98 protein-coding genes, 2 tRNA genes, 1 other RNA gene and 1 pseudogene are annotated in these 111327 nt (G+C 70.6%); 54 read left to right on the top strand and 48 right to left on the bottom strand.

The features are described 5' to 3' along the window. The 4 genes and pseudogenes from FFS15_RS10920 to ddaH all read left to right on the top strand — a co-directional run. Nucleotides 1–186: pseudogene (locus FFS15_RS10920) on the top strand (ferredoxin); the annotation flags it as partial. A 2-nt stretch (nucleotides 187–188) separates the two neighbouring features. Next, complete coding sequence (gene dapC / locus FFS15_RS10925; RefSeq protein ID WP_137845064.1) at nucleotides 189–1322, top strand: succinyldiaminopimelate transaminase; 1134 nt, start codon at nucleotides 189–191, stop codon at nucleotides 1320–1322. A gap of 185 nt (nucleotides 1323–1507) precedes the next feature. Further along, complete coding sequence (locus FFS15_RS10930; RefSeq protein ID WP_137845065.1) at nucleotides 1508–2806, top strand: citrate synthase; 1299 nt, start codon at nucleotides 1508–1510, stop codon at nucleotides 2804–2806. Nucleotides 2807–2855: 49 nt separating this feature from the next. Beyond that, nucleotides 2856–3626 carry a dimethylargininase gene (ddaH, locus tag FFS15_RS10935; protein ID WP_137845066.1) on the top strand — a complete coding sequence of 257 codons (771 nt, stop codon included), beginning with the start codon at nucleotides 2856–2858 and terminating at the stop codon, nucleotides 3624–3626. Between the two features lie 6 nt (nucleotides 3627–3632). Here the strand turns inward: ddaH and ppk2 are convergent, their stop codons facing one another. The 3 genes from ppk2 to dapD form a co-directional block, all read right to left on the bottom strand. Continuing rightward, a complete protein-coding gene (gene ppk2 / locus FFS15_RS10940) occupies nucleotides 3633–4514 on the bottom strand; it encodes a polyphosphate kinase 2 (RefSeq protein WP_137845152.1) in 882 nt (293 codons plus the stop codon). Nucleotides 4515–4522: 8 nt separating this feature from the next. Then, complete coding sequence (locus FFS15_RS10945) at nucleotides 4523–5215, bottom strand: hypothetical protein (protein ID WP_137845067.1); 693 nt, start codon at nucleotides 5213–5215, stop codon at nucleotides 4523–4525. Between the two features lie 124 nt (nucleotides 5216–5339). Continuing rightward, complete coding sequence (gene dapD / locus FFS15_RS10950; protein WP_137845153.1) at nucleotides 5340–6296, bottom strand: 2,3,4,5-tetrahydropyridine-2,6-dicarboxylate N-succinyltransferase; 957 nt, start codon at nucleotides 6294–6296, stop codon at nucleotides 5340–5342. Nucleotides 6297–6376: 80 nt separating this feature from the next. On the opposite strand from dapD, the gene dapE reads away from it, so the two are divergent. From dapE to FFS15_RS10965, 3 genes are all read left to right on the top strand, one after another. Further along, nucleotides 6377–7453, top strand: a complete 1077-nt coding sequence (gene dapE, locus FFS15_RS10955; RefSeq protein ID WP_137845068.1) for a succinyl-diaminopimelate desuccinylase — start codon at nucleotides 6377–6379, stop codon at nucleotides 7451–7453. Continuing rightward, a complete protein-coding gene (locus FFS15_RS10960; RefSeq protein ID WP_137845069.1) occupies nucleotides 7435–8658 on the top strand; it encodes a glycosyltransferase family 39 protein in 1224 nt (407 codons plus the stop codon). The genes dapE and FFS15_RS10960 overlap by 19 nt, the downstream gene beginning before the upstream one ends. Nucleotides 8659–8766: 108 nt before the next feature. After that, nucleotides 8767–8940 (top strand): DUF3117 domain-containing protein, encoded by a 174-nt coding sequence (locus FFS15_RS10965; RefSeq protein WP_137845070.1) that lies wholly within the window; start codon nucleotides 8767–8769, stop codon nucleotides 8938–8940. 65 nt (nucleotides 8941–9005) lie between these two features. Here FFS15_RS10965 and FFS15_RS10970 read toward each other — a convergent pair whose 3' ends face one another. Further along, nucleotides 9006–9641 (bottom strand): class I SAM-dependent methyltransferase, encoded by a 636-nt coding sequence (locus tag FFS15_RS10970; protein ID WP_137845071.1) that lies wholly within the window; start codon nucleotides 9639–9641, stop codon nucleotides 9006–9008. 72 nt (nucleotides 9642–9713) lie between these two features. Between FFS15_RS10970 and FFS15_RS10975 the strand changes: the two genes are divergently transcribed. Beyond that, nucleotides 9714–10121, top strand: coding sequence for a Sec-independent protein translocase TatB (locus tag FFS15_RS10975; RefSeq protein ID WP_137845072.1), 408 nt, complete (start codon nucleotides 9714–9716; stop codon nucleotides 10119–10121). Between the two features lie 47 nt (nucleotides 10122–10168). Here the strand turns inward: FFS15_RS10975 and FFS15_RS10980 are convergent, their stop codons facing one another. Genes FFS15_RS10980 through FFS15_RS10990 form a run of 3 tightly spaced genes read right to left on the bottom strand, consistent with a single transcriptional unit; the run spans nucleotide 10169 to nucleotide 13139 of the window. After that, entirely contained in the window at nucleotides 10169–11323 is a 1155-nt protein-coding gene (locus FFS15_RS10980; RefSeq protein ID WP_137845073.1) for an Mrp/NBP35 family ATP-binding protein, read from the bottom strand. Beyond that, nucleotides 11320–11847 (bottom strand): DUF1003 domain-containing protein, encoded by a 528-nt coding sequence (locus FFS15_RS10985; RefSeq protein WP_137845074.1) that lies wholly within the window; start codon nucleotides 11845–11847, stop codon nucleotides 11320–11322. Before FFS15_RS10985 ends, FFS15_RS10980 begins: the two co-directional genes overlap by 4 nt. Further along, complete coding sequence (locus FFS15_RS10990; protein ID WP_137845075.1) at nucleotides 11847–13139, bottom strand: CBS domain-containing protein; 1293 nt, start codon at nucleotides 13137–13139, stop codon at nucleotides 11847–11849. The genes FFS15_RS10985 and FFS15_RS10990 overlap by 1 nt, the downstream gene beginning before the upstream one ends. 40 nt (nucleotides 13140–13179) lie before the next feature. On the opposite strand from FFS15_RS10990, the gene FFS15_RS10995 reads away from it, so the two are divergent. Both FFS15_RS10995 and FFS15_RS11000 read left to right on the top strand, forming a co-directional pair. Then, nucleotides 13180–13803, top strand: coding sequence for a general stress protein (locus FFS15_RS10995; protein WP_249353973.1), 624 nt, complete (start codon nucleotides 13180–13182; stop codon nucleotides 13801–13803). A gap of 11 nt (nucleotides 13804–13814) precedes the next feature. After that, complete coding sequence (locus FFS15_RS11000; RefSeq protein ID WP_137845076.1) at nucleotides 13815–14516, top strand: alpha/beta family hydrolase; 702 nt, start codon at nucleotides 13815–13817, stop codon at nucleotides 14514–14516. Between the two features lie 25 nt (nucleotides 14517–14541). Here FFS15_RS11000 and FFS15_RS11005 read toward each other — a convergent pair whose 3' ends face one another. Genes FFS15_RS11005 through FFS15_RS11015 form a run of 3 tightly spaced genes read right to left on the bottom strand, consistent with a single transcriptional unit; the run spans nucleotide 14542 to nucleotide 18882 of the window. Then, complete coding sequence (locus tag FFS15_RS11005) at nucleotides 14542–16341, bottom strand: gamma-glutamyltransferase (RefSeq protein ID WP_137845077.1); 1800 nt, start codon at nucleotides 16339–16341, stop codon at nucleotides 14542–14544. Between the two features lie 30 nt (nucleotides 16342–16371). Next, nucleotides 16372–17802, bottom strand: a complete 1431-nt coding sequence (locus FFS15_RS11010; protein ID WP_137845078.1) for an aminopeptidase P family protein — start codon at nucleotides 17800–17802, stop codon at nucleotides 16372–16374. Nucleotides 17803–17862: 60 nt separating this feature from the next. After that, a complete protein-coding gene (locus FFS15_RS11015; RefSeq protein ID WP_137845079.1) occupies nucleotides 17863–18882 on the bottom strand; it encodes an endonuclease/exonuclease/phosphatase family protein in 1020 nt (339 codons plus the stop codon). Between the two features lie 81 nt (nucleotides 18883–18963). On the opposite strand from FFS15_RS11015, the gene FFS15_RS11020 reads away from it, so the two are divergent. After that, nucleotides 18964–19827: a PHP domain-containing protein gene (locus tag FFS15_RS11020; RefSeq protein WP_137845080.1), complete on the top strand. Its 864-nt coding sequence runs from the start codon at nucleotides 18964–18966 to the stop codon at nucleotides 19825–19827. A gap of 39 nt (nucleotides 19828–19866) precedes the next feature. Here FFS15_RS11020 and FFS15_RS11025 read toward each other — a convergent pair whose 3' ends face one another. Continuing rightward, nucleotides 19867–20256 carry an SHOCT domain-containing protein gene (locus FFS15_RS11025; protein WP_137845081.1) on the bottom strand — a complete coding sequence of 130 codons (390 nt, stop codon included), beginning with the start codon at nucleotides 20254–20256 and terminating at the stop codon, nucleotides 19867–19869. Between the two features lie 111 nt (nucleotides 20257–20367). Next, a complete protein-coding gene (locus FFS15_RS11030) occupies nucleotides 20368–21891 on the bottom strand; it encodes a DEAD/DEAH box helicase (RefSeq protein ID WP_137845082.1) in 1524 nt (507 codons plus the stop codon). A 194-nt stretch (nucleotides 21892–22085) separates the two neighbouring features. Between FFS15_RS11030 and FFS15_RS11035 the strand changes: the two genes are divergently transcribed. Continuing rightward, nucleotides 22086–22799 carry a ferritin-like fold-containing protein gene (locus tag FFS15_RS11035; RefSeq protein ID WP_137845083.1) on the top strand — a complete coding sequence of 238 codons (714 nt, stop codon included), beginning with the start codon at nucleotides 22086–22088 and terminating at the stop codon, nucleotides 22797–22799. 58 nt (nucleotides 22800–22857) lie between these two features. Here FFS15_RS11035 and FFS15_RS11040 read toward each other — a convergent pair whose 3' ends face one another. Together FFS15_RS11040 and FFS15_RS11045 are read right to left on the bottom strand one after the other, a co-directional pair. Then, nucleotides 22858–23148 carry a hypothetical protein gene (locus FFS15_RS11040; protein WP_137845084.1) on the bottom strand — a complete coding sequence of 97 codons (291 nt, stop codon included), beginning with the start codon at nucleotides 23146–23148 and terminating at the stop codon, nucleotides 22858–22860. Nucleotides 23149–23159: 11 nt separating this feature from the next. Further along, the gene (locus FFS15_RS11045; protein ID WP_137845085.1) at nucleotides 23160–23384 is read right to left on the bottom strand and encodes a DUF3107 domain-containing protein; all 225 of its coding nucleotides are present in this window, start codon (nucleotides 23382–23384) and stop codon (nucleotides 23160–23162) included. A gap of 168 nt (nucleotides 23385–23552) precedes the next feature. On the opposite strand from FFS15_RS11045, the gene FFS15_RS11050 reads away from it, so the two are divergent. Beyond that, a complete protein-coding gene (locus FFS15_RS11050) occupies nucleotides 23553–26666 on the top strand; it encodes an ATP-dependent DNA helicase (RefSeq protein ID WP_137845086.1) in 3114 nt (1037 codons plus the stop codon). Beyond that, nucleotides 26663–30007, top strand: coding sequence for an ATP-dependent DNA helicase (locus FFS15_RS11055; RefSeq protein WP_249353975.1), 3345 nt, complete (start codon nucleotides 26663–26665; stop codon nucleotides 30005–30007). The genes FFS15_RS11050 and FFS15_RS11055 overlap by 4 nt, the downstream gene beginning before the upstream one ends. Nucleotides 30008–30023: 16 nt before the next feature. On the opposite strand, the gene FFS15_RS11060 is transcribed toward FFS15_RS11055, so the two are convergent. Then, on the bottom strand, nucleotides 30024–31370 hold the full coding sequence (locus tag FFS15_RS11060; RefSeq protein WP_137845087.1) for a phosphotransferase: 1347 nt from the start codon (nucleotides 31368–31370) through the stop codon (nucleotides 30024–30026). An 85-nt stretch (nucleotides 31371–31455) separates the two neighbouring features. Here FFS15_RS11060 and nudC point away from each other — a divergent pair, with 85 nt between their 5' ends. Together nudC and FFS15_RS11070 are read left to right on the top strand one after the other, a co-directional pair. Beyond that, nucleotides 31456–32364, top strand: coding sequence for an NAD(+) diphosphatase (gene nudC, locus FFS15_RS11065; RefSeq protein ID WP_137845088.1), 909 nt, complete (start codon nucleotides 31456–31458; stop codon nucleotides 32362–32364). Beyond that, nucleotides 32361–34139 carry an ATP-dependent helicase gene (locus tag FFS15_RS11070; protein WP_137845089.1) on the top strand — a complete coding sequence of 593 codons (1779 nt, stop codon included), beginning with the start codon at nucleotides 32361–32363 and terminating at the stop codon, nucleotides 34137–34139. The genes nudC and FFS15_RS11070 overlap by 4 nt, the downstream gene beginning before the upstream one ends. Nucleotides 34140–34898: 759 nt before the next feature. Here FFS15_RS11070 and FFS15_RS11075 read toward each other — a convergent pair. Then, nucleotides 34899–36308 carry a zinc-dependent metalloprotease gene (locus FFS15_RS11075; protein ID WP_137845090.1) on the bottom strand — a complete coding sequence of 470 codons (1410 nt, stop codon included), beginning with the start codon at nucleotides 36306–36308 and terminating at the stop codon, nucleotides 34899–34901. Nucleotides 36309–36433: 125 nt separating this feature from the next. Between FFS15_RS11075 and FFS15_RS11080 the strand changes: the two genes are divergently transcribed. Beyond that, a complete protein-coding gene (locus tag FFS15_RS11080; protein ID WP_137845091.1) occupies nucleotides 36434–37558 on the top strand; it encodes a S16 family serine protease in 1125 nt (374 codons plus the stop codon). 95 nt (nucleotides 37559–37653) lie between these two features. Continuing rightward, nucleotides 37654–40554: a UPF0182 family protein gene (locus tag FFS15_RS11085; RefSeq protein WP_137845092.1), complete on the top strand. Its 2901-nt coding sequence runs from the start codon at nucleotides 37654–37656 to the stop codon at nucleotides 40552–40554. Between the two features lie 33 nt (nucleotides 40555–40587). Here FFS15_RS11085 and FFS15_RS11090 read toward each other — a convergent pair whose 3' ends face one another. From FFS15_RS11090 to idi, 7 genes are read right to left on the bottom strand one after another with little or no spacing between them, the layout of a single operon-like run. Then, nucleotides 40588–41481 (bottom strand): prenyltransferase, encoded by an 894-nt coding sequence (locus FFS15_RS11090; protein ID WP_137845093.1) that lies wholly within the window; start codon nucleotides 41479–41481, stop codon nucleotides 40588–40590. Beyond that, a complete protein-coding gene (locus FFS15_RS11095) occupies nucleotides 41478–41792 on the bottom strand; it encodes a lycopene cyclase domain-containing protein (RefSeq protein WP_137845094.1) in 315 nt (104 codons plus the stop codon). The genes FFS15_RS11090 and FFS15_RS11095 overlap by 4 nt, the downstream gene beginning before the upstream one ends. Next, complete coding sequence (locus tag FFS15_RS11100) at nucleotides 41789–42133, bottom strand: lycopene cyclase domain-containing protein (protein ID WP_137845095.1); 345 nt, start codon at nucleotides 42131–42133, stop codon at nucleotides 41789–41791. The genes FFS15_RS11095 and FFS15_RS11100 overlap by 4 nt, the downstream gene beginning before the upstream one ends. 1 nt (nucleotide 42134) lies before the next feature. Beyond that, complete coding sequence (gene crtI / locus FFS15_RS11105; RefSeq protein ID WP_137845096.1) at nucleotides 42135–43697, bottom strand: phytoene desaturase family protein; 1563 nt, start codon at nucleotides 43695–43697, stop codon at nucleotides 42135–42137. Then, nucleotides 43694–44578, bottom strand: a complete 885-nt coding sequence (locus FFS15_RS11110) for a squalene/phytoene synthase family protein (RefSeq protein WP_137845097.1) — start codon at nucleotides 44576–44578, stop codon at nucleotides 43694–43696. Before FFS15_RS11110 ends, crtI begins: the two co-directional genes overlap by 4 nt. Continuing rightward, nucleotides 44575–45630, bottom strand: a complete 1056-nt coding sequence (locus FFS15_RS11115) for a polyprenyl synthetase family protein (RefSeq protein ID WP_137845098.1) — start codon at nucleotides 45628–45630, stop codon at nucleotides 44575–44577. The genes FFS15_RS11110 and FFS15_RS11115 overlap by 4 nt, the downstream gene beginning before the upstream one ends. Then, nucleotides 45627–46178: an isopentenyl-diphosphate Delta-isomerase gene (gene idi / locus FFS15_RS11120; protein ID WP_137845099.1), complete on the bottom strand. Its 552-nt coding sequence runs from the start codon at nucleotides 46176–46178 to the stop codon at nucleotides 45627–45629. Before idi ends, FFS15_RS11115 begins: the two co-directional genes overlap by 4 nt. A 78-nt stretch (nucleotides 46179–46256) precedes the next feature. Between idi and FFS15_RS11125 the strand changes: the two genes are divergently transcribed. After that, complete coding sequence (locus tag FFS15_RS11125; RefSeq protein ID WP_137845100.1) at nucleotides 46257–46727, top strand: MarR family transcriptional regulator; 471 nt, start codon at nucleotides 46257–46259, stop codon at nucleotides 46725–46727. A gap of 89 nt (nucleotides 46728–46816) precedes the next feature. On the opposite strand, the gene FFS15_RS11130 is transcribed toward FFS15_RS11125, so the two are convergent. Next, a tRNA-Met gene (locus tag FFS15_RS11130) sits at nucleotides 46817–46890 on the bottom strand. Nucleotides 46891–46982: 92 nt separating this feature from the next. Between FFS15_RS11130 and FFS15_RS11135 the strand changes: the two genes are divergently transcribed. Together FFS15_RS11135 and FFS15_RS11140 are read left to right on the top strand one after the other, a co-directional pair. Next, nucleotides 46983–47498, top strand: coding sequence for a DUF6328 family protein (locus FFS15_RS11135; RefSeq protein WP_137845101.1), 516 nt, complete (start codon nucleotides 46983–46985; stop codon nucleotides 47496–47498). Next, the gene (locus FFS15_RS11140) at nucleotides 47495–48307 is read left to right on the top strand and encodes a carbon-nitrogen hydrolase family protein (RefSeq protein ID WP_137845102.1); all 813 of its coding nucleotides are present in this window, start codon (nucleotides 47495–47497) and stop codon (nucleotides 48305–48307) included. The genes FFS15_RS11135 and FFS15_RS11140 overlap by 4 nt, the downstream gene beginning before the upstream one ends. Nucleotides 48308–48345: 38 nt before the next feature. On the opposite strand, the gene FFS15_RS11145 is transcribed toward FFS15_RS11140, so the two are convergent. Next, on the bottom strand, nucleotides 48346–49545 hold the full coding sequence (locus FFS15_RS11145) for an aminotransferase class I/II-fold pyridoxal phosphate-dependent enzyme (RefSeq protein ID WP_137845103.1): 1200 nt from the start codon (nucleotides 49543–49545) through the stop codon (nucleotides 48346–48348). A gap of 115 nt (nucleotides 49546–49660) precedes the next feature. Between FFS15_RS11145 and FFS15_RS11150 the strand changes: the two genes are divergently transcribed. From FFS15_RS11150 to FFS15_RS11160, 3 genes are all read left to right on the top strand, one after another. Continuing rightward, entirely contained in the window at nucleotides 49661–51304 is a 1644-nt protein-coding gene (locus FFS15_RS11150; protein WP_137845104.1) for a trypsin-like peptidase domain-containing protein, read from the top strand. 75 nt (nucleotides 51305–51379) lie between these two features. Beyond that, entirely contained in the window at nucleotides 51380–52651 is a 1272-nt protein-coding gene (locus tag FFS15_RS11155; RefSeq protein WP_137845105.1) for a CDP-glycerol glycerophosphotransferase family protein, read from the top strand. Beyond that, nucleotides 52648–54102 carry a CDP-glycerol glycerophosphotransferase family protein gene (locus FFS15_RS11160; RefSeq protein WP_137845106.1) on the top strand — a complete coding sequence of 485 codons (1455 nt, stop codon included), beginning with the start codon at nucleotides 52648–52650 and terminating at the stop codon, nucleotides 54100–54102. Before FFS15_RS11155 ends, FFS15_RS11160 begins: the two co-directional genes overlap by 4 nt. Before the next feature lie 25 nt (nucleotides 54103–54127). On the opposite strand, the gene FFS15_RS11165 is transcribed toward FFS15_RS11160, so the two are convergent. Then, nucleotides 54128–55153 carry a glycosyltransferase family 2 protein gene (locus tag FFS15_RS11165; protein ID WP_137845107.1) on the bottom strand — a complete coding sequence of 342 codons (1026 nt, stop codon included), beginning with the start codon at nucleotides 55151–55153 and terminating at the stop codon, nucleotides 54128–54130. Between the two features lie 111 nt (nucleotides 55154–55264). On the opposite strand from FFS15_RS11165, the gene FFS15_RS11170 reads away from it, so the two are divergent. Continuing rightward, nucleotides 55265–56554, top strand: coding sequence for a CDP-glycerol glycerophosphotransferase family protein (locus FFS15_RS11170; protein WP_137845108.1), 1290 nt, complete (start codon nucleotides 55265–55267; stop codon nucleotides 56552–56554). Here the strand turns inward: FFS15_RS11170 and FFS15_RS11175 are convergent, their stop codons facing one another. The 5 genes from FFS15_RS11175 to FFS15_RS11195 form a co-directional block, all read right to left on the bottom strand. Next, complete coding sequence (locus tag FFS15_RS11175) at nucleotides 56555–57970, bottom strand: phosphotransferase (protein WP_137845109.1); 1416 nt, start codon at nucleotides 57968–57970, stop codon at nucleotides 56555–56557. Nucleotides 57971–58004: 34 nt separating this feature from the next. Then, a complete protein-coding gene (locus tag FFS15_RS11180; protein ID WP_137845110.1) occupies nucleotides 58005–59342 on the bottom strand; it encodes a hypothetical protein in 1338 nt (445 codons plus the stop codon). A gap of 38 nt (nucleotides 59343–59380) precedes the next feature. Continuing rightward, nucleotides 59381–61312 (bottom strand): S8 family serine peptidase, encoded by a 1932-nt coding sequence (locus FFS15_RS11185; RefSeq protein ID WP_137845111.1) that lies wholly within the window; start codon nucleotides 61310–61312, stop codon nucleotides 59381–59383. Nucleotides 61313–61389: 77 nt separating this feature from the next. After that, nucleotides 61390–62265 carry a hypothetical protein gene (locus FFS15_RS11190; RefSeq protein WP_137845112.1) on the bottom strand — a complete coding sequence of 292 codons (876 nt, stop codon included), beginning with the start codon at nucleotides 62263–62265 and terminating at the stop codon, nucleotides 61390–61392. 64 nt (nucleotides 62266–62329) lie between these two features. Continuing rightward, complete coding sequence (locus tag FFS15_RS11195) at nucleotides 62330–63022, bottom strand: NTP transferase domain-containing protein (protein WP_137845113.1); 693 nt, start codon at nucleotides 63020–63022, stop codon at nucleotides 62330–62332. Nucleotides 63023–63218: 196 nt separating this feature from the next. Here FFS15_RS11195 and FFS15_RS11200 point away from each other — a divergent pair, with 196 nt between their 5' ends. The 3 genes from FFS15_RS11200 to FFS15_RS11210 are packed head-to-tail and all read left to right on the top strand — an operon-like array spanning nucleotide 63219 to nucleotide 66084. Then, nucleotides 63219–64217 carry an ABC transporter ATP-binding protein gene (locus FFS15_RS11200; RefSeq protein WP_249353977.1) on the top strand — a complete coding sequence of 333 codons (999 nt, stop codon included), beginning with the start codon at nucleotides 63219–63221 and terminating at the stop codon, nucleotides 64215–64217. Further along, nucleotides 64193–65761: a hypothetical protein gene (locus FFS15_RS11205; RefSeq protein ID WP_137845114.1), complete on the top strand. Its 1569-nt coding sequence runs from the start codon at nucleotides 64193–64195 to the stop codon at nucleotides 65759–65761. Before FFS15_RS11200 ends, FFS15_RS11205 begins: the two co-directional genes overlap by 25 nt. A gap of 56 nt (nucleotides 65762–65817) precedes the next feature. Then, nucleotides 65818–66084 carry a DUF3039 domain-containing protein gene (locus tag FFS15_RS11210; protein WP_137845115.1) on the top strand — a complete coding sequence of 89 codons (267 nt, stop codon included), beginning with the start codon at nucleotides 65818–65820 and terminating at the stop codon, nucleotides 66082–66084. A 25-nt stretch (nucleotides 66085–66109) separates the two neighbouring features. On the opposite strand, the gene FFS15_RS11215 is transcribed toward FFS15_RS11210, so the two are convergent. Next, a complete protein-coding gene (locus tag FFS15_RS11215) occupies nucleotides 66110–67435 on the bottom strand; it encodes a nicotinate phosphoribosyltransferase (RefSeq protein ID WP_137845116.1) in 1326 nt (441 codons plus the stop codon). Between the two features lie 69 nt (nucleotides 67436–67504). On the opposite strand from FFS15_RS11215, the gene murI reads away from it, so the two are divergent. The 4 genes from murI (at nucleotide 67505) to FFS15_RS11235 (ending at nucleotide 70733) form a co-directional block, all read left to right on the top strand. Continuing rightward, nucleotides 67505–68359, top strand: a complete 855-nt coding sequence (gene murI, locus FFS15_RS11220; protein ID WP_137845117.1) for a glutamate racemase — start codon at nucleotides 67505–67507, stop codon at nucleotides 68357–68359. A gap of 9 nt (nucleotides 68360–68368) precedes the next feature. Further along, complete coding sequence (gene rph / locus FFS15_RS11225) at nucleotides 68369–69121, top strand: ribonuclease PH (RefSeq protein WP_137845118.1); 753 nt, start codon at nucleotides 68369–68371, stop codon at nucleotides 69119–69121. Beyond that, nucleotides 69118–69726, top strand: a complete 609-nt coding sequence (gene rdgB / locus FFS15_RS11230; protein ID WP_137845119.1) for an RdgB/HAM1 family non-canonical purine NTP pyrophosphatase — start codon at nucleotides 69118–69120, stop codon at nucleotides 69724–69726. The genes rph and rdgB overlap by 4 nt, the downstream gene beginning before the upstream one ends. Before the next feature lie 86 nt (nucleotides 69727–69812). Beyond that, nucleotides 69813–70733 carry a cation diffusion facilitator family transporter gene (locus FFS15_RS11235; protein ID WP_137845120.1) on the top strand — a complete coding sequence of 307 codons (921 nt, stop codon included), beginning with the start codon at nucleotides 69813–69815 and terminating at the stop codon, nucleotides 70731–70733. A 21-nt stretch (nucleotides 70734–70754) separates the two neighbouring features. Here FFS15_RS11235 and FFS15_RS11240 read toward each other — a convergent pair whose 3' ends face one another. Further along, on the bottom strand, nucleotides 70755–73217 hold the full coding sequence (locus FFS15_RS11240) for an ATP-dependent DNA ligase (RefSeq protein WP_137845121.1): 2463 nt from the start codon (nucleotides 73215–73217) through the stop codon (nucleotides 70755–70757). 47 nt (nucleotides 73218–73264) lie between these two features. Here FFS15_RS11240 and FFS15_RS11245 point away from each other — a divergent pair, with 47 nt between their 5' ends. Then, a complete protein-coding gene (locus FFS15_RS11245; RefSeq protein WP_137845122.1) occupies nucleotides 73265–74134 on the top strand; it encodes a Ku protein in 870 nt (289 codons plus the stop codon). A 31-nt stretch (nucleotides 74135–74165) separates the two neighbouring features. Here FFS15_RS11245 and FFS15_RS11250 read toward each other — a convergent pair whose 3' ends face one another. The 4 genes from FFS15_RS11250 to FFS15_RS11265 all read right to left on the bottom strand — a co-directional run bounded on the left by FFS15_RS11250 (nucleotide 74166) and on the right by FFS15_RS11265 (nucleotide 79672). Then, complete coding sequence (locus FFS15_RS11250) at nucleotides 74166–74984, bottom strand: VTT domain-containing protein (protein WP_137845123.1); 819 nt, start codon at nucleotides 74982–74984, stop codon at nucleotides 74166–74168. A gap of 71 nt (nucleotides 74985–75055) precedes the next feature. Then, nucleotides 75056–75137 (bottom strand) — tRNA-Leu (locus FFS15_RS11255). A gap of 62 nt (nucleotides 75138–75199) precedes the next feature. Continuing rightward, entirely contained in the window at nucleotides 75200–75412 is a 213-nt protein-coding gene (locus FFS15_RS11260) for a PLDc N-terminal domain-containing protein (protein WP_137845124.1), read from the bottom strand. 63 nt (nucleotides 75413–75475) lie between these two features. Then, nucleotides 75476–79672: a BTAD domain-containing putative transcriptional regulator gene (locus tag FFS15_RS11265; protein WP_137845125.1), complete on the bottom strand. Its 4197-nt coding sequence runs from the start codon at nucleotides 79670–79672 to the stop codon at nucleotides 75476–75478. A gap of 120 nt (nucleotides 79673–79792) precedes the next feature. On the opposite strand from FFS15_RS11265, the gene FFS15_RS11270 reads away from it, so the two are divergent. The 8 genes from FFS15_RS11270 to FFS15_RS11305 all read left to right on the top strand — a co-directional run bounded on the left by FFS15_RS11270 (nucleotide 79793) and on the right by FFS15_RS11305 (nucleotide 85218). Continuing rightward, a complete protein-coding gene (locus tag FFS15_RS11270) occupies nucleotides 79793–80704 on the top strand; it encodes a PD40 domain-containing protein (RefSeq protein ID WP_137845126.1) in 912 nt (303 codons plus the stop codon). Nucleotides 80705–80777: 73 nt separating this feature from the next. Beyond that, a complete protein-coding gene (locus tag FFS15_RS11275) occupies nucleotides 80778–81926 on the top strand; it encodes an ATPase, T2SS/T4P/T4SS family (protein WP_137845127.1) in 1149 nt (382 codons plus the stop codon). Further along, nucleotides 81923–82780, top strand: a complete 858-nt coding sequence (locus FFS15_RS11280) for a type II secretion system F family protein (protein ID WP_137845128.1) — start codon at nucleotides 81923–81925, stop codon at nucleotides 82778–82780. Before FFS15_RS11275 ends, FFS15_RS11280 begins: the two co-directional genes overlap by 4 nt. After that, the gene (locus tag FFS15_RS11285; protein WP_137845129.1) at nucleotides 82777–83709 is read left to right on the top strand and encodes a type II secretion system F family protein; all 933 of its coding nucleotides are present in this window, start codon (nucleotides 82777–82779) and stop codon (nucleotides 83707–83709) included. The genes FFS15_RS11280 and FFS15_RS11285 overlap by 4 nt, the downstream gene beginning before the upstream one ends. A gap of 21 nt (nucleotides 83710–83730) precedes the next feature. After that, nucleotides 83731–83943: a hypothetical protein gene (locus tag FFS15_RS11290; protein WP_137845130.1), complete on the top strand. Its 213-nt coding sequence runs from the start codon at nucleotides 83731–83733 to the stop codon at nucleotides 83941–83943. A gap of 3 nt (nucleotides 83944–83946) precedes the next feature. Beyond that, nucleotides 83947–84357: a TadE family protein gene (locus FFS15_RS11295; protein ID WP_249353979.1), complete on the top strand. Its 411-nt coding sequence runs from the start codon at nucleotides 83947–83949 to the stop codon at nucleotides 84355–84357. Then, nucleotides 84332–84802, top strand: coding sequence for a TadE family protein (locus FFS15_RS11300; RefSeq protein WP_137845131.1), 471 nt, complete (start codon nucleotides 84332–84334; stop codon nucleotides 84800–84802). The genes FFS15_RS11295 and FFS15_RS11300 overlap by 26 nt, the downstream gene beginning before the upstream one ends. After that, a complete protein-coding gene (locus tag FFS15_RS11305; protein ID WP_249353981.1) occupies nucleotides 84799–85218 on the top strand; it encodes a pilus assembly protein TadG-related protein in 420 nt (139 codons plus the stop codon). The genes FFS15_RS11300 and FFS15_RS11305 overlap by 4 nt, the downstream gene beginning before the upstream one ends. A 34-nt stretch (nucleotides 85219–85252) precedes the next feature. On the opposite strand, the gene FFS15_RS11310 is transcribed toward FFS15_RS11305, so the two are convergent. After that, on the bottom strand, nucleotides 85253–89113 hold the full coding sequence (locus tag FFS15_RS11310; RefSeq protein WP_137845132.1) for a S8 family serine peptidase: 3861 nt from the start codon (nucleotides 89111–89113) through the stop codon (nucleotides 85253–85255). A gap of 118 nt (nucleotides 89114–89231) precedes the next feature. Between FFS15_RS11310 and FFS15_RS11315 the strand changes: the two genes are divergently transcribed. Next, nucleotides 89232–90194 (top strand): winged helix-turn-helix transcriptional regulator, encoded by a 963-nt coding sequence (locus FFS15_RS11315; RefSeq protein ID WP_137845133.1) that lies wholly within the window; start codon nucleotides 89232–89234, stop codon nucleotides 90192–90194. A 6-nt stretch (nucleotides 90195–90200) separates the two neighbouring features. Here FFS15_RS11315 and FFS15_RS11320 read toward each other — a convergent pair whose 3' ends face one another. Beyond that, nucleotides 90201–90845, bottom strand: coding sequence for a response regulator transcription factor (locus tag FFS15_RS11320; protein ID WP_171013167.1), 645 nt, complete (start codon nucleotides 90843–90845; stop codon nucleotides 90201–90203). A 140-nt stretch (nucleotides 90846–90985) separates the two neighbouring features. Here FFS15_RS11320 and FFS15_RS11325 point away from each other — a divergent pair, with 140 nt between their 5' ends. After that, entirely contained in the window at nucleotides 90986–92914 is a 1929-nt protein-coding gene (locus FFS15_RS11325) for a hemagglutinin (protein ID WP_249353983.1), read from the top strand. 106 nt (nucleotides 92915–93020) lie between these two features. Here the strand turns inward: FFS15_RS11325 and FFS15_RS11330 are convergent, their stop codons facing one another. Further along, nucleotides 93021–94316, bottom strand: a complete 1296-nt coding sequence (locus FFS15_RS11330) for an MFS transporter (RefSeq protein WP_137845135.1) — start codon at nucleotides 94314–94316, stop codon at nucleotides 93021–93023. 20 nt (nucleotides 94317–94336) lie between these two features. On the opposite strand from FFS15_RS11330, the gene prfB reads away from it, so the two are divergent. Beyond that, nucleotides 94337–95449 (top strand): peptide chain release factor 2, encoded by a 1113-nt coding sequence (gene prfB / locus FFS15_RS11335; protein ID WP_137845136.1) that lies wholly within the window; start codon nucleotides 94337–94339, stop codon nucleotides 95447–95449. A gap of 15 nt (nucleotides 95450–95464) precedes the next feature. Here prfB and FFS15_RS11340 read toward each other — a convergent pair whose 3' ends face one another. After that, nucleotides 95465–96739 (bottom strand): HNH endonuclease signature motif containing protein, encoded by a 1275-nt coding sequence (locus tag FFS15_RS11340; protein ID WP_249353985.1) that lies wholly within the window; start codon nucleotides 96737–96739, stop codon nucleotides 95465–95467. Nucleotides 96740–96853: 114 nt separating this feature from the next. Here FFS15_RS11340 and ftsE point away from each other — a divergent pair, with 114 nt between their 5' ends. The 3 genes from ftsE (at nucleotide 96854) to smpB (ending at nucleotide 99413) form a co-directional block, all read left to right on the top strand. Further along, a complete protein-coding gene (gene ftsE / locus FFS15_RS11345; RefSeq protein WP_137845137.1) occupies nucleotides 96854–97951 on the top strand; it encodes a cell division ATP-binding protein FtsE in 1098 nt (365 codons plus the stop codon). Then, nucleotides 97948–98862 (top strand): permease-like cell division protein FtsX, encoded by a 915-nt coding sequence (ftsX, locus tag FFS15_RS11350; RefSeq protein ID WP_137845138.1) that lies wholly within the window; start codon nucleotides 97948–97950, stop codon nucleotides 98860–98862. Before ftsE ends, ftsX begins: the two co-directional genes overlap by 4 nt. Before the next feature lie 74 nt (nucleotides 98863–98936). After that, on the top strand, nucleotides 98937–99413 hold the full coding sequence (gene smpB / locus FFS15_RS11355) for an SsrA-binding protein SmpB (protein WP_137845139.1): 477 nt from the start codon (nucleotides 98937–98939) through the stop codon (nucleotides 99411–99413). Nucleotides 99414–99428: 15 nt separating this feature from the next. Here the strand turns inward: smpB and FFS15_RS11360 are convergent, their stop codons facing one another. Beyond that, a complete protein-coding gene (locus FFS15_RS11360) occupies nucleotides 99429–100109 on the bottom strand; it encodes an SIMPL domain-containing protein (protein ID WP_137845140.1) in 681 nt (226 codons plus the stop codon). A gap of 133 nt (nucleotides 100110–100242) precedes the next feature. Here FFS15_RS11360 and FFS15_RS11365 point away from each other — a divergent pair, with 133 nt between their 5' ends. The 6 genes from FFS15_RS11365 to FFS15_RS11390 all read left to right on the top strand — a co-directional run bounded on the left by FFS15_RS11365 (nucleotide 100243) and on the right by FFS15_RS11390 (nucleotide 104060). Further along, on the top strand, nucleotides 100243–101064 hold the full coding sequence (locus FFS15_RS11365; RefSeq protein WP_137845141.1) for a DUF4397 domain-containing protein: 822 nt from the start codon (nucleotides 100243–100245) through the stop codon (nucleotides 101062–101064). A gap of 16 nt (nucleotides 101065–101080) precedes the next feature. Beyond that, nucleotides 101081–101728, top strand: coding sequence for a class F sortase (locus FFS15_RS11370; RefSeq protein ID WP_249353987.1), 648 nt, complete (start codon nucleotides 101081–101083; stop codon nucleotides 101726–101728). Nucleotides 101729–101735: 7 nt separating this feature from the next. Continuing rightward, on the top strand, nucleotides 101736–102317 hold the full coding sequence (locus FFS15_RS11375; protein ID WP_137845142.1) for a sigma-70 family RNA polymerase sigma factor: 582 nt from the start codon (nucleotides 101736–101738) through the stop codon (nucleotides 102315–102317). After that, entirely contained in the window at nucleotides 102304–103056 is a 753-nt protein-coding gene (locus FFS15_RS11380; RefSeq protein ID WP_137845143.1) for an anti-sigma factor, read from the top strand. Before FFS15_RS11375 ends, FFS15_RS11380 begins: the two co-directional genes overlap by 14 nt. A 111-nt stretch (nucleotides 103057–103167) precedes the next feature. Further along, nucleotides 103168–103536, top strand: a transfer-messenger RNA (tmRNA) gene (gene ssrA / locus FFS15_RS11385). A gap of 143 nt (nucleotides 103537–103679) precedes the next feature. Next, the gene (locus FFS15_RS11390; RefSeq protein ID WP_137845144.1) at nucleotides 103680–104060 is read left to right on the top strand and encodes a YciI family protein; all 381 of its coding nucleotides are present in this window, start codon (nucleotides 103680–103682) and stop codon (nucleotides 104058–104060) included. A 75-nt stretch (nucleotides 104061–104135) separates the two neighbouring features. On the opposite strand, the gene FFS15_RS11395 is transcribed toward FFS15_RS11390, so the two are convergent. Both FFS15_RS11395 and FFS15_RS11400 read right to left on the bottom strand, forming a co-directional pair. Continuing rightward, entirely contained in the window at nucleotides 104136–105125 is a 990-nt protein-coding gene (locus FFS15_RS11395) for an RNA polymerase sigma factor (RefSeq protein WP_137845145.1), read from the bottom strand. Nucleotides 105126–105179: 54 nt separating this feature from the next. Next, on the bottom strand, nucleotides 105180–106715 hold the full coding sequence (locus tag FFS15_RS11400) for an FAD-dependent oxidoreductase (RefSeq protein ID WP_137845146.1): 1536 nt from the start codon (nucleotides 106713–106715) through the stop codon (nucleotides 105180–105182). Nucleotides 106716–106782: 67 nt separating this feature from the next. Here FFS15_RS11400 and FFS15_RS11405 point away from each other — a divergent pair, with 67 nt between their 5' ends. Continuing rightward, nucleotides 106783–107349: an XRE family transcriptional regulator gene (locus tag FFS15_RS11405; protein ID WP_137845147.1), complete on the top strand. Its 567-nt coding sequence runs from the start codon at nucleotides 106783–106785 to the stop codon at nucleotides 107347–107349. A 12-nt stretch (nucleotides 107350–107361) separates the two neighbouring features. Here the strand turns inward: FFS15_RS11405 and FFS15_RS11410 are convergent, their stop codons facing one another. The 4 genes from FFS15_RS11410 to FFS15_RS11425 form a co-directional block, all read right to left on the bottom strand. After that, nucleotides 107362–108690: an NAD(P)/FAD-dependent oxidoreductase gene (locus FFS15_RS11410; protein WP_137845148.1), complete on the bottom strand. Its 1329-nt coding sequence runs from the start codon at nucleotides 108688–108690 to the stop codon at nucleotides 107362–107364. Between the two features lie 55 nt (nucleotides 108691–108745). Next, nucleotides 108746–109594, bottom strand: a complete 849-nt coding sequence (locus tag FFS15_RS11415) for a helix-turn-helix transcriptional regulator (RefSeq protein WP_212743146.1) — start codon at nucleotides 109592–109594, stop codon at nucleotides 108746–108748. Nucleotides 109595–109679: 85 nt separating this feature from the next. Then, nucleotides 109680–110618, bottom strand: a complete 939-nt coding sequence (locus FFS15_RS11420; protein WP_137845150.1) for an SDR family oxidoreductase — start codon at nucleotides 110616–110618, stop codon at nucleotides 109680–109682. A 112-nt stretch (nucleotides 110619–110730) separates the two neighbouring features. After that, on the bottom strand, nucleotides 110731–111327 hold a 597-nt coding region (locus tag FFS15_RS11425), incomplete at its 5' end, for a hypothetical protein (RefSeq protein ID WP_349290461.1).

Below are 111327 nucleotides of genomic sequence, written 5' to 3' on the forward strand. Positions count from 1 at the left end.
TGCGAACCGGTCTGCCCCGTCGAGGCGATCTACTACGAAGACGACCTCCCCGACGAGTGGCAGGACTACTACAAGGCCAACGTCGAGTTCTTCGACGACGTGGGATCCCCCGGGGGCGCGGCCAAGGTCGGCGTCATCCACAAGGACCACCCCGTCATCGAAGCCCTCCCACCCCAGGAACACTGATCGTGGGGGTGGCCGACCTCGCCGACTACCCGTGGGATGCCGTCGCACCGTATGCGGCGCGTGCCCGTGCCCATCCGGACGGCATCGTCGACCTCTCGATCGGCTCGCCGGTCGACGCCACGCCACCCGTCGTCGCCCGTGCCCTCGCTGCGGCGACCGATGCCCACGCCTATCCGCAGACCGTCGGCACGCCGGCGCTGCGTGAGGCGATCGCCTCCTGGTACGCACGTCGTCGAGGGGTGCCGGGCCTCGGCCCCGAGAATGTGCTGCCGACGGTCGGGTCGAAGGAGATGGTCGCGCTCCTGCCGCTGCTTCTCGGGCTCGGGCCGGGCGACGTGGTGGTGCATCCGCGCGCGGCGTATCCGACCTACGAGGTCGGTGCCCGACTTGTGGGCGCCACCCCCGTGGCTTCGGACGATCCCGCCGAATGGCCGATCTCGACGCGCCTGGCGTGGATCAACTCGCCCGGCAACCCCGACGGCCGTGTGCTCGACGCCGAGGCGCTGCGCGCAGCCCGCGGGCGAGCCGCAGAGATCGGCGCGATCCTCGCCTCGGACGAGTGCTACGCGGAGCTCGGGTGGGACTCCCCGTGGGATGCGGCCCCGATCCCGTCGGCACTGGACCCCGCCGTCACGGACGGCGATCTCCGCGGCATCCTGTCGGTGTATTCGCTGAGCAAGCAGTCGAACCTCGCCGGATACCGCGCCGCATTCGTGGCCGGGGATTCCGCTCTGATCGCGAGCCTGCTGACGGCACGCAAGCACCTCGGCCTCATGCTCCCCGCGCCCGTGCAGCAGGCGATGGTGGCGGCTCTCGCCGATGACGCTCACGTGGCGATCCAGAAGGAGCGCTATCGCGCGCGACGCGATGTGCTCAAGCCCGCCGTCGAGGCGGCGGGGTTCCGCGTCGACGCGAGCGAGGCGGGGCTGTACCTGTGGGCCACCGAGGGCCGCGATGCATGGGAGAGCATCGGCAGACTCGCCGGTCTCGGCATCCTCGCCGGGCCCGGACACTTCTACGGCTCGCACTTCCCGCAGCACGTGAGGTTCTCCCTCACCGCGACCGACGAGCGCATCGCCGCGGCCGCAGCCCGGATGCGCGCAGATGCACCGGATGCACCCGTCGCACCCGCGTGAGGATTCCTCCATCGGAATTCACAGGGCTTTGGCCGTGTCAACAGTAGGCGCAGGCGCCCACTAGGCTGTAGGGACGCGGCGGCGAGGCATCCCCCCGTCCCCGTTCCGGCTCCCGGAAGGCGTGACATCGCGCTCACGGAGCCGGACGACACCCCCGGCACGACCAGAAATCGCGAGGAGGCGCCGTGAGCGACGCGGGCACCCAGCAGGAGAAGGCCACCCTCACGATCGGTGATAGAGCCGCTGAATTCCCGCTGTTGCGCGGGACAGACGGCACCCCGAGCGTCGACATCTCCACGCTGACCCGGCAGACCGGTCACACGGCGATCGACTACGGATTCGTCAACACGGCGGCCACCAAGTCCGCGATCACATTCATCGACGGCGACCAGGGGATCCTGCGCTACCGCGGCTACCCGATCGAGCAGCTCGCGAAGAACAGCACCTACCTCGAGGTCGCCTGGCTGCTCATCTACGGCGAGCTTCCGAGCGCCGACGAGCTCGCGGCATTCGACGACCGCATCCGTCACCACACGCTCCTGCACGAAGACCTCAAGCGCTTCTTCTCGGCACTGCCTCACACGGCTCACCCGATGTCGGTGCTCTCGTCGGCGGTATCGGCCCTCTCGACCTACTACGAGAGCGAGTCCGACCCGAACAACCCCGAGCATGTCGAGCTCAACACGATCCGCATGCTCGCGAAGCTTCCGGTGATCGCGGCGTACGCCCACAAGAAGAGCATCGGCCAGGCCTTCCTCTACCCCGACAACGGGCTGGGGTTCGTCGACAACTTCCTCAAGCTCAACTTCGGCGTGCTGAGCGAGATCTACGAGGTCGACCCGGTCATGTCGCGGGCTCTCGAGCGGCTCCTCATCCTTCATGAGGACCACGAGCAGAACGCCTCGACGTCGACCGTGCGGCTCGTCGGCTCGACCGGTGCCAATCAGTTCTCGTCGATCTCGGCCGGAATCAACGCGCTCTACGGACCCCTCCACGGCGGTGCGAACGAGGCCGTGCTCGACATGCTCGCGCGCATCCGCGACTCGGGCGAGAGCGTGCAGCGCTTCGTCGAGCGTGTGAAGAACAAGGAAGACGGCGTCAAGCTCATGGGCTTCGGACACCGGGTCTACAAGAACTACGACCCGCGCGCCAAGCTCGTCAAGGAGTCCGCCGACGAGGTGCTGACCGCGCTCGGCGTGAGCGACCCGCTGTTGGATCTCGCGAAGCAGCTCGAAGAGATCGCCCTCAACGACGACTACTTCCGCGAGCGTCGCCTGTACCCGAACGTCGACTTCTACACCGGCGTCATCTACAAGGCGATGGGGTTCCCCACGCGCATGTTCACCGTGCTGTTCGCCATCGGGCGTCTCCCGGGCTGGCTCGCGCAGTGGCGCGAGGCGGTTGCCGACCCGCAGACGAAGATCGGCCGCCCGCAGCAGCTGTACATCGGCTCACCCGAGCGCAACTACCCCGGCATCGGCTGATGCCCGTCGGCGGCTCGCCGCGCTGAGCCCGTCCCGTTAGGGTCGAGGGATGCCGCGCCTCCTCGTCCGTCGTCCCTCGCCGCTCCTCGCGGAGGGTGAGCTGACGCATCTCGACCGGGTTCACGTCGATGCAGCGCTCGCGCAGCGCCAGTGGCAGGCGTACGTCGACGTCTTCCGAGCGCGCGGGTGGGAGGTCATCGAGGTCGACGCTGCCGATGCGCAGGCCGACGGCGTGTTCGTCGAGGACGCGATCGTGGTCTTCGACGATCTCGCGGTGCTGTGCCGATCGGGCGCTGGGTCGCGCCGCGGGGAGGCGCCGACCGTTCGTGCCGCCGCCGACTTGCTCGGAGTCGAGGTGGCCGAGATCGTCGCGCCGGGAACGCTCGACGGCGGCGACGTGCTGAAGGTCGGGCGCACGGTCTACGTCGGCGCATCGTCGCGCGCGAACGCCGCGGGCATCGGCCAGCTGCGCAACCTCCTCGAGCCGCGCGGCTGGTCTGTCGCCGAGATCCCGGTCACGAAGGTGCTGCACCTCAAGAGCGGTGTGACGGCGCTTCCCGACGGCACCGTCGTCGGTTTCGCGCCACTTGTGGACGATCCGTCGCTCTTCCCGTCCTTCCTCGGCATCCCGGAAGAGCACGGCACCGCGGTGGTCGTGCTCGATGAGTCGACCGTCGTGATGTCATCGGACGCGCCCGCGACGGCGGCCCTCTACCGCGAGCGCGGCCTCGAGGTCGTCACGGCCGACGTGTCGGAGTTCGAGAAGCTCGAGGGCTGCGTCACGTGTCTGTCGGTGCGTGTGCGCGACGCCCGGGGCTAGGTGCACTCAGGACGACTTCTTCGCCTCCTTGGCGGCGATCTCCGCGGCATCCTTCTCACGCTCGCGCTTGCCCTTGGAACTGTCGATCTTCTCGGCGGCGTGCCGCGCCTCGACATCGGCGGAGTGGTCGGGCACGTAGTTCTCGACGTTGCGCGGTGGCCGCTCGTAGCCGCCGGCTGGTGGTCGCTCCGGGATCTCGATGTCTTCGCGCTCGACCGGCTCGTAGGGAACGTGCGAGAGCAGGTGGGCGATCATATTCACGCGCGCGCGGCGCTTGTCGTCGGAGCGGACCTCCCACCAGGGTGCCTCGGGGATGTCGGTGTGGATGAACATCGTGTCCTTCGCGCGCGAGTAGTCCTCCCACTTCGTGATCGACAGCACGTCGTTCGGGCTGAGCTTCCACCGCCGCATCGGGTCTTCCGCGCGCGCTCGGAACCGCTTCTCCTGTTCGACGTCCGAGACGCTGAACCAGTACTTGAGCAGGATGATGCCGTCTTCCACCAGCATCCGCTCGAAGATCGGCGCCTGGTGGAGGAACCGGTGGTACTGCTCGTTGGTGCAGTACCCCATCACGTGCTCGACGCCAGCGCGGTTGTACCACGAGCGATCCATCAGCACGATCTCGCCCGCGGCGGGCAGATGCGACACATAGCGCTGGAAGTACCACCGCGTCTTGTCGCGCTCGCTGGGCGTCGGCAGCGCGACGGTGCGCGTGACGCGATCGTTGAGGTACTCGGAGACCCGCTTGATCGTCGACCCCTTGCCGGCGGCATCCCGGCCCTCGAAGATCACCACGATGCGCGCGCCGGTCGCCTGCACCCACGCCTGCATGTCGACGAGCTGGGCCTGCAGCACCATGAGCTCGGACTCGTAGAGGCGCTTCGCCATGCGCTTGGTCACGGAGTGTCTCCTTCTTCGATCGGGGGGCGTTCGTCTGCCGCGGGGGCGTAGGTGCTCCAGACCTCGCCGAAGAAGAGCGACCCGAAACGTGCGACCGCGGCGAGGCCGCCGGGACCCTCGGTGCGGAACGTCGTCATCTGCTTCGCGAAGTCGAGCGTCTCGATGCGGAGAATGCCGGCCCCGACCACACGATCGTCGTCGGCGGCGAGGTGCCCGGTCTCGGAGGTCGCGTCGCCAGGCGGGATGTGGCCGGAGAGCAGCTGCACGTAGAGGGTCGTGGTGTCGGCCCAGATGTCGAAGCCGGGATCGTCGTGCACCTCTTTGAAGCCCACGACGGTGAGGGGCTCGTCATCGATCGTCAGGGTCCAGAGGCGGTACAGCATGCGCTGGCTGCGGGATGCCGCCGGCCCCACGAACAGATTCACCCACCCCTGCACCACCTCGGTGCGCCCGCCGACGACCGCTCCGTCGACGAAGCCGGACGCCGTGCCGGAATGCGTCGGGTCTGCCGCGAAGGCATCGATGTCGGGTGCCGTCACCGTGAGCTCGAACATGAACGCCTCATGGCGTTCGCGGGCCTTCTCGTACGCCGTTCGAGGATCGCCGCCCCCGGTGCGCGTCACGAACCCCTTCATCTGCTCGGTGAAGCTCACCGATGTGCCGCCTGTGGGCGCTGGCTCCGTCGTCATTGTCGGCCCCCTTCCGCGCCCTATCGTGGCACGAGACTGGGGCCGGTGCGCCGAAGTCGGCGAACTCTGCGCCGAACTCTGCGCCGGACTCTGCGCCGGACACTGTGCCGGACACTGTGACGGACTATGCGTGCAGCGCCTCGTTGAGCGTCACCCCGACGCCGGCCCGGCGCACCGCTTCGACGGCGCCGGTGAGGGAGTTGCGGCGGAACAGGATGCCGTCGCGGCCCGACAGCTCGGCACCTTTCGCCGTCGGCCGCGAGCCGTCGGCGCGAGGCGCCTCGTCGGCGAGCACGATCTTCGACCCTGCGGTCACGTACAGGCCGGCTTCGACGACGCAGTCGTCGCCGAGCGAGATTCCGACGCCGGCGTTCGCGCCGAGCAGCGTCCGGGCGCCGATCGAGACCTTGTGCGCGCCACCGCCCGACAGGGTGCCCATGATCGAGGCGCCGCCGCCGATGTCGCTGCCGTCGCCGACGACCACGCCCTGCGAGATGCGGCCCTCGACCATCGACGTGCCGAGCGTGCCCGCATTGAAGTTCACGAACCCCTCGTGCATGACGGTCGTGCCGGGGGAGAGGTGGGCGCCCAGCCGCACGCGCGACGCATCCGCGATCCGGACGCCGGGAGGCGTCACGTAGTCCAGCAGCCGCGGGAACTTGTCGAGGCCCTGCACCTGGATGCCGTCGCGGGCGAGGAAGGGCCGCAGGCGCGTGAGGGCATCGGGATGCATCGGGCCGGCGTTGGTCCATGCGACATTCGGGAGGTGGCCGAAGATGCCGTCGAGATTGACTTCGTTCGGCGCGACCAGGCGGTGCGACAGGGCGTGCAGGCGGAGGTAGGCGTCCGAGGTCGACAGCGGGGCGGCATCGAGGTCGATGTCGATCGCGACGAGGTCGACGGTGACCTCGCGACGGGGATCGGGCACCGCGAGGCGCTCGAGGTCGTCGGGGGCCAGCGCCGGATCGAAGCCGACCGGCACGCGCCCCCGTTCGGGGGCCGGGAACCATGTGTCCAGCACCGTGCCGTCGTCTGCCGCCGTCGCGAGGCCGAAGCCCCACACCCACCGTTCGCCGTTCATCGCGTTCATCCCGGTCATCCCGCTCATCCCCCCACGCTAGCGCGACGGGAAGCCCGGAACCGCGTCGATAGACTCGGGGGATGCCGGTGCTCGATCTCTCCGCGACCTCGCTCGATCTCACGCGCACGATCTGCGACATCCCGAGCGTGTCGGGAGACGAGACGACTCTCGCCGACGCGATCCACGACGCGATCGTCGCCCTCCCGCACCTCGACGTGTACCGCGACGGCGACACGATCGTCGCCCGCACCAACCTCGGCCGCACGCAGCGCGTCGCGATCGCGGGGCACATCGACACCGTGCCGATCAACGCGAACGTGCCCACGCGCGACATCGAGATCGACGGCGAGCCGCACCTGTGGGGTCGCGGCACCGTCGACATGAAGGCCGGTGTCGCGGTGCAGCTGAAGCTCGCGGCCGAGCTCACCGACCCCCGCGTCGACCTGACGTGGTTGTGGTACGACCACGAGGAAGTGGATGCCGACCTCAACGGCCTCACCCGCCTCGCGCGCACACGGCCGGATCTGTTCGCCGCCGATTTCGCGATCCTCGGCGAGCCCTCGAACGGCCAAGTCGAGGGCGGCTGCAACGGCAACCTCCGCGCGATCGTCCGCACGCACGGCGTGCGTGCGCACAGTGCGCGGGCATGGGTCGGCGAGAACGCGATCCACCGCGCGGCGCCCATCCTCACACGCCTCGCCGAGTACCGGCCGCGCGAGATCGAGGTCGACGGCCTGGCGTACCGTGAGGGTCTCAACGCCGTCCGCATCGGAGGCGGAATCGCCGGCAACGTGATCCCAGACCTCTGCGAGGTCGAAGTCAACTACCGCTTCGCGCCGTCGCGGGACGCGGCCGAGGCCGAGCGCCACGTGCGCGATGTGCTGTCGGGTTTCGACGTCGAGATCGTCGACCTCGCCGAGGGCGCGCGTCCCGGCCTCGACGCGCCACTCGCGCAGGAGTTCCTCGCAGCCGTCGGCGCCGAGCCCCGGCCCAAGTACGGGTGGACCGACGTCGCCCGCTTCAGTGCGATGGGGGTTCCCGCGGTCAACTACGGACCCGGTGACCCGCATCTCGCGCACCACGATGAGGAGCGCGTGCCGGTCGCCCAGATCGACGCAGTCGAGCAGGGTCTGCGGGCGTGGCTGACGGGCAGCTGACGCCCGAAGCCCCGAGCCGCTGGGGGCGCCTGCCGGCGGCTGCCCGCATCGGCATCCTGTATCTCGCCGCCCGCGTCGTCACGACGGTGTTCCTCCTGGTGGCGGCAGAGCTCTCGGGCTTCGGCTCTCGCTTCGGCCCCGATGCGCGCCTGAACGACCTCGTGCTCGGCTGGGACGCTCGCTGGTACTGGATCGTCGCCGAGACCGGGTATCCGTCGACCCTTCCGCTGACCGATGCGGGAATGGTGGCCGAGAACCAGTGGGCCTTCATGCCGCTGTACGCATACCTGGCGAGGCTGGTCTCGATCCCCTTCGGATCGTGGGCGGTCGGCGCGTTCCTGGTGTCGATCGCCGCCGGCTACGGCGCCTCGTACGTGCTGTATCGGATGCTGCGCGAGCGCGTCGACGAGTCGGCCGCGACGTGGTCGGTCGTGTTCTTCGCGTCTGCTCCGCTCGCGGCACTGTTCCAGGTGGGCTACGCGGAATCCCTCGCCCTGCTGTGGCTGTTCCTGGCCCTGTGGTGCGTGCATCGCCGCCGCTTCGGCTGGCTGTACCTGCTCATCCCGCTGCTGGGGTACACGCGGCCCGGCATTCTCGCCTTCGCGCTGTTCCTCGCACTCTACGGGATCTGGCGCTGGGTGCGCCGGCGGCGTGATGCGCTCCCGGCGCGCGAGGTCGTGCACATCGTCGCCCTCGGCCTCCTCGCCGTCGCGGTGGGATTCTCATGGCAGGTCCTCGCCGGCTGGGTCACGGGGGATCCCGGAGCCTATCTCGCGACCGAACTGGCCTGGCGGCGCAACTGGATCCCCGGTCCCGCCGAGTTCTTCCCGCTCGAGGGATTCGTGAGCGCCGCCGCGTTCTGGTTCGGTTCGGTGTGGGGGCTCACGCCGCTGGTCGGGTACATCGCACTCGTGCTCCTCGTGCTGGCACTCGCCGCCGTGCTGATGTTCGAACCGCACGTGCGCCGCCTCGGAGTCGAGGTGCGGCTGTGGAGCGCGAGCTACCTGATCTACCTCCTCCTCGTCTTCTTCCCTCAGTCCAGCGTCTTCCGGCTGCTCCTGCCGCTGTCGCCGCTGTGGGGCGCGGTTGCCCTGCCGAGGTCGCCGCTGTGGCGGTCCGGCGTCCTGGTGGCGTGCCTCGTGGGCCAATGGTGGTGGATCTACAACGTGTACGCGCTGGGGAATGCGTTCTGGCAGATTCCGTGACAGGACGGACAGGACACGGTCGGATGTCGCTTTCCCCAGGTGGCCCCCGGCGTCGCCGCCCCCGGGATAAACTGGGGAGTCGCAGACCATCGATGAAAAGGAGCCGCAATGGCAGCCATGAAGCCGAGAACCGGAGACGGGCCGATGGAGGCCGTGAAGGAGGGTCGCCTCATCATCGTGCGGGTTCCGCTCGAGGGTGGCGGACGCCTCGTCGTCTCGGTGAACGACGCTGAGGCCAAGGAGCTCTACGGCGTTCTGGGTGGCGTCGTCAACCCCGCCTGATTCCCCCCGTTGCGAGAATGGCCGGTCCTTCGGGACCGGCCATTCTCGCGTCGCGGGTGGCGCGATCAGTCGCTGGCGACGGTGGTCAGCTGAAGCAGGCCCTCGCCGACGATCGACAGCGCGCCGATCACGGCGGGCGAGGCCTGTGTCTCCTGGATGAGCGAGCGATAGGCGGTGGTGACCGCATCGCGCTTGACGGGGTCGGCCACCGCGCCGCCGGCGAGCACGCGCGGAACCAGCACCGTGCCGCCCGCGCGCACGAGGCGGAGGCCGTGCTCGACGTACTCGATGACGCCGTCGGCATCGGCGTCGACCAGGACGATGTCGTACGACGCCTCGTTCATGCGGGGAAGCACTTCCCCCGCGCGACCGGTGATGAATCGGGCGCGAGCCGCGGGGATCTTCGCGTCGGCGAACGCCTGACGCGCAGCGCCCAGGTGCTCGGGCTCGTTGTCGATGGTGGTGAGGGTCGCCCGCGGCGAGCCGTGAAGCAGCCACAGGCCGGAGACGCCGGCACCCGTGCCGATCTCGACGATGTTGAGGGCGCCGGATGCCGCGGCGATGACGGCGCACTGCGCGCCGACCTCGGGGCTGACGGGAGCGGCGCCGAGTTCGAGGGCGTGCGCTCGCGCCCGGATGATGTGATCCGGCTCGATCGTCGCCTCTGCGGCGAACCGGTGGTTGGCGTCGTGCTCGCCCATGGGTTTCCTCCGCGGGCCAGCCTACGCGGAGGATGTGCGCTCTCTGCCCAGGCTCGGCGGTAACCTGAACTCATGTTCTTGGGTCTGACCATCGAGAAGCTGCTGCTGATCGGCGTGATCGCGGCCTTCGTCATCGGTCCGGAACGGCTTCCGCGCTACGCCGAGGCCCTCGCCGGGTTCACCCGCCGGGCGAAGGAGTGGATCACGACCGCCCGCTCGCGCGTGCGCGACGAGATGGGCGAGGACTTCGACGACGTCGACTGGCGCACGCTCGACCCGCGCCAGTACGATCCGCGGCGGATCATCCGCGAGGCACTCCTCGACGACGCGCCCGTGCCGACGGTCCGCGCGGCGCAGGCGGCGACGGCCATCACGGCGGTCGGTGCCCCCGTGCCGCCGCCGACCGCCCCGGTCGCAGCCCCCGTGAAGTCGCCCTTCCGGGCAGGCGTCGTCCCGCCGTTCGACGCCGAAGCCACCTGACACCGATCAGGCGGCGGATCGGATGGCCATCGGCATCCGGTCCCGAATCAGCGCGGGCGGAAGGGCAGAGCGCGGCCGGACAGCCCGCGTGGCGCGGTGGCCAGCGCCGCAGCGAGATTCTCGATCGCACGTGCGGCAGGGTCGTCGGGCTGTCCGACGACGACGGGGATGCCGGCATCCCCACCCTCGCGCAGGCCCGGGCTGAGTGGGATCGATGCGAGCAGGGGCACATCGCCTTCCGGGCCGGACAGGGCCGCTGCGACGGCTGCGCCGCCGCCGGCTCCGAACAGCTCGAGCACGGTGCCGTCGGGCATCGGGAGACCTGCCATGTTCTCGACGACGCCGACGACCCGCTGGCCGGTCTGGCGTGCGACGAGACCGCTTCGGACGGCGACATCGGATGCCGCGGCCTGCGGCGTCGTCACCACGATGACGTCGGCGTGGGGGAGCAGCTGACCCACCGAGATCGCGACATCGCCGGTGCCGGGGGGCATGTCCAGCAGCAGCACGTCGAGGTCGCCGAAGTACACGTCGGTGAGGAACTGCTGCACGGTGCGGTGCAGCATGGGTCCGCGCCACGCGACGGCGCCGACCGGCTCGTCGCCGGCCGAGCGACGCAGGAACATGCCGATCGAGATGACCTTCACGCCGTGGGCGACGGGCGGCAGCATGAGGTCGTCGATGCGGGTGGGCTGCGGCACCGATCCGTCGGGGGCCGCGAGCCCCAGGAGACCCGGGATCGAGAAGCCGTGCACGTCGGCGTCGACGAGGCCGACCGCGAGGCCCCGCGCGGCCAGCGCGACGGCGAGGTTCGCGGTGACGGTGGACTTGCCGACGCCGCCCTTGCCGCTCGTGACCGCGATCACGCGCGTGAGCGACTCGGGGCCGAACTGCATGACCCGCGCGGCCTTGCCGCCGCGGAGCCGCTCGGTGAGTGCGCGGCGCCGATCGGGTGCCATGACCCCCACCTCGAGGGCGACCTCGTCGATGCCGGGGACCGAGGCCGCGGCGGCACGGACGTCGGCGGTGATGCGCTCGGCGGCCGGGCACCCCACGATCGTGAGCGAGATCGTCACGTGGGCGCGTCCACCCTCGACGGCGACATCGTCGAGCATGTCGAGCTCATCGAGCGGGCGGCGAAGCTCCGGATCCATGACCGCGCCGACCGCGCGGCGCACGGCGTCGGCGGAGGCGCCGGTCATCGCGCCGTGTCCTCGGCCCGCTCGTCCCGCTCGTCGAGGCGCTGCAGGAGCGAGCGGAGCTCGGCGCGCAGCACGTCGCGCGTGACGACTTCCTCCGCGACATCGGTGACCGCCATGCGGAGGGCGACGACTTCGCGGGCGAGGTACTCGGTGTCGGCGAGATTCCGCTCCGCGCGCTGTCTGTCCTGCTCGATCTGAACGCGGTCGCGGTCGTCCTGCCGGTTCTGCGCGAGCAGGATCAGCGGGGCGGCATACGACGCCTGCAGGGAGAGGATCAGGGTGAGAAGCGTGAAGTTCGTCGCCGCGGGGTCGAACTGGAGCTCCGGAGGCATGAAGATGTTCCAGCTCAGCCACGCGACGACGAACAGCGTCATGCCGATGAGGAACCCCGACGTGCCCATTCCACGAGCGAACGCCTCGGAGAAGCGGCCGAAACGGTCGCGCGACGGCTGAGGAGTGCGCTGCAGCATGCCCGAGCGGCCGCGCGGGGCGTCCAGCGCCACGTGGCGCGTCTGCCGTGCCATCAGCGCCTCCGGGGGATCGTGACGGTCGCGGTGACGGCCGCCGGCGGAGCCTCGACGTGGTCGCCGTGCGAGCGCCAGTCATCGGGCAGGAGGTAGTCCAGCACGTCGTCGATGCTGATCGCGCCGACGAGGCGATGCGCCTGATCGACCACGGGGACCGAGACGAGGTTGTAGCTGGCCAGAAGCCGGGCTACGTCGGCTGCCGACGCGCCGGCGGGCATCGGGTCGAGGGTGTCGTCGATGATCGCGCCCAGTCGCTCATGCGGGGGATAGCGCAGCATCCGCTGGAAGTGGACGGTGCCGAGATAGCGACCCGTGGGCGTCTCGTACGGCGGCAGCGTGATGAACACCGCCGCGGCGAGGGCCGGGTGCAGCTCATGCCGGCGGATGAGAGCGAGCGCTTCGGCCACGGTCGCGTCGGCCGACAGGACGATGGGTTCGCTGGTCATGAGCCCGCCCGCGGTGTCGGGGCCGTACTGCAGGAGCGCACGCACATCCTCGGCTTCTTCGGGCTCCATGAGGTCGAGCAGCTCCTCGGAGCGCTCCTCGGGGAGCTGCCCCAGAAGGTCGGCGGCGTCGTCGGGCTCCATCGCATCGAGGATGTCGGCGGCGCGCTCGTCGCCGAGCGCCTCGAGGATGTGCACCTGGTCGTCTTCGGGCATCTCTTCGAGAGCGTCGGCCAGACGGTCGTCGCTGAGCTCCTCGGCGACCTCGATGAGGCGCTCGTCGGGAAGGTCGAGGAGCGTGTTCGCGAGGTCGGCGGGCCGCAGATCGGAGTAGGTGGCCACCAACTGCTCGGCGGACTGCGCTTCACCGGGGTTCTGCTGTTCGCGCACCTCGGACCACCCGGCGAACGTCGTCGGCCCCTTGGCGAACGGCGAGGCGCTCGTGCGCGGACGCCGGAGGAAGAGCTGTCCGATGTCCCACTCGCCCAGGCGGTTGCGCTCGATCGCGACGTCTTCGATCACGGCGACGCCGGAGCCGTCGTTCAGGTAGACCTTGCGTCCGAGGAGTTCGGACATCACGCGGACTTCGCCGCCGCGCTGCTGGAAGCGGCGGACGTTGATGAGGCCGGTCGTGATGACCTGACCGGTCGCGATCGAGGTGACCCGCCCGATCGAGACGAACACGTGTCGGCGCCCGGGGATCTCGACGACGAGTCCGACGACGCGTGGCGGATCGTCCTTCCGGTAGATGACGACCACGTCGCGCACCTTGCCGAGGCGATCGCCGGCGGGGTCGAAGACCGAGCACCCGGACAGGCGCGCGACGAATACCCTCTGAGTGCTCACGCGTCCCAGCGTAGCCCCGGCACCGTGGGAGGATGGGCAGATGAGCATGTTCGGAGGCAGACCGCCGCAAGGCGTCGGCGACGTCGGACAGCCCGTCGCGAGCTTCCCCTCGTACGAGGCCGCGCAGAAGGCGGTATCCACCCTCATCACTGCCGAGATCCCTGCTCGCGACATCGCGATCGTGGGCAAGGACCTCCGCTCGATCGAGCGCGTGACGGGCCGCCTCGGCTACGCCTCGGCCGCTCGCTCGGGCGCCATCAACGGACTCCTTCTCGGCCTGCTGTTCTCGGCGATCCTCGTCATCGGCTCGCCGTCGGTGCCGATCCAGGCCTTCGTCGGCGTGCTCTTCGTCGGCATCGCGATCGGGATGCTGCTGAGCATCGTGACCTACTCGTTCGTTCGGCGCCGGCGCGATTTCGCGAGCGTCATGCAGGTGCTGGCCGACCGCTACGAGGTCACTGTCGCCGCGGCGAGCCTGCAGCGCGCGCGCCAGGCGCTCGGTGCACAGGCGATCGCAGAGCAGGTGCGCGTCGAAGCAACGCCCCCACCGACAGTTCCCGCCGAGCCGCCGCGCTACGGCGAGCGCGTCGACCCGGCGCCGGAGCCTGCGCCCGACGCCGACCAGACTTCCGCACCGCAGCGTCCGACCGACTCCGAGCGCTGACGATCCGCGCTATGAGCGAGAACGTCCACGGCCCGGAACAAGCGGTGCGTTTCGAGGTCGCGCTGCCCGCAGGGCCTGTGGAGGTATCGGGTGTGCTGGCCGAGCCCGCGGTCGGAACTTCCGCCTGGGCGGTGATCGGCGTCGCGCACGGAGCCGGCACGCGGTTCGATCACCCCGGTGTGGTGGGCTTCGCACGCGCCATGGCTGGGCTCGGCGTCGTCTCGCTGCGCTTCAACCTTCCGTACGCCGAGGCGGGGAGACGGATGCCGGGTCCCGCGGCGCACGCGGTCGCGGGATGGGCCGCCGCCTTGGCGGCACTGTCGGCGCATGCACCGGGTCTCGGCGTCTGGGCATCGGGGCGCTCGTACGGCGGTCGCATGGCGTCGATGGCGGCGGCGGAGGGGGCGATCGCGCCGGCGGGGCTCGTCTACCTCGGCTATCCGCTGCATCCGCCGGGAAAGCCCGATCAGCCGCGGGTCGAGCACCTGTCGGCGATCGCTGCACCCCAGCTCTTCCTGTCGGGCACGAACGACCCGTTCGTCGATCCGCATGAGCAGCTCGAAGCCGCTGTGGCATCCTGCCGCGATGCGGAGCTGCACTGGATCGAGGGCGCAGGGCACTCGTTCGATGTGAAGGGGCGCAGGCGCGCCGCCGCCGAGTCCGCCGCCGAACTCGCTGGACCCGTCGTCGAGTGGATGCGCCGGCCCCGCTGACGAGGGGGCGCGCGGCCCTGACGGTCTACCGCCCCGCCGCGTAGCCCTGCATCCCGCGCGGATTCGCCGCAGCCCACAACAGCCCTGCGGCACGGTCGATCCCGACGGCTGAGAGGCGTCCGAGCGCCCAGTCGCCTGCGCGTGTGACGGCGTGACCCCGCCGTTCGAGGCCGCCGATGACTTCGTCGCCGAGCCGATCCTCGACGACGGCGCCCGCGGGCACGAACATGCGGGGCCAGAACGAGTCGATCATCGCGGTCGTGTGCAGCGCCGGCGCGTCGATCGCCTGCTGCGCCGTGTACCCGCCGACGATCATGCGCAGGAGCGCCAGCAGCTGCCATTGGTCCTGCTGGTCGCCGCCGGGCGAGCCGATCGCGAACGAGGGTGCGCCGTCCTTCAGGACGAGCGTGGGGGTGAGCGTCGTGCGCGGGCGCTTGCCGGGGGTGAGGGATGCCGGGTGCCCCGCGTCGAGCCACGTCATCTGCAGCCGTGTCCCCAGGCAGAACCCGAGGGCGGGGATCGTCGGAGACGACTGCAGCCACCCGCCGGACGGCGTCGCGGAGATGATGTTGCCCCAGCGATCGACGACGTCGAGGTGGCAGGTATCGCCGCGGGTCCGCCCCGACCTCTCGACAGTGGGCTCACCGGTGCCTGCGGCACGGCGCACCGCTCCGACGCGGAGCTCGGGTCGGTAGGGCGTGCGCCCGGAGATCCGCCCGGGGCGGAACTCGGTCGAAGCGGTGTCGCCGATGAGCGCGCGACGCTCGGCGAGATAGTCCGCCGACAGCAGGGTCTCGAGGTCGACGTCGGTGTCGCCGTACCAGGCGTCGCGGTCGGCGAGTGCGAGCTTCTGGGCTTCGAGGATCGTGTGGGCCCCGGCCTCCTGCGAGGGATCGAGCAGGTCGTCGGCGAGGGGATCCAGCATCCCGAGCGTCTGAAGGAGTGCCGGTCCTTGGGTCCATGCGCCCGCCTTCGCGACGGTGTGACCGCGGAACTCCCGCGTGATCGGATCCTCGTACCCGGCGTCGAACCGGGCGAAGTCGTCGGGCGTGATCACGCCTGCGTGCAGCCCGCCGTCCGAATGTCGGTGGGGCGTCGCGAGGAATACCGCAGCCTCGTGAGCCACGATGCCCGTCTTCCACTCGTGCCGGGCCGCGTCGATCCGCGCGGCCCGCCCGACGGGTCCGTCGTCGCGGATGGCGCACGAGGCGTGCACCAGGCCGTCGAGGACGGCCGCGTACGCCGGATTGCGGACGACGTCGCCGCCCTTCGGAGGCTCGCCGCCCGGCATCCACAGGTCGGCCGACGTCGTCCAGTCGTCGGCGAACAGCCGCGCGACGCGCGCGATCGTGGCAGCCGCGCTCGGCAGGAGCGGATGCCCGTCGCGGGCGTAGCCGATCGCGAAGGCGAGCACATCGGCGAGCTCCCACGTGCCGTGGTCGCGCAGCAGCAGCAGCCACGCGTCGACGGCGCCGGGCACGGCCGCGGCGAGCCCGCCGGCTCCCGGCACGAGGTCGAGCCCCTCGGCGCGGCAGTGATCGATGCTCGCGCGGGCCGGGGCCGGGCCCTGACCCATCAGGACGGCCGGGCCTGCGGCATCCGCGGGATGGAAGATCGCGACCATGTCGCCGCCCGGGCCGTTCAGGTGCGGCTCGACGACGTGGAGCACGAATCCGGCGGCGACCGCAGCGTCGAACGCATTGCCTCCGCGCTCGAGCACCGCCTGCGCGGTCGCCGTCGCGAGCCAGTGCGTCGAGGCGGCCATGCCGAACGTACCCGACAGCGTCGGGCGCGTCGTGAACGACGGGGGCGGGGTATACGTCACGTCGGGTGCGCTTCGTCTCGCTTCGCTCGCTCAGCGGCCCGGGGGTGAGAGGCGCGCGATCCACGCCTCGACCTCGTCGGCGGTGCGCGGGATGCCGGCCGAGAGGTTCACGGGCCCGTCTTCGGTCATGAGGATGTCGTCCTCGATGCGCACGCCGATGCCCCGGTACTCCTCGGGCACGGTCACGTCGTCGATCTGGAAGTAGAGTCCCGGCTCGATCGTGAACACCATTCCGGGTTCGAGGAGCCCGTCGTAGTACATCTCGCGACGCGCCTGCGCGCAGTCGTGCACGTCGATGCCGAGGTGGTGGCTGGTGCCGTGCACCATGTAGCGACGGTGCTGGCCGCCGCTGTCTGCGACGAGCGCCTCTTCGGCGGTGACGGGCAGCAGGCCCCACTCCGCCACGCGCGCGGCGATGACCTGCATGGCGGCCTCGTGCACCGAGCGGAACGTCACGCCCAGGACGGCGGCTGCGAAGGCCGCATCGGCCGCCTCGCGCACCGCCTCGTAGACGCGGCGCTGGATGTCGGTGAACCGGCCGCTCACGGGGAGGGTGCGGGTGATGTCGGCGGTGTAGAGGCTGTCGACCTCGGCGCCGGCGTCGACGAGGATGAGGTCGCCCGGGACCACGGCGCCGTCGTTGCGCGTCCAGTGCAGGTAGCATGCGTGCGGCCCCGACGCGGCGATGGTGTCGTAGCCGACCGCGTTGCCGTCGCTGCGGGCGCGGCGGTGGAAGACTCCCTCCACGATGCGCTCGCCGCGCGGGTGGGCGACTGCGGCATCGAGGTGCGCGACGATGTCATCGAAGCCGGCCGCGGTCACGTCGACCGCGAGCCGCATCTGCTCGATCTCGTACTCGTCCTTCACGAGGCGCAGCTCCGAGACGAAGCGGGTGAGGTCGGCATCCGTCCCCACCACGGCGTCGTCGGCATGCTCCTCGAAGGCGTCGACATGGGCTGTCGCGAGCCCCAGGTCGGCGGCGACACCGGCGAGGGCCGGGCGCGGGCCGATCCAGAACTCGCCGATCGAGGCGTCGGAGTAGAACTCTGCGGTGGTGCGGTCGGCGCGCTCGCGGAAGTGGAGGGTGACGTCGTGTCCGCTGGTCTCGCGCGGCTCGAACACCAGCACGGCGCCGGGCTCGGAGTCGGCGCCCCAGCCGGTCAGGTGCGAGAACGCCGAGTGGGCGCGGAAGGGGTAGTCCGTGTCGTTGCTGCGCTGCTTGAGCTCGCCGGCGGGAACGACGAGGCGGCGACCCGGGAACGCCGCAGAAACGGCTTCGCGTCGCGCCCGCGCGTACTCGGCCTGCGGACGCTCGGGCGGGAGGGAGTCGGGACGCTCGGCCCACCCCGTCGAGATGGTGTCGAGGAAGCCCTGCCCGTAGGGCTGACGCCGGTTGGTGCTGGTGGACGTCGTCTGGGCGGGCTGCTGCGCGATCGTGTCGCTGTCGCCTGTGGTGCTCATCGTTCCAGTCTGGCACGCGATCGGGCACGCGTCCCGAGGCTGTGGAGACCGGCCCCGCGTTCAGCCGACCGGCTCGAGCTGCACCACGAGCGGTCGATGGTCGCTCGTGGATCCGCCCATCGCTTCGAGCACCAGCGAGCCGGTGGCGCGCCAGTGAGAGGAGGCCATGACATGGTCGATGGGCGCCCCGAGGAGAGCTGGGATCTCGGTCGACCACGTGCCCACCGAGCCGTTGCCGGTGTCGGCGGCGGAGTCGTGGCAGAGCCCGAGCGCGCCGCCGTCGGTGCCGAGCTCACCCATGTGGTCGAGGGTCGCGTTGAAGTCGCCGGCCATGATGACGTTGGCGTCGCCGCACTGGTCGGCGAGCCACCGCAGGTCGTCGCGCCAGTGCTGCATGTAGCTCGGGCGCGGGGCGACGGCGTGCACCGCGACGACGATGGGGCCCGAGCCGTCCACCGGCATCGCGACGGCGCTCGGCACGGTCGACGTGTTGCTCGAGCCGTCCGCAGAGGACTGGATCACGGAGTAGTCGCCGAGATCCGGCGAGATCAGCAGCGTCGTCGAACGCGCATCCCAGCCGTCGACCCCGTACTCGGCATGGTGGACCCACATCGGATGCCCGAGCTCGCGCATCGCGACGGCGACCTCCTCGCCGGTCTCGATCGTCGTCTCGGGCAGTGTCACGATCTCGACGTCCATCGCCACGGCGATCTTCGCCACGGCCTCGGGTGCCGTCGCCTCGCCCGACGTGTTCCACGTCATCACCCGCACCCCGGTGTCGGTCTTGGCGGGCAGCGCCTCGGTGCCGAGGCCGCGCGAGATCATGATCGCCGCGTTGGCGACGACGGCGACGCCGAAGACCAGGGCCAAGGAGAGCGCGAAGGCGCGCATCGGACGCGCCATGCCGAGCAGCAGGGCGATCACGACGGCCACGGCGAAGGCGATCAGCAGAACCCCGCGGAACGAGACGATCTGCGCGATCGGGTACAGCTGATCGACGCGGAAGAACGACGGCCAGGTGAGGACGGCGGTGGCGATCGCGCACAGCACCGTCGCGAAGATCCCCAGGAGGCGTAGCACTCGGCGACTCTATGTCAGCAGTCTGAGAGATCCGTCAGCACGCGCGGGGCCGTCGTCGTACGCGCGCGCTACTGTCGAATCATGCCGGGTACGCGACGCTTCGAGGGGCCGAGCGACCTGCATCTGCACTCGGTGCACTCCGACGGCACCGAGTCGCCCGCCCAGGTGATGGCCGCCGCACACCGCCATGGCCTGCGCACCGTCGCCCTCACCGACCACGACACGACGTCGGGGTGGGCAGAAGCGGCCGAGGCCTCGGCGTCGCTGGGGATGACCCTGATCCCGGGCATGGAGCTGTCGGCACGGCACGAGTGGCGGAGCGTCCACGTTCTCGCCTATCTCGTCGACCCCGACGACGTGGCGCTCCGTGCGATGACCGAGCGGATCCGCGCCTCGCGCCTGGACCGGGCCCGTCTCATGGCCGACCGCATCGCGCAGGACTACGACCTGCACTGGGACGACATCGTCGCCCAGACGAACGACGGTGCCACCGTCGGGCGCCCGCACATCGCTGACGCGCTGGTGGCGCGCGGACTCGTGCGCGACCGCGCCGAGGCGTTCGCGAGCATCCTGAGCCCCGGCGGCGACTACTACGTCGCCCTCTATGCGCCCGACCCCGTGACCGCCGTCGAACTCGTCACGGGCGCCGGGGGCGTGGCGATCATCGCGCATCCCGCCGGGCGCGCCGGCCTGCTTCCGATGCCGCTCATGGAGCGGATGCTCGCCGCGGGCCTCGCGGGGTTCGAGCTGGGTCATCGCGAGAACCTGGATGCCGCGAAGCGAACGCTCGAGCGACTGAGCGCGGATCGCGATCTCATCGTCACCGGGTCCAGCGACTACCACGGACTCGGCAAGCCGAACCAGCCCGGTGAGAACACCACGAGCGACGAGATGGTCGCGCGCATCATCGAGCGTGCGACGGGAATCGCCCCCGTCCTCCCGTGAGGGCGGACGAGGGCGATTCCCTTCAGATCTTCAGAATGCTCAGGCGAGCGCCTTCGCCTTGATGCCGTCGAACTCGGCCTGCGTGATCGCGCCGGCGTCGAGCAGCGACTTCGCCTTGGCTATCTCGTCGGTCGGGCTGGCGGAACCGGCGACCGTCTTGATGTACGCGTCCTGCTGCGCCCGGAACTGCTGCGCCTGGGCGGCGCTGCGCTCGGCCATGCCGTTGCCGCGGGCGATCAGGTAGACCAGCGCGGTGAGGAACGGCAGGAAGATCAGGAAGATGATCCAGATGGCCTTCAGCCAGCCGTTGAGCTTCGAGTCACGGAAGAGGTCTCCGATGATCGAGAACAGGACCATCAAGTAGGCGATGAAGACGAACGCCCACAGGAACCACCAGATGACGGTCCAGAAGTTCGACCACAGATCCATAACTGCTCCTTGATTGCATTGCGAGGTGAGGTGGCCGCGCAGCATGGCGGCCCAACCCATCACACTACCGGGCGCCGGACCACCCCGAATGCACAGAGCGCGGGTGGGTCGCTATGCGGTCGCCACGGGGGCTCCGGCGCCGCCGCGGCCGCCCCGACGCCGGCGTCGACGGGGAGCCGGCTTGCCGTCGTGGTGCTCGCTGCCGCCGCCGTCGTGGGTGCCTGCCCCTTCGGCCGCATCCTTCATGCCGTGGTCGGCGGGGACCTCGGGTGCTGCCGAGACGGGACGCTCAGAGGAGGTCCCGGTGCCGGCGGACGCGCCGGAGCGACGCCGGCGTCGGCGCGGGGCGCCGTCGCGGTCGGTGCGGTCGGTGCGGTCGGTGCGGTCGGGGCGCTCGCCGGACGCCGCCGGGGCGGCATCCGGAGCCTTCGTCGCCTGAGCGCGCGGCGTCGTGGTGATGCGGCCCTTGGTGCCGGCGGGGATGTCGAGGTCTTCGTACAGGTGGGGGCTCGACGAGTAGGTCTCGACGGGCTCGGGCTTGCCGAACTCGAGAGCGCGATTGATGAGCGCCCACTTGTGCAGGTCGTCCCAGTCGACGAACGTGACCGCGATGCCGGTCTTGCCGGCGCGGCCGGTGCGGCCCGCGCGGTGCAGGTACGTCTTGTCGTCGTCGGGGATCGTGTGGTTGATGACGTGGGTCACGTCGTCGACGTCGATGCCGCGGGCGGCGACGTCGGTGGCGATCAGCACGTCCTTCTTGCCGGCCTTGAAGCCGGCCATCGAGCGCTCGCGAGCCTCCTGGCTCATGTCGCCGTGCACGGCGCCGGCATTGAAGCCGCGGTCGTTGAGCTCGTCGACGAGCTTCTGCGCGGCGCGCTTGGTGCGCGTGAAGACGACGGTCTTGCCGCGACCCTCGGCCTGCAGGATGCGCGCGATCACCTCGTCCTTGTCGAGCGAGTGGGCGCGGTAGACGAGGTGCTTGATGTTCGCCTGCGTGAGGCCCTCGTCGGGGTCGGTCGCACGGATGTGGATCGGGTTCGACATGAACCGGCGCGCCATCGCGACGATCGGGCCGGGCATGGTGGCCGAGAAGAGCTGCGTGTGGCGGATGGCCGGGACCTTGGAGAAGATCTTCTCGATGTCGGGGAGGAACCCCAGGTCGAGCATCTTGTCGGCCTCGTCGAGAACGACCTCGGTCGCGTGCGACAGGTCGAGCAGACGCTGGTTGTTGAGGTCGATCAGGCGCCCGGGCGTGCCGACGACGATCTGGGCGCCGGCCTTGAGCTGGTCGATCTGGCCCTCGTAGGCCTTGCCGCCGTAGATCGCGACGACGCTCGTCGAGCGACCCGAGGTCAGCATGTCGATGTCTTCGTAGACCTGGACGCACAGTTCGCGCGTCGGCACCACGATGAGCGCCTTGACGCCCGGCTCGGGGTTGAGGCCGAGGCGCTGCACGACCGGGATGCCGAAGCCGAAGGTCTTGCCGGTGCCGGTCTTGGCCTGGCCGATGATGTCCTGGCCGGGAAGACCCAGGGGGATGGTCTGCTCCTGGATGGGGAACGCATCGACGATCCCCTTCGCGGCGAGCGTTTCGACGATGTCCTGGTCGACGCCGAGTTCGGCGAAGGTCGTCACGATGAGTGCCTGTCCGGCAGTGAGATGCTGCCTGCTTGCGTGCCCTGGCGCGGGACGAAGGTCGCCGTGCGGGCGGAGGTGGGATCCACGCCCTTTTCTCAGCGACAGGCGCGGGAGCCCCGAACCGACGCCGGGGACGGACCCACCCTACCGGAGGAGCGCTGTGACGAGGCGGCGGGCCTAGGCTGTACGGCGTGGTGAAGTGGTTCTGGCAGCGACGAGACGCGGGGCGCAAGCTCCAGCTGCGCTCGCGCGAAGACATCGGCGACGCGACGCGCGTCGACTTCGAGGAGCTCGCCCCGGACATCGACACGTTCCTGGGGCAGGCGGCCTACCTGCAGCTCGGGTTCTTCGAGACGCTCAGCGAGCTGATCTCGCTCACGCCCGGGCTCTCCGACAAGGAGTCGCTCTCCCGCGCCGCCGGGGCCGCCCTGACCAAGCACGAAGCGCTCGTCGCCCTCATCCGCGAGCGTGGGGATGACCCGACGGCGCTGATGCTTCCCTTCCGCGAGCCGCTGGACGGCTTCCGCCGCGCCACCCACGGGGTGCGCGCGCACGAGACGATGCTGTCGGTGCACATCACCGCCGGCATGCTCGACGATTTCTATCTGGCACTGTCGGCCAGCTATGCCGACACCGGCCGCCGCGTGGCTCGGATCCTTCAGGCCGACGACGACCGCCAGGCGATCGTCGACATGATCGCGGCGACCATCGCAGCCGACCCCGAGTGGCGGTCGCTCCTGGCGATGTGGGGGCGTCGACTCGTCGGGGACACCCTGCTGATCGCCCGCGCCGCGCTGCGGCCGACGACCCTGCGCGTGGCGGACGAGGCGAAGGTCGAGCCCGTGTTCACCGAGCTCATGGCGGCCCACTCACGTCGCATGGACGCGATGGGGCTCGCGGCCTGAGGCCGCGGCATCCGCGTCCCGCCGTCGCTCGCCGTTCGCTCGCTGTCGGCCGGCCTGGTCAGCCGATGCGCAGCCGCACGCGCTCGCGCGCGTCGTGCGCCGTGCGAACGCGGGACAGGATGATCAGCGTCGGGTAGGTCACCGCGACCGCAGCGACCGGAGCCGAAAGCCAGAGCCACGGGCTGTCGACGCCGACGCCCGCCCAGGTCAGGATGCTCCAGACCACGCCCGCGGCCGCGGCCCCGACCATCGGGCCGACGACGACGCCGCGCCTCGAGCGGCCGCCCAGCTGGTAGTGGATGCCGAGGCCGATGACGGCGCCGACGATGAGCCCGATGAGGATCTGCATCGGCGGGACTCTCAGGCCACGAAGCCGACGCGGCGAGACTCTTCGGTCCCGAGTTCGACGTAGGCGAGGCTCGCGGTCGGCACGACGTAGGAGTTGCCCTTGGTGTCGCTGAAGGTCACATGAGTGGCGCCGGCGTCGAGTGCGCTCGCGAGCGACTTCTTGACGTCGGCTGCGGGCTCGCTCGTCTCGAAGCTGAGCTCGCGGCCGGTGTTCGCGATGCCGATGCGGATCTCCACGTGTGTGCCTCTTCCTCCACGGATACGCGCCCCGGGCGGGCGCATGGCAACTCTACGACACGGTCGCGGGGGCACAGTCAGCCGGGCGCACGCTGTCGGCGAACGGCGGTGTCGGGTGCTGTCGGGTGCTGTCGGGTGCTGTCGGTGCTGCACGCTACCGTCGAGGTCATGTTCTCAGCCGGCCGCCCGCTCGACGATCACCAGCGCGCCGTCGTGGCTCTCCCGGCCGATGCCTCGGCCGTCGTCGTCGGTGCGCCGGGCACGGGCAAGACGACCGCGCTCGTCGCCCGCGTCGCGCACCTGTCGGCATCCGGCCTCGATCCAGACTCCGTGCTCGTGCTCACCCCGTCGCGCCAGACCGCGACAGCACTGCGCGATCGCCTCTCGCTCGCGCTCGACCGTGCGACGTCGGGGCCGCCCGCCCGCTCGATCGCGTCGTTCGCGTTCCAGCTCGTGCGCGCTGTCGCCGTGCAGGCCGAGGCCGACCCGCCGCAGCTGCTGACCGGGGGCGACGAGGATCAGATCCTCCAGGACCTCCTCGAGGGCGACGCCGAGGATGCCGCGGCGGGCCGTGACCGCTGGCCCGAGGCGCTCGGCGCCGACATCCGCGCGACCCAGGGGTTTCGCACCGAGGTGCGCACCTTCCTCGCCGAGTGCACGACTCTCGGAATCGAGCCTGCACGCCTGCGCGCTCTCGCCGAGCGTCACGACCTCCCTGCGTGGACGGCGCTGGCATCTTTCACGGCCGAGTACCGGCAGGTGCGGGCCGGCATGCGCTCGGCGCATCGGGATGCCGCGGGGCTCGTGCGCGAAGCCGTGGGGATCCTGCGCGGCCACCCCCGCGGACTCGGTGCCATCGGTGCCCTCGACCGTGTCGCCACCGTGCTGGTCGACGATGCGCAGGAGCTGACGCTCGGCGGCGTGGAGCTCATGGAGGCGTTCGCAGACCGCGGGGTTCCGGTGCTCGCGTTCGGCGACCCCGACGTCGGATCGGGTGCATTCCGCGGCGCGACCCCCCAGAACTTCGCCCGGCTCGCCGCGAGCCTCGGCCGGCGCATCGTCCTTGCCGGCGCCCACCGCGGCACACCTCCTCAGATCGATCTTGCGCGCCGCGTCACGCAGCGCATCGGCGCCGGCGGCGTCGTCGATCACCGGCTCGCACCTGCGGGCGCAGAAGACGACGGGTCGGTGCGGGCGCTCGTGCTGCGATCGCCCGCCGAGGAATACGACGCGATCGCGCGGCTCCTGCGCGAGCGGCACGTGCACGACGGCGTCGCATGGGGCGATTGCGCGGTGATCGCGCACGACACCCGCCAGGTGACCGCTCTCGAGGCCGAGCTCTCGGCGCGCGAGGTGCCGGCGCGATCCCACGGCCCGGGCGGTGCGCTCGGCGCGCTTGCGCCCGTCCGCGATCTCCTGCGCCTGGTCGAGGTCGCCGCCGGTGCCGACCTCGACTTCGACGAGGCCTCGGATGTGCTGCTCAGCACCTGCGGACGCCTCGATCCCATCGAGCTGCGGCGTCTGCGCTCGGCGCTGCGTCACGCCGAGCTCGCCGCGGGCGGCGAGCGGTCGGCGCGCGACCTGCTGGTCTCGGCGATGCGGCATCCGATCGAGTTCGACCTCGTCGACATGCGCGAGTCCCGTCGCGCGGCGGCCGTCGCGCGCACCATCGAGCTGCTGCGCGCCGAGCTCGCACGCGGGGCGACCGCACATGAACTGCTGTGGACGGCGTGGGAGCGCAGCGGGCTTGAGCGGACGTGGTCCGAGACGGCGCGCGGCCACGGGCCGCTCGCCGAGCAGGCGAACCGCGACCTCGACGCCGTGGTGGCGCTCTTTCAAGCGGCGAAGCGGTTCGTGGAGAGGTCGCTCGACGCCGACCCGCGCGTGTTCGTGCGCGGCATCCTCGACAGTGATGTCGCCGAGGATCGTCTGGACGCGCCCCTGCGTGACGACACCGTGCGCGTGCTCACTCCGGCCGGCTCGCTCGGGCTCGAGTTCGACACGGTGGTGGTCGCCGGGGTTCAGGACGGCATCTGGCCGAACATGCGCCTGCGCGGCGGACTCCTCGACACGTGGCGGCTCGAAGACGCCGCGACCCGTGCCGACGGCGGTGCCGCAGGCACGCTCGACCGGCGTCGGACCGCGATGCACGATGAGCTGCGTCTGCTCGTCCGGGCCGTCACGCGAGCCCGCGCCCGTGTCGTGGTGACCGCGGTCGATGACGACGACCGCGGGCCGAGTCCGTTCTTCGAGCTGCTTCCCGAGGGGGATCGCCACGCCGCCCCGCACCCGCTCACGCTGCGCGGACTCGTCGCCCAGCATCGCCGCGCGCTCACCGACCCCGCGGTTCTCGCGGTGTCGTCCCGCGCCGCCCACGCGGCGGGGCAGCTCGCCGTGCTGGCCGCGTCGGGGGTCGCCGGCGCCGCGCCGCACGAGTGGTACGGCGTGGCGGCGCCCACGTCGTCGGGTCCGCTGCGCGACCTCGCACGCGAGGACGTGCGCGTCTCGCCGTCCCGGCTGCACACCCTCGAGGAGTGCGAGCTCAACTGGGTGATCGGCGATCTCGGCGGTGATCCGGGGAGCACCACCGCCGGTCTCGGCACGATCATCCACGCCGCGCTCGAGCATGCCGACGGCAGCGATGAGGCGAGCCTGTGGGCACAGGTCGAGGCGCGCTGGGACGAACTGAACTTCGAGGCGGCCTGGCGTGACCGTGCGGAGCGCACGCGGGCGCGCGACCTCATCCGGCGCCTGCACGTGTACCTGCGTCGGTTCGACGAGGCGGGCGGGACGCTCATCGGCGCCGAGCCGCATTTCGAGGTGGCGATCCCACTCGACGACGCCGAGGTGTTCGAGCACGGCGTGATCCTGTCGGGCTACATCGACCGAGTGGAGCTCACCCCCGAAGGATCGGTGGTGATCATGGACCTCAAGACCGGCAAGCGCGAACCGCAGACCGACGCGAAGGTGATCGACAACCCGCAGCTGGGCGCGTATCAGCTCGCCTACGAAGCGGGCGCGATCCCCGAGGCGTCCGGGCATCCATCGGGCGGCGCGAAGCTGCTGGTCCTCCGTCCGACCGCCGCGCGGCACGACTTCGTGACGCCCTGGCAGCCGCCCTTCGACGACGAGCGGCGTGAGGCATTCCTCACCCGCATCCGGGCGGCCGTCGGCGTCATGCGCGCGACCGCATTCCGTGCGCCCTACGAAGAGCACTGCCGCGACGAGTTCTCGTACGGCCTGTGCCGCATCCACACGATCGGACCGGTGAGCGCGTCGTGATCGCCACCGGAATTCTCTCGGCTCCGCTCAGTGCCCAGGTGATCGCGGCCGCCCTCGGCCAGTTCCCGCCGACCGCCGAGCAGGCCGCGGTCATCGAGTCGGCCCTCGAGCCCGCGCTCGTCGTCGCCGGCGCCGGCAGCGGCAAGACCGAGACGATGGCGGCGCGCGTGGTGTGGCTCGTCGCCAACGGCATCGTGCGCCGCGACGAGATCCTCGGACTCACCTTCACGCGCAAGGCCGCGGGCGAGCTCGCCGAGCGCATCCAGCGCCGCCTCCAGCGGCTGGCCGAGTTCGAGGCCCGTGGGCTGCTGCCGCACCTGCCCGCTCTCCACGCCGACGGACGCCTGGCCGTGTTCGCCGAAATCGAGCGCGGCGCAGGCCCGCGCGCGACAGCGGAGCGGTACGACGCCCTCGATGCGCTCGCCGCGGCCGTCGGCGCGACGGCGGGGGAGCCCGACGAGGATGCGCTCCTGCATCGCCCGACGGTGGCAACCTACAACAGCTTCGCCGATCAGATCGTGCGTGAGCATGCGGTGCGGATCGGGAGGGATGCCGAGGCAGCGGTGCTGTCGGAGTCGGCGGCCTGGCTTCTCATGCGCCGGGTGGTGTTCGCGTCGGACGATCCGCGCCTCGAGCAGCGTGGCGAGGCCGTTCGCAGCATCGTCGACGCGGCACTGCGGATCGCCCGGGACGGCGTCGACAACCTGGTCTCGTTCGAGGCGCTCGCCGCCTTCCCCGAGCGCTTCGTCGATATCCTCGAGCGTCCGTCGACGAACAGCCGCACCGTCGTGTACGCGGACGTCGCAGAGGCCGAGGGCAAGGTGGCAGCCCTCGCGCTGCTGGCGCAGCTCGCCCAGGCGTACTCCGCCGAGAAACGACGCGTCGGGGTGATCGACTTCTCCGATCAGGTTGCCGGCGCCCTGGAGATCGTCCGGGGGCACCCTGCCGTCGGCAGCGAGCTGCGCGACCGGTTCCGCGTCGTACTCCTGGACGAGTACCAGGACACATCAGTCGTGCAGACCGACCTGCTGTCGCTGCTGTTCGCCGGCACCGCCGTGATGGCGGTGGGGGATCCTCACCAGGCGATCTACGGCTGGCGCGGCGCAAGCGCCGGCAATCTCGGCGGCTTCTCGGCGGCATTCTCGCCCGCCTCGCCCTGCGCGACGTTCGCCCTCATGACGAGCTGGCGCAACAGCGCACGCGTGCTGGATGCCGCCAACGCCGTGCTCGCCCCGCTCGCGGCATCCGCTCCTGTCGAAGTGCACGAGCTCCGCGCACGGCCGGGGGCGCCGACAGGCGACGTGGAATTCGGGTTCGACGCCGACCTCGATGCCGAGGCCGACCGGGTCGCCGCGTGGTTCGGTCGCATCCGCGGCGATCGGACGCGGGTCGGCCTCCCCACCACCGGGGCGATCCTCTTCCGCAGCAAGAAGCACATGGTCCGCTTCGGCGACGCCCTCGGGCGCCGCGGCATCCCGCATCGCATCCTGGGTCTCGGCGGACTGCTGTCGACCCCCGAGGTCGTCGACGTCGTCAGCACCCTGCGGGTGATCAGCGATCCGAGCGCAGGATCCGCGCTCATCCGCCTCCTCGCCGGTCCGCGCTGGGCGATCGGTCTGCCCGACCTCCGCGAGCTCGCCGCGCTCGCGCGCCGCATCGTGCGCCACGACGCGGCGCTGCAGCCACTCGCCCCCGAGGTCGTGGCGACCATCCGCGGCAGTGCGGGCGACGACGGCGGGTCGCTCGTCGACGCCCTCGATTTCGTGCTGCGCCATTCCGGCGACCACGGCTGGCTCGCGGGCTTCACTCCGCCGGCCCGTGAGCGACTTCGCGAGGCGGGTGGCGTGTTCGCGGGGCTCCGGCAGGCGGCCGGGATGCCGCTGCCCGAGCTCGTGCGGCTCATCGAGATCGAACTGCGTCTCGACATCGAGCTGGCCTCGAACGACACCCGCGGCCCGGCTCGCATCGCATCGGCTCAGCTCCGCGCCTTCGTCGACGAGCTCCACGCGTTCCTCGCCGCCGACGAGAGCGGCTCGCTCGCGAGCCTGCTCGCGTGGCTCGATCATGCCGAGCAGCTCGACGAGTTCGCCCCCCGTACCGAGCCGCCCGAAGACGACGTGGTCCAACTCCTCACCATCCACGGTTCGAAGGGACTCGAATGGGATGCCGTGGCGGTCGTCCGGCTCGTGAAGGACGAGCTGCCGAGCATGGCCCGCGATACCAAGGCGTGGCTCGGCTTCGGCATCCTTCCCTACGAGTTCCGCGGTGACGCTCCGTGGCTCCCGTCGCTGCGGTGGGAGCGCGACGATGCGCCGACGCAGCAGGATCTCAAGGCGGCGATCGACACCTTCATCGCCGAGAACCGCGCGCGTCAGCTCGATGAGGACCGCCGGCTCGCGTACGTCGCGGTGACCCGCGCGCGCGATCACCTGCTGCTGACGGGATCGAGCTGGTCGGGTACGCGCAAGCCCCGTGAGCGCAGCGCGTTCTACGCCGAGATGGCCGAGGCGCTCGGCGCCCCGGTGCCGGCTGACGATCCGGGCGACGACCCGTACCAGGGGGAGCGACGGGTTCTGCACTGGCCGATCGATGCGCTGGGCGCCAGGAGGGCGGCCGTCGAGGCCGCTGCGACCGCTGTCGAGGCGGCACGATCGGAAGACCTGCCCGATCCCGATCCCGACGTCGCCCTGCTGCTCGCCGAACGTGCGGACCGCCAGCGCGGCGGTGCGCCGCTCGCGCCGACCCGCATCGCGGCATCGCGCTACAAGGAGTTCGTCGCCGACTATGCGGGCACCGTGGGCCGACTCGCCCGTCCGCTGCCGGAGCGGCCGTACCGGCAGACGCGCCTCGGCACCCTGTTCCATGCCTGGGTCGAGCAGCGTTCCGGCAGCCTCGGTCTCGGCGGCTCGCTCGACGACGCGCTGTGGGAGATCGACGACGATGCCTTCGGGTCGGAGTCGTCGGAGTCGTCGGATGCATCGGCTGCCGATGCCGACGCCCTCGATCGGCTGCGCGCGACGTTCCTGCGGTCGGAGTGGGCCGACCTCAAGCCCATCGAAGTCGAGACCGAGATCGACTTCACGGTCACCGGCCTCGACGACCGTGCGCACGTGGTCATCTGCAAGCTCGATGCGGTGTACCGGCGCGAGGATCGCGGTGGGCGCATCGAGATCGTCGACTGGAAGACGGGCGCGGCTCCCCGGGGCGACGATGAGACGCGGGAGCGGATGCTGCAGCTCGAGCTCTATCGACGCGCCTACCATGCCCGTCACGGGGTGCCCCTCGACGAGATCGACGTCGCGCTGTACTACGTCGCGCACGACCTCGTGCTGCGGGGGTGACCCGCTTCGGGCGGTGTCAGTCCGCGAGCCAGCGGCGCAGCGCCGCCTGCGACGCGGCGTCCGCGTCCGCTCGTGCGCGCGCTTCGTCCACCGGCTCATCCGCCGCTGGGCGATCGAGCAGGCTCGAGATCCCCGACACGTCGATCGGCGCGGTCGAGGTGTCGTCGGCATGGACCGGTTCTGCCGCGACGGCCGCGGCAGCCTGGATCTCGATCTCCGGCTCGATCTCCGGCTCGATCTCCGGCTCGATCTCGGGCTCGGTCGGCGGTTCGACGTCCGAGGGGGAGTCGGCGCGGTCGTCGGAGACGACCCACGAGGCCAGCTCGTCGGGATCGTATGCGTCGGTGTGCATCGACGTGTCCGCCACCGGCGCCGAGGCGTCGGGCATGCCGTCCAGCAGCGCGATGGCGTCGTCGACGTCGAGGGCGGCATCGGTCATGATCTCGTCGCCGGCGACACCCGATGCGAGCGTGTCGAGCAGACCCACGGCGTCGTCGACGATGTCGGCGCGGCCGGCGTCGTGGCCGTGCACGAGCCACTTCGCGAACTCCAGTTCGGCGTACAGTCTCGCCCGCTCCCGCGCACGGCGATCGGGCGCACGCCCGCTGTGCGCGACGTACGAGGCGTACACGTCGTCGGCGGCCGCCGGGGCGGCGGCGAGCCACTGCAGGTCGGTCGCCGGGTCGCCGACAGAGAGCCCGTGCCACTCCAGCAGTCCGGTGACCTCGGGAACGCCGTCCACATCCTCGAAGAGGAACGACGCGGCTCCCGCACCGCCGAGGACCACGGCGGACTCGAAGCGCCACAGCTCGTCGGCGTCGATGGCCCGCCGCCAGCGTGCCGTCAGCGAGGCCGGGAGGCGGCGCGTCGCCTCTGCCCGGTCGATGAGCCGTGACGTGTCGGTGCGCACCTGCTGAGGCGTTCGCACCGGGAGCCCTTCGGTGCGGACGATCGAAAGGGGCAGTGCGTGCAAGGCAGCGAGGGCGGCGCCGAGCGAGGTGGCGGCACCGCGCCCGGGCGGGAGGTGCGCAGCGTCGACCCGGTACCCCGGCAGGAAGTCGACGACCACGGCCCGGGCATCGCCGAGGCCGGCCTCGCCGAGGAGCTCGGGCGCGCGGAAGGGCAGCAGACCCCGCACCCCGGGCGTGAGTGCGCGAAGCGCCCGCACCTCCGCGGCGAGCTCGGGAATCGCGGCGGATTCGGCCGGGACGCGGACCACAACGCGGCGGCCGTCGTCGAGCTCGGCCACCGCGGAGTCGTAGCGACCCGCCGCGCCTTCGGACAGCGCGCCGACTCCGACGACGCCGACCCGGGGCAGTGCCGACGTGACGGACGCGGCTAGAGTGAGGGGTGAGCGTGCCATGTGCCCAGGGTAGGTCGGGCGCGTCCGTCCGGACCTGCGCCACGCCCGGTCCGGCCCAGCCGCAGGAAGCGAGTGTGATCCCTCGATGACGGCTCCCGGCGATCTTCCCGCCCTCGCCCGAACGGTCTTCGACCGCGCCGCCGCCGAGCGCGCGACCCCCGGTCTCATCGAGAGTCTGCGCACCGACGCTGCATCGCGCGTGCTCGTCGTGGCGGGGGACCGCGCACCACTGGCGGAACCCGCACGGCTGCACTGGGTTGCGCCGGACGATGTTCCGGGCGACGCCGAATGGGCTTTCCTCGGGCGCTCGGACGACGGCGCCGCGCTGCTCACGGCGGTGCTTCCCGCGCAGGACGACGATCACTTCGCCGCGCCGTCGGGTTGGGCGAGCCTGCGCGCGGTGGGCGGCGCGCTCGGGGATGCCGATGCCGGCGCGTTCGTCGAGGCGCTCGCTCTCGGCCGGTGGCTGCTGGACGCGCCCTTCTGCCCGGCGTGCGGTGCCCGCACCGACATCGGCGATGCCGGATGGTCGCGCCGCTGTCCCTCCTGCGGACGCCAGCACTTCCCGCGCACCGACCCCGCGGTGATCGTCGCGATCACCAGTGCGCATGACCCCGACCTGCTGCTGCTCGGCTCGAATGCGCTGTGGGGAGCCGACCGCTTCTCGTGCTTCGCCGGATTCGTCGAAGCCGGCGAGTCGCTCGAATCAGCCGTCCAGCGCGAAGTCGCCGAGGAGGCGGGCGTCGCGGTGACCGAGGTGCGCTACCAAGGGTCACAGGCGTGGCCGTATCCGCGCTCGCTCATGCTCGGCTACCTCGCCACGGCGGCGGACGACGACGCGGCACGCGCCGACGGTGACGAGATCGCCGCGGTGCGCTGGTTCACGCGAGCGGAGATCGGGGCGGGACTCCGCGGCGAGGGCGATCTCGTGCTCCCCGGTGCGGCATCCATCGCACACCGGCTCATCAGCGACTGGCACGCGGGGGCGGCGTGAAGGAGGGCGCCCTCGGGGGGCTCGACGACCGGCAGCTGGAGGCCGTGACGACGCTGCGCGGCCCGGTCGCCGTCCTCGCCGGAGCGGGCACGGGCAAGACCCGCGTGATCACGCACCGCATCGCCCACGGTGTCGACACCGGCGCGTACTCGCCCGGGCGCGTCATGGCCGTCACCTTCACGGCGAAGGCGGCAGGAGAGATGCGGGGGCGCCTGCGCGCGCTCGGTGTCGAGGGGGTCGCTGCCCGCACGTTCCACGCGGCGGCACTGGCTCAGCTCAACTTCTTCTGGCCCACCCTCGGCGGCGACTCGGCTCCCGGAATCGTCGACAACAAGGTGCGCCTTCTCGCCCACGCGGCCGACGGCATCGGCATCGACCCGGATGTCGCGACGCTGCGCGATGTCGCGAGCGGGATCGAGTGGCGGAAGGTCTCGATGCTGAGCATCGAGGAGTACGCCGCGGCCCGCCCCCAGGGTGTCGGACGCTTTGCGGTCGAGCGGGTCGCCGACCTCCACCGCGCCTACGAGAAGCTCAAGGACGAGCGGCGGCAGCTCGACTTCGAAGACGTGCTGCTCGCGTGCGCCGGCATGCTCGAAGCCGAGCCGCACGTCGCCCGTGCCGTGCACGAGCAGTACCGACACTTCACGGTGGACGAGTTCCAGGACGTGTCGCCGTTGCAGCACCGCCTGCTCGAGCTCTGGCTCGGCGACCGCCGCGACGTGTGCGTGGTCGGTGACGCGAGTCAGACGATCTACTCGTTCGCCGGTGCCGACGCGCGCTTCCTGCTGGAGTTCGGCACGCGCTACGACGACGCGCGGATCGTGCGCCTCGAGACCAACTATCGATCGGATGCCGCCGTCCTCGCGGTCGCCAACGAGCTCATGCGCGGCCGGCCCGGGGCGCTGCGCCTGTCCGCGGCAGCATCCGCGCCCACGCCCGAGTCCGCGCCGTCGCCGGATGCGCTGCCGACCGTGACCTCCTTCGCCGACGATCGCGAAGAGGCGCACGGAGTGGCCGCGCGCATCGCGGCGCAGATCGCATCGGGCATCGGGCCGCGCCGCATCGCGGTGCTGTACCGCGCACATGCGCAGTCGGCCGAACTCGTCGCGGCGCTCTCGGATCGGGGGATCGCCGCGACGGTGCTCGGAGGCAAGCGGTTCTTCGACCTTCCCGAAGTTCGGCAGGCCGTGATGTCGCTGCGCGGCGCGTCCGTCGCGCCGCTGCAGGCCGGCTTCCTCGACAGCGTGCGCGACGTGCTGCGCTCGCTCGGGCTCACCGATGAGCCCCCGCAGGCCGGCGGAGCGCTCCGGGACTCGTGGGAGGCGCGTGCCGCGATCCTGCGCCTCGCGGAAGAGGCTCCCGAGGGCACGTCGCTGCGGGTGTTCACCGACGAGCTGACCGCACGTGCACGGGCGCACGACGAGCCCGCAATGGAGACGGTGACCCTCGCGACGCTGCATGCGGCCAAGGGCCTGGAGTGGGATCACGTCCACCTCGTGGGTGTCGCAGAAGGCCTGCTGCCCATCTCGTACGCGACGTCCTTCGAGAACATCGACGAGGAGCGGCGCCTCGCCTACGTCGGCATCACGCGCGCCGCGCGCACGCTCTCGATGTCGTGGGCTCGGGGAGCTCGTGAACGGCATCCGTCGCGGTTCCTGCGAGAGATCGGCAGCCGCACTCTGCGTGAGGTGGATGCTCCTGCGCGCTCCGCTGGAGCGAGTCGGCGTGCAGGGTCACCGAGCGACTCGCCGTCGCGGGCGACACCGCGTCGCTGAGGAGCCGCGAGGCCACGATCCCGGCCTCGCACACGACCGCGGCATCGACCGGGTCTGCTGCACGCCCGACGAGCTGCGCGGCGAGCATCGGCCACGCCGGATCGGCATCGCGCCGATGCGCGGCATCGCACGCCAGGCACGGCGTCTGCCCGGGGATGACGAACGGGCCGACCTGTGCCCCGCGGCCGGTGAGGAGGATCGGCAGGTGACGGATGTCGCCCGCCATGAGGGCCGCCGCACGCCGAGGCTCGATCAGGTGGTGGGCGACGACCACGACGGGGGCAGCATCCGCGCCTCGCTCGCCCTCCTCGTGGCCGGATACCACCTCGGTGCCGCCCGCGACGAGCGCGGCGATGAGGGCATCTCTCGCCACACGGGGGAAATCGTCGGGCACCTCGAGCACGACACGCGCCGGCGCCGCCGGCCGGTGCGCCGCGAGGGCGGGGCGCAGGTCGTCGAGAAGGGCGAGAGCATCGGCCGAGGATGCCCCGGCGGCCACTGCGATCGCGTCGAAGGCGTCGTCGGGGATGCCGTGCTCGAGCCTGCGGACCAGGCGCTGCTGCCAGGGTTCGGGGTCGGCGATCACGGCGACGGGATCGGCGCCGAACTGCATCGTGGTGGCCGTCCGCCACAGCGGAGGGTGGGCGGGATCCAGGCGCAGCATGCAGCGATTGTGTCTCGCGACGAGCTGGCGGACGCCGCTTTCCACAGGCCGCGGCGCATCCGGCGAGGATCGTGCGGCCTGGGGAGGAGGCGGCGTCAGACCGGTCGCTGGTCCTCAGGGTCGGTGTCGGCGTCCCCGTCGTCGGCACCGGGTTCGCCCTCGCCCGACTCGCCCGACTCGGGCGCCTCGCCGGAGAGAAGCCGCGCGAGCGCGTCGTCGAACTCGTCCCGCACGGGCTCCTCGCCGCGGGCGCGGGCCTCCAAGCGGGCGACGAGCGCAGCCGGGTCGTCGATGTCGTCGGCGCCCGGCATCAGGTCGGGGTAGTCCCACAGAGCGTCGCGCGCGGCCGGACCGACCGCATCCGTCACGGCACGCCACATCGCAGCAGCCTCGCGCATGCGCCGGGGGCGGAGCTCGAGCCCCACGAGCGATCCGAGGGCGCGTTCGGCGGGGCCGCCCACCGCACGCCGCCGCCGCACCGCCTCGGCGATGCGGTCGGCCGACGGCAGACGCGAGGTCGCCTCGGCGGTCACGACGTCGACCCAGCCTTCGATCGTGGCGAGGAGGTTCTCGAGCCGCGCGAGTGCGGCATCCTGCGCCTCCGACCGCGCCGGCAGCAGCGCACCGCTTTCGAGGGCCTTGCGCAGCTCTTCGGGCTCCGACGGATCGAATCGCGAGGCGAGTTCTTCGAGGGCGTCGGTGTCGACGTGAACGCCCCGCGCGAAGTCGGTGATCTGCGAGATCACGTGCAGGCGCAACCAGCGCGCATGGCGGAACAGACGCGCATGGGCGAGTTCCCGGGTCGCGACGTACAGCGCGAGCTGGTCGTCCGGCACCTCGAGGTCGCGGCCGAAGTCGGCGAAATTCTGGGGCAGGATCGCCGCCTCGCCGTCGGGCATGAGCGGGATGCCGACATCACCGCCGCTGACGACCTCCTTCGAGAGGCTGCCGACGACCTGTCCGAGCTGCGATGCGAAGAGCGACCCGCCCACGGTCCGCATGAGGCGGCCGGCGCCCTGCACGAGTCCCTGCATGTCTTCGGGTGCCTGTTCGCTGAGCGCCGCCGTGAGCGCATCGGCGATGCTCGTCGCCACGGGCTCGGCCAGCTCCTGCCAGACGGGCAGCGTCGCGGTGACCCAACCGCCGCGGGTCATCGTGGTCGGCGGCGTCGCGAGCTCCGAGATCGTCGTCGCCTCGCTCAGCCACAGCGTCGCCAGTGCGAATGCCTGATCGAGATCCGTCCGCTGGCCCGCGGTCACGCCGAGCCCGTCCTGATTGGCGATGTGCAGCGCCTGCCGTTCGGCCATCTCCCACGAGATGCCCCCATCGCCGCCGCCGGCGAAGGCGCCTTGCAGATGCTGCATGACGGTCTGCATCATCGCGGGATCGATGTTCATCCCCGAAAGCTGCGAGAGCTGCTCGGGATCAAGCTCTGCACCACCGCCGAACAGCTGCCGGATCAGCTCCTGGAACTCTTCTTCAGGGCTGCGCTCGTCGTCTGCCACCTCTGCCGCCTTTCAGCCGGTTCATGACGTCGCGCTCTACGCTAGTGGCAGCATCCATCGCACTCCCCGGCAGGGACCAGAACGCCTTACGCCGGTCGCGAACGACCAGGCAGAGAAGAGTCCCCGTGGCGCTGTTCGACGAGAACGTCACCGTGTCGCCGCCCCCGCGGCGCCCGATGCCCCGCGGGCTGCTCGCGGGGATCTGGGCGCTGTCGGTCGCTCTGGTGGTGCTGCTCGCGATCACCTTCCTGCCGACTTCGTACGTGATCCAGCGCCCCGGGCCGGTCTACAACACGCTGGGCTCCGCCACGGCAGCCGACGGCACCGAGGTGCCGCTGATCTCGATCGAAGGAGCCTCGACCTACGAGACGGCGGGGGCTCTGGACCTCCTGACCGTGCAGGTCGTGGGCAACCGCGAGCGGACGCCGTCGTGGTTCGAGCTCGCCGTCGCGTGGTTCGACCCGAGCCGCGCGGTGCTGCCGATCGATGCGGTCTTCCCCGAGGGGCAGAGCACCGAGGAGCGGAACGAGGAGAGCGCTGCGCTGATGGTCGACTCGCAGAACGAGGCGACGGCGGCGGCCCTCACGGAACTCGGCTACGACGTCGGGGCGCAGCTCGTGGTCTACTCGCTCGTCGACGACTCGGCCGCGACCGGCGTACTGGAAGAGGGCGACGTCATCCTCGAGGCGAACGGCGCCGCGGTGGCCGATGCCGCGGGCCTCCGCGAGATCGTGAACGACGCCGACGGCGCGCCGATCGAGCTGCTCATCGTGCGCGACGGCGAGGCCGAGACCGTCTCGGTGACGCCGAAGCAGACCGAGGTGGACGGCGAGCAGACGTGGCTTCTCGGCATCACGCTCATGGTCGACTACGACTTCCCGATCGACGTCACGATCCAGCTCAACAACGTCGGCGGGCCCAGCGCCGGCATGATGTTCGCGCTCGGCATCATCGACACCCTGACGCCCGGCGAACTGAACGCCGGCGAGACGGTCGCCGGAACCGGCACCATCACGGCGGCCGGCGAGGTCGGGGCCATCGGCGGCATCCGCCAGAAGATGTGGGGTGCGCTGGATGCCGGGGCCGAATGGTTCCTCGCCCCCGAGGCCAACTGCGACGAGGTCATCGGCCACATTCCGGGCGACCTGCAGGTGTTCTCGGTGGCGACGCTCGACGACGCCCTCGATGTCCTCGAAGCGGTGCGCGAGGACGGCGACCTCGAGGCGCTGCCCACCTGCACGGTCCGGTGACTCCCGCCGATCGTGCCCGAAACGTTGCGCGATTCCGAGAGTTCGCCCAGGGAGGACAAGGCGGGGGCCGAGATTCCGCCGCCTAGGATGGGACGGTGACCACGACCTCTGCGCCGACTCCGGCCACGCCCTCCCGATCACGTCGCATCATCGCGATCTCGCTCGCCATCATCACCGCCCTCGTGGTGGGGTTCTTCGCCTTCGCGAACCTCTACGCCGACTGGCTCTGGTACGACCAGCTGGGCTTCGACTCGGTGCTGCTGACGCAGTGGGGCGCGCGTGTGGTGATGTTCGTCGTCGGATTCCTCGGCATGGCGGTGCCCGTGTGGCTCGCGATCCAGCTGGCCTACCGCCTGCGGCCGGTCTACGCGCGACTCAGCTCGCAGCTTGACCGCTACCAGGAGGTCGTCGAGCCCCTGCGCCGCCTCGCGATGTGGGGCATCCCGATCTTCTTCGGCTTCTTCGCGGGCTTCGCCGCCTCTGCGCAGTGGGAGACCACCTGGCTGTGGATCAACGGCGTCGCAACCTCGGTGACCGACCCCCAGTTCGGGCTCGATACGGGGTTCTACCTCTTCGCGATGCCGTTCTACATGTCGCTCGTCGGCTTCGTCTCGGCCGTGCTCCTGATCTGCCTGCTCGTCACGGCGCTCGTGGCGTACCTGTACGGCTCGGTCCGTGTCGGCCAGCGCGAGCTCCGCATCTCGAAGGCCGCCCGCATCCAGCTCGCGATCATCGCGGGGCTGTACCTGCTCCTTCAGGCCGCGAGCCTGTGGCTCGACCGCTATGCGACCCTTGTCGAGCCCGGCGATCGCATCACGGGCCCCGGCTACACCGGCGTCAACGCGATCATCCCCGGTCAGACGATCCTCGCGATCGTCGCGGTGCTCGTCGCGATCCTCTTCTTCGTGACCGCGGTCATCGGCCGCTGGCGCTACCCGCTGATCGCGACGGCGCTCCTGGTCGTCTCCTCGATCGTGCTCGGCGTCGGCTACCCGTGGGTGGTCAACACTTTCCAGGTGCAGCCCAACCGCTTCACGCTGGAGGAGGAGTTCTACCAGCGCAACGTCGACATGACCCATGAGGCGTACGGCGTCGAGGGCCTCGACAAGCAGGACTTCACCGCGGTGACGGATGCCGAGGCCGGCCAGCTGCGCGAGGACGCCGCCACGACCGCCCAGGTGCGCATCATGGACCCGGCGATCATCTCGCCGAACGTGCGCCAGCTCGAGCAGTACCGCTCGTACTACCAGTTCCAGGACCCGCTCGACGTCGACCGCTACGAGATCGACGGCGTCTCGCAGGACACCGTCGTCTCGGTGCGCGAACTCAACCTCGAGCAGCTGGGCGTGGCTGCCGACTGGCAGAACACCGCCGTCGTCTACACCCACGGCTACGGCCTCGTCGCCGCCAAGGGCAACGACCGCACCGGCGAGGGCGACCCGGTCTTCCTCGAGCGCGGCATCCCCGCCACCGGCTTCCTCTCCGACGAAGAGGACTTCCAGCCGCGTGTCTACTTCGGCGAGTACTCGCCGACGTACTCGATCGTCGGTGCGCCGGAGGGCGCGGAAGACGTCGAGCTCGACTACCCGCAGGGCGAGGACGGAGCTTCCGAGACGAAGACGACGTTCGACGGCGACGGCGGACCGAGCATCGGCAACGTCTTCAACCGTCTGATCTATGCCCTCAAGTTCCAGGCCGAGCAGATCCTGTTCTCGGACTTCGTGAACGAGGAGTCGCAGATCCTGTACGACCGCGATCCGCGCGAGCGCGTGCAGAAGGTCGCGCCCTACCTCACGCTCGACAGCGACCCGTATCCGAGCGTCGTCGACGGCCGGATCGTCTGGATCATCGACGGCTACACGCTGAGCGCGAACTACCCGTACTCGTCGACGATCAGCCTGCAGTCCGCGATCTCTGACTCGAGCAACCCCGCACCGCGGTTCGCGCTCGACGACATCAACTACATCCGCAACTCCGTCAAGGCCACCGTCGACGCGTATGACGGCTCGGTCACGCTGTACGCGTGGGACGACGAGGACCCGGTGCTGAAGACGTGGCAGAACGTGTACCCCGCGACCGTCGAGCCGATCAGCGAGATGTCGGCTGACCTGATGGCGCACGTGCGGTATCCCACCGACCTGTTCAAGGTGCAGCGCACGGTGCTGGGGGTGTACCACGTCGACGACGCGCGTTCGTTCTACCAGAGCGACAACCGCTGGCAGACTCCGAACGACCCGCAGGCCGACACCCAGCTGCAGCCGCCCTACTACCTGACGATGCAGATGCCGGGACAGGACGACCCGACGTACTCGATGTTCACCTCGTTCATCCCGTCATCGACGGGGGGGAACGCGCGAAACGTCCTCATGGGCTATCTCGCGGTCGATTCGAACGCCGGCGCCCAGGCGGGCGAGAAGGCGGAGGACTACGGCAAGCTCCGCATGCTCGTGATCGATTCCGCGACGACCGTTCCCGGGCCCGGACAGGTGCAGAACACGTTCAACTCCGAGCCCAGCGTGTCGTCGTTCGTCAACATCCTGCAGCAGGGCCAGTCCGAGGTGCTCAACGGCAATCTGCTGACCCTTCCGGTCGGCGGGGGACTCCTCTACGTCCAGCCGGTGTTCGTCCAGTCCTCGGGTGCCACGAAGCTCCCGAAGCTGCAGAAGGTGCTGGTCGCCTTCGGCGACGAGGTGGCGTTCGAGGACACGCTCAACGAGGCGCTCGACGCCATCTTCGGCGGCGACTCCGGCGCCTCGGCCGGCGACGGCGATGTGGAGCCGACTCCGGGGCCGACACCCGAGCCGACCGACCCGGGCGAGCCCGAAGAGCCCACCGAGCCCTCGGACGACTACCAGGCCGCCCTCGCGGACGCCCAGCAGGCGATGATCGATCGGGATGCCGCCCTCAAGGCCGGCGACCTGACGGCCTTCGCCGAGGCCGACGAGCGTCTCACCGAGGCGGTGGAGCGGCTCATCGCCCTCGGGATCGAGGAGTAGCGGGCGCGTGGGTGCTCCCGCGAACCCATCGGGTCACGCGGTGAGCGCCCACCACCAGATGAGCAGCATCGTCACGAGGAATCCGGCGAGCTGGTTGAGCCACAGGAATCGGTCCCACCCGCGGGTCGCGGTCGTCGCGGTGGCGTCGGTGATCGCACGGTACGGCCATACCGTCACGAGATACGGCACCGCGATCAGCGCAGCGAGGGGTCCCGGCCAGGTCGTCGCGAGCATCACGATGCCCGCCACGGCGTAGCAGACCAGCGCGAACCGCACGGTCCAACGGGCGCCTCGTGCCGTCGCGATCGATGCGATGCCCGCCTCGCGGTCGGCGACGACGTCCTGCACCGCGCCGAACGCGTGCGACGCGATGCCCCACAGTGCGAACGCGACGATGACGGCTGCCAGCTGCCACGTCCAGGTCGCCCCGGTGAGCACCAGCGCATACACGGCGGGCGAGAAGAAGTGGATGCTGCTGGTGACCGAATCCGCGAACGGGCGCTCCTTCAGTCGCAGCGGCGGCGCGCTGTAGAAGACGACGAAGAACAGGCTCGCCGCGAGCACCAGCCACGACGCGGGCGATCCGGCGACCACGAGATACACGACGAAAGGCAGGCACAGGAGCCCCGCGGCCCACAGTGTGATGCGATGCAGGCGCCGGTCGAGCACGGCGCCGTGCGCGCCGCCCTTGCGTGGATTGCGGAGGTCGGATTCGTAGTCGAACACGTCGTTGATGCCGTACATCGCGAGGTTGTAGGGGATCAGGAAGAAAAGCGTGCCGATCACGAGCGTCGGGTCGACCTCCCGCGTCGTGAGCAGGTACGCCGCGGCGAAGGGATACGCCGTGTTGATCCAGCTCACGGGACGAGACGACACGAAGAGCTGGCGGGCGACGGCGGCGGGACGCAGCGCCGGGGTCTCGGTCATGTCGGCTCCGTGATCGTGCGGGGGGCGAGCAGCGTGTACACGGCGGGCACCAGGAACGCGGCGCACACAGCGTACGAGAAGTCCTCGATCGGCGCGAGACCGATGCGCAGTCCGCTCAGGTGCTCCGCCGGATAGGTGAAGAGGCCGGCGGCGATCATGACGTTGTCGAAGATCGCCGTGAGGATGACGAGGGCGACCGCCGCCAGCGCCGACGCCGCCATGCGCCGTGCGAACGCGGGGCGTCGCGCTGTCGCGAGCACGATGACCGCGGTCACCGCGGCGAAGGGGAGCACGATGAGCGCGTAGGTCATGCGTCCCCCGCGTCGGCATCCGCTCGACCGCGCGCCGCGAGGAGGCGACCCATCGCCGCCGTGACCACGAGCGCGAGGTAGCTCAGGAAGGCGAGGAAGAACGGCTCCTCGAGCGGCAGCTCGGGGGCGAGGTCGATGCCGAGCAGCAGCGCGCTGTCGCCCTTCACGAACACCCCGGTGGCGATGCCGACCGCGTCCCACGCGAGGAAGAACAGCGTGCCGATGCCGAGCGCGATCGCCGTGCGCGCGGGCGAGCGCCAGAGGGCGAGCCGCCAGCGCGCATCGATCAGCGCGACGCCGACGGCCGACGCGAGGATCGCGACGAGGTACGCACCCGGCACGTCACACTCTCGCCGGCTCGGCGATCGGTCCGGGTGAGCGGTCGCCGCGCAGGCGCTTCACCACGAGCTCCGCCGAGATGAGGCACATCGGCAGGCCGATGCCCGGAAGCGTTGACGCGCCGGTGTAGGCGAGGCCTCGGACCTTGCGCGAGGCGTTACGCGGCCGGAACACCGCGCTCTGGCCGAGGGTGTGGGCAAGTCCGAGTGCGTTGCCGCGCCACGCGCGCAGGTCGGCTGCGAAGTCGCCCGGTGCGACCGTGCGACGCACGACCACGCGTTCGGCGAGATCCGGGATGCCGCACCACGACGACAGCTGCGCGATGACGCGGTCGGCAGCGGCTTCGACCGCTGCGTCGCCGTCGCCGTCGATGCCGCCCCGCCCGATCGACGGGTCGGCCGGCACGGGGACCAGCACGAACAGGTTCTCGTGACCGGCCGGTGCGACCGTCCGGTCGGTGGCGCTCGGCCGGCACACGTAGAGCGATGCCGGGTGCGGGATGCGGGGGCTCGCGCCGAAGATGTCGTCGAAGTTCGCCCGCCAGTCCTCGGCGAACAGGAGCGTGTGGTGGGCGAGCTCGGGCAGCTCGCCGCGGACGCCGAGCATGAGCAGCAGCGCACCCGGGCTCGGGGTCTTGGTGTCCCACCACTTCTCGGGGTACGTGCGCTCGGCGGGTTCGAGGAGAGCCGTCTCGGTGTGGTGGAGATCGGCGGCCGAGACGACCAGATCTGCTCGGATGCTCCCGCCGTCCGCGAGTGTCACGCCCGTGGCGCGCCCGTCGGCGGTGTCGATGCGGACGACGTCGGCGCCGGTGCGGATCTCGACGCCCTCTCTGCGCGCGAGGCGCTCGACGGCGCGGATGACTTCGACGAGTCCGCCCCGCGGGTAGAGCACCCCCTCGTCGAGATCGAGGTGGCTCATCAGGTGGTACAGGCTCGGCACGCCATACGGGGAGCCGCCGAGGAAGACGGCGGGGTAGCCGAGGATCTGCCGCAGCCGAGGGTCGGCGAAGCGCCGCTCGACGTGCGAGGCGAGCGTGCGGGTGAGCAGCGGTGCGAGCTGCGGGACTCGTCGCAGCAGCGCCGGGTCGCGCAGGCCCGCAGTCGTCTCGTACGTGTCATAGAGGAAGCGGGTGACGGCGAGATCGTAGGCGTCGGCGGCCGAGTCGAGGTAGTCGGAGAGCTTCGCTCCGGCGCCCGGCTCGACGCTCTCGAAGAGCGCCGTCGCTGCCGCGCGCCCGGAGTGCACATCCAGCGGCGCGGCGTCCGTGCGGGGGTCGGAGTAGACGCGGTACGCGGGAGTCAGCGGCACGAGGTCGAGCTCGTCGGCCGCGCTCGTCCCGAGAAGCCGGAAGAAGTGATCGAAGACCTCGGGCATCAGGTACCAGCTCGGACCAGTGTCGAAGCGGAAGCCGTCCTCCTCCCAGCTGCCGGCGCGACCGCCGAGCTCGTCCCGGGCTTCGAGGAGGGTGACCTTCCAGCCGTCCGAGGCGAGGAGGGCAGCCGTCGCGAGACCTGCGATCCCGCCGCCCACGACCACGGCGGTGCCGGGGGTGGTGCCGGTCATGCGCGCACCTCGCGCGGCGGGAAGCCGAGCCAGGCGCGGGCGGCGAGGCGGGCCTTCACGGGGTTCGGAACGCGCACGCGGGCGTCACCGGAGCCGCTTCTCAGGCGCCTGGACAGTTCGGCGAACAGATCGTGCGCTGCGGTCACTGCTCGACGGCAGTCGGCCGGGAGGTCGGGGATCGTCGCCGCCGCTGCGGCGAGGTCGGCATCGATGCGGTCGAGCACGCTCTCTCTTGTCACGGCGCCCGAGCCTATCCCGAGGTAGTCGCGCCCGAGCGACGACGCGTCGTGGTCGAGGTCGCGGAGGAAGTTGACGTCCTGGAATGCGGCGCCCAGTCGCCGTGCGCCGTCGACGAGATGCGGTGCCGGCGTCACCGGCCGCGGGGACCCGGCGTTCACGAACACCTGTAGGCACATGAGGCCGACGACCTCCGCCGATCCGTAGACGTAGTCGTCGTGCGATGCATCGTCGTGCCGTGACACCGACAGGTCGGTGCGCATGGAGGCGAAGAACGGGCGCACCAGCGCGGCATCGATCCCGCACTCGCGCGCCGTCCGCGCGAAGGCGTGGACGATGAGGTTCGCGCTGAAGCCGCGCTCGATCGCCGCGAGGGTCTCGGTCTCGAGATCGTCCAGCACCGCTCCCGCCTCGGCCTCGGTGAGGCCGGCGGCCAGCGCCGGACCGTCGACGATCTCGTCGGCGACGCGCACGAGGGCGTAGACGGTGCGCACGTGGGGCCGCGGCCGCGGCCCGAGCAGGCGGCAGGCGAGAGAGAACGAGGTGGAGTAGCGCGCGATCACGGTGGCGGCAGCATCCGTCGCCGCGCGGTCGTAGAGGTCGAGACCCGTCGCGTCGCCCTGACGGGACCGCAGGCGGCTCACGGGACGCGCCTCTCGACGGCGTCGGCGAGGTCTCGCAGCAGCATCCCCGCTGCGGGGGTGAGTGACGTGTCGGCGGACATGCCGCGCACGTCGTCGAGCGTCTCGGCGACGAGGCGGCGCAGGCGCGCGCGGGCACCGCTCTCTTCGAGCGCACGCTGGGCTTCGCGCACGGCGATCGGACCCGTGTGCGCGACGGCGATGGCATCGTTCACTCGCGGCCACGTCGGCGTCTGGCGCGCGAGGGCGACGAGGGGGGTGCGCTTGGACTCCCGCAGGTCACCGCCCGACTCGCGGCCCGCCTGCTCGGCGGTTCCGAAGGCGCCGATGAGGTCGTCCACGAGCTGGAATGCGAGGCCGAGTCGTCCACCGGCGCGATCGATGACGTCCAGCGACGTCGCGCCCGCCCCGGCCAGGAGGGCACCCGCGCGCAGCGGTGCGCTGAAGGAGTAGACCGCCGTCTTGTTGAACGCGGCGTCGAAGATCGCCTCGGGGTCGGCGCAGTCTTCCACCACACTGTTCTCGACGTCGGCCAGTTCGCCGGCGGCTGAGACGTAGACCGCGTCGTCGAAGATCTCGAAGAGCCGCTCACGTGTCGCCGCGTCGACATCGGCGAGAGCGACCAGGCGCAGTGCCTCGTGCAGCAGCAGGTCGCCGGCCAGGATCGCGGCGGCATCACCCAGCAAGGCCGATCCGGCGGCATCCGCGCCGCCGGCGAGCCCGCGCCGGCGGAACTCGCCGGCGATGTTCGGGATGCCGCGACGCACGGTGTCGTGATCGATGACGTCGTCGTGGACCACGAACGCGGTGTGGAGCAGCTCGAAGGCTGCGGCCACCGGAGCGAGGGCCGACGCGTTTCGGGGATCGCCGCCGAACGCGTCGAAAGACGCGGAGACCAGGGCCGGGCGGAAGCGCTTGCCTCCTTGTGCGGCTCGCGCGAGCGCTTCGGCGAGAGCGGTGAATCCGCTCCCGAGCGAATCGGCACGCGTGCGGATCCGCGCGAGCGCGTCATCGATCGCCGCGTCGATCCCGGGATGGGGAACTGTCGCGATCATGACGCGCGAAGGCGCTGCGCCACCGTGTCGAAGAGGTGGAGCTGCTGCGCCTGCAGTACGAGCCACGGGCTGAACGCCCAGGGCGTGGCCTCGATCGATGCCGCGAGATCGGCGGGGTCCACCCATCGCGCGTCCACGACCTCGAGGGGGTTGAGGACGGGTTCATCGGTGGTCATCGCCGTGTACACGGGGCAGACCTCGTGCTCGACGATTCCGGTCGCATCGGTCGCGCGGTAGCGGAAGAGGGGCAGGGCCAGCTCGATCCCGGTGAGTGTCAGCCCGAGCTCGAATTCAGCCCGACGGTGGACAGCGGTGATGACGGGCTCTGCAGGTTTGGGGTGACCGCAGAACGAGTTGCTCCAGACGCCGGGCCATGTCTTCTTGCTCAGGGCACGGCGTGTCACCAGCACCTGACCGAGCTCGTTGACCACGTGGCACGAGAATGCAAGGTGCAGTGCCGTGTCGGTGCCGTGGACGCTGCTCTTCGGAGCCGTGCCGATCGCTCGGCCCTCGTCGTCGAGAAGCACAACGTGGTCGGCGTCTGTCATCTGATCCTCCTGATTTCGCTAGTTTAGCTAGCGATATGGGTGGTGTCGATGATACAACGGGGGAGAGGGGGTGTCCACATGTCGCAGCCGTGGGAGCCGCAGACGACGCACGAGCGTGCCGTGCTCGACGTGCTGCTGGCCATCCGCGCCTTCAGCGACGCCATGGACCGCATGTACGGCGGCATGAAGGGCGACATGGAGATGAACGCCACCGACCTCGCGGCGCTGCGCATGCTCATCATGCGCGAGCAGCGCGGTGAGCAGGTGAGCCCGCACGACGTCGCGCGGCATCTGCGCATCTCGACCGCCTCGACGACCAAGCTGCTCGATCGGCTGTCGGCGTCGGGACATGTGGAGCGGCATCCACATCCCCACGACGGGCGCGGGCGTCTCGTCGTTCTCACCGAGGAGTCGCGGCACGCCTTCTTCCGGCACTTCGGTCAGCGACTGCAGGCGATGCGCGGCGTCGCACTGCGCTACGACGACGACGATCTCGCGGTGATCGCGCGATTCCTCGGCGAACTGGGCGAGGTCCTCGACCCAGAGTGAAGCGCGGAACACGCGGGAATCCGGCGAGAATTCGGCGGGATTCCGGGGAAAAGAAGAAGGCGCCCCATCCGGGACGCCTTCTTCATCTGTTGCGGGGACAGGATTTGAACCTGCGACCTCTGGGTTATGAGCCCAGCGAGCTACCGAGCTGCTCCACCCCGCGGCACAAGATGAAAGCCTAGCACGGCTTCGGAGTGCTCGAGAACACGGGCCGGTTCGCTTGCCGCCCGCAGGCGGGTCGGTGAGGATGAGCACATGGCACTTCCTCGTGACAGCGGACCCCACGACGACCTCGCCGACGGCCGCGACGAATCGCCCGCCGAGCGCGCCGACCGCAATTGGGGAGAGGTGCTGCAGGAGCTGCGAGTCCTGCAGACCGGCACGCAGATCCTCACCGGATTCCTGCTCGCCCTGGCCTTCCAGCCCGCCTTCGGCGATCTCAGCGAAGGGCAGACCATCGCCTACCTGACGCTCGTCGTCCTCTCCGCTCTCAGCTCGATCGTGGCTCTCGCGCCCGTCGCGCTGCATCGCGTCCTCTTCCAGCGCCAGGCCAAGCCCGCCGTGGTCGCCTACGGCCACGCGGCCCTCATCACAGCGCTCCTGACGGTGTCGGTGCTCCTGGTCGGAGTCGTCGGCTTCGTGTTCGATGTGGTGGTCGGCGGGGCGGCGACCTGGATCGCGCTCATCGCGCTGACGATCGTGATCGTCTCCCTCTGGGTGATCGCGCCGGTCAGCATCCGCGCACGGCTTCAGACGGAGGACGAGCGATGACGGTGCCCGACACGGTCGCGCTCGCGGTGGCCCAGTTCGCCCCGATGGCGGATGCCGCGACAAATCTCGACGCGATCTCCGAGCTGACCGGCGCCGCGGCCGCACGGGGCGCTCGGGTGATCGTCTTCCCCGAGTACTCGAGCTACTTCGTCGACCCGTTCGACGAGTCCCTCGCCGCCCACGCGGAGGCGCTGGACGGACCGTTCGCGACAGCGCTGATCGCGTTGGCGACCGCACACGATGTCGTCCTGGTCGCCGGCCTCGTCGAGAAGTCCGCCGACGACCGGCGGGTGCGGAACACCGTCGTGGCCGTGGATGCGAGCGGGGTGCTCGCGAGCTACCGCAAGCTCCACCTCTACGACGCCTTCGGGCAGCGCGAGTCCGACTGGGTCGAGGCGGGTGGGATCGCCCCGCCCGAGACGTTCGAGTACGGCGGACTGCGCTTCGGCCTCATGACCTGCTACGACCTTCGGTTCCCCGAGGTGGGGCGAGTCCTCGCCGATGCGGGCGCCGACGTCTTCGTCGTTCCCGCCGAGTGGGTGCGCGGCCCACTCAAGGAGCACCACTGGCGCACGCTCATCCACGCCCGCGCGATCGAGAACACCGTCTTCGTCGCCGCAGCCGACCACCCGCCGCCGTTGGGCGTGGGGTGCTCGATGATCGTCGACCCCCAGGGCGTCGAGATCGCCGCGGTGGGGACCGCGACCGATATCGCCGTCGCCCACCTCGACCTCGCGGCGGTGGAGCGCGTGCGGCGTGTCAATCCATCGCTGCGTCTGCGGCGATTCCGCGTCGAGCCGCGCGCCTGAGGGTGCCTGAGGGCGGCTGAAAGCGGCTGAGTCCGGGCTCAGCCGGCGGCGGCGAGACGGGCGGCGGCATCCTCGAGAACGGCGACGCGCTTGCACGCCGCAAACCGCACGAGGGTCGCGTAACCGGCGCGGCGCTCCGGCGTGGCGAATGCGGTCAGCGGTATCGCGACCACTCCCGCGCGTCGGGGGAGCTCGCGGCAGAACGCGGCGGCGTCCGTCGCGCCGAGGGGCGCGGCATCCGCCACCGTGAAGTACGACCCCCGCGGCGTCGACACCGCGAACCCGGCGGCGCGGAGCCCCGCCCCGAGCAGATCGCGCTTGTCTCGAAGTGTGCTCGCGATGCCGGTGAAGAACTCGTCGGGCAGCCGGAGCCCCGCCGCGATCGCGGGCTGGAAAGGACTGCCGTTGACGTAGGTGAGGAACTGCTTGACGGCGAGCACCGCGTCGACGAGTGCCGCGGGGCCGGAGACCCATCCGATCTTCCAGCCCGTCGTCGAGAAGGTCTTGCCGGCTGACGAGATCGTCAGCGTGCGCTCGCTCGCGCCGGGAACAGTCGCGATCGGGACGTGCGCGCCGTCGAAGACGAGGTGCTCGTACACCTCGTCGGTGACGATCACCGCGTCGTGGCGCTCGGCGAGCCGGACGACTTCGTCGCGCACCTCCTGGCCGAACACGGCGCCGGTGGGGTTGTGGGGATCGTTGACGAGGATGACGCGCGTGCGGTCGGTCACGGTGCTGCGGAGTTCGTCGAGATCGGGCTGGAAATCCGGCCAGCGCAGCGGCACCGTCCGCAGCCGCGCCCCCGCGAGGGCGACCACCGCGGCATAGGAGTCGTAGTGCGGCTCGAAGACGACGACCTCGTCGTCGGGGCCGTCGATCAGGGCGAGGAGGGTCGCCGCGAGAGCCTCGGTCGCCCCCGCCGTGATCAGCACCTCGCGGCCGGGGTCGAGCGCGAGCCCGTAGAAGCGGTGCTGGTGCTCGGCGACCGCGAGCAGAAGGTCGGGGATGCCGCGGCCGGGCGGGTACTGGTTCGCACCCGCGGCGATCGCCGCGCGGGCGGCGTCGAGAACGGCGGCGGGACCGTCCTCGTCGGGAAACCCCTGCCCGAGATTGATCGCGCCGGTATCGGCCGCGAGGGCCGACATCTCGGCGAAGATGGTAGGGCTGATCGTCCCATCCGGGCCGACGAGCCCCGCGCCGGCAGCTGTACGGTGCCACGCACCGGGAATCGCTCGCATTCGGATCACGGTACAGGGCGCGCTCAGTCCGGTTGCATAGTCGAGTCCCATCCCGGTCATAAGAAATGCACAGCATCGGCGGGCAATGTTGGGCCTGTTCGGCAGAAGGAGCATCATGAGCGACAACCAGGGCGAGCGCCCGGCAGAGAACACCCCCGACGACACCGTCACCCCGAGCACTCCCGACGTCGCCCCTGTGGCACCCGAAGCGGCCGCGGCGCCTGCCGGGACCGCTTCGTCGACGGCGCCTGCAGTGCCGCCGGTACCGCCGCCGCCCGCCCCCTGGCAGCCGCCCGCTTCGCAGCAGACGGTGCGTCCCGCAGCGCCGGCGCTCCCGCAGGGCAACACGCAGCTCCCGCCGCAGGCCTATGCGCGACCCCAGGGCTACGCGGGCCAGCCGCCCCAGCCGCAGACCTATGCGGGCCAGACCGCCGGCGCCGCATTCGGCGTGCGACCGGCCGACACCCAGCCGACGCTCCCGATCGGCGGCGCTCCCGCGACCGGCACCATCCCGGCACCGGTCGCCGTCGAGCCCCGCAAGAAGTCGGGCGCCGGCAAGGTCGTCGGGCTCATCGTGGCGGCAGCCCTCGTCGGCGGCGCGGCAGGCCTCGGCGGCGCGTACGCCGGCGTCAGCATGTTCGCCCCCGCCGGTACGACTCCGGCAGCCGGCCCCACCACGGTCACCGTCAACGACACCGGATCGGTCAACCAGACCACCGCGATCGCGGCGAAGGTCGTGCCCAGCGTCGTCACGATCGAGGCGTCGAGCGCGAGCGGCAGCGGTACGGGCTCGGGCGTCGTGCTCACGGGAGACGGCTACGTCGTCACCAACACCCACGTCGTGACCCTCGACGGGGCCGCGGGCGACGCGACGATCCGCGTGACGACGTCGGAAGGCCGCGTGTACGACGCCACCGTCGTCGGCACCGACCCGACGTACGACCTCGCCGTGATCAAGCTCGAGGACGCCGAGGGCCTCACGCCGATCGACTTCGCCTCGTCGGCAGATCTCAACGTCGGTGACGCCACGATCGCCGTCGGAGCGCCGCTGGGCCTCTCCAACACCGTCACCACCGGCATCGTCAGTGCGCTGAACCGCTCGATCGAGATCGCCTCGTCGGCGGTCCCCGACACCGGTGACGCCGAGAGCGACGCCCCCGATACCGAGGGCGAGGGCGAAGAGGACGAGAACGGCCAGGGTGGCCCGTTCCAGTTCGACTTCGGCCAGGGCCAGTCTTCCCAGACTCCCACCCAGACGATCTCGATCGCCGTCATCCAGACGGATGCGGCGATCAACCCCGGCAACTCGGGCGGGGCGCTCGTCGACGACGAGGGCGGACTCATCGGCATCAACGTCGCGATCGCGACGGCCGGCGGATCCTCCGACGGATCGGGTTCGATCGGCGTCGGCTTCTCGATCCCGTCCGACATCGTCCAGCGCATCAGCGACGAGATCATCGAGAACGGCGCCGCCACGCACGGCCTGCTCGGCGCGATGGTCCAGCCCGCGGCATCCATCGAGGGGTCGACCATCACCGGCGCCTACCTCGCGGAGCTCACGGCCGACGGCGCCGCCGAGGCTGGGGGCCTGGAGGCCGGCGACATCGTGACGTCGTTCAACGGCGTGCCGATCACCGACGCGGTCGATCTCACCGCTCAGGTGCGCGCCGCGGCCGCCGGGAGCGAGGCGACGCTCACTTATGTGCGCGACGGCGAGACCCGCACGGCCGAGGTCACCCTCGGCACCCTGGAGCTGTAGCCTCTCCGGGCCTCTCCGGGCCTCCCCGATCTCCGGATCCCCGGACCGGACGCCACCCCGCGATAGGCTCGCGGGGTGGCGTCCTTCTCGTTCGGCGCGGGAAATGCGCGAAAGCTCGCGACCATCCCGCTGTACGCCGTCGGGCGCCTCGCCACCCTCCTGATCCCGCGATCGCACGGCGAGTGGGTGTTCGGGTGCGGCGCCGGGATCGGTGACGGTGCGCTGGCGCTGTGGCGCGCGGCCGCCGCCGACCGGCAGAGGGCCGTGTGGCTTGTTTCGTCGGCTCGCGAGGCGCGGGATGCTGCGGCCCTCGGCATCCCGTCGATTCCCAAGCGATCGATCCGGGGCTTCTGGCGCACCGCGCGAGCCCGCGTGATCGTGGTCACGCACGGCTTCGGCGACGTCAACCGGTACGCGGTCTCGGGCGGCTTCGTGGTGCAGCTGTGGCACGGGATCCCGCTCAAGCGCATCGGGCTCGACTCGCCCGCGACGCTCCGGCTCCCGCGCGGCCTCGCGCGACTTCGCGGTCTCGCCTTCGTCTCTCGCCTGCTCGCGGCGATGTACCGTGGCGCTGCGCAGCGCATCCACATCCTGCCCGCGGCGTCCCATCTGGTGCGCGGCCGCCTGGAGTCGGCATTCGGACTCCCGGGCTCGCGTGTCCCGGTGACCGGCGACCCGCGCGTCGACGTGCTGTCGCGGGGGTCGGCGACCGAGCGGCGCTCGCTCGCGCGCGCCGCGATCGATGCCGCATGCGCACGACTGGATCCCGGTGCCCGGCTCGTGCTGTACGCGCCGACGTGGCGCGACGGCGCCCCCGACCCGGCGGTGCCGACGCCGGAGGAGTGGCGCGAGATCGTCGAGGTGCTCACGCGGAACGACGCCGTCATGCTGGTGCGATCGCACCCGCTCGGTGCGGGGGAGTACGTGCCGCCCTTTCCGACCGACCGGGTGCAGGCGCTCGGCAGCGATCTCGTCGCCGATGTCACACCCCTTCTCCCCGGTGTCGACGCGCTCGTCACCGATTACTCCTCGCTGATCTTCGATGCCGCCCTCGTGCCGTTGCCGGTCGTGCTGCTCGCGCCCGACGTCGAGGCCTACGCGCGGGATCGTGGCTTCTACGGCACGTATCGCGACGTCGGAGGCGACGACGCGGCACGGCAGTGGTCGGACGCGGCGATCCAGTTGGGAGGCGTGCTGGGTGATTCCGCGGAGCACGAGCGACGCGTCGAGATATCGCGCGCGATCAGCGAGCGTGTCCACGCGTACCGCGACGGTGGGAACACAGCCAGGGTGTACCGTTCGATCTTGGCCGGATCAGGCCTGCACCCGACGAAGGGAAACAGATGACGGACGCCCGCTTCACGACAGACGGCGGCGCGTCGCTGATTCTCACGGGCACGGGTCCTCGTCCGTCCTCGGTGGAGTTGGTCGGACCCCGTGCGCGCGTCGGGGCGACCGTGTCTGGGCGGGGGAAGAGCTGGAAGGCGGTCGTGGCACTGCGGGCGGCGCGATGGGGCGGACCCGAGCTGCCGCTTCCGTCCGGCGCGTACGAGCTGCGCATCGTGGGCGCCGAAGCCGGTGTCGCGCTCGCGCAGCCGGATGCCGTCCCGCTCGTCCAGCTCGGCACCCTCCGGGCATCGCTCGACGGTTCCACGGTGCGCATCGGGCCGCCGATCGACCCCGCCTATGACTCCGGCGAAGGGCAGGACGCGCTCGAGCGCCGCTACGCGACCCGCCGCGCGGAGCTGGAGAACGCGGTGTTCTTCGAGAGCTTCTACGGCCGCAACGCCAGCTGCAACCCGCTGGCCATCGACCGCGAGCTCGCGCGCCGCGCTCCGACGGTGCGCCGGTACTGGAGTGTCGTCGATCTGTCGGTCGCCGTTCCCGAGGGCGCGATCGCGGTCGTCGAGGGGAGTCCCGAGTGGTGGCGCGCGCGCGGCGCCGCGCGTCTGCTCGTCGTCAACGACTGGCTGCGCCGCCGCTTCGCGCGACGGCCCGGCCAGGTCGTGCTGCAGACGTGGCACGGCACTCCCTTGAAGCGTCTCGCGCTGCACCGCCCCGGGTTCGATCCCCGCCGGATGGCGGCGGTCGTGCGCGAGTCGCGGCGGTGGAACGTGCTGCTCGCCCAGAACCCCTATGCCGAGCGCATCCTGTCGAAGGCGTATGCCTTCCTCACCCGGCCCGTGTGGGTCGAGGGCTATCCGCGCAACGACGTGCTCGCCTCGGGCGATGCCACCGCGACGCGGCACGCGCTCGGCATCCGTCCCGGCGAGCGCGTGCTGCTGTATGCGCCGACGTGGCGCGACGACCGCGACGAGATCGTCGACTTCGTCGATCCGTCAGCCCTCGCCGACCAAGCCGATGCGGTCGTCCTCGTCCGCGGCCATTCGCGGACTCTGCTCCCCGGGAAGGATGCCGAAGGCCCGCGTGTCGTCGACGTCACCGCCTTCCCCGACACATCCCAGCTGCTGCTGGTGGCCGACGCGCTCATCACGGACTACTCGTCGGTGATGTTCGACTTCTCGGTGACCGGAAAGCCGATGTACTTCCTCGTGCCCGACCTCGAGCACTATCGCGGCGAGCTGCGGGGCTTCTACTTCGATCTTGCAGCCCATGCCCCCGGCCCCGTCGTCACGACGGCGGATGAACTGGTCGCGGCGATCCTCGATGATGATCCCGCGACGCATGCCGAGGAGTACGCGCGCTGGCGCGAGAAGTTCAACGCCCGTGACGACGGACGTGCCGCCGAGCGGGTGGTCGCCCGCATCCTCGACCAGGGCTACATCGACCCGGTCTGAACGCTCGGCTCCCGCTCGGGTCCCGCTACGGAAGCGGCGTATTGCGGTCTCCGAGCCGTGACGTGTCGACGGTGTCGTGCGCGCCTCTGAGCACCCCGATGAGGAATCCCCAGCCCCACGACAGGTGCATCGTCGGGAGCACCGCAGCCGTCCACAGCTTGTCGCGCCAGCCCCTTCCACCCGCGGGGCCGAGGGCCATCACGAGGATGAGGATGCCGTACACCACGACGGGGAGATAGACGACGGATGCCGCAACCGCCCACCAGCCCGTGACGACCCCCGTGGCCTGCAGCACCCCGACGACGATGGCGAACGCGATCGCGAGGACGAGCAGCGGCGGCGCGAAGAACCGGAGCGAATTGCCGCGACCGAACCGGCGCACGAGTTCGCCGCGCCACCGCCCGGTGGCCGCGAACTGGCGGACCAGTCGCGTCCAGCTCTCGCGCGGCCAGTAGGTGACCGAGAGCGTCGGATCGAACCACACCGTGTACCCGGCACGGCGGATGCGCAGGTTCAGCTCCCAGTCCTCGCCGCGTCGGATCGACTCGTCGAACAGGCCCACCTCGTCGAGAACCGCGCGACGCATGACGCCGAGGTAGGCGGACTCGGCCTCGCCCTCCTGCGTGCCGCCGTGGTACGCGCCGCCGCCGAGGCCGACGGGGGAGTTGTAGGCGCGGGCGACGGCGCGCTGGAAGGGCGTGCGTCCGTCGGCGCGCATGACCCCACCCACGTTCGCCGCCCCGACCCGCTCGAGCGTCGCGAGTGCCCGCTGGGTGTATCCGGACTCGAGCTCGGAGTGGGCGTCGACGCGCACGATTGTCGGGTACCGCCCGGCGGCGATGGCGAGATTGAGGCCGATGGGGATGTCGGCGTCGGGGTTGTCCACGAGCGCGATGCGCGGCTCGTCCGCCGCGATCTCTCGGGCGAGCTCCGTCGTGCCGTCGGTGGAGGGCGCGAGCGCCAGGATCAGCTCGGAGGGCCCGTCCACATCCTGCGCGAGCACCGTCTCGACCGCTCGGCGAAGATAGGCACGCTCATTGAGGACGGGCATGACGAAGGTGACTCCCGAGCCGGGAGGGACGACTGGAGCGTCCCTGCGCCCACGATGCTCGAACTGCACGCGTCGATCATTTCACGCCCGGGCGGTCGGTAGGCTGACGGGGTGGCTCTGGTCTCGGATGCGAAGAAGGCGGTCGCGCTCGTCCGCAAGGCGGTCGTGAGCCGGTCTGCCGTCATCGACGTCCGACGCACCCTCGCATCGCGACCGCGGCACGCGCCGTTCCACTATCGCGTCGCCGTCTACTTCGCCGACGGCGCGGTCAACATGTACCAGATGCGGCAGTGGTACAAACCGCTCGCCGAGCTTGCGAAGATCTGGCCGGTCGTGGTGCTCAGCCGTGCCGCCACGGGCGCACAGGCGCTCCTGGCCGAGGATGCACCGCCCGTCGCGTTCGTCCCGACGGTGCGCGACCTCGAGAGGTTCCTCGCGAAGCAGGACATCCGCGTCGTCCTGTACGTGAATCAGAACACGCGCAACTTCCAGATGTTCCGCTACGGCCGTCGGTGGCACGTGTTCATCAACCACGGCGAGTCCGACAAGATGTACATGACCACGAACCAGTACAAGGCGTACGACTACGCCCTGGTAGCGGGGGATGCCGCGCGGGAGCGCCTGTCGCGCGTGCTGTGGGACTACGACCTCGACCGCCGGACGATCGCCATCGGCCGTCCGCAGGCCGACCACTACTCGGGCGTGCTTCCGTACATCCCCGACGATCGGACCGTCGTCCTGTACGCACCGACGTGGGAGGGCGATCGCCCGTCTGCGCACTACGGCTCGATCGTCACGCACGGTGAGGCGCTCGTCGCGGCGCTCCTGGCGACGGGGCGGCACCGCGTCATCTACCGCCCGCATCCGCGGTCGGGCGTCGTCGCCCCTGCGTACGGGTCCGCGAACCGGCGCATCATCGCGGCGATCGCCGCGGCCAACGCCGCCGACCCTGCCGCCCACCACGTGTTCGACGACGGTCCCGACCTCGGCTGGCAGCTCTCGGCAGCAGACGTCGCCGTCGTCGACATCTCGGCCATGGTGTACGACCGCCTCGCCGCCGACAAGCCGCTGCTGATCACGCGGCCCGCCGACCCCGCCGCCGTCATCGACACCCACGGCTACCTGTCGGCATGCGAATGGCTCGATCCCGGCGCAGCCGGGTCGATCGTGGCCGAGACCGAGCGGGTCCTCGGCGATGTGGATTCCGTCGCCCGCCTCGAGGAGTGGGTGCAGCGCTACTTCGGCGACACGTCGCCCGGGGCCGCTACCCAGCGATTCCACGGCGCGATCCGCCACCTGATGGATGAATGGGACCATTGGTACTCCCGCTCGGTGATCGAGTCCGACGAGGACGAGCTCGATCCCGATGAGGCCGAGCTCGACGACGGCATCGAGGCGTGATCAGGACACGGGCGCGGGTCGCCTGACGAGGCGCTCGATCGCGCGGAGCGGGATGCCGACCCACGTAGGGCGGTTGCGAGCCTCGTAGATCGCCTCGTAGACGGCCTTGTCGAGTTCGAGTGCGGCCAGCAGCGGATCCGCGGTGTCGAGGTGCACCCCAGAGGTGCGTGCGTATCCCTCGAGGAACGCGCCGCGAGCGTGAGCTGCCCACGCGCGCACCGCTTCGGGTGGGCGGTCGGGCTCATCTCGTCGGATCGAGCCTGCGACGTAGTCGAAGGAGCGCAGCATCCCCGCGACGTCGCGGAGGGCGAGATCCACGCCGGTGCGCTCGAGCATCGGTCGCAGCGGCTCGCCCTCGAAGTCGATGAGCATCCATCCGCCCCCGGGGACGCACAGCACCTGTCCGAGGTGGTAGTCGCCGTGGACGCGCTGGAGCGCAGGCCAGGCTCCGTTGGCGGCACGCTCGTAGACGGACACTATTCCCGCGCGCAGCTCGGCGATCTGGGGCACTTCGGCGATGGCGATCGTGAGGCGGCGGTGCCAGGTGGCGGCGGTCGCCTCACGATCCGCCGATGACGCGACCGAGGTCGGGAACAGTGCGGCCAACGAGAGGTGGACGTCGGCGGTCGCGGCGCCGAGTGCGTCGGCCGACGAGCGGAAGTCGTCGCCGGCCGCCGCGGCGCGCAGCGCGACGCGCCAGGCATCCTCGACATCGGGGAGGAACTCCTGTGCGGCCGCGAGCGATCCCGTGACGGTTCCCTGCGCGGTGGCGAGATCAGGCCACGTGCCCTCGATCCAGCCGACCGCGCGCGGCACGTGGGGCGAGCCGGACGCAGCGAGAGCACCGGTCAGCTCGATGTCGGGGTTGAGTCCCGGATGCAGCTGACGGTAGATCTTGCAGATCACCGGGATCGGGACTGTGGCGTAGACGACGGAGGTGTTGGACTGCTCGCCGGTCATGACGGTGGCGCTCGTGGCGCTGGAGGCGCTCGCCCATCTGCCCCGTGGCGCGTCGCCCTCGGGCCGACCCACCGCCGTCGTGCGGGGACCCGATGCCGTCGTGCCCTCGGTCACCATCCGCAGGAGAGCCCGCGTGAACGCGGGATCGAAGGGGCCGTCGATGAAAGTGGTGCCGGGCTCCGGACTCCCGACGATGTGGTCGGACGCGGCATCGACCGAGGCGGTTGCGCGCGCCACGATCGGGATCTGGTACACGACGGTGGGGAGCGAACCCTCGTCTGCGACGAGATAGACCCGGACCATCGCGTCGCCGGACTCGCCGGACTCGCCGGACTCGGTGGGATCGGGCTCGGGGTCCCACCACGAGACCAGGCGCAGGCTCGGCGGGCGTCCCTTTGCGGCGTACCACCGCTGCCGCGGCATCCACGCCGCCAGGCACGCCAGCGTGCTGTCCATGTGTCGAGCGTACGCGCTCGCGTGCCGTGGGGCCCTACTTCACCGCGACGGCCGACAGGATCGCGAACGCGACGTCTTCGCCGGTGACCGCGCCGTGGTCGGCGATCGAGTCGTCGGCACGAAGGTTGTATACCGTGCCCTTGCGGAACGCATAGCTCGTCGTGGCGCTGTGCATCTCGCCGTCCACGGCGCCGGGCGTGCGTCGGGCGCCGTTGCGGCCGATGCCCCCGTACTTGTCGTTCGCGTCGCCGAGACCCACACCGACGTGTCCGGCCAGGCGCGCCGCCACCGGGTAGGCCTTGCCCACAGCGCGGTCGTTCTCGGTATGGGTGACGACGATCGGACCCGCCACCTTCGTCGGCACATCGGCGAAGATGCCGTTGCGCGGCGCCTCGCCGCCCGGGTCGTCCCAGTTCTCGGGCGTCCAGTCCCGGCGTCCCCAGTTCTTGGCCATGCCGTAGTGGCTGTACGCCGCCTGCAGCAGGCTCATCGACGCGACGGGGGCCTTCGTCGCGAGCGCAGCCGCAGTCAGCGCGCGACCGCCGAACGAGTGCCCGATGAGGTGCAGCCGCGCGCCGGGGACGCCCGTGTCGAGGGCCTCGAGGAGCTTCGCGATGCCCTTCTCGCCGACGACGCCCGCACGATCCTTCATCGTGTAGAACGAGGTGACGTTCACCAGATCCCGGGCAGCGCCCAGGATGCCGCCGAAGAGGTCGAACCCGGCTCCGCCGCCCGACGCAGCGGTCCCTCCGCCGGCACCGCCGATCGAGGCTCCGCCGCCCGTGCCGGGCGGGGGCGGCAGCGCGTCGTCGTCGTCGCTCGCTGCCGACAGCGCGTCGAAGGCGTCCGCGGCCGGTCCGGTCGCGAACCGCGACGGTGGGGCGTCGCCGTCGTCACCCGCGTCCCGCAGCGCGCGCTTCGGCATGGTCGAGCGCAACAGGCCGAGGAACTCCTCGCGCGCCACAGGATCGTTCTCGAGCCGGGGGACCAGTGCGAGAAGCTTCCTGCGGGTCGCCGGGCTCTCGATCTGGTCCTCGATCGCCTGACGCACGCCATCGGCGGTGCCGCCCACGCTCACGCCGCCACCGGTCGCGCTCTCGTCGGGTGCCCACTGGATCGACGGCCACACCACGCCGACGACGACGAGGCGGCGATCGCGGAGCCCCGCGATGCGGCCGTCGACGACATCCATGCTCGTTCGAAGCTTCTTGTACAGGTCGCTCGCCTGCGCGGGTGTGGTGTTCCACCCGTGCGAGATGACGAGCACATCGGTCGCCTTCTCGGCCGTGGCGAGAGCGATCGCGGCAGGCACATCGCCGGGCGACGCGAACGCCCCCGCCTTCGTGAACCGCACTTCGGCGATGGGGTACATGGGCGAGGACCTCTCTGTCAGGCTTGCGTCGAACTCTGTCAGACGCTCTGGATCGCGCGCATCGCGTCGACCATTCCGCGGCCCTGGAACGTCCGGTCGCGACCGAGGTCGCTCGCGGTCTCCATGAGGATGCGCTTCACATCATCGGGTCGTCCGATGAACTCCCGATGCACCGATAGAAACCCGGCGGCCACGCCTGATACATGCGGGGCCGCCATCGAGGTGCCGGAGTCCTCGACGTACTCGGCCTCTTTGACGCTGGTCAGGGCCTCGGCGAGGAGTTTTCCGGTTCCCGCGCTCACGACGCGTTCGCCGGGAGCCACGAGGTCGGGCTTCATGCGTCCGTCGCCGGTCGGGCCCTTCGACGAGAAGTACGAGACGCCTGTCGAATGGGGCTTGATGGAGGTCGAGCCCACCGTGATCGCGCGCTCGGCGTTGCCCGGGTCGTTGATCGACATGCCGAACGACATCGCCGTCGGCTTGTTCTGCAGGTCGCGCACGAATCCGTACCCGGTGTTGCCGGCCGAGACGACGACGACGACTCCCTGGCTGACGAGCCGGTCGACCTCGCGGCACACCGGGCTGAGCCCTGCGGCGAACCACTCGTACTCGAACGTGTATCCCAGCGAGAGATTCACCCCGTGGACGTTCATCTCGCGGCCGCCGCGGTTGAGGTCCTGGATGTACTCGAGCGCGCGCGTCAGGGTCTCGACATCGCCCACGCGGTTCTCGTTGAGCACCTTGCACGAGAGGATCTTTGTCTTCGGCGCCATCCCGAAGATGCGGTCGAGCTGCATGCTCGCGGTGCCCGTCGTGCGTGTCTCGGTGCGGTAGTACGACGCCGCGTGGATGGGTCGCTTCTCGGTCGCGGTCCGTCCGCCGGCGATGATGCCCGCGACGTGGGTGCCGTGCCCGTTGGCATCGGCGAGCGGGTCATCGTCGCCGTCGACGAAGCTCTTGTGCCAGGCGCCTGGCAGGTCGAGGTTGCGATAGAGATCGAAGTGCCCGTGCGAGGCGTCGACGCCCGTGTCGAGGACCGCCCACACGATGCCGTCGCCGGTCGCCTCGAACGTGCGCACCGCGGCTTCGGATTTCGTCGTCAGGACGCTGCGGTGAATAGTCGCGCGCACCTCGAAGTTCGGCCAGATCCGATGGATGAAGCGGCGGGGTGCCGCGCGCTTGGTGCGCTGCGCCTCGGCGGCGTCGAGCGAATCGCGGCCGTCCACGTCGCGCGTGATGACACGGCGGATCTCGTCGGGGGTGAGGTTCGCGAACACGTACGACCGCGTCGGCCGGCAGATCGCCCCCGGCGCCACCGCCTTCACCAGGGCGGCGACGACCGCGACGGCGTCCTCGGCAGACTTGCCCAGTTCGGGGCGCACCTCGATCATGACGCCGATGGTGAAAGCGGGATCGCCGGCGTTCGCGCCGGCGGCGGCACGCCGTTCGTCAGTCTCCTGCATGGTCTGTGCGAGCGGCCGCGTGATCACCGAGTCGAGCACGAGCGCCACGGTGGGCGGGAGGCCCGCGGGGGCGAAGCTGGCGTCCGACATCGCGGTGGTCTCCGGGTCGGCCATCCCGGCGGGCGACGGGCTGCCCGCGGGTCCTGGAGCGGTCGGGGTGCCGGGGGACGGCGGAGCGGTGGGTGCGGCCCGTCGTCCCTCGTACGGACCGGGCGTCACGATCGGATCGGACGACGCGAATTCGCGCTTCATCGAGCCGACGGACGGCTGGGGCGCGGCATCCGTCCCCGCCGCATCCGAGACGGCCGGCGAATCGTCGGTGCGGACGTAGCGACCCCAACCGAGATTGCGCAGCAGCCCTTCGTCCGTCAGGGCGCGGAGCGCCCGGCGCACCTGATCGGCGCTGACGTCGGGGCGTTGGGCGCGGATGGCCGCGACGACGTCCTTCGGCGCGAACTCGCCGTGAACAGTGGAGACATACGCATAGACGTCGTGCTTCACCGGCATGAGCCCGATGCTAGTGACAGCGGAGGCTGAGCGGGAGGGGCCTCAGGGCCGGGTGCACCTCCCGATCGGCCGCCCGATCACTCGAGTCCCGGCGACTCGGGTTCGCGAGGGGCCTTGCGCAACCTTCCCGCCAGGGCGTCACTCGCGCGGCGGATCGTGCGAACGGCGGCGTGCTCGAGGCGTGCGGCGTCGGGGCGGGGTTCGAGTTCCGGCGGCAGAAGGGCCGGGGGGAGTCCGAACGCGCGGCGCGAGCCGACGAGCACGCGCCGGCCGAGCACATTGTTGCCGACGCCGCCGATCGCAGCCCCGATTCCGAAGGGAAGGGCTTTGCCGAGCCAGGACGCACCACCGCGGGCCGCGAACTGACGGATGAACGTGTTCTTGAGACTGTCGACGAGCGGTCCGACCGCAGCACGGGGGAGGGATTTGGTCACGACCTCGCCCCAGTACTTGTCGCGGGAGGGAGCGCGCCCCGTGGCCTGCCCGGCGAGCTGTGCGACGAGGTCGACGCCCTCTTTTCCGAGGAGGAGGGTCAGCACGAGCGCGCGGGCGCGGTCGGGATCGGCGACGGGGATGCCGTGGACCTCGGCGACCGACTGCGCGAACAGGGTCGTCGCCTCGAGGAAGCCGAGGGTCTCGACGCCGCTGAGGGCGAGGGTCACGCCGGTGCCGATGCCGGGCACCACCGCCGTCGCCCCGACCGCGGCGCCGGCCGTCGTCACGGCGGCGAGATAGCGGCGCTCCAGCATCCGCACGATGTCCGTCGTCGTCGCATCGGGATGACGGAGGCGGATGCTGCGCAGGTGCGCCAGCACGACGGGGCGCTGGATCGCGAGGACGCGGTCGAGTGCGCGGATCGTGAGCGGGTGCTCCGGTGAGCCGGCAGGCGGCAGGCCTCCCTGCCAGCTCGCGTCGTCGGGGAGGGAGTGGATGCGGTGCACCTTTTCAGCCACGCGGCGATCCTATGCGCGCGCGCCTGAGCGTCTGCCGGGGGTTGACAGGGTGCGTGAACCGATGTCAGACGAAGAGGTTCGCCCGCTCGAGGTCTTCGGCGAAGTCGACCTCGACTGCGTACAGGTCCGAGATGTCGAGGGGCTCGAGACGGATGCCGTCCTCGGCGATCGCGAGCTCGAGGCCGCGCTCGAAGTAGTCCTGGTCGTCGACGCGGGAGAGCTGACGCACGAACGCCTTCTTGTCGCGGCTGGAGATGTAGTTGATTCCGACGGCTTCTCCGATGCCGCCGACGACGGTCTTGGAGAGCTCCTTGATGAAGCCTTCGGCGGTGACGGTGTACTTGACCTCTTCGTCACTCACCTTCGAGGTGTTGACCGTGACGAACGACTGGTCGCGCTCGATGAGATCGATCGCGCGGCCGAGGACCATCGGGTCGAAGACCACATCGCCGTTCATCCACAGCACGCCGCCCTTGCCCGTGGTGGACAGGGCGCGCAGCAGGCTCTTGGAGGTGTTGGTCTGGTCGTAACGGTCGTTGTAGACGTAGTCGACGGCGGGGAAGGCCTCGACGATGCTCTCGGCGCGGTAGCCGACGACCGTGGTGATCTTCGCCTCGGCGCCGAATGCGGCACGAATGTTGTCGTGCTGCTGCTGCATGATGCTGCGGCCGTCACCGAGTTCGGTGAGGGGTTTGGGCAGGCTGCGGCCGAGCCGCGAGCCCATTCCGGCTGCGAGGATGACGGTCTGAAGGGTCAAAGTCTGCTCCTGTGGTGCGAGATTCACTGTCGGTTCACCGACTCGACACCCCTTCGTGCCGTGACCCATGGTAGCGATGACACCTGGGAACGTGCAGAATGATGCGCCGCCGTTGTCGATTCGTGACAAAACGCGGTTCCTGCGAATACGCGCAAGAGGTTTCGGACGCGCGGGGGTCGCTTGGTACGTTGGGTCGGTGACAGCCTCCCTGCCGGTGCCCCACGAGGCCGACCCGGAAGAGTCGGCCCGTCACGACCGCGCACCGATCGTGCCGCTGTCGACGAAGGCCCGGGCTTCCGAGCGTCCGCCGCTTCCCGCCGAGGTCGTCGACGCCGACATCGTGATTCCGCCGAAGCCGCCGCTGCCGCCCGTCGTCGCCGAGCCCGAGGCGGTCGTGCCCGATCTGCCCGAGATCCTCGTCGATGCCCCGCCGACCGGCGACGTGCTGGTTCTCCGGGGGGTCAGCAAGAGCTTCGGCGGGACGCGCGCTGTCGAGGGAGTCGATCTCACGGTCCCCGCCGGCACCTTCTACGGACTGGTCGGGCCCAACGGCGCCGGAAAGACCACGACGCTCTCGATGATCGCCGGGCTTCTCGAGCCCGACCGCGGCTCGATCCGCGTCGGCGGAGTGGATGCGGCATCCGATCCCCGCGCAGCGAAGCGGCTCATGGGCGTTCTCCCTGACCGCCTCCGCACCTTCGACCGACTGACAGGTCGTCAGCTGCTGCACTACTACGGCGTCCTGCGGGGTCTGCGACCGGCCGTGGTCGAGAGCCGGACCGCCGACCTCGCGCGCGCCTTCGATCTCACCGATGCGCTCGGACGCGTCGTGTCGGACTATTCGGCCGGTATGGCGAAGAAGGTCATGCTCGCCGGTGCCCTCATCCACTCGCCGCGCCTGCTGGTGCTCGACGAGCCGTTCGAGGCGGTCGATCCGGTCTCCAGCGCGATCATCCTCGACATCCTCTCGACCTACGTCGCCCACGGCGGCACGGTGATCCTCTCCAGCCACGGCATGGACCTCGTCGAGCGCGTGTGCTCGCGTGTCGCCGTCATCGTCGCCGGGCAGGTCCTCGCCGAAGGCACGGTCGAGCAGGTGCGCGGCGAGCTCACCCTCGAGCAGCGCTTCGTCGAGCTCGCCGGGGGGCTCAGCGACGTGGAGGGCCTGGAGTGGCTGCACACGTTCTCGGACTGAGGATCGCGCTGCTGTTCGGCGCGCTGCGCGGCGACGCGGGCCATGTGATCCGGCGCGTCCTCGGGCTGCTGCTGCTGGTCGGGGCGACCGTCGCCGCGTCGTGGGCGTTGTTCTCGCTGGTCGACGCCCCCGATGAGGTGGTGCTGACGGTCACGGTGCTCGCGGGCTCGGCGCTCACGCTCGGCTTCGCTCTGGCGCCGATCATCGGCGAAGCGCACGATCCGCTGGATCCGCGCAGGTTCGCGCTGCTCGGTCTGCCGCGCGGACGACTCGCCGTCGTCCTCGCCGTCGTCGGCGTCGTGAGCGTGCCGATCGTGGCGCTTTCCGCCGTTGCGATCAGCGCGGGCTGGGTGTGGTGGAAGCTCGGCGCCGTCTGGACGGCGCCGACCGTCGGGGTGATCCTCGGCGTGCTCACGTGCTCGCTCCTGGCACGTGTGTGCATGGCGCTGACGTCGCTGTTCCTGCGCGAACGTCGTTCGCGCGAGCTCTCAGGACTCTTCGTGCTCGTGGTGCTGGTCGTCGTCGTGCCGGTCGGGGTGTTCCTCGCCTCGCTCGAGTGGCGCCGTGCCGTGCCGTCGCAGCTTCTGGAAGCCGTGTCGGTGCTGGGGCTCACGCCGATCGGCGCGGCGTGGGCGTATCCCGGACGCGTAGCCCTCCACGACGAGGACGCGTGGCAGTCGCTGCTCGTCGCGGCAGCGACCCTGTCGCTCCTCGCCGCGGTGTGGGGGGTCCTGGTCAAGGCTCTGCTCACCACGACCGAGCGACCGACGTCGGGACGCGTGCGCGGTGGTCTCGGCTGGTTCGGCGTCGCGCCCGGGACGCCCGCGGGCGCCGTCGCCGCACGGAGCCTGCTCTACTGGTCACGCGATCGGCGCTACATCGTCAACGTCCTCGTGATCCCGGTCGCGGCCGCCGTCACGATCGTGCCGCTGCTGATCGCCGGAGTGCCTCCCGAGATCGTCGCGCTCGTGCCGCTGCCGTTCGCGGCGCTCTTCCTCGGCTGGCTCCCGCACAACGACCTCGCGTACGACTCGACGGCGGTGTGGATGCACCTCGCGAGCGGCATGCGGGGCATGTCGGATCGCGTCGGCCGACTGGTGCCGCTGCTGCTCCTCGGCATCCCGCTCCTGGCGGTCGCGATCCCCGTCGCGATCTCGTTCCACGGTCGGTGGGCGCTGCTGCCCGCTCTGACCGGAGTGTGTGCGTCGCTGTTCCTGACCGGTCTCGGACTCTCGAGCATCTCGTCGGCGGCGACGCCGTACGCGGTATCGCGCCCAGGCGAGAGTCCCTTCCGGCAGCCCGAGCGCACGAGCGCCTCGGGTGCCGTTGCACAGGGCGCCGTCATGGTGGGCGCCGTGGTGCTGAGCGCGCCGGTGCTGTGGTGGGCGTGGATCGCGCTCACGCGCGACATCGCGTATGCGACGACGGCGCTGTGGAGCGGTCTCGCGATCGGCCTCGGCGTGCTCGTCGTCGGCGTCGTGATCGGCTCGCTCGTGTTCGAGCGGCGCGGCGGACGCCTCATGGAGTTCGCCGAATCGACCTGAGCGCGGCGGTCGCACACCGCCCTCGGGGATGCCCGTCCGGGCTACACTGGCTCACCATGAGCACCCCCGTCGAAGGCCCCGATCAGGGCGGCATCGCGACTCTGGACCGCGAGCTCGAAGAGCTCATCCGCGAAGAGAACATCGAGCCGGGCGACCACGAGCGGTTCTCGCATTACGTGAAGAAGGACAAGATCCTCGAGTCGGCGATCACCGGCAAGCCGGTGCGGGCGCTGTGCGGCAAGAAGTGGACTCCGGGCCGCGACCCCGAGAAGTTCCCGGTGTGCCCCACCTGCAAAGAGATCTACGAGTCGCTCGCAGGCTGATCAGGTCTGACCAGACGGGTGCGGGTCATCCGGCTTCGACGAACACCGTCGGGATCGCCGGATCCGAACGGCTGAGCGCAAGACCGCGCACCGGCAGCTCCTCGCGGACCCGCAGCTGATGGCGGCGTGCGGCTTCGACGCCGGCAGAACCCTCGTGCGCGGCATCCGGCTCGCCGTCGACGACGAGCGAGACCTGCAGGGGTCGGGCATCGGGATGCTGCGCGGCGGTCTCGACCCGCTCGAAGCCGTCCGACACGGCGATCAGCTCGCTCGTGGCGGTGCCGTGCTCGAGGGTGCGGAACGCGGCCTTGCGGCCGCCCGTGGATGCCTTGTCCGTCGAGGCCTTCGCGACGCCCACCCAGCCGCCGTCCGATCGCTGGCGCGCGACGAGCTTGTAGACCATGCCGGCGGTGGGCGTGCCCGAGCCGGTGACGACCGAGGTGCCGACCCCGTAGGCGTCGACCGGGGAGGCCGCCAGCGCCGCGATCGCGTACTCGTCGAGATCGCTCGTGACGGTGATGCGCGTCGCGGTGGCCCCCAGCTCGTCGAGCTGCGTGCGCACGTGGGCCGCCATCGAGGGCAGGTCCCCGGAGTCGATGCGGACTCCGCCGAGGTCGGTGCCCGCCACCCGGATCGCGGTGGCGACTCCTTCGCGGATGTCATAGGTGTCCACGAGGAGCGTCGTGCCGACTCCCAAGGCCGCGATCTGCGAGCGGAACGCATCCTCTTCGGTGTCGTGCAGCAGGGTCCAGGAGTGCGCGGCGGTGCCCATCGTCGGAATGCCCCACGTGCGGCCCGCCTCGAGGTTCGAAGTTGCACCGAAGCCTGCGATGTAGGCGGCGCGGGCGGCAGCGACCGCGGACTGCTCACCGGCACGGCGCGAGCCCATCTCGGCGAGGGGGCGGTCGCCCGCGGCGATGCTCATGCGCGCGGCGGCCGTCGCGACGGCGGAATCGTGGTTGAGGACGCTCAGGGCGAGCGTCTCGAGGATCACGGCCTCGGCGAACGTGCCCTCGACCGTGAGGATGGGGGAGCCCGGGAAGTACAGCTCGCCCTCGCGGTAGCCGGTGATCGTGCCGCCGAAGCGATATGCCTCGAGGTACGCGACGGTGGCGGCATCCACCACCTTCTCGTCGCGGAGGAACCGCAGCTCGTCCTCGCCGAAGCGGAAGTCGCGCATGAGGGCGAGCAGGCGCCCGGTGCCGGCGACCACGCCGAACCGGCGGCCGCCCGACAGCCGCCTGCCGAACAGCTCGAACACGCATCGGCGATCGGCCGTGCCGTCGCGGAGGGCCGCCTCGAGCATCGTCAGCTCGTACCGGTCGGTCAGCAGGGCGGTCGAGGCGCTCATGTCGGTCAGCCTAGTCAGCCGGAACCGGTCACGGCGGTGACCGGGACCGCTGGCGTAGGCTGGTCGATCGTGACCCTTCGGCAAGCTCAGGACGGCGCCGACGCTCCCATCGGGATCTTCGACTCCGGCGTCGGCGGTCTCACGGTGGCTCGGGCGGTCTCGGCCCAGCTGCCCCGCGAGTCGATCGTCTACATCGGCGACACGGCGCGCTCGCCCTATGGCCCCAAGCCCATCGCCGACGTGCGACGGTACGCGCTCGAGATCCTCGACGACCTCGTCGACCAGGGTGTGAAGATGCTCGTGATCGCCTGCAACACTGCGTCCGCAGCCGTGCTGCGCGACGCCCGCGAGCGCTATGACGTTCCCGTGATCGAGGTGATCGCCCCCGCTGTGCGCACCGCCATGTCGACGACGCGCAACGGTCGCATCGGCGTCATCGGAACTGCCGGCACGATCGGCTCGGGTGCGTATCAGGACATGCTCGAGGTGAACGAGCGCCTCACCGTCTTCGCGCAGGCGTGCCCGCGCTTCGTCGAATTCGTCGAGGCTGGAGTCACCGATTCGCCCGAGGTGCTCGCGGTCGCGGAGGAGTACCTCGCACCCCTCCGTCACGCCGGCGTCGACACGCTCGTGCTCGGCTGCACGCACTATCCGTTCCTCGAGGGCGCGATCAGCTACGTCATGGGCGAAGGTGTGAGCCTCGTCTCGAGTGACACCGAGACCGCCAAGGACGTCTACCGGCAGCTGGTCTCGCGCGACCTGCTCGCGGGGCCGGATGCTGTGCCCCGCCACCTCTATGAGGCCACCGGCGACTCCGCCGACGACTTCCTGCGCCTCGCGCACCGGCTCATGGGCCGCGAGGTCACCGAGGTGCAGCTCGTCCACACCGGCGCCATCGACCTTCCCGCCCCCCCAATCTCTTGAGGAGACCCGATGACCGACATCACCCGAGCCGACGGCCGCGCCGTCGATGACCTCCGCACCATCACCATCGAGCGGGGCTGGAGCGCCCACGCCGAGGGGTCGGCGCTCATCTCCTTCGGCGGGACCAAGGTGCTGTGCACCGCGTCGTTCACCAACGGCGTGCCGCGCTGGCTCGTCGGCAAGGGCAAGGGGTGGGTCACCGCCGAGTACGCGATGCTGCCGCGCGCGACCAACAGCCGCAACGACCGCGAGTCGATCAAGGGCAAGGTCGGCGGGCGCACGCACGAGATCTCGCGCCTGATCGGCCGGGCGCTCCGCGCGGTCGTCGACACGAAGGCGCTCGGCGAGAACACCATCGTCATCGACTGCGACGTGCTGCAGGCCGACGGCGGCACCCGCACGGCGGCCATCACCGGTGCCTACGTCGCGCTCGCGGACGCCATCGAGTGGGGTCGCGCGAAGAAGTTCATCGGGCAGAAGGCGACGCCCCTCATCGACTCGGTCGCTGCGGTTTCGGTCGGCATCATCGACGGCGAGCCCATGCTCGACCTCGCCTACGTCGAGGACGTGCGCGCCGAGACCGACATGAACGTCGTCGTCACCGGACGCGGCCTGTTCGTCGAGGTGCAGGGCACCGCCGAGGGCGCACCTTTCGACAAGCGCGAGCTCGACGCCCTGCTCGACCTCGGCGTCGCCGGCTGCGCGTCGCTGCGCGAGCACCAGCTCGCGGCCCTCGCGGGCGGAGCGGACGAACTGCCGTGACGGCGGCGCCGCGGCAGATCGTGCTGGCGACCCACAACCGGCACAAGGTCGAGGAGTTTCAGGCGATCGTCGCCGCGACGCGCCCCGATCTGCAGGTGATCGGCTACGACGGCCCCGAACCGGTCGAAGACGGCGTGACCTTCGCCCAGAACGCGCTGATCAAGGCTCGTGCGGCGGCCGCGCACACGGGGCTTCCCGCTCTGGCGGACGACTCCGGCATCTGCGTCGACGCCCTCGGTGGGGCGCCCGGCGCGTTCTCGGCATACTGGGCGGGCCATGCGAAGGATGCCGCAGCGAACCTGAGCCTGCTGCTGGACCAGCTCTCCGACATCCGTGACCCGCATCGAGCCGCGCAGTTCGTCTCGACGATCGCGCTGGTCGTGCCGGAAGGCAGCGAGCACGTCGTGGAGGGCGTGTGGCCGGGCCGGCTCGCGGTCGAGGCGTGCGGTGCGGGGGGATTCGGGTACGACCCGATCTTCATCCCCGACGGGCAGGACCCCGCCGCCGAGCGGACGGTCGGTGAGTGGACGGCCGACGAGAAGAACGCGGCATCCCATCGCTCACGGGCGTTCCGCGCGCTGGTCCCGCTCCTCGAGAACCTCTGAAAGCCCGAGCAGTACTGAGAATCACCATCATTCCCGACTGGCGCGATGTGCCCGTGGACGTCGCCCGGCGGGCTTAGCCTGGCCTCATGCACGACCACGCGCACGGCTCCGCCCCGGGGGTACGAGGTGCCGGCGACCGCCGCCTCCTCGCGATCTCGCTCGCGATCACGAGCGTGGTCATGGTGGTGCAGGTGGTCGGCGCCGCGCTCTCGGGATCGCTCGCGCTGCTGGCGGACGCGGCCCACATGTTCACGGATGCCGCTGCCCTCGTGATCGCCCTGGTGGCGAGCATCGTCGCGGCGCGCCCCGCGAACGACCGCCGCACCTTCGGCTACCAGCGCGCCGAGGTGTTCGGTGCGCTGGTGAACGGCGTCATCCTCGTCGTGCTGTCGGTGTGGGTCGCGATCGAAGGGGTCTCGCGACTGATCGCGCCCGCCGAGGTCGAGGTCGCGGGCGGTCTCATGCTCGCGGTCGCGATCATCGGCCTCGTCGCCAACGCGGTGGCGATGTGGCTGCTGAGCGCCGCGCAGCGTCACAGCCTGAACGTGCGCGGCGCATACCTCGAGGTCCTCGGCGACCTCATCGGCTCGGGCGCCGTGATCGTCGCGGCGGTCGTGATCCTCGTCACGGGATGGGCACCCGCTGACGCGATCGCGTCGCTGTTCATCGCCGCGCTCATCATCCCCCGCGCGATCGGCCTGCTGCGCGAGGTCGTCTCGGTGCTGGCCGAGTCGGCGCCGGTGGGCACGCACGTGCGCGAGATCCGCGACCACATCCTCGAGACCCCGGGCGTCGTCGACGTGCACGATGTGCACGTGTGGCAGCTCACGCGCGGCGCGCCGGTGTTCTCGGCGCACGTCGTCGTCGACGACGCGGCGCTTCAGGACGGGCGGGCCGCCGGCATCCTGAGCCAGTTGCAGACATGCCTCTCGAGCCATTTCGACGTCGAGCACTCCACGTTCCAGATCGAGCCCGCGGGACACGTCGAGCACGACGCGCACGCGTAGGATCCCTGCCGCGCGACGGCGTCAGTCCTCGCGCAGCACTTCGCCCGGCGCCTTGTCGGGGCGCAGGCCCCGCCACCGCGAATGACGGAGGATGCCGTCGGGCGTGAACTCGGCGAACTCGACCTCGCCGACCAGATCTGGTCGCACCCACAGGGCATCGGACGCATCGGCGGCCGGAATCCCGACGAACGGGTTCTCGTCGGTCCGCAGCGGCGTGAGCAGCGATTCGAGCTTGGCGAGCGTCGCGTCACTGAACCCCGTCCCCACGCGGCCTGCGTACTGGAGTCCGTCGGGACTCGGAATGCCGACCAGAAGCGATCCGATCGCGCCGGTGCGTCCGCCCTTGCCCGGGCGGATCGCGCCGATCACGACCTCTTGCGTTCGGGTGAGCTTGACCTTCAGCCAGGACTCGGAGCGCATGCCGCGGCGATACGTCGACGCCGGGTCTTTCACCACGATCCCCTCGAGACCGAAGCGCCTGCTCGCCGCGAGCGCCCCGTCGACGTCGTCGAATACCGGCGGCACGACGATCGGGTCGATCGCATCGGCGGCGAGGGATTCCAGGATGCCGCGCCGGTCGGTGAGAGGAAGGACCGCGGCATCCGTCCCTGCGTGCGTCAGCACGTCGAAGAGGAAGTAATGCACGGGTGTGCGCGGGGCCTCGCGTTCGATCTCGCGGGGCTTGGAGAGGTTCATGCGCGCCTGCAGGCGTGGGAAGCTCGGTCTGCCCTGCGCGTCGAGCGCCACGATCTCGCCGTCGACAACGGCAGGCTCGGGCCCGAGGTCGGCATCGACCCGCGTGAGCTCGGGGTACTTGGCGGTGATGTCGTTGCCGGAGCGGGCGCGCAGGTGGAGGCGCCGCCCGTCCCACACGCCGATGGCCCGGATGCCGTCCCATTTCACCTCGACCCAGGGATCGTCCTCGGCCGACCAGCGTCGCGCGGCGTCGCGTGCGAGGCCCGGCGTCGCGTTGGTGGCGAGCATAGGGCGGAGGTCGGACGGCCGTGGGAACACGAAGGCTGCGGTGTCGGCCTGTTCGCTCGGCTCGACGGGCTCGGCATCGGGCTGCGGGCGGCCGGCGGCATCCGTCTTCATGCGATGCAGCAGCCACGTCGACTTCTCGCCCGTGCCGTCGGTGCGGATCAGCACGAGGCGCACCCGCCCGAGCGGACCGCCCGGACGACCTTCGAGCGTGAAGATGATCTCGTCGTCGCGCCACTTCTCGAGCTCGTACCGCCCGTCGTCCCAGATCGTCATCGTGCCCGCCCCGTACTCTCCGCGCGGGATGGTGCCCGAGAACTCGGCGTACTCCATCGGGTGGTCCTCGGTCATGACGGCGAGGTTGTTGCGTCCGGTCGAATGAGGGATGCCGCGCGGCACAGCCCAGCTCACCAACACGCCGTCGCGTTCGAGGCGCAGGTCCCAGTGCAGGCGCGACGCGTGGTGCTCCTGGATGACGAAGCGGGGGAGCGCGGTGCCCACTGCCGCTCCCGTCGCGCCCAGCGGGTTCGCCGGCACCGGTTCGGGCGTGCGTCCCGCCGTGCGCTTTGCGATGTATGCCGTGAGCGGGCCGTCGGAGCCGGCGCGGCCGCCGGCGTGGAATCCGAGGGCTGAGAGCGGATCGCCGAGCGCTTCGGTGCGCGCAAGCACCGCGTCGAAGAGGAGATGCTCGAGCCCGGGGTCGTCGAGTTCGTCCCACGTGCGCGGTGCGGCGACCGTCGGGCGTGCGCGGCCGCGCAACGAGTAGGGCGCGATCGTGGTCTTCGCGCCGTTGTTCTGGCTCCAGTCGATGAACACCCGCCCCGGGCGGGCGACCTTCGCCATCTGACTCACGACGAGGTCGGGGTGGTCGGCCTCGATCGCCCGGGCGAGCTCCCTCGCGACCGCGGTGATCTGCTCGCTCGTCTGGGTGCCGGGAAGCGCCGCATACAGGTGGATGCCCTTGCTGCCGCTGGTGACGGGGAGCGGATCCAGGCCCATGCCGCGGAGGATCTCGCGGGCCCACCGGGCCACCTGGGCGCACTCGAGAAGTCCTGTCCCCGGGCCGGGATCGAGGTCGAGCACGAGTCGATCGGGGTTGCCCCGGTCGCCGTCCGGCGCGAAGCGCCACTGCGGCACGTGCAGCTCGAGGCTCGCGACCTGTGCGAGATAGACCAGGGTGGGCACATCGCCGATGAGCGGGTAGTCCTTGGCGCCGGTCGAATGGGGGATCGGCATCCGCTTCACCCACTCCGGCGCACCGCGCTCGAGATCCTTGGCGAAGAACGAGGGCTCGGGGGAGGCCTCGGTGCCGACGCCCTCGGGCCAGCGCTTGCGGGTGACCGGGCGGCCGATCACGTGGGGGATGAGCACGCCCCCGATCCGGCTGTAATAGTCGATCACCTCGCCCTTGGTGGTGCCGGTCTCGGGGTAGAGCACCTTGTCGAGGTTCGTGATGCGGAGCCGCCGGCCGCCGATGCTCACCAGCTGCGGTTCCCCGGACATGAGGCCCAGAGTAGCCGCGACGGGTGTGACAGGTGTGTACTGGTGTGATGAGAGCGATCTGGAAGGGCGCCTTGACGTTCGGGCTCGTCAACGTGCCGGTCAAGGTGTACTCGGCGACCGAAGACCACGACGTGTCGCTGCATCAGGTGCACAATGCCGACGGCGGGCGGATCCGGTACCAGCGCAAGTGCGAGGTGTGCGGCGAGATCGTCGCCTTCCAGGACATCGACAAGGCGTATGACGACGGCGAGCAGACGGTGGTGCTGACAGCCGAGGATCTCGCTTCGCTCCCGTCCGAGCGCAGCCGCGAGATCGACGTGGTGGAGTTCGTGCCGAGCGACCAGGTCGACCTGCTCACCCTCGACAAGGCGTACTACCTCGAGCCCGACTCGATGTCGCCGAAGGCGTATGTGCTGCTGCGCAAGACCCTCGAGCAGACCGACCGCACCGCGATCGTGCGGTTCTCGCTGCGCCAGAAGACCCGGCTTGCGGCACTGCGCGTCCGCGGTGACGTGCTCGTGCTTCAGACCCTGCTGTGGGCCGATGAGGTGCGCGAGGCGGCGTTCCCGGCGCTGGACGAGCCCGTGCGCATCTCGGCGAAGGAGCTCGAGCTGTCGGCATCCCTCGTCGAGAGCTTTGCGAGCGATTTCGATCCGTCACAGTTCGCCGACGAGTACCAGGATGAGCTGCGCACCCTCATCGAGGCGAAGCTCGAGAAGGGCGATGCGCTCGACACCTCCGAGACCTTCGGCGAACGCGACGACGCCGAAGCCGGCGGCGAGGTCATCGACCTCATGGCGGCGCTGCGCGCGAGCGTCGAGCGATCGCGTGCGGCGCGCGACGAGAAGGACAAGCCGAAGGCGGATGCCGAGAAGAAGAAGCCGGCGGCGAAGAAGAAGACGTCGAAAGCGTCGTAGGCGTCGTTACAAGTCGGAGGAGCTATGACGCCTACGGCTTGGGGGCAACGCCGTCGCGGCCCTCGCGGCCCTCGTGGCCGTCGTGGTGGCCGTCGTGGTGCTCGGGTCCGCGCTCGAAGATCTCGGGATCGAGGACGAGCTCCTTCGCCTCTTCCTCGTCGGTGACGACGTCCTCGCCGGCGGCGGCGGCCTTCTTGGCCTTGCTGCGCTCGCGGAAGTAGTGCCACAGCGTCACCGCGGCGGTGCCGCCGACCGCGACGAGCAGGATCACGTCGATGTAGTTCTCGACGAAGTCGGCCACCGGCGGGATGAAGCCGATCGCGTAGCCGAACATCGTGAGGCCGAAGCCCCAGAGCACCGCGCCGATGAAGTTGTAGAGCGTGTATTTGCCCTTGTGCATGTGGCCGACGCCTGCGGCGACGGGGGCGAAGGTGCGGACGATGGGAACGAAGCGCGCGAGGATGATTGTGAGCCCGCCGAAGCGCTCGAAGAACGAGTTCGTGCGTTCGACGTTCTTGACGCTGAACAGGCCCGATTCCTTCTTCTCGAAGACCGCCGGCCCGCCCTTGTGGCCGATGTAGTACCCGACCTCTCCGCCGATGAACGCCGAAAGGCCGATGAGCAGCGCCACCCACCAGACGCTGATGCCGAAGACGCCGTTGGGGGCGTAATCCTGCGGGTGCGAGAGGAGGCCCGCGATGACGAGCAGGGTGTCTCCCGGCAGGAGGAATCCGACGAGCAGCCCGGTCTCGGCGAAGACGATGAAGCAGACCACGACGAGCGCCCAAGGGCCTGCCCATTCGATGATCGCCGCAGGGTCGAGCCAGGGGATGAGAGCGATGTGCTGCAAGGTCGGATTCCCGTCGGTCGTCACGGTCGGCGGTGGTGGCGAAGTGCGGCGGAGGTGTCACCGTGCTCGCGTGCGGAAGGTGGGACTTGAACCCACACGCCCGAAGGCACAGGAACCTAAATCCTGCGTGTCTGCCGATTTCACCACTCCCGCGGGTGGGATCAGTCTACGGGCGCGGCTGTGCGTCGGCTGTGGGGCTGACCCCCGGAGCGACCTCAGCGCTTGATGCCGAAGAGGAAGTAGCTGGCGGGTCCGATCCAGTTGATGAGGATCACCGGGATCCACCAGGGCTTGCGCCCCTGCACGTCGGCGGGGTCGCGGTGGGCCAGGTCCCAGAACGCGAGGAACGCGAAGGCGATCTGCACGAGTCCCACGAGCCCGAGCACGGCCTTCGTCGCGGGGGTGCGGGGCTCTTTCGAGAGTGGCATGGCGGTTCCCTTCGGTGTGCGCCGGCTGCACTCTCCCATCCTGCCCCGCCGCGGCGGGTTCGGCTACGGCGGATCAGCAGAGACGCTCGTCAGCCGACCGCACATGGGCCGATACTCGCGCGTGCCGAACGCATCGTGCCATTCCGATGTCGTGAGGTCACGGCCCGCGACCATGCATGCGTGTCGTGCCCACACGCCCGGATCGGTATCGAACTCGGAGACCGAGCCGTCGGCGTAGCCGATCCGGAGCGTCTCGGCATCACGGAACACGCCGTGCGCCGCCATGCTCGGTCGTGCCGACGACAGACGGGCGAATGGCGCGGCGGAATCGCCGGACGAGACCACGACCTCGCCGTCGTAGCCGAGGCTCACGATCGATTCGCCGTCGTCCGAGAAGACGATCCACGTGACGGGGCCTTGATGGAGGGGCGCCGACGAACCGTACACGACCTCGCCCGTGCTGACGTCCATGACTCCGACGACGCCGTCACGCCCGCCGAACGCGTAATGCGATCCGTCCGGGCTGAACGCTGCGCGGACGGCCCACGAGTCGAGCCGGACGCGTCGCAGGATCGTTCCATCGTCGACTTCCGCGAACACCACCTCGGTGCCCGATCCGGTGTCCATTCCCTGCGAGGTCACCGCAAGTACGCCTTCTCCGACCCGGAGGGCGGTGGCAGTCACACCGACCTCGATCGCCGGTCGCAGCTCATCGAGCGTGTGCGAATCGAGAATGCGCACGGTGCCTGCACGATCTGCCACCATCACACTGATGCCGTCGGGCGAGAACGCGAGCGCACCGTCGTTCGCGCCACCGGGGTCACTCCTCGCGACGAGCTCGCCGGTCGAGGCCTCCCAGAGCTCGGTGACCCCCGCGCCGGTCACTGTTGCGAAGCGATGTCCGTCAGGATGGAATGCCGCCCACCGCGCGAACTCCGCCGGGATGGGGCGAACCATCCCGGTCGCGACGTCGACGATGTCGACGCTCGTCTCACCCACCACCACGACCCGATCCCCCCGCGGGTCCACGACCGGCAAGCCGGCGACGACATGCTCGAGCGGGCGCTCCGACAGGATCTCGCGGAAGAGACCGGAGTCGCCGGTGAGATCCCATTCGATGACGGCGCCGTCCGCTCCTGCGGTGAAGAGGGCACCCGACGGACCGAACTCGACGCCGTGCACTGCGCCGACATGTGCGCGGAGGATCAGAGTCCGCTCGCCCGTGCGGGCGTCCCACACCATCGCCGTGTGATCATTGCCTACCGTGGCGACACGGGTGCCGTCGGGGCTGAATGCGGCATCCCTCACGTGGGCGGTATGCCCGACGAGGGCGATCGTCTGCCCGGTCACGGCGTCCTGGAGGAGCGCCTCGCTTCCCGCGCCGACGAGTGCGATCGTGCGCCCGTCGGCGCTGACGGCGAGGAGCCCGAGCCCGCCGTAGGTGGCAGTCGCCTGCCCGGATGCGATGTCGAAGGCCACCGTCGGGCCGTACCCGCTCGCATAGAGCGTTCGCCCGTCCGGGGCGAACTCGACGACGCCGAATACATGGCGATCGGGGCTCAATGCGGGGTTCTCCCCGAGTTCGGGCAGGTCCATGACGATGGCGGGGGTGTCCGGCTCCCCGGCTCGCCACACCGCGATGTTGCCCGGCGGCGGGTACCACGGCATCGGGGCGATCGCGGCGATCAAGGCGGCATCGTCCGAGAACGACACGTCCGCGACGGGGAGCGGGAACCCGCCGAGTCGCGTGCCCGGACCGGTGGGGTCGCCCGAATCGACCACGCGCACTCCGATGTCGCGGCAGTCGGCCATCCAGCACTCGACGTTGACCGACGACACAGCGACCTGGCGGCCGTCCGAGCTGAGTTCGGCAGCGATGTACGAGGTCCCGTCGCCGCTCAGCCGGGCGATGCGCGATCGGCCCTCGGTCTCGAAGACGGCGACATCCTCGAGATCGTCGACGACCACGATCCGGCGTGCGTCGGCCGAGAGATCGAAGTCGTTGATGGGTGCTTCCCCGTTGCGGATGACGCGGGTCGCGAGCGGACTGCGCTGGATCGTATTGAGCAGGCTTCCCTGCGTCTCGACGCTGTTCCACAGCCCGATCGCCTCGGTCGCCAGCAGGAGAGCGCGATCGTAGGGTCGATCGACGAGGGCGCGAGCCGAGATGCGGCGGGCCTCGGCGACGAGCGCGCGATCGTCGGCCCGCTCCCGCTCGAGCGACGCGAAGGTCGCCGCCCCGGCTGCCACCAGGGCGAAGACGGCGGCGCCCGCGGTGAGTCGCCGCAACCACGCGACGTTCCGCCTTTCCCGGGCGAGCTGGATTCTGGCGGCCCGCAGGTCGGCCCGCTCGCGGCCGACCGAAGCATCGAGGAACGTCTCCTCGATGGATGTGAGCTCGCGAGATGCGGCATCCCGCCAAGCGAGTGCAGCGCTGAGCCGCGCGCCGCGGTACAGCTCGCTGTCGGGTCGCGCCATGGCATCCCACCCCGAGGCCGTCGCGGTGAGGTGCCGGAGGATGCGCTGCCCGTCGACGTCTTGTTCCAGCCACTCCGTCAGACGTGGCCATGCTCTCGCGAGTGCTTCGTGTGCGACCTCGACGGTGCCGCCGTCGCTCGTGAGCAGCCGTGCATCCACCAACAGGCGCACGAGCTCTGCGCGACGAGGGTCGGCCGTGACCACGTCGAACGGCATCCGGCGTCGGGTCGGCAGGGCGTCGGGGGTCGCGTCCACCAGGCGAAGCAGGAGCGATTGCAGGCGGCCGCGCTGCTCGTCCGAGAGCTCGCTGTAGAGCTGCTCGGCAGTCTGTGCGACAGCGCCGCTGATGCCGCCCGCGTCCGTGTATCCAGCGGCCGTGAGCGTGCGACCCTCGCGACGCAGCCACGTCTGGCGGAGTGCGTGCGACAGCAGCGGCAGCGCGCCGCGTTCATCCGCGACGTCGCGCAGCAGCAGATCGACGAGGCCGGGCTCGAGCAGGAGGCCCGCCTGTCGTGCGGGCCGTTCGATCACAGCGCGCAGGCCCCCTGAATCCAGCGGCCCGAGCAGCACGAGGTTCCGCTCGACGAGGCGGGCGAATTCGGGGTGCGTCGCGAGATCGCCCAGTCGGTCGGCACGCAGCGTGATCACGAGGAGGTCCTGCGAGAAGGACTCCGCGAGGGTGCGGAAGAAGAGCTCCCGCTCGGCGGGATCCTGACACAGCACCAGCGCCTCCTCGCACTGGTCGACGATGAGTGCGCGCGGGCTGGAGGCGACGACGGCCTCGAGTGCGGCCATCGGCCGAGCGCCGGGTGTGATCACGGCGACGGTTCGCCCCTGCGCCTGCAGTGCGGCAGCGACACCGGCCCGCGCGACGGAGGACTTGCCGACGCCCGACGGCCCCGAGATGACGAGGACTCCGGACTCCGCGAGTGCGGGCAGCCATGACCGCAGTTCGCGCTCGCGACCGAAGAACAGCTCGGCATCGTCGAGTCCGGCCGGGACGAGGCCGAAATAGGGGCAGTCGTTACTGGGGGGCGTCGAGACCTCGCCGACACGGAGAGCCGAATCATGGCGCAAGATCGCCCGCTCGAGCTCAGCGAGCTCCGGCCCGGGGTCGAGCCCCAGTTCTTCGGCGATGGTCGCGCGCGCCGCGCGCAGCGTCTGGAGCGCGTCGCTCTGTCGCCCCGCCCGGTACTGGGCCTGGGCGAGCAGCGCCCAGCGCTTCTCGCGCAACGGCTCCTGCGCCACGAGCGCATGCGCTTCGCCGATCACCTCGCCCAGCGTTCCGACCTCGAGGCGAGCTGCGAGAAGCGCTTCCTCGGTGTCGTCGCGCAGCTCCTCGAGTGCGGTCGCCTCCACCCGCACGAGCGGTGCGTCGTCGGACTCGCTGTACGCCCGACCGCGCCAGAGCGCCAGAGCCTCCGTGAACACATGGACGGCGCGGTCGGGCTCGCCGAGGTGCTGGAGGTCGTGCCCGCGCGCCACTCGCTCGCGGAAGCGGGCGGCGTCGATCTGAACCTGCTCTGGGACGAGCCGGTAGGCGGAGCCGACGGTCTCGATCACGGCGGCGCCCAGCGCGCGCCGCAGGCGCATGACGCAGCCGGGAACGATCTTCGTCCACGACGCCGGCGGCGACTCTCCCCACAGCGCGTCGGCGAGCTCCGTCGCAGGCACGGCCTCGCCCGCACGGACGACGAGCGCGGCGAGCACGACGCGATCCCGCGGCGTGAGCGCCAGCGCGCCACCGTCAACGGTCACCGGCCCGAGTACGCCGATCTCCACGCGCCCACTCTGGAACTTCGGCGGGCCCTCGTCAATGGGGGTCGTTAACGGGCTGATAACGGGTTGCGCTCCACTGATTCCACAGCGATCGCTGCACAGTTCCAGAAAAGGGGAGTCGGCATGTCACGCAATAGAAGAGGGGTCGCGTACGTCGTTGTCGCGACGTCGATCGTCATCGCTTCGCTCGCCGGCACGCCGGCGCTCGCCATCGACGTCGGCGCCGATGGCTGGGGGCCGTCCACGCCCGTCTCCGGGGTGAACGCGCCGCAGGCCGATGGCTGTCCCATCGAATCCCCTGACGGTAAGAGTCTCTACATCGCCTCGACGCGCGACGGCGGGGACAACGACATCTGGGTGGCGACTCGGGAGAGCGCGGTGACCTCCTTCGGCGCACCGACCATGCTGCCCGTGCCGGTGAACAGCGGGGCGCAGGACTTCTGTCCGACCCCCCTGCCCGGCAACGTCCTGCTGTTCGTCTCCACGCGCGGCGGCACCGACGCCTACGGCACCGCAGCGTGCGGGCTCGGTGACATCTACGTGACATCGCAGGAGCCGACCACCGGCGAGTGGGCGCCACCGCGCAACCTCGGATGCGCGCCGGACGGGCCGAACGGCCCCGGGATGGAGTACGGACCGTCGCTCGCGAGCGGGCCCGGCGGTGTGTCGCTCTACTTCTCGAGCGGCACACCGATCGGCGCCGGCGGTCAGGACATCCACGTGAGCAGGATGATCGACGACTACCGATTCACTGCCCCCGTGCCGGTCGCGGAGCTCAATGTCCCGGGTGCTGACGACGTCATGCCCAATGTGCGGCCCGGCAGTCGCGAGCTCGTCTTCGCATCCTCTCGACCCGGGAGCGCAGGCATGGACATCTACTCGTCCGTGCGCGGCCCCGACGGCACGTGGCAGCCGCCGGTGCGGCTCGGGCCGAACGTGAACACGTCGGGAGCGGAGTCGCGACCGTCCCTGTCGAGAGACGGCCACCGGCTCTACTTCGGCCGCGACGGAGACATCTACGTCGCCACCAGATAGCGCGGCCGCGGGGCGGTAGGGCGGCTGTGGACAACTTTCGGCTGGCTCCGCTGCGAATTGCGATGATGCTGAGGTGACCCCTCCTGCCGCCCCCGCCGCGACCCTGGTCGCGGAGCGCGTGCGTGAGCGACTGCGGGCCGAGCGGGCAGACCCGGCCCGTGATCCCGAGTTCGCGGCGCACGTCGCTCGGTCAGAAGTGCGACGTCATAACGACTTCGCGCTCGCGCGCGGACTCGCCCCGATCGACGACGAGTCGTCGTGCGTGCGGGAAGTGCTCGCCGCCGTCGCCGGCTACGGGCCGCTTCAGCCCTACCTCGACGATCCGACGGTCGAGGAGCTCTGGATCAACGCTCCCGACCGCATCTTCGTCGCCCGCGGCGGCGTATCCGAGCGGCTGCCGCTGACCCTCACCGACACCGCGGTGCGCGATCTCGTGGAGCGGATGCTGCAGTCCACGGGCCGCCGAGTGGACCTGTCGCAGCCCTTCGTCGACGCATCGCTCCCGGACGGCAGCCGCCTGCACGTCGTGATCCCCGACATCACGCGGCGCCACTGGGCGGTCAACGTCCGGAAGTTCCTGCCGTCGTTCGGCGATCTCGACCGACTGGTGGCTGCGGGTGCGCTGGACGCGTCCGCCGCGCGGATGCTGCGTCAGGCGATGGGCGAGGGGCGCAGCATCCTGGTGTCGGGGGCGACGCATGCCGGCAAGACCACCGTGCTCGGCGCCCTCGTCGCGGCCTGTCCGCCGGATCACCGGATCGTCACGGTCGAGGAGACGTTCGAGCTCGCCGTCGCGGCGTCGGACCTCGTCGCGTTGCAGGGGCGACAGCCGAGCCTGGAAGGGACGGGGGAGGTCTCGCTTCGGCGCCTCGTGAAGGAGGCGCTGCGGATGCGGCCCGACCGCCTCGTCGTCGGCGAGGTGCGCGATGCCGAGGCCCTCGACCTGCTGCTCGCCCTCAACACCGGGGTGCCGGGCGCCGCGACCATCCACGCCAACTCGGCCCGTGAGGCGCTCGGCAAGCTGGCGGCGCTTCCGCTGCTGGCCGGACGCAACATCGATTCGGCCTTCGTCGTGCCCGCCGTCGCCGCATCCGTCGACCTGGTCGTGCACTGCGAGCGAGACGCGTCGGGCCGTCGGCGCGTCGCCGAGATCGTGACGCCGACGGGCGTCGTGGACGGCGTCATCCAGGCGCGCACGCTCTACCGGGCGGACTCGGCATGACCTTTGTCTGGGGCGCTGTGCTCGCCGCCGGGATCCTGCTCGCACTGTCGCCGTGGCTGTGGCCGGCGGGTGCCGCGCGGCCGGCGCGCGTCGAAAGCGGGCGGCTCGCCCGGTTGCTGGCGGGCGCCGGACTCTCGCGGATCGCACCGGGCTCGATCGTGATGATCGCCGTGTGCGCCGCGATGGTCGCTGCGGCCGTCGCGTGGCTGCTGACGCAGGTGGGCGCGCTGACACTGGTCGCCGCGGCGGCGGGGGCTTTGGCTCCGTTCGCCTGGCTGCGTGCACGGCGTGGGAAGCTCGTCCGCTCGCGCCGCGCCCTCTGGCCGGACGTCTGCGACCTGCTCATCGCGTCCGTGCGGGCCGGCATGTCGCTGCCTGACGCCGTCGCGAGCCTCGCGGACTCGGCTCCGGTCGAGCTGCGGCCGGCGTTCGCCGCGTTCGGGAGGGATGCGGCGGCATCCGGTCATTTCGATTCGAGCGCCGCCCGACTCAAGAACCTGCTCGCCGACCCCGTCGCGGATCGCATCATCGAAACCCTCCGCATGGCTCGCCAGGTGGGCGGAACCGAGCTCACCACGGTCCTGCGCTCACTCGCCGCTTCTGTACGCGCAGACGCCGCGCTCCGGGCCGAGGTCGAGTCGCGCCAGTCATGGATCCACGGCGCGGCGGTGCTCGGGGTGGCTGCGCCGTGGGTGATCCTGGCGATGCTCGCGATGCGCCCTGAAGGGGCCAGCGCCTACGGCAGCCCCGAAGGGGTGACGCTCATCCTCGCGGGCGCCGCTGTCTCGTTCGTCGCATTCCGGGTCATGCTGCGCATCGGGCGGCTTCCCGAGCCCCGGCGGTGGATCGGATGAGCGCGTTCGCCGTCGACGCCGCAGCCGCGGCGGTCGTGCTCGGCACGGCGCTTGGCGTCGGCGTCTGGATGCTGCTCTCGCTCGCGCCGCGGTGGGCGGCGCCGACGCTCGCGCGCCGCATCGCACCATACCTGCGCGACATCACCGATCCGCGCGGCATCTCGCTCGGCCAGGCGGCGTCCGGCGCGGGGTGGCGCATCGCGTGGCACGACGTTCGCGACCGCTTCGTGCGCGTGGCCGGCACCGACGCCTCGGTCGATCGACGCCTCCGCCAGGCGGCGTGGGCGATGGATGCCGCCGCGTTCCGCGGCCGGCAGCTCGCGTGGGCGATCGGCGGTGTCGCCGCAGGCGGTGTGCTCGCGGTGGCACTCGTGCTCGCCGGGCGGGGATCACCCGCGCTCGGTCTGCTGCCCCCGATCATGGGTGTCGTCTTCGCGGTCGGCGTCGATGCCGTGCTCACGCGAGCCGCGGCGGCCCGCATCGCGCGGATCGAGGAGGAGCTGCCCACCGTCCTGGAATTCCTTGCTCTGTGCCTGTCGGCCGGCGAGGGCATCTTCGACTCGCTCCGCCGCGTCGGCGATGCCGGTGCGGGCGAGCTCACCACCGAGCTGCGCGGCGTCGTTGTCGCGGTCGGCACCGGCTCTTCCCTCCCCGAGGCGCTCGCGCGGCTCTCGTCGCGGCTGGAGATCCCCGCACTCTCACGCGGCATCGACCAGCTCGTGGCGGCGATCGACCGCGGAGCCCCGCTCGCCGCAGTGCTCCACGCCCAGGCGCTCGACGCCCGGGAAGACGCGAAGCGCACCCTCATCGAACGAGCCGGGCGCTCAGAGATCTTCATGCTCATCCCGCTCGTCTTCCTGATCCTGCCGTTGAGCGTCTTGTTCGCGGTGTTCCCCGGCATCTTCATGCTTCGACTCGGAATCGGCTGAAAGGCCAGAAGGAGAAACCCCATGCTGCGAAACTGGATCGCCCGGCTCGGTCGCGTCGCTGACGCGGCCCGTGGCTCGGCAAGCGACCTGCTCGAGGATGAGCGCGGTGACGTGCCCGGCTGGGTGCTGATCACGCTCATGACCGCGGGCCTGGTCGTGCTGATCTGGGCACTTGCCGGACCCGCCCTCGCCGGGCTCTTCGAGCAGGCGATCTCGAGCGTCGCCGGCATCTGAGCCGTGCGTCGTCTCCGCTCGCGACTGCGCGCGGCAGCGGCAGGCGACGAGGGATCGAGTCCGGTCGAGTTCATCCTCGTGGGCACGATGCTGACCGTCCTCACTCTCGCGGTGCTGCAGCTGGGCCTCTCGATCCATGTGCGCAATGTGGTGCATGATGCGGCCGTCGAGGGTGCGTACCATGCGGCGCTCGCCGACACGTCGCTCGCCGAGGGGTCGCAGCGCACGCGCGAGATCGTGGCGCGCGCGGTCGGGTCGGAGTATGCGACCTCGGTGTCGGCGCGGGAGTCGGCTGCCCTCGGCCACCGCACCGTCGCGATCACGGTGCGGGCGACGCTGCCGCTGGTCGGACTGCTGGGTGCCCCGCGATCGCTGGAGGTGGTCGCGCATGCGCCGATCGAATCCTTCGACTGACCCGGAAGACGACCCCGAGCGGGGGTCGGCCGCGCTCGAGTTCCTCGTCGTCGGGATGCTCCTCCTCGTTCCGCTGGTCTATCTGATCGTCACCCTCGGGCTCATCCAGGGCGGCGCGCTCGGCGTCGAAGCCGGTGCCCGCCACGTAGCGCGCGCGGTTGCGACCGCCGTCGATGCGGACGAGGCGCGCGATCGCGCCGACCTGGTCGTCGCGTCCGTCGTGCGGGAGTACGGTCTCGACGGCTCGCGGACCACCGTCGAGACACGCTGCCGCCCTGCGGGGGCGACCTGTCCGCGTGCGGGGGCGACGCTGGTCGTGACGCTTCGCACCACGGTCGCCCTGCCGCTCGTGCCGCCGGTGCTCGGGCTCGACCGGCTCGCGAGCATTCCCGTCGAGTCGACGACGGTGCACAAGGTCTCGCGCGTGTGGGGGAGTGGATCGTGAAGCGCCGGCGCCGGCCCGACGACGAGGGCAGCGTTCTGATCCTCACCCTCGGCTTCGCCGTGCTTGCGCTCGCCGTGGTGCTCGTCTGCGTCGACGCGACAAGTCTGTACCTCGCACAGAAGCGTCTCGACGCGGTGGCGGATGCTGCGGCCCTCGCCGCCGCCGACGGTTTCACGTTCGAGGTGGTCGGCGATGCGGCGGTCGCGACGCTCACGCGCGACGGGATCGAGACTCAGGCCCGGGCGATCGTCGACGAGGTCGGCGGGGATGTCGCGCTCGTCGCGGCAGACACTCCCGACGGTGTCTCGGCACGCGTCACCGTCGCGGGTGCCTGGCGACCGCCAGTGCTCACGATCCTCGTTCCGGACGGGATCGCGCTCGAGGCGACGGCGACGAGCCGCACCGCGCTGCGCTAGCTCCGAAGAGCCGGCGCAGCGCGGTGAGATCTGCTCAGCGCCGTCCTGATCCCTTCACCGCGGTCACCTCGATCGCGCGCACGATCTCCTGCGACAACGTGCTGCCGGCGGCATCCGTCGCCGTCACCCGCAGGTCGACCCACCCGCCGCGATCGGCGACCGGCAGCTGCGCGGTGTAAGCGCTCACGAACGAGCGACCCGTGGCGAAGATCGTCGGCGGCACCTCGGTCGCCCCGTCCGGCGCGTCCGTGGCTGTCGGCGACAGGGCCACCGGCATCCATTCTCCGTCGGCGGAGCGCACCTCGAGGGTGGCCGCGGTGATCCGATCTGCGCCGTCGGCGCCGCCGACGTGGCCGAGCTCGAGCCGCAGCGGCACGGGGGCGCCCTTGCGGCGCCCGTCGCCGACCCGGCCGTCGTCGCCCAGCGCGACGTCGTAGTACGCCTGGATCATCGGCAGGAACCTCGACGAGTAGTCGTCGGCGGCACCTTCGGATGCGAAGGTCCACTCGGTCGTCGTCTTCGTCGATGACGGGACACGCGAGCCGTCGTGGGTCGCCGTGTTGACCACGCGCAGCTCGGTCGATCCGTCGGGAAGGCCCCACACGGTCGCGCCCTGGTACTCCGACGATGCCCGCAGCTCGCCGTCGACGTAGATGTCGGTGAGCTGGGCGATGCCGGTGTGGCCGGCGAAGACGTCGAAGGTGCCGGTGTGGAGGGCGTCGCCGCCGTCGGACCACGACGGCAGGTTGATCTGCGCGACATCGCCCGAGCGATGGGGCGCCCAGTAGCCGGGTCCGACGTTCGGTCGCACGATCCCACCGAAGTAGCTCGCGTCGGTGCGCTCGCCGGGCTGGTAGGTGCGCCGGGTGTCGCGGATCTGCCAGCCGCCGGAAGTGAGTGTCGCATCCTGGTACCAGGCGATCTGGTCGGTGCTGACCCACTCGGTGCGCTCGAGCCCGCGCGTGGCGCGCGTGGGGTAGCCGAGACCGTGTGCGACTCCGGGGGCGAAGTCGTAGCGGAACTCGCCCACCTCACCCGGCTCGCCGTAGTACGTCGTGTCGACGCGGGCGAGACCCTGCGGCGCGTAGGCGAGGTCCGTCGGGATCTCGCCGTCGCTGTAGCGGGCGACGTCCCAGATCGCATCCGAGTTCGCGATGCCGGTCGCCGTCAGCACGACGGCGCGCTGCGCCAACGCCGTCAGCAGCGCCCGGCCTTGGATCCCGCTGAGCGAGGCGACGGGAATCTGCGCCGGAGTCGTGTAGTCCTCCTCCGATCCCACCCACTCGCTCAGCTCGCCGTCGGCGTCGTTGACGACGATCAGCAGCGTCGCTCCGGCCGCCGCGGCGTTCGCCGCCCGAGTGCCGGGGGAGACGGCATCCGATCGCGTGACGACGGCGACGCGGCCCTTCGCGTCGATCGCCGCGAACTCGTCCGCGCTGCCCGCGCCCACAGAGATCGCGCGGCCCCGCGCGACGCCGTCGAGGAAGGTCGAACCGGCCTGCGCGATCACGTCGAGGCCGTCGCGGCCGTTCGCGACGGTCAGCGTCGGCTTCTGCAGGCGCCACCGGGTCGTGAAGTCGAAGTCGGCCTCGGTCGCTGTGAGCGGCTGAGCCCACAGCTCATCGACCCACACCGGCATCATGGCGCTGCCGGCGAAGCCGTCGGCGGTGTAATCCATGCGGCGGAACGACGGCTCGAGACCCCTCGTACCCACATCGACCGTGATCTGCTCCGCGCTACGCGCATCGAGCGCGACCGTGCGCGGGGCGTCGAGCACCACGTCCGGGTCGCCGACGAGCACCGTGGCGACCGTGTCGGGGGTGCGCGCCAGCTCCATGAAGGACATCGCCGCGTAGGTTCCTCCGGGCAGGCGCAGGGTCGTCTCACCATCGACCGCGATCGGCGAGAACCACCCGGTCTCGGCGTTCCACAGCCACGCGTACGTCAGAGTCGGCTCGCCCGCGAAGTCGGTCGCGGTGAGGGTGAGGTCGTACCGCTCGGCCTCGGCGATCGTGCCCAGCGCGGTGCGCGCGACGGGTGCGCCATCGATCGAGGCGACGAGGGCACCTGAGAGCTGCGTACCGGCCGGAACCGTTGCCGGATCGACCGTGAGGGTCACGGCACGCGTCTCGCCTGCCGGAATCGTCAGGGACTCGGCATCCATCACCAGCGAAGCGGATGCCGACGTCGTCGTCATCGGGATCATGCCGCCCGAGCCGGGCGTGGTGTCTTCGAGGGTCGCGGTGAGGTCGATCGTCATCTCGGCGTCGCTGCGGTTGGCGTACTCGATCGTGCGCGACACCGGCGCCGGGGTCTCACCCCACGCGAGCATGCCGAAGTCACCAGATCCCGACGCGACGACGGGCGCCTGGACGGCGGCGTCGACGTCGAGGAGCCCCGAGCCCGCCTGGTAGGGCGTGAGACCGAGATCGGCGGCGCTGCTGGTGAGCGTTGCCTTCAGCTGGGCCGCGGTGTACTCCGGGTGACGCTGCTTGAGGATCGCAGCGGCGCCGGCGACATGGGGCGTCGCCATCGACGTGCCGCTCAACGCGATGTAGGAGCCCTCGCCGCCGCTGTCGGCCGACCGCGCCGCGGTGACGTCGTTGCCGGGACCGGTGAGGTCGGGTTTGAGGGCGCCGGAGCGGAAGAGCGGACCCTGGCTCGAGAACCACGAGAGGGCGCCGGTGGGGTCGTCGACCGAGCCGACCGTGAGGGCGGACGCGGCAGACCCGGGCGAGCCGATCGTCTCGGGCGAGCTCGCATTGCCGGCGGCGACGATGAACAGCGCCCCGGTCTCGGCCGAGATCGTGTTGAGCGCCTCGGCCATGAGGTCGGTGCCGTCCGAGCCCTGTTGCGAGCCGAGGCTCATCGACACGATCGGGGCGCGTTCGCCGGCCCACTCCATCGCGGCGATGATCCACGAGTCCTGGCCGAATCCGTCTGCGCCGAGCACCTTGCCGACGAGGAGGTCGGCGTCATCGGCGACACCGCGGTGCCCTCCGTCGCTCGCGGCGCCGCTGCCGGCGATCGTCGAGGCGACGTGGGTGCCGTGGCCGTTGGGATCGGCGGCGACGTCTTCGCCGGGCACGAAGCTCGTCGAGTCGCTCGACACGCGGCCGGCGAGGTCGGGGTGGGTGTCGTCGTAGCCGGTGTCGAGGACGGCGACGGTGACGCCGTCGCCGGTGTAGCCGAGTGCCCACGCCTCGGGCGCGTCGACGTACGGCACGCTCGAATCGAGGGTGGCGCGCACCTTGCCGTCCAGGTGGATCGCGGAGATTCCGCCCGCCAGCGCAGGGCCGCTCGAGAAGGCACGCGCCTGCGGGCGCGTCAGCTCATCCCACAGCGCCTCGGCGTCGGCATGGGCGGCGGTTCCGGCGGTCGCATCGACGCTCGGCAGTGCGGTCGTGAGGTCGATGCCCGGCAGGGGCGCCGCGTATCGCGCGGCATACCCTGCAGCGGTGCCGGCCCGTTCGACGATGATCGGCGTCGCGTCGACCGAGGCGTCGTCGTAGCCGTAGTCGATGAGCTTGGTGACGTTGAAGAGGTCGCCGTCCAGCGCGCCCGATGCGACGAACGGCATCGCCTCGTCGGGGATCACGTGCAGGTCGCCACCGACCTCGATCGTGCGGACGCCGGCGCCGGGGTCGGCGGTGACGACCTCGACGGCGCGCTCGCCGCCCGCCAACTCGGTCACCGTGACGCGGTCGCCGGTGAGAAGGGTGACCGTCACGGGAGCGGAGCCGTCGGAGCCGGTGAGGGCGGCTGGACGGGGCGTGGGGGCGGGTGCACCGGCAGCGGGCAGAGCCGCGCCGACGCCGGCGATGCCGATCGCGAGGCCGCTCGTGACGGCGACGATCGCGCGGACGCGATGGCGGGTGGGATGTGATCGTGGCATTCGTGAGCCTCTCGGGGGATAGGGGATCTGTCACGAACTTCTCACGCCGCTCGCCTAGGGTGGTGGCGGAGAAGTGCCATGGCTACCTTCCGCCACGGCCGGGCGAAGGAACGATCGCATGCTGGATGCCGTGGGGCTCGACGAGACCGACACCGCGGTGTACCGCGCGGTGTTGCAGCGTTCGTCGGCGTCGGCGAAGGAGATCGCCGCCGAGCTCCACCTCCCGGTGCCGCGCGTGCACGCGATCGTGGCGAAGCTCGAGGCGCTCGGACTCTTCGCACGGCAGGGCTCGCGCTCCTCGCGTGTGGTCGCCTCGCCTCCGTCCATGGCGCTGCGGCCGCTTCTTCTCGAGCACGAACGCGGACTCACGCGGGCGCACGAGGCGCTCGTCGAGCTGAGCGAGGTGTATCGGGCGGTGGCCGAGAAGCGCACCGCCGCAGATGTCGTCGACGTCATCGTCGGCGACGACGCGGTGCGCCAGCGGGTGGCGCAGCTGCAGGCGGCGGCCACGCGCGAGGTGCGCGCGCTCGTGCTCAGCGACGTCGCCCTGCTCACTGCTGAGCAGAACGTCGAAGAGGAGCGCGCTCTGCTGCGCGGCGTGCGCTACCGGGTCATCGTCGAGAGCGGCGTGCTCGAGCGTCCCGGATTCCTCGACGTGGCCCGCGAGAGTGCGGCGTACGGCGAAGAGATCCGCGTGCTTCCGGCGCTCCCGACGCGCATGTTCATCGCCGACGACGCGATGGCTCTCGTGCCGATGCACGGCGACGATCCGGAGCGCGGATTCGGGGCGTTGCTCATCCACCCGAGTGGCCTGCTCGACCTCGTGAGCGCCATCTTCGAGGAGTACTGGCGCACAGCGACCCAGTTCCTCTCGCTCGGCGGCGCGGCCGATGCCGGAGCGCAGGCCGATCGCGACCTCTTGAAGCTGCTCCTCCTCGGATTGACGGATGCGGCAGCCGCAGCCCAGCTGGGTGTGTCGCTGCGCACGGTCCAGCGCCGGATCGCCGAGCTCATGGACCGGGCTCGCGTCACCACCCGCATCCAACTCGGCGCCGAAGCGGTGCGACGCTCCTGGGTGTGAGGCGCGTCAGCGCCGCATCCAGCCGGAGATGAGCGGCGACCCCTGCGGCTGCGAGCCGCCCGCCCGGACGGCGAGCGCGACCGCTTCGATCCGGGAGTGGACGTCGAGCTTGCCGAGCAGGTTGTGCATGTGCGCGCCGACGGTCTTGATGCTGATGCCGAGCGCCGCGGCGACCTGCTTCTGGCTGAGGCCCTCCGTGGTCAGCGCCAGCACCTCGCGCTCGCGCTCGGTGAGGGTCGCGAGTCGGCGCAGGTCGGCGGTTGCCGTCTTCGCCGGTCTCGTGCGCTCGATGAGGCGGCGGACACGGGCCAGGAACTCGTCGGCATCCATGTTCTCGGCGGCGTAATCATCTGCTCCGACGAGCAGACCCGCCACCACGTCCGCGGGCGTGGTGCGGTCGGCCGACACGAGCACGGCCGGCATGTCGGGCCCGTATCTGTCGCGGAGTTCTCGCAGCATGCCGCAGCCGCCGTCCTCCACCTCGAGGATCGCGACGGCGGGCGCCTCCCCGTTCAACCACGCGGCGGCATCTTTTGAATGGGCGAACCCCTGTGCGGGCAAGCCCAGGCGTGCGAGCAGGCGCACGTAATCCTCGCGCACGTGATCCCCAGCGACCACCAGCGCGAAGGCGCCATCGACCTCGGTGTCCACGATCCCCTCCCGATCGCTTCTCGCAGGAGAGCGGATGACCTTAAGGCGTTTCCCCAGCCTTGATGCGTACATCACCCGATGGTCGCCATCCTGCGCGATTCATAGCGTAAGCCCTGAACCGCGCCAGAGAAAGGCTCGCCATGAATGCTCCACGCCCGAATGTCAGTCCGAAGTCGCTCGCCCAGCGTCGGCGAGCACCCTGGCTGGCGGCCGTCTTCGTCGCGGTGCTCACGGCATCGACCCTCACCGCGTCGTCGGCGCTCGCCGCCGACGGACCCTTCGACATCGACGGCACGGTGCCCGATGTGGCAGCGGAGATTTCAGAACTCACGGATCCGACGGGCAATGTGAAGGAGCTCGGCCCCGTCAACTCGAGCACCACCAAGATCGGCGTCATCCACAACGACGCGCTGCCGACGCTCGGGCTCACCAACCCGAACGCGCAGGTCGACCTCCGCCGGGCGTGGCTCGGCACGAAGCAGGACCCGATCACGAACCACGACTGGCTCTACTTCGCGTGGGAGCGCGACTCCAACAACGGCAGCGGCTTCATCGCCTACGAGTTCATGCAGCTCGCCGCTCCGGCGGGCTGTGCGTACGACACGGCCACCGACGCGCAGCTGATCGCGAACTGCAACCCGTGGAAGAACCGCCGGCCCGGCGACTTCATGATCCTGTGGGATCAGCAGGGCAACGGCACCGACCTGTACCTGCGCACATGGGGCGGCACCCTGCCGAACCTCGTGCTCGGTGCGCCGAGCCTGCTCAACGACGCGCAGTCCGACGCCCGGTACAGCGCCGACTTCTTCCGCGGTGAAGCCGCGGTCGACCTCACCGCCGCGATCTTCGGGGGCGTGACCAAGTGTCTTTCGTTCGCGAACACGATCCCGAGCACGGTGACCGGAAACTCCGACACGGCGGACTACAAGGACACGATCCTCAAGAACGCTCCACCCATCAGCAATTGCGGTTCGGAGACGGTGACGGATCCGAGTGACGAGGCCGGAGATCCGATCCCTGACGAAGGCATCTCGATCGGCGACGGCGTCGTGGGCGTGAAGGACTCGGCCGAAGTCAGCCTGACGGGCGGCTCGGCAGCACCCGACGGCTCGGTGTCGTTCTGGCTCTGCAAGCTCGACGGCGACGCCCTCTGCACGGAAGGCGGCACATCCGTCGGGTCGACCGATCTCTCGGGCGCGAACTACCCAGCGACGGTGCTGTCGCCCACGGCGTACGTCACGTCGGTGGGTCGGTACTGCTGGCGAGCGGTGTTCAGCGGTGACGCGGTCAACGGCATCCCCGGATCCAGCGACTCGTCGGAGACGGAGTGCTTCACCGTGAACCCGGTGACGCCCGAACTCTCGACCACCGCGGGCCCGGACGCCGTGCTCGGCAATGCGGTGACAGACGAAGCGGAACTGTCGGGAACGGCTACGGAGCCCGCTGACCCGGTGATCAACCTCACCGGTGACGCAGGTCCGGATGCCGACGGGACCATCACGTTCGAGCTGCGAGGCCCCGACGACTGTGACACAGTCGCCTACACCTCGCCGGGCGTGACTGTCAGCGGTGACGGCACGTACGACGCGCAGGCCACGCCGACCGTTGCCGGTGACTACTCGTGGGTTGCCGTCTACAGCGGATCGACGAACACCAACGGCGTGACGCACAATGCGGACTGCATGGACGGGGCCGAAGACGTGACGGTGACCAGCGTGGCGTCGTCGATCTCGAGTGCGCAGACGTGGATCCCGAACGACGAAGCGACAGTGTCGGCTCCGGCGGGCGGCGACATGGACGGCACCGTGATGTTCGCCTTCTTCGCCTCGGACGACTGCACCGGCGAACCGCTCTACGAAGAGTCGGTCGACGTCGCAGGACCCTCGCCGCAGGACGCGGCGACGAGCAACTTCGGTGAAGACGCCGTGGCTGTCTCGGCGTCGGGCGACTACTCGTGGCGAGTCGGCTACGACAGCGACAACCCGGCGCAGCGCGACTTCCTCCCGGGCAGCTGCCACGAGACGTCGTCGCTGACGATCGCGAACGGGGGCACCGTCGAAGGTCCGTAATGGCCCGCAATGGGTAGGCCCGCTCGGTGAAGGCGGGCCAGGACGGAACGGCCGGGGCCCTCGCACCCGGCCGTTCTCCTGTGCCCGAGCGGCATCGCGGGTGGTCTCAGTCCCGCGGGCGCGGGACGAACCGCGGCACCCACCGCACGAACGCCAGCGCACCGAGCAGGCCGATGACCCCGACCACCCCGGTGGCGATCGAGAGCGAGGCCACCGCGGCGATGCCCGAGACGAGCAGGGGAGTGGCGGCGCCGCCGGCATCGGTGAGCGTGCGCCACGAGCCGAGGAACGGCGCCGGGTCGTCCTTCGGAGCGGTGTCGGCGCCGAGGGTGAGCAGGATGCCGCTGGAGAGGCCGTTGCCGACGCCGAGGACCGCCGCGAACATCGCGAACCACATGGGCGCCTCGGCGAGGTCGTGCGTGAAGGCCAGTGCGATGAAGCCGGATCCCATGAGAACCATTGCCGGGAGGGCCGCCCACAGCCTGCCGAAGCGGTCCATCACCTGCCCGGACGCATAGAAGAGCGCGAAGTCGATCGCCCCCGAGATGCCCACGATCAGCGCGATCGTCTGCGCGTCGAGCCCGATCGACACCCCCCACAGGGGCAGCACGATCTGACGGGCCGACCGGACGGCGGCGAGGGATGCTGCGGCGAGTCCGAGCCGCGACAGCACGCGCCGGTACCGCCACATCGTGCGGAACACTCCGATGCGCTCAGCAGTCGGGATCGAGCCGGTGACGGGCTCGCCGGTGTCCTCGGCGATCGTCGAATCGCCGGCCGCGCGTCGCGCGGTCTCCGCGACGAACGTGGTTTCGGGATCCGGGCCGACGAGCACCAGCACGACGGTGGCGATGAGGCACCCGCCGAAGAACCAGATCGCCGCGTGCTCATCCCCGAAGACGGCGAGGAGCGCCGCCGCGACGAACGGGCCGATGAACATTCCGAGGCGGAAGGTGCCGCCGAGGAGCGACAGCGCGCGGGCTCGGAACGACAGCGGCACCCGCGTCGTCATGAACGAGTGCCGCGCGAGGCCGAAAGCCGCCGCGCAGAATCCGATGAGGAAGACGGATGCCGCGAGCACGCCGAGAGCAGGAGCGAGGATCATGCCCGCGACACCCACGAGGGAGACGACACCGGCCGCCGCCATCGTGACGCGCTCGCCGACGCGGGCGACCGCCCAGCCGGCCGGGATGTTGCCGCACAACTGCCCCACCACGAGCGCCGAAGCGACGAGTGCGGCCGTGGCGACGTCCGCGCCGAGCTGCGCGGCGAGGATCGGGATCAGCGGGATGACCGCGCCCTCGCCGAGGGCGAAGAGCACTGTGGGTCCGTACACCATGGGCCCGAAGCGCCACAGCAGATCTCGGGGGCGAAGCGGCTCGCGACTGTCGGTCACGTGCATCCACGTTAGTCTGGACTGTCATGCTCGACTTCGATCTTTCCGCCGACATCCAGGCGCTGCGTTCCACCTTCGCCGACATCAAGTCGGTGGTCGACGTCGACGCGCTCACCGCCGAGATCGCCCAGCTGAGCGAAGAGGCCGGTGCCCCGGATCTGTGGGACGACACCGAGCGGGCCCAGAAGGTGACGAGCACCCTGAGCCACCGCCAGTCCTCGCTCGCCCGGCTCACCGGCATCGAGAACCGTCTCGATGACCTCGAGGTGCTCGTCGAACTCGCCAACGAGATGGACGACGAGGACTCCGCCGAAGAGGCTCGTCACGAGCTCGCCGAGCTCGAGGACATCATCGGACAGCTCGAGGTTCAGACCCTCCTCGACGGCGAGTACGACGCGCGGTCGGCGGTCGTGACGATCCGCTCGGGCGCCGGCGGCGATGACGCCACCGACTTCGCCGAGATGCTCATGCGCATGTACCTGCGCTGGGCCGAGCGCCACAAGTACCCCGTCAAGGTCATGGACACCTCTTACGCGGAGGGCGCCGGCATCAAGTCGGCCACCTTCGAGGTCGATGCCCCCTACGCCTACGGCACGCTGTCGGTCGAGGCCGGCACGCACCGCCTCGCCCGCATCAGCCCGTTCGGCGGAGCGGACAAGCGCCAGACGAGCTTCGCCGCCGTCGAGGTCATCCCCGTCATGGAAGAGGCCGTCGAGGTCGAGATCCCCGAGGGCGACATCCGCGTCGACGTCTTCCGGTCTTCGGGTCCGGGTGGACAGTCCGTCAACACCACCGACTCGGCGGTGCGCCTCACCCACCTCCCGACCGGACTCGTCGTCTCGATGCAGAACGAGAAGTCGCAGATCCAGAACCGCGCTGCCGCGATGCGCGTGCTCCAGACCCGTCTGCTCCTGCTGCAGCGCGAGAAGGAAGCAGCCAAGAAGAAGGAGCTCGCCGGTGTCATCACCGCGAGTTGGGGCGACCAGATGCGCTCGTACTTCCTGTACGGCCAGCAGCTGGTGAAAGACCTCCGCACCGGCCACGAGGTCGGCAACCCGGCGATCGTCTTCGACGGCGATCTCGACGGATTCATCGCCGCCGGCATCCGTTGGCGCAAGCGCAAGGACGACGACGACTGAGCTGGATCCCTTTCGTCAGAACGGCGGGTCGCTCCCGTCGACCGGCGGTCTGAACGCGGGCACTCTTCTCTCCGGCGCGACGACATAGCTCCGCCCCGCAGGCGATGTCCATCGCAGGGATCCGCCGCTGCCGGCGACCTGTTCGACCCGCCAGCCGCCGTGGTGCTTGACCATATGGTGCCCGCGACAGATCGGCGCGAGGTTCTCGAGCGACGTCGAACCCCCGTGCTCCCAGGCCAGCGTGTGATCCGTGTCGCATCGCGCTGCCGGCACACCGCATCCCGGTGCCATGCAGCGGTCGGCCCGCCATTTCACCAATCGTCGGAGTGACGCTGGCGGCGCGTACTGCTCGCGCCCCACAGAGAGCACCATTCCGGTCTCGGGGTGGGTGAGCACCCGCATCCAGCCGGCATCCCCACCGCACAGCTCGCGAGCGCGCTCGATCGGGATCGGTCCGACACCCTCGACGACGGCGGGATCGAGACCGGCAGGCGAGCCCTCGCCGCCTTCGCGCGCGAGCAGCGCCAGCGCGGGAACCGTCACCACGACGGTCGCCCGAATGCCGCGGGCGACCTCGGGATGCGCTCCCGTCTCACCGTCGATGAGCAGGTCGCAGAGCACATCTGCGCGCACCTGATCGAGCGTGCGCTCCTCCCCGTCCTGCGCGACGATCACCTTGGCGATCGCGGTGGCGCGCTGGTGGATCGCCTGCGCCTCGACGGATGGCAGGTAGGCCAGCAGCCACGACATTCCGTCGTCCGCAGCCTCGACGACGATCCGACGCCGTGCGACCGCGGCCGCGCTCCGCTCGGCGAGGGTGACCGTCTGCACGGTGTCGACCAGCCGTCGCAGAGCGCGCCGGAACGTGCCGACCGGCTGCGACTCCGCCAGTTCCACCGCCCGCGGAAGCAGTTCGGCGCGCAGTTCGGGATCGACCGCATCCAGTCCCGTCGCCAGGATTTCGGCGTGCCGTTCGGTGATGCGCGCACCCTCGAGCGAGGCGAGGGCCGACGGGTACCGGTGCACGAGCGCGTCGGCGAGCTCGATGAGCGCCGACGCCGCGTGCTCGGTGACGCGCAGCGCGGCGGCCAGTTCGAGCCGCACGCCCCGCTCCACCACGTCGGTGAGCACGCGGCCGTGGGCTGCGGCATCCGCCAGCGCCTCGCGGTGCAGGGTCGCTACGCACCGCAGTCGCTGCGCCGCGAAGATCGACATCATGTCGGCCACTTCGATCACGTGATCCAGCGTGTCGGGGATGGCGACGCCGGGGAGGTCGGGATCGAAGAACATGCTTCGACAGTAGAACGTACCTCCGACATTCCCGCCGGGCCGCCGTCGAGGCTTTCACGACGTGCGGGTGTCGCACTCCCGCCGCGCGGACCGCCCGCATAGGCTCGTCTGGCAATGATCCGGTTCGAGAACGTCACCAAGCGCTACCGCGGCACCGCGAAGCCCGCGCTCAGCAAAGTCGACTTCGAGGTGCTGCGCGGCGAGTTCATCTTCCTCGTCGGCGCCTCGGGATCGGGCAAGTCGTCGTGCCTGCACCTGATCCTGCGCGAAGAGACGCCCAGCGAAGGTCGCGTCGTCGTGCTCGGTCGCGACCTCCGCACTCTCTCGAGCCGCAAGGTGCCCTACTTCCGCCGCCACATCGGCGCGGTGTTCCAGGACTTCCGCCTCCTTCCGAACAAGACCGTCTTCCAGAACGTCGCGTTCACACTGCAGGTGATCGGGTCATCGCGCGGCTTCATCCAGCAGGCTGTGCCCGAAGTGCTCGCCCTCGTCGGACTCGCCGGCAAAGAGAAGCGGTTCCCGCACGAGCTCTCGGGCGGCGAGCAGCAGCGCGTCGCGATCGCGCGGGCGCTGGCGAACCGTCCGCAGGTGCTGCTCGCCGACGAGCCCACCGGCAATCTCGACCCGGCGACCTCGGTCGACATCATGCAGCTGCTCTCGCGCATCAACGCCGGCGGCACGACGGTGGTCATGGCCACGCACGAGGCCGGCTTCGTGGATCAGATGCAGCGACGGGTGATCGAGCTGCGCCACGGCGAGATGGTGCGCGACGAGCGCCACGGCGGCTACGGCGACACGTCCGGCATCCCGAGTCTCGCCCCCGAACCCGAGCGCGGAGCCGCGGCCGTCGCAGCCCTCACTGCGGTGCTGGAACTCCACCGCGAGATCGTCGAGACCGGATCCGTCGAGCCCGCCGTCGTGGATGCCGCGGTGGCCGCAGCCGCAGAGGCCGCCGAACCCGTCTTCGAGGAGCAGGCGGTGGTTGCCGCCGACGCGGCGCGCGAGGAGGCGGCCGCAGCGCTCGCCGAGGCGGCCGAGCATCCGGCATCCGATCATGCGAACGACGAAGCGGATGCCGCACCCGCCCCGCCGCGCACCAACACGATCCCGGTGGTCGAAGCCGCCGACATCGACGTCGCCGAGCTCGGTCTCGCCGACCGGCTGGGGCTCGGCGAGACCGACCCCGACGACGAAGTGGGGCCGACGTCATGAGGGTCGGACTCATCCTCTCCGAGGCCTTCAGCGGCCTCCGCCGGAACGCCTCGATGGTGATCTCGGTCGTCCTCGTCACATTCGTCTCGCTCACCTTCGTCGGCGCGGCCATGCTCATGCAGATGCAGATCGGCACGATGCGCGACTTCTGGGTCGACCGCGCGCAGGTCGCGATCTACATGTGCACCGCGATCTCGCAGGCGCCGACCTGCACGAACGGGGTCGCGACGCAGGAGCAGCTCGACGAGGTGCAGGCAGGGCTCGACAGCGCGGCGCTGTCGCCGCTCATCCGCGATGTGAGATTCGAGAACCGCGAAGAGGCGTACCAGAACTTCCTCGACCTCCTCGGCGAGGAGTACGCCGACGTCATCACGGCGGACCAGCTCAACGAGACGTTCTGGATCAACCTGGTCGACCAGAGCCAGTCGAACGTCATCTTCGAGGCGTTCACGGGAATGCAGGGGGTCGAGCAGGTCCAGGACCAGCTGCAATACCTCGAACCGCTCTTCTCGGCATTGACCGTCGCGACCTACGTGGCGATCGGCATCGCGGTGCTCATGCTGATCGCCGCGGTGCTGCTGATCGCGACCACGATCCGGCTGTCGGCCTATGCGCGCCGGCGAGAGCTCGGCATCATGCGGCTCGTCGGCGCGTCCAACCGATTCATCCAGACGCCGTTCATCCTCGAGGGCGTCTTCGCGGCCCTCATCGGCTCGCTGCTTGCCGGCGGCGCGGTGATCGCGGGAGTGCACTTCGGTGTGAACGGCTACCTGCGCAACCGCGTCGAGTTCGTCACGACCTGGGTGGGCATGGACGAGGCCCTGATCGTGATCCCTGTGCTGATCGGGATCGGCGTGCTGCTCGCGGCGCTGTCGGCCGGCTTCGCGATCCGGCGCTGGCTGCGCACGTGATGGTCGCCCGCTCCGTCGGGGGATAGACTGAACGGCTGCTGTGCGCTCGGCGCAGCGGTGGATCAGGAGTCGTCATGCCTCGGGAACGCGGTGAGAAGGTCGTCGCGACCAATCGTCGCGCGCGCCACGAGTACACCATCGACAAGACCTACGAAGCCGGTCTCGTCCTCACCGGCACCGAGGTCAAGTCGCTGCGCCAGGGCCGCGCCAACATCTCTGACGGGTACGCGTACATCCAGGGCGGCGAGGTCTTCCTCGACGCGGTCCACATCCCCGAGTACTCGCAGGGGCACTGGACCAACCACGCGTCCAAGCGCATCCGCAAGCTGCTGCTCCACAAGGACGAGATCATCAAGCTCTCGCACGCCGTCTCCGCGGGTGGCTACACCCTCGTCCCGTTGAAGCTGTACTTCTCGGACGGCCGCGCCAAGGTCGAGATCGCCGTCGCCAAGGGCAAGCGCGAGTACGAGAAGCGGCAGACGATCCGCGAGCGCGAAGACAAGCGCGAGGCCGAGCGCGCAATGCGCTCGCGCAACCGCCTCGGGGAGTAGCTCGCGGCCCGCGCCTCAGCGGGCGACGAACCGCGCCTCGACCGCGGCTGAGATCACGATGTCTTCGGGCTGCAGCTGCACGGCGGGACCGCCGCCGTCGGCGCCGTCGGTGTCGAATGACGCCTTCGCCATCAGCATCCGCGGCGCCGCGGCGCTCTCGTGAGCCTCGCCGCGGGTGAGCAGGCCCAGGTCGGCGATCTCGAGGGGGGTGACCGAGGACAGTCCGATCGCTCCGGCGTACGCGGTCGCCCGCGCCACCGCGACCCCGACGGCGCCGGCGGCGATGGCGCGCTCGGTCGCCGACCGGGTCTCGGGGGTCAGCTGCCAGTCGATCCACCCGAACTGCACGCCATCGCGCTCGGCGACATCGCCCGCCCACCATGACAGCGCGGCGAAATCGGCGAACGTCACGGAGAAATCGACCGACGCATAGTGCACCGGCGCGAGGCGCTTGCCCTCGTTGTTCCACGGGCGCTCCGACCACACCGAGACGCGCTGGCTGGTCCATTCGATGAGACCGCCGGCACTCTTGCGGGCCGCGAGGTCGTCGCGCACCGGCTCGCTGAGTGCGGCCATGCGCTCGACGACGGCGCCGCGCTCGGGGCCTTCGGCGCGGATCGTGAGGTGGGCGACAGCGCGCTCAGGCGTGATCCGCTCCTCGTGCTCGCCGCGGACGGTGATGACGACTTCGCTCATGCAGGTGACTCTACGCACTGGCGAGACGAGCGAGAACCGTCGATCTTCATGCGACTGCATCCAAAGCGGTGCCGGGGCCGGAAGGACTCTTTCGAAGGGCGACGACCGGTCGCCCCGACGTAGGAGGACCACCATGCGAACGAAGATCTTCGCGGGCATCGCCGCCGGGGCCATCGCCGCCGTCGGACTGCTCGCTCCCGCGAGCGCCGCCACCGCCGACACCGCCGTGCTGTCGGTGCTCCACGGCATCCCCGACACCCCCGTCGACGTTTGGGTCAACGGCGAGCTCACGCTCGACGACTTCCAGCCCGGCGACCTCGCCGGACCGCTCGACCTGCCTGCCGGCGCGTACGAGGTCGCTCTCACCGCCCCCGACGCCACCGACGACAGCGCACCCGTGCTCGGCCCCGTGAGCCTCACGCTCGACGCCGGCGTGAACTACACCGCGGTGGCCCACCTCGACGAGGCCGGCGCCCCGACAGTGACGCCGTTCGTCAACGACACCGCGGCCACTGCTGCCGGTGAAGGCCGCCTGACCGTGCGCCACACCGCCGCGGCTCCGGCCGTCGACGTCCTCGCCGGTGGCACCCCGGTGATCGAAGGCCTCGCGAACCCCGACGAGGCGACGCTCGACCTTCCCGCCGGCACCGTGTCGGCATCCGTCGCCGCGGCCGGCACCACCGAGCCCGTCATCGGCCCGGCAGACGTCGAGGTCCAGGAAGGCGTCCTCACCATCGTCTACGCATGGGGCAGCCTCGAGGACGGCAACCTGGCAGTCGCGTTCCAGACGGTCGAGGGACTCCACTCGGCTCCGGATGGCGTCAACTCGGGCACCGGCGGTCAGCTCGCCCAGCGCGACGCCAGCATGCAGATGCTGCTGATCGTCGGCGGTCTGGGACTCGCTGCGGCCGTCGCGGCATCCGCCGTCATCGTCCGCGCCCGCAGCGAGCGCTGAGGGCAGGCCGGCCATGATGAGGACGACCGTCGGATCGCTGGGGGGCCTTGGCGCCCTGGCGGTCGTCCTCATGCTGGCGGGGTGCGGCTCGACCCCAGGAGCCGCCCCGCCAGGGCCGACCCCCTCGGCTGATCCGGCGCGATCGGCGACAGCGGCTCCCACGCCTGTCGTCGACGTGCCGGTCGCGGCGGCCACCCCGACACCGGCTCGGCCGTCCGTGCCGCCGGTGCGGGTGGCCGCCCCTTCGATCGGCGTCGACATGCCCGTTGTCTCGGTGGGCGTCGAGACCGGCGGCTTCATGGAGCTGCCGCCCGACCCGGCGGTGGCGGGGTGGTATCGCTTCGGGGCCGCCCCCGCGAGTCCCGACGGCAGCGTCGTCATCTCGGCGCATGTGGACGCCCCCGACAAGCCGATCGGCCCCTTCAGCCGTCTGCGCGAACTGCCGGTCGGCGAGGCGATCGAGGTGACGGATGCCGCCGGTGCGGTGCACCGGTACGCCGTTCAGAGCGTCACGTACTACCCGAAGACGGCACTGCCCGTCGACGATCTCTTCGCCCGGTCAGGCAGCGATGCTCTCGTGCTCATCACGTGCGGAGGCGCGTTCGATGCCGCAACGGGGCGCTATGCGGATAACGTGGTCGCCATCGCGACCCCGACGACATGAGCCGGCGATGACGACGGCGAAGGTGAGAGGAGCGAGTGTGGACGAGGCGCAGGAGCGCGAACTGAGCGATCGGTTCCGCCGAGGCGACGAGCGAGCGCTTGAGGAGATCTATCGGCGATGGTCGCCGATCGTCTTCACGCTGGCGCTGCGTTTCCTCGGCGACCGCGGCGACGCCGAGGATGTGACGCAGAAGACCTTCGTGTCGGCATGGACCTCGCGCGCCTCATATGACGCGACGAAGGCGAAGCTGTCGACCTGGCTCGTCGTGATCGCCAAGCGTCGCATCGCCGACACCCTCGAGGCCCGCACTCGGGTGCGCGCCCTGCAGGAAGAGCTGCAGCGATTCGCCACGCCCGACCAGCTGACGGGGCCTGAGATCGATCTCGGCGACCGCCTGCTGCTCGCCGACGAGATCGATCGCCTCGAACCTGACGCGCAGCGCGTGCTGCGGCTCGCCTTCTACGACGACCTCACCCATGAGCAGATCGCGAAACGCCTGGAGATGCCCTTGGGTACCGTGAAGAGTCATATCCGTCGAAGTCTCACGCGCCTGCGCAGCCGATTGGAGGTGGGCAATGTCGCATCCTGAGCAGTCACATCTCGACCCCGAGCGGCTCTCGGTGCTCGCCCTCGGCGATCCGGCGACGGGTGCCGAGCAGATCCACCTCGACAACTGCGACGAGTGCGCGATCGAACTGGCCGAGCTCGAATACACCGTGACGGTGGGTCGTGCCACGGTCGGACTCGGCGACCTCGAGGCCCCGCCCGAGAGGGTGTGGGATCGCATCTCCGACGAGCTCGGGCTCGGTGCGGGCGAGGCGCCGTCGGCGGATCCCGCGACCGTCGTCGCCGACGCGCCGGAAGCAGCCGACCTGACGCCGGCACCCCGTCGCGGCCGCGCGACCCGCGTGCTCTTCACGCTGGCGGCGAGCGTCGCGGTCATCCTCGTCGTCATCGGCGTCTCGAACATGCTGCGCCCGCCGCAGGTCGTCGAGCTCGCCTCGGCGACGCTGGACGCCTTCCCCGACCACCCCGGCGCAGCGGGAGCGGCCGTCGTCGTCGAGACCGATGGCGGCGAGAAGGAAGTGCGGGTCGAGCTCGACGCCGACGAGGCGTCTGACGGATACCGCGAGGTGTGGCTCATCACCGCCGACGCGTCGGCGCTCGTGAGCCTCGGCGTACTCGAGGGGAGCGAGGGCACCTTCCCGATTCCGGAAGGCATCGACATCCGCGACTACGTGCTCGTCGACATCTCGCAGGAGCCGACCGACGGCGATCCCGCGCACTCGGGCGACTCGATCGTGCGCGGCGAGCTCGGATTCGCGTGATCGGAATGGCGGCGCCTCGGCATCCGTTGTACTCTGGTGTGCTCGGATGCCTCGGCATCCGGGTTCTGACAACTCCACAGCGTGACAACGGCCCTTCACGCGAAGGCTCATGGGGATGATCGGTTTCGACATCGCCTGTGAATCTGCGAGAAGCGGGCCGAGGATGCAGGGTTATCTCGTAAACGATCTCTGCAAACCAATAAGTGCCGAAACCAAGCGCACTGATCTCGCCCTCGCTGCCTAAGCGAGCCTGAGATCCGTCAGACCGCAGGCGTTCCCGCTGCGGACCCTGGCGTCATCTAGGGGACTTGCTGCGTGACGGCGCCTGGACGTCACGCGGGACTCTTCCCAGGCTGGGCTCGTCGACTTAGGTGTCTGTGACAAAGGTCGGAGCCGAGCAGAACGCTTTCATAGACTGCGCCCGGAGAATACGCAGTATCCCAGCGATGGACGGGGGTTCGATTCCCCCCATCTCCACCATTGCCGTTGTCACTGAGCAAGGCCTCGAGCCCCGCGTGATCACGCGGGGCTCGAGGCCTTTGTCCGTCGGTGTCGCTGTCGACTTCCGGGGGCGACTCGGACACACTTGAGAGTCGCCGATCGGCCAGAGAAACGGAGCAGTCGTGCAGTATCTGATCCTGATCCACAACAACCCGTCAGTCGCGGACATGTTCGCGAAGATGACAGACGAAGAGCGGACCGCCGCATACCAGGTCTACTGGGACGTCGAGAGCGACCTCGAAGCATCCGGCGAGCTCGTAGATTCCAAGGCACTGGATGATCGGACCCAGCAGATCGTTCAGCGCGGTTCGGGTGGACCGGTCGTCACCGAGGCGCCGCTGCCCGAAACCACCGAAGTGGTCAGCGGCTACTACCTCGTCGATGTGGCGGCCGTGGAACGCGCGCACGAGATCGCGGCTCGGTTTCCCGAAGCGGCGGCATCCGGCGGCATCAGGGTAGCCCGCACCCTCACGCAAGAAGACTTCGACGCCATGGGCTCATAGGGCCATCCGCCCCGAGGACTTCAGGCGGGCGACGAGATCATCGGCCGCGGATCTTCGGGCGGGCGCTCTCCGGTGCTACCAGTCCAGCACCGCGCGCGCGACGATCGTGGTGACACATTCGGCAGGCCGTCCGCCGGGCGCGATGACGGCGAGGTCGATCTCGTGCAGTGCCGTCCAGTCGGCGGGCATGCTGTTCCCCTCGATCAGCCATATGTATTTCTGGCCGGCCGTGGGAAACGCGCCGAACTCGACATCGGTGCCGTCGTCGAGGCACGAGCGATCCTCCCGCGAGCTGAGGGAGCCGCTCGCGGTGAGTTCGTCGTGCGTCGTCACGAGGTCGACGATCTCGGCCGTGATCGAGTCCCCGTCGACGTGGACGGCCACCCGTCCTCGGGTGGACCCGTCGGGCGACTCGAACGTTCCGAATGCCTCCGGGCTTGCTCCCGATGTCGGTACCCCGGCGGTTACCGGCGGCGGGGTCCTTCCGATGCCTGCGATGCCCGCGATGACCGGAACTCCGAGAACGACGACCGCGACCGCGCCGATCGCGATGGCGGATGCCGCCCACGCACCGACGGGCGGAAAGCGTCGCGCGGGCCTTGCGGGCACAGTGAACCTCCCGTCCCGGAGTCGGTCCAGGTCGGTCTGGGCACGCACGCTCATGCCGTCGCCGGGCTCACCCAGTACCACGCCGACGTCCGCCGCGCTCAGGCGATCCCAGTACGTCAGCTGAAGAACCTCGCGTTGAGCGGCGGGCAAGGCTGCGAGCAGCCGCAGAAGCACATCGATGGCATAGTCATCGGCGTCCGTGTCGGCGATCACAACGGCGTCCCGCACCGCGCGATTCTCGCGCACCTGCCGCCGCACCTCTGCCCTGCACAGGTTGTGCGCCGTGCGGAACAGCCATCCCACCGGGTGCGCATGCCGATGCGGAAGCTTGAGGAGCGCGAGTTCGAACGTGGAAGCGACGATGTCATCGGCTGGCGCCGAGCCCACCAGTCTCACGACGTATCTTCTGACGTCGCCGTGCTGGGAGCGGAACAACTCCTCAAACCTGTCGAGCATGGGATCCTTCTGCGCGCACCCCGTCGGTCCATCGACCCTGTCACCTTTATATGCTCAGGAGGATGAGATCCTGACATCGGGGCGTCTGTGCACCAGCAGCACCGTGTCGTCGAGCGTCGCGGAGGTGCCGTCAGGCGCCGTCGCTCCTCGCGGCCGTGCCTCGGCGATCTCGACCATCCAGTCGGAATCGTCCAGGCCGAGCGCGTCGAGCTCGTCGGCCGCGTTCAGGAAGACATGCGCGCCGCCGTGCCCCGCCGGCGCCCACGGGGGCGGGCCGGCGTGCGAGACGATCAGCATCCGTCCGCCCGGCGCGACGCGTGCGGCCGCGCGTCGGAGTGCCCCGGTGCGATCGAGGGCGACGGGGGAGTGGAAGAAGCTCGCCGTGACGAGGTCGTACTCGCCGACAGTCTCGGCCTCTGACAGATCCGACACGACGAAGTGCGCATCGATGCTCGCGGTACGGGCGGCATCCTGCGCCCGATCGATCGCCGTCTGTGAGATGTCCACTCCGGTGGCATCCCATCCTTGCTGCGCGAGCCAGATCGCGTCGGCGCCCTCGCCGCAGCCGAGGTCGAGCGCGCGCCCGGGTTCGAGGCCCTGCACGACGTCGACCATCGTGCGGTTCGGCCGACCCGACCAGAGGCGGTCGGCGTAGCGTCCGTTCCAGTAGAGCGCCGGTGCGAGGTCGAAGTCCTCCTCGACGAGCGCGGCGTTGACGGCCGCACCGGCCATCGCACCGGCGCCCATCGAGAGCGGTACGTTCGCCATCGGGCTCACGACGTTGCCCGCTGCCCAGATTCGGGCCGAGCTCGTCCGGCCCATCGCGTCCACCTCGAGGAACGAGCCGACCGGGGTGTCCGCCCGCGCCAAGCCCAGGTGCGCGACGAACGCGTCGTGCGGGCGGACGGCGCCCATCGTGAAGAGCGCGCCGACCGCGACGACCCGGCCGTCGCGCAGGCGCACTCCGGTCACCTCCGTACCTTCGCCGACCACCTCGACGACCGGTTCGGCGACGATCTCGACGCCGCGCGCGTGCAGGCGTCGCGCGATCTCGGGATCGATCGCGCCCAGCATCCCGGCGAAGACCACGACGTCGTCGCTCCACTGGCGCACGAGCTGCGCCTGGTGCAGCTGGTGGGGCGAGACGAGCAGCACGCCGAGCCGGCGGTCTCGCACCTCCCAGCCGTGGCAGTAAGGGCAGTGGAGCACGCCCGTGCCCCACCGCTCGGCGAGGCCGGGGATGTCCGGCAGGTCGTCGGACACGCCCGTCGCGAGAACAAGGGCGCGCGCCGACTCCGCGCTGCCGTCGGCGAGGGTGACGGTGACGCGCGTCGCCCCTTCGTCCACGCGCGCGACCGCCACCGCGCGCACCTCGACGTCGTACGCCTCGACTTCAGCACGCCCGCGGCCGAGCAGGTCGCCGGGCGACATACCGTCGTGCCCGAGCACGCCGTGCATGTGCGGGGCGAAGCGATTGCGCGGCGCTCCCGTATCGAGCACGAGCGTGCGACGGCGCGCACGGCCGAGCATCTGTGCGGCGCTCAGGCCGGCCGCGCCGGCCCCGATGACGATGGCATCCCAGGTGTTCATCACCCCAGCCTGATCGCCGCGGTACACTTCGGCAAGTTGGTTTGCGCTATTGGCAAAGGATGCGGACATGGAACTCGAACACGTCGGGCCGAGACTCCGAGCGGCACGCCAGGCGAAGGGACTGACCCTCGAAGACGTGGCGACCAAGTCCGGCATGTCGGTGAGCACGCTGTCGCGCCTCGAGTCGGGGAAGCGTCAGGCGAGCCTCGCGCTGCTCGTGCCGGTGACGCGGCATCTCGGCATCCGCATCGACGATCTCGTCCGCGAGGACTCGCCCGACCCGCGCGTGCGTCGCCCGGCCGTGCGACGCGGTGGCCTCGTGATCGCGCCGCTCGCCCTCGAAGACTCTCCGGTCAGCACGTACAAGATCACGTACCCGCCCGTCGGCGAACTGCCCGAGCTGCGCGTTCACGACGGGTTCGAGTGGCTGTACGTGCTCAGCGGCCGGCTGCGGCTGCGCCTGGGCACGCAGGACCTGGTGCTCGGCCGCGGCGAAGCGGCCGAGTTCGACACGCGCACGCCTCACGCGATGAGCGCCGCCGGTTCGAAGCCCGCAGAAGTGCTGAGCATCTTCAATGCCGAGGGCGAGCGGATGCACACCCACGGCGCGAACGCCGCTCGTGACGCCGGTTGAGCGTCGTCCCGGTCAGGGCGCGGACCACACCTGCTCGATCGGGACCGCGCGCCGCAGGATGCGCTCAGCAGCGCGGTGCCCCGAGCGCATCGCGGCGGGCACGGTCGCGGGGTCCTCGGTCCAGGTCGCCTCGCCGGCGATGTGGAGCACGCCGCCCACGGGCGTCGCGAGGTCGTCGTGATCGGCGGTGGTCGATCCCACGGTCATGTACGCGTACGAGCCGTGCGCAAATGGGTCATCCTGCCAGTCGGTGACGTGCACGTGGGTGGGGCGCTCCACGCGGCTGCCATACAGGCGTCGCAGCTGCGTGAGGACCGAGGCGACGATCTCCTGCTCGCTCCAGTCGCGCGACGCCTCGGCGGCGGGACCCGCGGCGAACGTGAGCAGGGTCGGGGTGTCGTGCAGCGAGGTGAGGTCGTACCACGAGTGCCACCAGCGACCCTCGGGCCCCTGCTGGCGGATCGCGTAGACCCCGTCGTCCCAGAACTTCGTCGGGAATCGCAGGAAGACCTTCTCGAATGCGTTCATCTTGAGGCGTCCGAGAGCACCGGCGACCGGTTCGGGGAGCGGGGGCTCGATCGCGAAGTCGTCGGACTGCAGCACGCCGACCGGCACGGTCACGACGACGGCGTCGGCCGCGAGCGTCCCTCGATCGGTCGAGACGATGACGCCCGACTCCGACCACTGCACGCGTGAGACGACCTGGGTGAGACGCACATCGAGCCCGTCGGCGAGCCGGGACGGCAGGCGGTCGTACCCGTCGGGGAACACGACCTCGTCGCCGTCGATCGCATCGTCGTCGAGACCGTGGGCGGCGAGGTCGTCGATCCAGACCCCGTACTGCTCTTCCGACCGGTGCTCGAGGTATTCGCGCACGCGCTCGGCCCGCTCGTCGTCCCACCCCTGGGCGGCGAGGGCGACCTCGGTGACGTCGCGGTACGAGTCGAGGGGATCGGATGCCGCGACCACGTCGCGCAGCGTGGCGTCGACGGTGTGGATGTCGTCCGTGAAGCGGCGGGTGTCGGCATCCGAGAGCCGTGTCCCGTCGGGACCGTAGTAGGCGATCGGTCGGCTGTCCGGCTGGTAGCCGCCGACCGTGAACTCCGCCGTGCGCATGCCGAACGCCGCCACGGCGTCGGCAAGTGGCTCATCGGTGATGCCGTGGATCCAGGAAGCGCCGAGGTCGGTCGCTAGGCCGAAGCGGCGTTCCGTCGACACCCGGCCGCCGACGCGGTCGCGGGCCTCGAGCACGACAACGCGGAGCCCGGCGTTCGACAGCAGGCGGGCCGCGGTGAGGCCGGCGACCCCCGCGCCGATCACGATCGTGTCGAAGTGGTCCATCTCGCGCCTCCGTGCTGTGGGTCGTCCTTTCGCACGATACCGCGACGGCCGAGGGTCAATGTTCCGCGGTCAGGTGCTGCGTTCCGATCACCGAGAGCAGCTGCAGGCGGTCGTAGCTCTCGGTTCCCGGGTTCGCCGTCAGCACGAGGAGGGTCTGCCCCTGCTCGGGGTCGATGAGGATCTGGCACTGCAGCTGCATCACGCCGACCTCGGGATGCTGCAGGCGCTTCTCGCGCGGGTGGGTCTGGCGCACCTCGTGGGCCTCCCAGATCTCGGCGAACTCCGGGCTCTCGGCCAGCAGCGCTTCGACGATCGCGCCGGCGCGCGAGCGGGCGCCGTGCTTGGCGTACACGGTGCGGATGTCGGCGGTGAAGGAACGCGAATGCATGTCGTGGTCCTCACGCGGGTACACGTCGCGGACGGACGGGTCGACGAACCACCGGTAGCCGACGCTGCGCATGAAACCCTCGTGCCGGGTCTCGTCTCCGAAGAGAGCCCGCGCGGGCGGCGTCTGCGCGAGCGTTTCGCCGAGCTCGGTCATCACCTGGGCGGGGGTGTCGGCAAGGCGATCGAGCACGCGCATGAGGCCCGGTGCGACGTGGTCGCCGCGCACCGCCCGCGCGGGTGCCGTGTGGCCGGCCAGCCGGAACAGGTGGTCGCGTTCGTCGATGGTGAGCCGCAGGCCTCGTGCGATCGCCGCCAGCATCTGCTCGGACGGCTGCGGGCCGCGGCTCTGCTCGAGTCGGCTGTAGTAGTCCACCGACATGTCGCAGAGCGCGGCGACCTCTTCGCGCCGGAGCCCCGCGGTGCGTCGGCGCGAACCCCGTCGCAGCCCGACGTCCTCGGGCTGCAGCACCTCACGCCGACGCCGCAGGAAGTCGGCCAGCTGTGCTCTGTCCATCATCCGAGTCTGCGAGATGCAGACTGCCGCAGCAAGGGATCGACGGTCCCTGGCACCGCGGCGAGCGATGCTGCGGACGGCAGTGCGCTCATACCCCCACCGTGACGCCGGTCATGCGCTCCGACACTTCCCACACGCGGCGCGCGTCGGAGGCGCTCCGCAGACGCGAGTAGAGCGCCTGCTCGGCGGGCAGCCCGCCCAGGTGCCGGAATCCCCGGGGGCCGTAGAGCTTCCCGCCCGCGGCGTCGGGACTCGTCGCGGCATACACGGCCGACAGCGCCGCAGACGACGGGGTGCCGACGATGATGCCGCGCCGCGACATCGCGCGGATGACCTTGACGGCCGTGGTGTCGTCGGGCCGCCCCATGCCGGGCTGCGCGGCCAGCAGGTTCGTCGGCGTGATGCCGGGGTGAGACAGGTTGCTGCGGATGTCCCAGCCTGCGGCATCCGATCGACGCTGCAGCTCGGTCGCGAACAGTCCGAACGCGATCTTCGACGAACTGTAGGCCTTCATCGGGTCGTAGTTGCGAGTCCAGTCGAGGTCGTCCCAGCTGATCGCGCCCTGGTCGGCGGCGATGCTGACCTGGCTTGTCACGTGTGCTCCTCCCGCGATGAGCAGCGGCAGCAGCTGCACGGTGAGCGCGAAGTGCCCCAGATGGTTCGTCGCGAGCTGCAGCTCGAACCCGTCTGCGGTCACCCGGCGCTCGGGCGGCGTCATCACCCCGGCGTTGTTGATCAGCATGTCGATCGGTCGACGCGCGCTCAGAACCTCGTCCGCGAACGCGGCCACGGATGCAAGCGACGCCAGGTCGAGGGTGCGCACCTGGATGCCGGCACCCGGCGTGCGCTCGCGGATCTTCGCCGCGGCACCCTCGCCCTTCTGCGCGTTGCGGACCGGCATCAGGATCTCGGCGCCCGCGCGCGCGAGGCGCGCGGCGATCTCGAATCCGACGCCGTCGCTGGCGCCGGTGACGAGCGCGAGTCTTCCGGTGAGGTCGGGGACGGGGATGTCGAGGGTCTTCGGCATGGTGGCTCCAGGTGTCTGATCAGCGGTTCCGTTCCATGCTGGACCGACTGCGCCCGGGCATTCAGGGCGCGCTCACCCGGGGATCGCCGATCCCTGGCTGTGAGGTGGTGGCTTACGCCCCAGGCGGCCACTCGATCAGCAGCAGGCTCTGCTTCGTGTCGGCGAGCTTCACCCAGCCGTCGGCGAAGAGGTAGGTCATTCCGTAGCCGTCGGCGTCGGGGGCGATCGTCGTCTCGGGGTTCTCGGTGATGTAGACGCCCTCGGGCATGTCCTCGCGGATCCATCCTTCCGCCACGAGCGCGTTCTGCGCCTCGGCCGCGGTCTCGTCGTCGACGACCCCCCAGCCGAAGATCTGCAGGTGGTCTCCGGCAGGGCCTTCGTAGTCGGCCCACACGCACTGAAGGCCCTCGGCAAGCTCGACCTCGCCGAGGCGGAACGGCTCGACCTGCACGGTCCACCCGATCTCCTCGTACTCGGCGAGGATCGCCTCGCCGATGATCGTGTCGCACGCAGGGTCGCCGTGGTCGACGGGTTCTGTCGGGGCTTCGGTTCCCTCAGGCGCCGGCGTCTCGGGCGTCGGAGCGGTGGACGCCGTCGGCTCGGCGGCGGGCGGGGAGGCGGCGCACGCGGGAGCGAGCGCGACGGCCGCGACGAGGGCGAGGGCGGCACCGAGGCGGCTGATGCGGGGGATCATCGGGGAGGCTCCGGG

The organism is Microbacterium sp. 2FI (genome assembly GCF_005502885.1).
Lineage (GTDB): Bacteria > Actinomycetota > Actinomycetes > Actinomycetales > Microbacteriaceae > Microbacterium.

Coding starts and splice junctions, on each gene's coding strand:
- FFS15_RS11010 (WP_137845078.1), bottom strand. CDS start 17,802: ATGAGCACCACAGGCGACAGCGACACGATCGCGCAGCAGCCCGCCCAG.
- FFS15_RS11300 (WP_137845131.1), top strand. CDS start 84,332: ATGCGCCGATCGAATCCTTCGACTGACCCGGAAGACGACCCCGAGCGG.
- idi (WP_137845099.1), bottom strand. CDS start 46,178: ATGACAGACGCCGACCACGTTGTGCTTCTCGACGACGAGGGCCGAGCG.
- FFS15_RS11395 (WP_137845145.1), bottom strand. CDS start 105,125: ATGCTCGACAGGTTTGAGGAGTTGTTCCGCTCCCAGCACGGCGACGTC.
- FFS15_RS11020 (WP_137845080.1), top strand. CDS start 18,964: ATGCCGGGTACGCGACGCTTCGAGGGGCCGAGCGACCTGCATCTGCAC.
- FFS15_RS11160 (WP_137845106.1), top strand. CDS start 52,648: ATGACGGACGCCCGCTTCACGACAGACGGCGGCGCGTCGCTGATTCTC.
- FFS15_RS11165 (WP_137845107.1), bottom strand. CDS start 55,153: ATGCCCGTCCTCAATGAGCGTGCCTATCTTCGCCGAGCGGTCGAGACG.
- FFS15_RS11420 (WP_137845150.1), bottom strand. CDS start 110,618: ATGCCGAAGACCCTCGACATCCCCGTCCCCGACCTCACCGGAAGACTC.
- FFS15_RS11235 (WP_137845120.1), top strand. CDS start 69,813: ATGCACGACCACGCGCACGGCTCCGCCCCGGGGGTACGAGGTGCCGGC.
- FFS15_RS11290 (WP_137845130.1), top strand. CDS start 83,731: ATGCTGCGAAACTGGATCGCCCGGCTCGGTCGCGTCGCTGACGCGGCC.
- FFS15_RS11310 (WP_137845132.1), bottom strand. CDS start 89,113: ATGCCACGATCACATCCCACCCGCCATCGCGTCCGCGCGATCGTCGCC.
- FFS15_RS11135 (WP_137845101.1), top strand. CDS start 46,983: ATGGCACTTCCTCGTGACAGCGGACCCCACGACGACCTCGCCGACGGC.
- FFS15_RS11175 (WP_137845109.1), bottom strand. CDS start 57,970: ATGGACAGCACGCTGGCGTGCCTGGCGGCGTGGATGCCGCGGCAGCGG.
- FFS15_RS11180 (WP_137845110.1), bottom strand. CDS start 59,342: ATGTACCCCATCGCCGAAGTGCGGTTCACGAAGGCGGGGGCGTTCGCG.
- FFS15_RS11245 (WP_137845122.1), top strand. CDS start 73,265: ATGAGAGCGATCTGGAAGGGCGCCTTGACGTTCGGGCTCGTCAACGTG.
- FFS15_RS10980 (WP_137845073.1), bottom strand. CDS start 11,323: ATGACCGGCGCCTCCGCCGACGCCGTGCGCCGCGCGGTCGGCGCGGTC.
- rph (WP_137845118.1), top strand. CDS start 68,369: ATGACCGACATCACCCGAGCCGACGGCCGCGCCGTCGATGACCTCCGC.
- FFS15_RS10965 (WP_137845070.1), top strand. CDS start 8,767: ATGGCAGCCATGAAGCCGAGAACCGGAGACGGGCCGATGGAGGCCGTG.
- FFS15_RS11060 (WP_137845087.1), bottom strand. CDS start 31,370: ATGGCACGCTCACCCCTCACTCTAGCCGCGTCCGTCACGTCGGCACTG.
- FFS15_RS11040 (WP_137845084.1), bottom strand. CDS start 23,148: ATGCAGATCCTCATCGGGCTCATCGTCGGCGCCGTCATCGGCCTCGGC.
- FFS15_RS11145 (WP_137845103.1), bottom strand. CDS start 49,545: ATGCGAGCGATTCCCGGTGCGTGGCACCGTACAGCTGCCGGCGCGGGG.
- FFS15_RS11025 (WP_137845081.1), bottom strand. CDS start 20,256: ATGGATCTGTGGTCGAACTTCTGGACCGTCATCTGGTGGTTCCTGTGG.
- dapE (WP_137845068.1), top strand. CDS start 6,377: ATGCCGGTGCTCGATCTCTCCGCGACCTCGCTCGATCTCACGCGCACG.
- FFS15_RS11370 (WP_249353987.1), top strand. CDS start 101,081: ATGAGGACGACCGTCGGATCGCTGGGGGGCCTTGGCGCCCTGGCGGTC.
- ddaH (WP_137845066.1), top strand. CDS start 2,856: ATGCCGCGCCTCCTCGTCCGTCGTCCCTCGCCGCTCCTCGCGGAGGGT.
- ppk2 (WP_137845152.1), bottom strand. CDS start 4,514: ATGGCGAAGCGCCTCTACGAGTCCGAGCTCATGGTGCTGCAGGCCCAG.
- smpB (WP_137845139.1), top strand. CDS start 98,937: ATGCCTCGGGAACGCGGTGAGAAGGTCGTCGCGACCAATCGTCGCGCG.
- crtI (WP_137845096.1), bottom strand. CDS start 43,697: ATGACCGGCACCACCCCCGGCACCGCCGTGGTCGTGGGCGGCGGGATC.
- FFS15_RS11315 (WP_137845133.1), top strand. CDS start 89,232: ATGCTGGATGCCGTGGGGCTCGACGAGACCGACACCGCGGTGTACCGC.
- FFS15_RS11090 (WP_137845093.1), bottom strand. CDS start 41,481: ATGACCGAGACCCCGGCGCTGCGTCCCGCCGCCGTCGCCCGCCAGCTC.
- FFS15_RS11000 (WP_137845076.1), top strand. CDS start 13,815: ATGAGCGAGAACGTCCACGGCCCGGAACAAGCGGTGCGTTTCGAGGTC.
- dapD (WP_137845153.1), bottom strand. CDS start 6,296: ATGAACGGCGAACGGTGGGTGTGGGGCTTCGGCCTCGCGACGGCGGCA.
- FFS15_RS11095 (WP_137845094.1), bottom strand. CDS start 41,792: ATGACCTACGCGCTCATCGTGCTCCCCTTCGCCGCGGTGACCGCGGTC.
- FFS15_RS11150 (WP_137845104.1), top strand. CDS start 49,661: ATGAGCGACAACCAGGGCGAGCGCCCGGCAGAGAACACCCCCGACGAC.
- FFS15_RS11415 (WP_212743146.1), bottom strand. CDS start 109,594: ATGATGGACAGAGCACAGCTGGCCGACTTCCTGCGGCGTCGGCGTGAG.
- FFS15_RS11140 (WP_137845102.1), top strand. CDS start 47,495: ATGACGGTGCCCGACACGGTCGCGCTCGCGGTGGCCCAGTTCGCCCCG.
- FFS15_RS11380 (WP_137845143.1), top strand. CDS start 102,304: ATGTCGCATCCTGAGCAGTCACATCTCGACCCCGAGCGGCTCTCGGTG.
- FFS15_RS11325 (WP_249353983.1), top strand. CDS start 90,986: ATGAATGCTCCACGCCCGAATGTCAGTCCGAAGTCGCTCGCCCAGCGT.
- FFS15_RS10945 (WP_137845067.1), bottom strand. CDS start 5,215: ATGACGACGGAGCCAGCGCCCACAGGCGGCACATCGGTGAGCTTCACC.
- FFS15_RS10975 (WP_137845072.1), top strand. CDS start 9,714: ATGTTCTTGGGTCTGACCATCGAGAAGCTGCTGCTGATCGGCGTGATC.
- FFS15_RS11365 (WP_137845141.1), top strand. CDS start 100,243: ATGCGAACGAAGATCTTCGCGGGCATCGCCGCCGGGGCCATCGCCGCC.
- ftsX (WP_137845138.1), top strand. CDS start 97,948: ATGAGGGTCGGACTCATCCTCTCCGAGGCCTTCAGCGGCCTCCGCCGG.
- prfB (WP_137845136.1), top strand. CDS start 94,337: ATGCTCGACTTCGATCTTTCCGCCGACATCCAGGCGCTGCGTTCCACC.
- FFS15_RS11285 (WP_137845129.1), top strand. CDS start 82,777: ATGAGCGCGTTCGCCGTCGACGCCGCAGCCGCGGCGGTCGTGCTCGGC.
- FFS15_RS11400 (WP_137845146.1), bottom strand. CDS start 106,715: ATGAACACCTGGGATGCCATCGTCATCGGGGCCGGCGCGGCCGGCCTG.
- FFS15_RS11360 (WP_137845140.1), bottom strand. CDS start 100,109: ATGAGCGAAGTCGTCATCACCGTCCGCGGCGAGCACGAGGAGCGGATC.
- FFS15_RS11215 (WP_137845116.1), bottom strand. CDS start 67,435: ATGAGCGCCTCGACCGCCCTGCTGACCGACCGGTACGAGCTGACGATG.
- FFS15_RS11340 (WP_249353985.1), bottom strand. CDS start 96,739: ATGTTCTTCGATCCCGACCTCCCCGGCGTCGCCATCCCCGACACGCTG.
- FFS15_RS11210 (WP_137845115.1), top strand. CDS start 65,818: ATGAGCACCCCCGTCGAAGGCCCCGATCAGGGCGGCATCGCGACTCTG.
- FFS15_RS11405 (WP_137845147.1), top strand. CDS start 106,783: ATGGAACTCGAACACGTCGGGCCGAGACTCCGAGCGGCACGCCAGGCG.
- FFS15_RS11240 (WP_137845121.1), bottom strand. CDS start 73,217: ATGTCCGGGGAACCGCAGCTGGTGAGCATCGGCGGCCGGCGGCTCCGC.
- FFS15_RS10985 (WP_137845074.1), bottom strand. CDS start 11,847: ATGGCACGGCAGACGCGCCACGTGGCGCTGGACGCCCCGCGCGGCCGC.
- FFS15_RS11115 (WP_137845098.1), bottom strand. CDS start 45,630: ATGATCGCGACAGTTCCCCATCCCGGGATCGACGCGGCGATCGATGAC.
- FFS15_RS11330 (WP_137845135.1), bottom strand. CDS start 94,316: ATGCACGTGACCGACAGTCGCGAGCCGCTTCGCCCCCGAGATCTGCTG.
- FFS15_RS11270 (WP_137845126.1), top strand. CDS start 79,793: ATGTCACGCAATAGAAGAGGGGTCGCGTACGTCGTTGTCGCGACGTCG.
- ftsE (WP_137845137.1), top strand. CDS start 96,854: ATGATCCGGTTCGAGAACGTCACCAAGCGCTACCGCGGCACCGCGAAG.
- FFS15_RS11260 (WP_137845124.1), bottom strand. CDS start 75,412: ATGCCACTCTCGAAAGAGCCCCGCACCCCCGCGACGAAGGCCGTGCTC.
- FFS15_RS11280 (WP_137845128.1), top strand. CDS start 81,923: ATGACCTTTGTCTGGGGCGCTGTGCTCGCCGCCGGGATCCTGCTCGCA.
- FFS15_RS10970 (WP_137845071.1), bottom strand. CDS start 9,641: ATGGGCGAGCACGACGCCAACCACCGGTTCGCCGCAGAGGCGACGATC.
- nudC (WP_137845088.1), top strand. CDS start 31,456: ATGACGGCTCCCGGCGATCTTCCCGCCCTCGCCCGAACGGTCTTCGAC.
- FFS15_RS11125 (WP_137845100.1), top strand. CDS start 46,257: ATGTCGCAGCCGTGGGAGCCGCAGACGACGCACGAGCGTGCCGTGCTC.
- FFS15_RS11050 (WP_137845086.1), top strand. CDS start 23,553: ATGTTCTCAGCCGGCCGCCCGCTCGACGATCACCAGCGCGCCGTCGTG.
- FFS15_RS11185 (WP_137845111.1), bottom strand. CDS start 61,312: ATGCCGGTGAAGCACGACGTCTATGCGTATGTCTCCACTGTTCACGGC.
- FFS15_RS11375 (WP_137845142.1), top strand. CDS start 101,736: ATGACGACGGCGAAGGTGAGAGGAGCGAGTGTGGACGAGGCGCAGGAG.
- FFS15_RS10995 (WP_249353973.1), top strand. CDS start 13,180: ATGAGCATGTTCGGAGGCAGACCGCCGCAAGGCGTCGGCGACGTCGGA.
- FFS15_RS11410 (WP_137845148.1), bottom strand. CDS start 108,690: ATGGACCACTTCGACACGATCGTGATCGGCGCGGGGGTCGCCGGCCTC.